This window comes from Allobosea sp. CCNWLY174 (assembly GCF_037120455.1).
Lineage (GTDB): Bacteria > Pseudomonadota > Alphaproteobacteria > Rhizobiales > Beijerinckiaceae > Allobosea > Allobosea lupini.
On sequence record NZ_JBBBBQ010000004.1, the window covers coordinates 1 to 110,689 of the forward strand.

The window sequence follows — 110,689 nt, forward strand, 5'->3', positions numbered from 1 at the left end:
AAGGGTCAGAACCGCTTCGCCAGCCGCCGGCTCGAAAAGCTCGGGCGGCTCGGAAAGACGGCGAGCGGCCTCGTCGCTGCGCTCGCCGTCGCCTCCACCCCGCTCGCCATCGCCCACTGATCCCACGGAAAGGATCCGCCATGACCACCGCGACCATGACCCGCGGCTTCGCGCTGCCCTCCACCCGCACCGTGTTCAACCTCGCCATCGGCGGTTTCGCCGGTCTCGGCTTCTGGGAGCTGTTCTCCGCTGTGCCGACCGCCTGGTTCGCCGAATATCCGCTGGAGCCGCCGGAGCTGGTGAAGTCGCTGTTCGCGCATCAGTTCGGCCTGTCCCTGTCGACGCCGACTGCCAAGCTGCTGCATTTCGTCACCGGCTTCCTGTTCTACCCGCTCGGCTACTGGCTGCTGACCCGCTGGTTGAAGAGCTTCGGCATGCCGGCCGATGGCTGGATCTGGGGCGTGGTCACCTATTTCATCGCGCTCGCATTCTTCGCCCCGCTCGCCGGGCAGCACTTCCTCCTGAACGACGTGCCGCGCCTGTCTGCCATGAGTCTCGTCGGGCATGCGATCTACGGCTGGCTCGCGGCCTATGTCTTCGAGGCGCTTGAAGCGCGCCGGTCCTGAGCAGGAGACGGCACAATGCTCGACAGACGCACATTCATCCATCTTGCGGCTGCAGCGCTCGCCGCCGGCGGCAGCGCCAAGGCCGAGGCGCAAGCGGATACACCCCGCCTGGTCAACACGCTGGGCTCCCCGGAGGGCGTCGCGATCCGCGGCTACGATCCCGTCGCCTATTTTCGTGATGGCGGCCCGCGGCTCGGCAAGCCGGAGTTCTCGGTTCGGCATGGCGGCGCCATCTGGCGCTTCGCCAGCGCCGAGCACAAGGCGCTGTTCGAAGCCGATCCGCAGCGCAATCTGCCGGCTTATGGCGGCTTCTGCGCCTACGGCACCTCGCGCGGCTATCTCGTCAAGATCGAGCCCGAGGCCTGGTCGATCGTCGATGGCAGGCTCTATCTCAACTACGATCTCGGCGTACGTGAGACCTGGGCGCGCCGGACGAAGACCTATATCGCCCGGGCCGACGGGAACTGGCCGAGGCTTACGCCAAAGGACATCCGCTGAGGGGCGGGCGCAGGGGCGAGCCCATGCGCGCGCTCCTGCCCGGAATCAGCCGGTCGCCTCTCTGAACAAGGCTTCGGCAGCGGCCTCGGTCAACGGCACCGGGTTGCCGCCGGCGGTCGGGTCGACGATCGCCATCTTCGCGAGCCTGCCATAATCGAGCCCCGTGACGCCGAAGGATGTGAGCGTCTCGGGAACGCCGAGCTCGCGGCGCAAGGTCACGATCCAATCGTAGAAAGCCTCGAAGCTCGGCTCCAGCCCGATATAGGCGGCGAGCCGCGCGATCTTCTCCTCGATCGCCGCGCGGTTGAAGTTGAGGACATAGGGCATGAACACGGCGTTGGTCATGCCGTGATGGGTGTGGTGGACCGAACCGATCGGGTGCGACAGCGCGTGGATGGCACCGAGCCCCTTCTGGAAGGCGGTCGCGCCCATGGCGGCTGCGGCCATCATCTGCGCTCGCGCCTCGATATCCGTGCCATCGGCGACCGCGCGCGGCAGGAAGACCTTGCAGAGCCGGATGCCCTCGACCGCGATCCCGTCGGCCAACGGGTGGAAGCCCGGCGCGCAATAGGCTTCGAGGCAATGGGCCAGCGCGTCCATGCCGGCGCCGACCGTGACCTTCGCCGGCAGGCCGACCGTCAGCTCGGGGTCGCAGATCACGATCTGCGGCATCATCTTCGGGTGGAAGATCACCTTCTTGGTCTGCGTCGTCTCGTCGGTGATCACACCGGCGCGGCCGACCTCCGAGCCGGTGCCCGCCGTCGTCGGGACGGCGATGATCGGGGCGATGCCGGCCGGGTCGGCGCGCGTCCACCAGTCGCCGATGTCCTCGAAATCCCACATCGGCCGGCTCTGTCCGGCCATGAAGGCGACGACCTTGCCGCAATCGAGCGCCGAGCCGCCGCCGAGGGCAATGACGCCGTCGCTGCCGCTGTCCCGGAGGACCTTCAGGCCGTCCTCGACGTTGGCTGCCACCGGATTGGCCTGGACGCGGTCGAACAGCGTGACCTTGAGCCCGTCGGCGCTCAGGCGCGCCATGGCGTCCTTGATCATCGGCAGGCCGGAAAGGCCGGAATCGGTGACGAGCAGTGGGCTTGCGATGCCGGCGGCGCGGCAGGCCTGCGCCAGTTCGCTGATCCGTCCCGGCCCGAAGCGGACGGCGGTCGGGTAATTCCAGTTGGCCTTCAGCATCACGGGTCGCCTCTTTCAGAACGCGGTGCGGAGATGGAAGGATTTCGGCCGGGTCAGGGTCTCGTAGCCGATAGGGGAGAGCGTCGCCCCACGGCCGGTGTCCTTGACGCCGGTCCAGGCCAGAGCCGGGTCGAGATAGTCGCAGCGGTTCATGAAGACCGTGCCGGTCTCGAGTTCCGCACCGAGGCGCGCGGCCGCCTCTTGATCCTGCGTCCAGAGCGAGGCGGTGAGCCCATAGGGGCTGTCGTTCATCAGCGCGACCGCCTCGTCATCGTCCGCGACCGGCATAATGCCGACGGTCGGCGCGAAGCTCTCTTCGCGCATCAGGCCCATCTGGTGGTTCACGTCGACCACGACCTGCGGCGCCATATAGGGCGTGCCGATGCGGTCGCGCGGGAACAGGCCGGGATCGACGAGTGCTTTCGCCCCGGCACGCACGGCTTCGGTGACCTGCCCACGAGCGAACTCTGCCGCTTCGGCCTTCACCATCGGGCCGAGCGTCGTCGCTTCGTCGAGCGGATCGCCGAGGAGATAGGTCTTCGTCAGCGCGACGAAGCCGTCGACGAACTTCGGATAGAGGTCGCGATGGACATAGATGCGCTCGATACCGCAGCAGGATTGGCCGGAATTGAAGAAGGCGCCGTCGACGAGATTCTCGACCGCCAGGGCAAGGTCGGCATCGGCCCTGACATAGGCCGGGTCCTTGCCGCCGAGCTCGAGCCCGAGGCCGATGAACGTGCCGCTCGCCGCCGCCTCCATCGCCTTGCCGCCCGCGACCGAGCCGGTGAAGTTGACCTGATCGACCTTTCGGCCGGCGATTATCCGGGCGGTCTGGGCATGGTTCAGCGCAAGGTTCTGGAACAGCCCCCCCGGGAGCCCCGCGACCTCCGCGGCCTTCTGGAAGCGCTCGCCGACCAATAGCGTCTGGGCCGCGTGCTTGAGGATGACGGCATTGCCCGCCATCAGCGCCGGCACGATCGTGTTGACCGCGGTGAGATAGGGGTAGTTCCATGGCGCGACGACCATGACCACGCCGAGCGGCTCGCGCGCGATCCAGCGTTCGAATTTGACCTTGGGCTCGGGCTGCAGCGGCGCCAGTGCGCTCTCGGCTATCTCGATCATATGGCGGGCGCGCTCCTCGAAGCCGCGCAATTCGCCGGCGCCGTAACGGATCGGCCGGCCCATCTGCCAGGCGAGCTCGGGAACGATCTCGTCCCTCATCGCCAGCATCGCATCGACGAAGGCGGAGCAGAATCGGGCACGGCTGGCGATATCGAGCCTGCGCCAGTCGCGTTGGGCGTCTCGGGCCTCGCTGAGCGCCGCAGTGATTGCGGCATCGCCGGCGACCTCCCTCTCGGCATAGATGCGCCCGTCCACGGGCGACACGCAGCGCACTACATCGGTCATCGTCGGGCTATCCGTCTCAGTAGCGTTCGAAGCCGCGCTTCAGTTCCCAGTCGGTGATGCGGCGGTCGTATTCGAGCTGCTCCCAGCGGGCGGTGTGGACGTAATGGTCGACAACCTCATCGCCGAGTGCGGCCCGCAGCATTGCCGAGCCATCGAGCGTCTGCGTCGCCTCGCGTAGCGTATTGGGGATCTGGCGCAATTCCGCCCCGCCATAGGCGTCGCCGACGAAGGCCGGCTCCAGCTCGAGCTTCTGCTCGATGCCGGAGAGGCCGGCGGCGATCAGCGCCGCAAAGGCGAGATAGGGGTTGAGGTCGGAACCGCCGATCCGGCACTCGATGCGGATTCCCTTGGTGCCGGCCCCGCAAAGCCGGAAGCCGGCGGTGCGGTTGTCGTCGCTCCAGACGGCACGCGTCGGCGCGAAGGTACCGACCTGCTGGAAGCGCTTGTAGGAGTTGATGTAGGGCGCGAGGAAATAGGTGATCTCGCGGGCATGGGCGAGCTGGCCGGCCACGTATTGGCGCATCAATTCCGACATGCCGTGCTCGTTATTGGGGTCGGCGAAGAGTGGCTTCACTCCCTTCGCATCCCAGAGCGAGGCGTGGACATGGCTCGAGGAGCCGGCGAGGTCGTAGCGCCATTTCGACATGAAGGTGACGGCCTTGCCTTGGGCGTGGGCGATCTCCTTGATGCCGTTCTTGATCAGCACGTGGCGGTCGGCCATGTCGAGGGCGTCGGCATAGCGGACATTGATCTCGGCCTGGCCCGGGCCCCATTCGCCCTTGGAATTCTCGACCGGTATGCCGCTGTCGTGCAGCCCGTTGCGGATCGCCCGCATCACCGGCTCTTCCTTGGTGGTCTGGAAGATGTGGTAGTCCTCGATGTAGTAGCCGGCGGTCTTCGGATCGCGATAGCCTTTGGCGTGGATCGCCTCATAGCTCTCGTCGAACAGGTAGAATTCGAGCTCGGTGGCGAAATAGGCCTTGATGCCCATGGCATCCAGGCGAGCGAGCTGCTTCTTCAGCATCCCGCGCGGCGCATGCGGCACGTCCTCATGGCTGTGATGGTCGAGCACGTCGGCGATGACCAGCGCCGTGCCCGGCAGCCAGGCGATGCGCCGCAGCGTCGCCATGTCGGGCCTGAGGACGAAGTCGCCATAGCCTTTCGACCAGTTGGCGGCGGCGTAGCCGGGGACCGGCTCCATGTCGATGTCGTTCGCCAGCAGATAGTTGCAGGCATGGGTCTCGTCATGGGCGGTCGCGACGAAGTGCTCGGCGTGGAAGCGCTTGCCGATCAACTGCCCGGCCATGTCGACCATGGCGACGATCACGGTGTCGATCTCCCCGGCTGCGACCGCAGCCTTCAGGGCCTCGAAGGAAAACGCAGCGGGCATCGGCATCCCTGAAGGCTGGAGCGGCGGAAGCGCAATCGTCGAAGGACCAAGAGAAGCCCAGTTCGGCCAGCTCGTGCAACTGTTCTGCGGGGTGTTGGCAGCGATCGGGAACAGATTTGTTGCCGGCTATCCGATCGACGGTGCGCCGTCGGCCTCGCTGCGGCCAGGGCAGCCGGACCTGTGCTTGCGACCGAGCAAGGGAAGGCGCGATGCGGGAGGGATGCAATGCTGCCGCCCGCTCCACGGGGGGCTTTCCAACTCGCCTCTCGTGAATCCGGCTGCAGCGAAGCCGAGCGCTGGACCCCATCGCGCGGCTCCGGCGTCCTACGCCGGATTGCGGAGTTGCACGGCGTCGCCGCTGCCCAGGAATGCTGGCTCGGGTGCTCGTGAAATGTCTGGCCGACACGCAAACTTGGCCAATTGCGCCCAAGCGCGCGGCGCAATGTTTCGCATAGCCAGCAGGCGATCGACGGGGGGCAGGGGGCGAATAACGCGGAGTCGCGTCAGGCGGCGTCGTTCAATGGAAGTTTGGTAGGGAGAACCTGGCCGGCGGAGGGCACCGCGCCCTCCGCCTTGCCCTGTCTGGCTAGCTCCAGAAGCCTGCCTGGTGGTCGCGCGGAGAGAACGTTTCGCTGACGTCCTGCTGCTGCGCTTCGTGGTTCTCCTCGTGGTCGTGCTCGGTCTCGAGCACACACTCACAATCGTGCCGTTCCAGCATTGATCGCTCCTTTCGAAACGTGGGGAGGTTGCTTCGGCACGGGTTAGATATGAACTATTGCTGCATCGCACAAGCAATCTTAGCGGGTGCGGGACAACCGCCAGCGCATGGAACAAAATGAACACCGCAAAATCAGCTGCTGCCGGCATCCTTTGGGCCGGCGACGGTCGCCGATTGTTGCTCTGCCGCGCGGTCGAGGCAGGCGGCCATTTCCGCGGTGCCCCATTTGAATTTCGAGCATTGCTCGGTGCCGATGGTCAGATTCCTGGCTACGCCGCGCGAGCTGTCGCCTCCGCTGCAGCCGGCGAGAACGATGGCGATTGCCGCGAGTGCTATGCGCATGGTTGTCCCTCCTTCCGACCGGCCGAGTCGAGCAGGCGCATGGGGCGATAATTTGATCGGGCCCGCGCAGGGATGCGCGAGCCCGATCTTGGCGGCCGGACGCTGCGAGCGGCAAGCCCCTATTTCAGGAAGCCGGCCTCGCGGAAGGCCTTCTCGGCGCCCGGATGCAGCGGCACCGGCTGCGTCTTCCAGGCGGTGGCGGGGTCGTAGCGGCCCATCGCCTGGTAGATGTTCGCCAGGCGCGACTTGTTGGCGATGATCGCCTTGGTCATCGCGTAGACGAAATCGTCGGGGAGTTCCGAGGAAACCAGGTAGATGTTGCCCATCGAGGAGACGGAGACATCCGCGCTCTGCAGCTCGGGGAAAGTGCCGGCCGGAATGGTGCCCTTGGAGTAGCCGAACTTCTCGGTCAGGACGTTCTGCAGGTCCGCCGGGAAGGCAGCGAACTTCACCTTGCGCCGGCCATCGACGATCTGGCTCGCCAGGCCCGAGGGGATTTCGCCCGCCGTCCACAGAACGCTGAACTGGTTGTCGTTGAAGCCCTGGATCAATTCGCCATAGGCCGAGATCACGACCTTGCCGCCGCCCGCGCGGATCTTGGCGAAGGAATTGCCGTAGTGCTCGAGCGCCCGCTGCAATGTCAGGTGCTCGGAGGTCGCGGCCGAGGTCACGCCGATGGTGAGCTTGGGGTCGGCGAGGATTTCGGCGAGGGAGCGCTTCTCCTCCACCGGCACGTAGACCATGAAATAGACGTCGACGCCGGTCGAGCCGAGCGTGCGCAGCTTGTCGTGCTTCTGCTTGTAGGGCTCCTCGCCCCTCAGCGCCGCGGCGCTGAGGAAGTCGATGCCCATGCCGATCTGGCTGAGCCCGGCCTGGATGCGGCTGGGGTTATCCTTGCCGCCACCCGGCACGATGCGGATGTTCACCCCCGGCGTCGCCTCCATCACCAGGGTCGAGACGCCGGTGGTCTGGGTGAACCAGGCGCCGCCCGGCGAGCCGGAGGTCCATTCCAGGTTCTTGCTCTGGGCCGCGGCGGGCAGGGGCGCGGCAAGGGCAGCGCCGATGAGCGCCAGCAGCGAGAGACGTGGGAGGAAGCGTGACATCCTTCAGGTTCCGATCATGGTGAGGGTTGCGGTTCAGGCGGTTCGGGCGGCGTCTTCTGCGTCGAACTCGGCGAGCGTGGTCTCGTTGGCGGGGTAGAGTCCGACGAGCTGCGCGCCGGCGGCGACGCGCTGCTGCACCCAGAGCTCGAACCGGTTCTGTTTCTCGCCGCCGATGGCGACCGCTTCGGAGAGCTCGGGCGGGACGACGAGGACGCCGTCCTCGTCGGCGACGATCAGGTCTCCCGGCCAGATCGCGGCGTCGCCGCAGCCGATCGGCTCGTCCCAGCCGGCGAAGCTGAGCCCGCCGATCGAGGGTGGCGAGGCGGTGCCGCTGGCCCAGATCGGCAGGCCGACCTGGCGCAGGCCCGGCAGGTCGCGCACGACGCCGTCGCTGACGATCGCCTTGATGCCCTTGAGCCGGAGGCGATCGGCGAAGATGTCGCCGACCGTGCCGGCAGCAGGATGGCCGCGTGCGTCGATGACGACGATGCTGCCGGGTGGCGCCGCGTCGATCGCGGCCGGCAGGGCGCCGGGCCAGCCATAGCTCGCCGGCACGGCCTTGTCGTCGCGAGCGGGCACGAAGCGCAGGGTGAAGGCCGGGCCGCAGACAGTCTTCTCACCAATGAGCCGGCGCGGGCCGGACAGATAGCTCTGGCGTAGGCCGTGCTTGATCAACTGGCTCGACAGGGTCGGCGTGCCGATCGCGGCGAGGCGGGCCTGGATGTCGTTTGCCATGGCTCTGCTCAGTCGAAGGCCGGATCGACCGGCACGCGATAGGCGGTGACCAGTCGATTGGTCTCGTTGGCCATGCCGATCACCGCGACGAGCTCGGCGAACATCGCCTCGCTCATCCCGGCCTTGCGGGCGGCAGCCGTGTGGCTGGCGATGCAATAGGTGCAGTTGTTGGTGACGCTGACCGCGAGATAAATGAGTTCCTTCGTCAGCGGATCGAGCGCGCCCGGCGCCATCACCTCCTTGATGCTCTCCCAGGTCCGCTTCAGCGTCTTGGGATCGCGGGCGAGGTATTTCCAGAAGTCGTTGACATCGGGCACGTTGCGGCTGCGCTTGATGTCGTCGATCACCGCTTTCGCTTCGGGCGAGGCCTCCTCATAGGAGACCGGCTTCGGCCTGCTGCTCATGCTGCGTTACTCCCTTGCTCGATCGGCCCGGCGATGTCGCCGAGCGTCACCGGTTTCACCGGCATGCGGATGCGCAGGTAGCCGATCTCCGCCGGCGAGCGGCCGGTCAGGGATGCCATCGTTTCGGTGACGCTGTGGCCGCACATGCGTCCCTGGCAGGGCCCCATGCCAGCGCGCGTGAAGGCTTTGAGCTGGTTTGGCCCCTGGCACTGCTCGGCGACGGCGGCGGCAATCGCCCCGCGCGTCACCTCCTCGCAGCGGCAGAGAAGCGTGTCGTCGTCGCCGGGCGCGAGGAATTGCGGTGCCGGTCGGTAGAGCGCTTCGAGGAAGGGGCGGATCGCGCTTTCGCGGCGCAGCCCGGCGAAGGCTGGAGCGGCGGCGCGCTCCGCGGCTTCCTGCGACAGGCGGCCGAGATCGGCGCAAATCGCGAGCGCCGCGATCTCGCCGGTCAGCTCCGCGCAAGCCGCGCCGAGGATGCCGCCGGCATCGCCGGCGATCAGGATGTCGTCGCGGCTGGAGCGGCCCCAGCGATCGCGCTCCGGCCGCCAGCAGCGCTGGCTCTCGTCGAAGACATGGCGGCAGCCGAGCGCCATGGCGAGATTGACATTGGGGATGACGCCCTGGTGCAGGAAGACCGTCGCGGTCGCGATCTCGCCGCGTTCGCCGCCGGCCTGCCAGCTGATGCTGCGGACGGCGCTCTCGCCCTCGATCCGCAGAGCCTCGACATGCCTGACGACCTTGATGCCGGCCCGCCTGATCTCCGCCAGCAGACCGAGGCCCTTGCGCAGATAGGATGGCGCTGTCAGCGCGCCCGGCAGATGGCGCAGCGCCTTCAGGCGCGCTCCGCGTGGTGTCGTGTCGAGCAAAGCGGCGACCGGCACGCCGGCGCGGGCATATTGCGCCACGACGAGATAGATCAGAGGCCCGCTGCCGGCGAAGACGGCGCCCGGCGCGGCGCTGGCAGCGGTCTTGAGCAGGATCTGGGCGGCGCCTGCCGTCATCACCCCGGGCAGCGTCCAGCCGGGGACCGGGAAGGGGCGCTCCATCGCCCCGCCAGCGACGAGGATCCGCTGCGCCTGGAGGCTTCGCGGGCCGTCCTGCCCGGTGAGGTCGAGCGTGCCCTTCTCCTCCTGCCAGACCAGCGAGCCCGGCCGGTAGTCGGCGCCGCAGGCGAGGAAGCGCTCCGCCAGCGGTCGCCCGGCGTGGTAGTCGCGGCCAAGCACCGCAGCGGGTAACGGCGCCGGCTCGGTGACGGCCCGGAAGACCTGCCCGCCTGGAGCTGGCTGTTCGTCGATCACCGCGACGCTGAGCCCATGCCGTCGCGCGGTGATTGCAGCGGCCATGCCGGCCGGTCCCGCGCCGATGATGGCGAGGTCCACGGTTCCGCTCATGCCTTGCTCCCGATCGCAGGGAGGAGGGCAGCGCCCTGCTGCGGCTCGACACAGATGCCGGCGCGCACGCGCTCCTGGCAGGCCTGGCGGTTCGGACGGCCGTCGATGGTGACGAGGCAGTCGAAGCAGACGCCCATCATGCAATAGGCGGCGCGCTCGCGCCCGCCGGCCGGCGTGGTGCGGAGCGGCCCGAAGCCCTCGCGCAGCAGCACGGCGGCCAGCGTCTCGCCCTCCGGCGCGCTGACGGAGCGACCGGACAGGACGATGCCGACCAGGGGCCGGTCAGGCTGCGCGAGTTGCTTGAACATGGAAGCGGGCCGGGGCAAAGGGCATGGCGATATCGTCGGGTAGAGCGCCGGCGGCGATGGCGTCGGCGAGGGGGCCGGCATGGAAGGGGGCGAGCGTCACCCCGCTATGGACCGAGGTCAGGAAGGCTTGCGGGTAGTCAGTCGAGCGCTGGTAGATCGGCTGCCCGTCCGGGCTCATCACCCGGAGCGCCCCCCAGGCACGTACGGCGCGAACATCGCGCAGGAAGGGGAAGACGGTGGTGGCGCGCCGGGCCGTGTCCTGCAGGACACTACGGGTGGTGGCTTCCTCGAAACCGGCTTCCTCCGAGGACTCCCCGCAGATCAGCCCGCCATCGGCTGTCTGGCGGATGAAGCTGATGCCGCGCGGCATGAACGGGCGCAGCTTCTCGGTGATCAGGATCTGGCCGCGCACCGGCCGCACCGGCGCCTCCAGCCCGAGCTGCGGCGCCAGGCGTGCATTGCCGAGCCCGGCGGCGAGCACGATCCGGTCGGCATGGCCCACGCCGGCGGCAGAGGCGATACGGAAGCCGCCGGCATCCGGCGCGATGCTTTCGATGCGCGCACGCGGCAGATAGCGCCCGCCGCGCTTCTGGAAGGCGGCGAGCAGGGCGCGCAGCAGGCGCAGCGGGTCGACCATGCCGTCGAGCTTGCAGAAGGTCGCGCCGGCGACGCCGTCGCCGAGCATCGGCAAGTCGGCCCGCATGTCGGACAGGCCTACGCGCGCATAGCCGCTCGGGATCTGCGAACGCGCCTCGGCCGCCTCCAGCTGTCCGGCGCGCTTGTCGAGCTCCTCGGGCGAAAAGCAGCAGAAGAAGGCGCCGTCCTGCCGGAAACGCAAGTCGATCCCGGTTTCGTCCGTCAGCTCGGCGGCGAAGCCGCGCCAAGCCAGGGCGGCGCGGCGAGTGAGCTCGGCATAGGGTGGGCTCGCCAGCCCTTTGCCCTGCACCCAGACATTGCCGAGATTGCCGCGGGCGGCGCGGTGCGCGATGTCGCCCTCGTCATAGAGCGCGACGTTAGCCCCGCCGCGCACGAGCCCGAGCCCGATCGCGGCGCCGACCAGCCCGCCTCCGACGATCGCGATCTCGGTTCCCGCCGCCATGCCAGCGCCTCAGCGCTCGTCCTGCCGGAAGCGGCGTGGCCGCAAGCCGGCATGGAACCAGTTCACCAGCGACACCGCGTCATAGACCGGCACGCCGAATTTATCGACGATGTCGGCGCTGTAAGGCGTGAGATTGGTGCATTCGGAGACGATCGCGCCGATATTCGGATTCTCGCGCAACAGGCGGCCGGCCGCTTCCAGCACCTCGGCCCGCAAGGTGTCGAAAGGCACGCTGTTGTCGCCGTCGCGGATCGAGCGGACGAACTCGCTGTCCTGGGGCATGCCGACGACCGGCGTGTCGGCGGCGACGCCGACGCCCTCGAAATAGCGCCCGTTCAGCGAGGCCGCGTTGTAGGTAAGGACACCGACGCGCTTCGAGGCTGGGATCAGGCGCTCGACCATCGGTACCTGCAGCAAGGCGCTGGTCGCGACCGGCACGGAGCAGAACTCGGCGAGCTCGCGCTGGTAGATCGAGAGGAAGCCGCAGGTGGTGGTGATGCCGTCGACCCCGGAGTCGATCAGCTCCTGCGCCGCCGCCTTGAACTTGTCGAGCAGGTCGACATTGTGCAGGTCGGTCATCCGCGCCGGAATCGCGTCATGGACGATGCGGTACTGCACCGGAAAGTTCCAGGTGCCGGCATGGCCGATATCGCCGAGGAAGCGCTCGAAATAGGAGCGCACCATCAGGATGCCGACGCTCACGCCATAATAGGTCTTCTTCCGCTCATTCAACGCAGTTCTCCTTCGGCATGGCTGACCAGCGCCGGCTTGAGTTCGGGCGCAGTGCCGCGCGCGCTCGCGATGCGGCTCATCAGGATGGTGGCGCCGACCAAAGCGATGCCGGCGAGCCCGCGCTGCCAGACCGGCACGATGTAGGCGAGCGAACACAGGCTGCCGGCGGTGACATAGGCGAGGCGCAGCCAGGCCGGCAGCGGCCCCCAGGTGTAGCCGACGAGGCCGGCCGAGATCAGCACCAGCCCGGTCGCGAGCGCGATCGCCGTCGAGACGATGCCGAACAGCGAACCCTCCAGGATCAGTCCGGGCTCGTAGATATAGGCCATGCCGGTGACGAAGCCGCCGAGCGCGAAGCGGCAGGCATACCAGCCGGTCGTCATCGGCGGGGCGCCGGCGATGGTCGCGGCCGCATCGGCGACGGGCGCGACCGGCGGCGAGGCGTCGGCGAGGACGGCGAAGTAGAAGATGAAGAGATGGATCGCGATCAGCGGCACGCCGTGCTCGGCGATCAGCGGCGCGCCGATCGCGGCGGTGATGATGTAGGCCGGCGTGGTCGGGATGCCGACGCCCAGGAACAGGCAGGTGCCGGCGATCAGCAGCGCCAGCAGCAGGAGCGAGCCGCCGGCCGCCGCCTTGATCATGCCGGTGAAGGCGAGCAGCAGCCCGGTCGCGGTCAGCGCCGCGGTGATGATGCCGGCGGAGGTCACGGCGACCGCGATCATCGAGATCAGGAAGCCGCCGTCACGCAGGGCGATGAAGAGCGCGCGGGGCCCCATGCGGGTATGGCTCCGAAGCGCCGCGACCGCGACCGTCGCGATCGTTCCCCAGAAGGCGGCGAGATAGGGCGAGAACCTCATCATCATCATCGTCACCAGCAGCGCGAGCGGCAGGACGAGATGGGCGTCGCGGGCGAGATCGGACAGGCTGGGCAGCATGTGGCGCGGGATCGCGCCGATGCCGAGCTTCTTCGATTCGTAGTGAACGGCGGCGAGGATGTTGACGTAATAGAGCACTGCGCCCATCACCGCTGCGACGATGATCGCCGAATAGGGCACGGCGATCATCTCCGACATGATGAAGGCCGCCGCGCCCATCACAGGCGGCACCAGCGGCCCGCCGACGCTCGCTGCGGCCTCTATGCCAGCGGCGAAGACCGGGCGGAAGCCGAGCCGTTTCATCAGCGGGATCGACATCGAGCCGGTGACCACGACATTGGCGACCGACGAGCCGCTCATGGTGCCAAACAATGCCGATGAGATCACCGCGACCTTGGCCGGCCCGCCGGTGAAGCGTCCGCCGGTGAGGGCACCGAAATTGCCGAAGAGCCGGCTCATGCCGCTCGCCTGCATCAGCGAGCCGAAGATCAGGAAGGAGGCGACGATCGTCGCACTCATCACCGTCAGCGAGCCATAAAGGCCGCTGCCGACCGAGAGGAAGTTGATCTCGGTGATGTGGGCGAAGGTGAGCTCGCGGTAATACCAGGCGCCCGGCAGGAGATGGCAGATCGCCATATAGCCGATCACCGCGACGACGAGGCCGGCGAGCGTGTAGGAGATCGACCGGCGCGTCGCCTCGACCACGGTCGCGACCATCGCCGTGCCGAGCACGTACTGGACCGGCGTCAGCGGGTCGATGAAGCTGGTGCGCTCGTAGATCTGCTCCTGGTTCAGGTAGATGTAGACATTCGGCAGGAAGGCGCAGACCGCCAGCACGAGGTCGAGAAGGCTCGGCCGGTTCTTCGGCGAATGCTCGGTCGCCGGAAACAGCAGGAAGACCGGCGGCACGAACAGCGCCAGATGGATCGCAGCGAGCTCCAAGGGCTCGGGATAGCCCGTGCCGGCGAACCAGATATGGACCAGCACCGCGGCCACCGACCAGAGGCCGAGAAGGACGCCTGGAATTCCGTCTATCCGCCGCATTGTTCGTTGCCCCCGAGCGCAGCCGCCATGCCGGACATGCACCGACCGAAAGCTCAGGAAGAACGTCGAGCTTGACGGGTTCCCGTTTTTGTCGATTGCATGCAATAATCAAGACAGCTAAGTTCCATGTCGTCAATTCTCTTTGATGCGCAATTTTCGGAAAAAATTTCTCCACACCGAACGGATCGTTCGTTGAGGCGGACAACTCCCGGTTGCCTGGCGAGCGGGTATGATCTTGCAGGGAATCGCGGATGCCGGGAGCGGGGCAAGGAATGGAGGCGGGAACGTGACGGTGCCGTTCAGCATGCCGATGCTGGAAGCGTCAGTGCGACGGGTCGCGGCCCAGCCGCTGCCCCAGCAGATCGCCGCCCATCTGCGCGAGCTGATCATCCATGACGAGCTGAAGCCGGGCGAGCGGATCCGCGAGCAGCCGCTGTCGCTGGAGCTCGCCGTGTCGCGCACGCCCTTGCGCGACGCCCTCAAGATCCTTGCGGTCGAGAGGCTGGTCGACCTGCACCCGAACCGCGGGGCGACGGTCGCGAATCCCAGCGTGGATGAGCTGCGCGACCTGCTGCGGGTCTACTCGACCATGGAGGGCCTGGGCGGGCAGATGGCCTGCGAACGCGCAGTTCAGGGCGATATCGACGCCGCCCACCGCTGGCACCAGGAGATGGTCGGGGCCTTCGAACGGCGTGACAAGCTCAGCTATTTCCGTGCCAACCAGGCCTTTCACCTCGGCATCATCGCGGCCTCCCGAAACGCCTCCCTGATCGAGGTTCACGGCCAGCTCAATCTGCGTCTGCACCGCGTGCGCTATCTCGCGATCATGCAGCAGAAGGACTGGACCTTCGTCAGCAACCAGCACGAGGCGATCATCGAGGCGCTCGACAAGCGCGACGGCGCGCTGCTCGGGCGGCTGCTGGTCGAGCATTTCTCCAGCGCCTGGCGGGCGCTCGACCTGCTCGAGGCGCAGCAGGCGACGGCAGTCGATACGCCAGCTGCGGCCGGGCTCTAGCGCGGGAGGACGAGATGCTGCCGCAGCCGGAACGACAGACGCTGGCGACACATTGGGGCACCTATCGTGTCAGGACGGAGGCGGGCCGCCCCGTCGCGCTCGATCCATTCGAGGCCGATCCCGATCCTTCGCCGATCGCCTCCGCGATGCTGGAGGCGCGCACCGCCCCGGCCCGCATCCTGCGGCCGGCGGTGCGACGCTCTTTCCTGCAGCGCGGTCATGCCGCCGGCGGGCAGGGTCGCGGCGGCGAGCCCTTCGTCGAGATCGGATGGGACGAGGCGCTGGCGCTGGTCGCAGGCGAACTCGACCGGATGCGCAGCCACCACGGCAATGGCGCGATCTATGGCGGCTCCTATGGTTGGGCCAGCGCCGGGCGCTTCCACCATGCGCAGAGCCAGGTCCACCGCTTCCTCAACACGATCGGCGGCTACACGCGCTCGGTCCAGAACTACTCCTTCGCCGCCGCCGACACGATCCTGCCGCATGTGATCGGCGATCGCAGGGGGCTCGCCAGCGGCCATACGCCCTGGCGGCTGCTGGCCGGCCATGCCGAGCTGATCGTGATGTTCGGCGGTGCCTCGCCGAAGAACGCACAGGTCTCCTCCGGCGGACTCAGCCGCCACGCTTTGCGCGAGGGCATCCTCGCCTGTCGCGATAAGGGGGCGGAGCTGGTCTCGATCAGCCCGATCCGCGACGACACCGCGCTGGAGGCCGGCGCGCAATGGTGGGCGCCGCGGCCGCAATCCGACGTCGCGCTGATGCTCGGCCTCTGCCACACGCTGTTGAGCGAAGGCCTGCACGATCGCGACTTTCTGGGGCGCTGCACGACCGGCTTCGACAAGGTCGAGGCCTATCTCACCGGCGCCGCCGACGGTACGCCCAAGACGGCGGACTGGGCCGCGGCGCTCTGCGAGATCCCGGCCGAAGAGCTCCGTGCGCTCGCCCGCAGGATGGCGGGCAAGCGGACCTTCATCATGATGTCCTGGTCGCTGCAGCGGGCCGACCATGGCGAGCAGCCCTATTGGATGGCGATCACCCTTGCTGCCATGCTCGGCCAGATCGGCCTGCCCGGCGGAGGCTTCGGCTTCGGCTACGGCTCGGTCAACGGCGTCGGCAATGCCGCACAGGAGATCACCTGGCCGTCGCTGCCGCAGGGCGAGAATCCGGTCGCGGACTTCATTCCGGTCGCGCGCATCGCCGACATGCTGCTCGATCCCGGCGGCGCCTATGACTTCAACGGCGAGCGCCGGAACTATCCCGACATCAAGCTGATCTACTGGGCCGGCGGCAACCCGTTCCACCACCATCAGGACATCAACCGCCTGGTCGAGGCCTGGCAGCGGCCGCAGACGATCATCGTGCATGAGCCCTGGTGGACCGCGACCGCCCGCCATGCAGACATCGTCCTGCCCGTTACCACCCAGCTCGAGCGCAACGATATTGTCTGCGCCAATCGCGACCTGATGCTCGCGGCCTCGCACAAGGCGGTCGAGCCGGCTGGCGAGGCGCGCGACGACTATGCGATCTTCTCCGGCCTCGCTGCGCGGCTCGGCGTCGAGGAGGCTTTCACCGAGGGGCGCGACGAGGAGAGCTGGCTGCGCCAGCTTTATGGACTGGCGCGCCAGCGCATTGCCGCGGCCAATCTCGATATTCCCGATTTCGACAGCTTCTGGCGCCAGGGCGTGACGCTGCTGCCCGAGCCGGAGATGGTGAAGCCGCTGCTGGCCGATTTCCGCAACGACCCGCAGGCTCACCGGCTCGCGACGCCATCCGGGCTGATCGAGCTCTTCTCCGAGCGCATCGCCGGCTTCGACTACGCGGATTGCCTCGGCCACGCCGCCTGGCTGCCTTCTCAGGAATGGCTGGGGGCGCCCGCAGCGGAACGTTTCCCGCTCCATCTGATCTCGAACCAGCCGGTGACCAAGCTGCACAGCCAGTACGACCACGGCAGCCATGCCCGCGACAGCAAGATCGCCGGGCGAGAGCCGGTCCGCATGAACCTACGGGACGCTGCGAATCGCGGCCTGAAGGATGGCGACATCGTCAGGATCTTCAACGATCGTGGCGCCTGCCTTGCCGGTCTGCGCATCTCGGATGCGCTGCGGCCTGGCGTGGTCCAGCTCTCGACCGGTGCCTGGTTCGACCCGCTGGAGCCGGGTCGGCCGGGCACGCTCGACAAGCATGGCAATCCGAACGTGCTGACGCCGGATCGGGGCACGTCGCGCCTGGGGCAGGGGCCGAGCGCCCATTCCTGCCTCGTCGAGATCGAAGCCTATCGCGGGCGGCTGCCCGAGATCACCAGTCATGCGCCGCCGGCAATCGTGCCAACGAGCGTCGAAAAGCCTGAATGAGGATTGCCGTGTCGACCAACCAGATCCGCCGCATCGATTCCAACGGTCGCCGCAGCCGCGTCGTCGTCCATAACGGCACGCTGCATTTCGCCGGCCAGGTCGCCGACGATTTCAGCGGTGACATCGGCCAGCAGACGCAGGAAGCGCTCGCCCGCATCGACAAGCTCCTGGCCGAGGGCGGCAGCGAGCGTCGCAAAGTCCTCAGCGCCACGATCTGGCTCAAGGATATGGCCGACTACACCGGGATGAACGCGGTCTGGGATCGCTGGATCGATCCCGACCACGCCCCGGCTCGCTGCTGCGGCGTGGTCGAGATGGCCGATCCGGGCATCAGGGTCGAGATCATCATGACGGCCGCACAGTAACTGGGCCTCGAGCGGCGCCGGATAGCCCTGAGCCGCGCGCTCATGCGAGCGATCAGCACTGGCCGTCTGTCAGCGGACGAACTTGACTCCGCCCGGCACGGCAAAGAGCGAGGCCGGCTGCGGCCCGACGACGACATTGCTGTCGCGGATGACTAGCGTGCCTTTCGAATTGCCTTGTTCGTCCGGGATGGTGTGCCTGGCTTCGATCAGGACACCGTCCTTGCGGCAGGTCAGCTGCGAGATCTGCTGGAGCTGTCCGTTGACGTCCGCGGTGATGGTGACGACGACAGTCCCGTCGCCGCGATCCTGGGAGTTTACCTTGATGTCGCGGCGCCGGGTATTGGGCGGCGCAGGAAGCCGCGAGCCGACCTTGGTCTCGGGGTTGAACAATGTGACCCCCTGGCCCGGGCCGTTCATGATCTTGACCTCGGGGCCGGCCTGGCCGGAGCTTTCCTCGCGGAGCTTGCCGCCGGAGACAAACACCTTGACCCGCAACGATGCGTCAGGGCCGGATATGCTGCGATCGGCACTGTAGGAGCCGGGCGCGACCTTGATGCATTCATTGGCGGCCGCCGTATCGGCGAAAGCGAGCGTGCCGCACAGCGCGAGGAGGGCCAGGCGGACGGGAATGGGGCTTGGGGTCATGACTGTCCTCATCGCAGGGCCGGGGGCAGGAGCTCGGAGCCCCGCAGCATGACGTCGCCGACGAGTCGCGAGACAGAGGTGCCGTCCCGGACGGCCGACAAGGCGGCACCCGTCGGCAGGTCGGCCTTTCGTTTCGCGATCGCGAGTGCCTTACCTGTATATTGCGACCGAAGATCGGGCAGTGTCAGCACTGTCTGGCCAACGATCGAATCGGCCATGTAATAGACCTCGGAGACCGCCCGGCGCAGCACGCTGAAATGCTGGAACTTGCCCTTGTCGAGATGCAGGATCACTGGCGCCGCCAGCTTCGGCAAATCCTCCAGTCCGATCTCCGCGCCGGCGGCCTGAAAGCCAAGTTTCTTGGCCGCGAAGATCAGATCGTCGAAAGAGACGCCGTTGCCTTCGCGATTCTTCCACTGCTCGGCGGTGTAGCGCGAGCGGATGATCTCGAGCACCTCGATCTCGGTCGTCGGTCGATTCCAGTAGTAGGTCAGGATCGTGGCGACCGACGCGGCGCCGCAGGTGAAGTCGGCGGTCTGGCCGACGACGCCGTCGAATCTGCGCTCCAAAAAGGATTTCGGCCTGCGCACCGAGCTCTCCTGAGCCGGAGTCTCCTCGGCCCGCGCTGGCAGGCCGCTAGCTAGCGAAGCGGACAAAGCCACACCGTAGCCCATGAAGCGGCGTCGTGTCGGTGCGGGTCGCAGCATGGCTGCCATCCTCAAAAGCGTTTGCGCAAGGACAGCGAGAAGGCGGCGTCTGCCGCATCGTCAGTCAGGCCAAGCGTCACGGCCGGCTCAAGCCAGAAATCTTGGCCGACCCGCTGGATCAACGTGAAGCGGGCGTTCAGGTTCTCGTTGACCGAATTGGCTACGGGAACGCCGCCAACCTTCAATCGCTCCGACAGTGAACCGTTGAAGGACACGCCCAGCGTCGTGCGTTCCGAGACGGCAAAGCCGAAGCCCATATTATAGGTAATGCGGTAGCCCGGCTCGACCTTGGTGCCGTTGAAGGTTCGCGGCAGCGCATAATCAGTGCCGACACCAAAGAACAGGATCAGCGGGTCGACTGTCTTGAAGAATTGAATCGAACCGCGCGGCACCCAATGGCCGCTCGACTGGTTGAGCGCCAGCGGATCGGTCGGAATCACGCCTGCGCGCAGGTTCTGGATATCATAAGGTGCATCGCCGGTCGGAATCGACAGGCCGAGCGTGAGCGCGGCACCAGGGTACCACTCACTCTCTCGCCATAGATTGGCGGAGGCCTGGACCGATATGTCGCTGAGCCCGGAGCGATTGCGCACGATGGTCTGGTTGAAGGCGTTGGTCCGGCGCTGCGAAGCGAAATAGGGCACGGAGAGAGCGAGTTCGACATCGTTGGCGATGCCGTAGCGCATGGTCGTGGTGGCGCGGAAGCTGCGATCATTCTGGACGAAGCTCGTGCCACGCCCATAGTCGAAGCTCTGCGAGACCTCGAACTTGTTGCTCTGTAGTGTTGGAATGTTGTCGCGCGCCAGGAATGCCTCTTGGGCGACAGTACTCTTCTGCTGGGCCGCAGCTTGCTGCGCACCGCCTTGCGGAGTCTGGGCAGTCTGGTCGCCCGTGGCGGCAGCTTGCTTCTGTTCTCCGGCTCGGCCTGGCGATGACGCAGGCTTGGCCTTCTCGCGCTTGCTGACTTCGCCTTCAAGCAGCTTCAATCGCGCTTCGAGTTGCTGAATCCGGCGCTCGAGCAGCTCTTCCTTCGACTGGGCAAAGGCAGAAACGCTGGCGGTCACTAAAACCGCCAGCGACACTCCGGCCGAGCGCGCCGCGAGACGCGCGATATTAATGGAAGTCTTACGCAACAAACCCAATCCCTATCCACCGGGCAGGCCGGAATCGATTGAAACAAGCCGGATCAGCTGAACGCGATCCGGCCCGTCGGTGGAGATATCAGACGTTATAGTACTGATAGTAGTAGGCGTTGTAGAGATACTGGGTCGCGTAGTATGAATAGTAATAGGCATTGTAATAATAGTCGGCGTTCGAGTAGACATAGCCGTAATATGCATAGTAATTCGCGTAGTACGAATAATAATAACCGTAGTAGCCGTAGTAGTCGGCGTAATAGCCCTTGCCGACGACCTTCTTGTTGGCGTCAGGCGTCAGCACCTTGGCGCTGGCATTGCCGAAAATCTGCGCGGTGTCGGCAGCGGCCGGAACCGCACCGAGCGCAAGCACTGCGACGGAGGCGAGCAACAACTTCTTCATCGAGAGTCCCCTTGCTGTCACGACAGGCGAGAATGGTTCCACCTTGCAATAACTGGGTACACTGCTGACGTTGCGGCGTCAAGCAATGAATCTGACCTGAGAAAGATTTCAGTGAGTTTACCGTTCTTGTGGAAAAAGAATGAGCTATAAAAATTGAATTCACTGAAGTCTTATGATTTAAAAATTAAACTAACAATAATTCCTTTTGCAAAAATGATATTAAATCAAGGTCAATTCGCTTTTTTTGTTACTAAATTAGATAAACATGCCCTTAGGTCATGGAATTATAAACCTAGGCATATTCTTATTTTAGGGTGCCGCTCGTGTTTTGAGCTGAAACGTTGTGTATCGGGCCTTGCCAATCATGCGGGCCACGACGCGACGCGGCGAGCGGCGTGCTTCTTACCCTCTTCCGGCTCAATCTCGGCGATGGTCGGTCCGCTTGTCCGCTCATGCAAAAGATTCTCGACAGCCTCTGGGATTCGACAAGGTGCTGGCGGACGGAATTGTACGGTTCGGCCGGAGCACCAACTGCGAGCCTCCCCGAGCCGCTCGGGGAGAGCTGCTGCCCTCGCCGACAGTCCATACTCCCCCGTGACGGGCGACCATGTCCAGGGGGTAGGGGGTGCTACTGCGCCTCCAGCACCAGCTCCAGCGTCATCAGCACCGGATTGTCGCCGCGCTTGAGTGTGCCTTGCGCCATGCCGCCGGTATAGTCGACCAGCGCGATCGCGAGCGCCGCTTCCGGCTTGCCGTCAATGCCGGGGGCGACATGGCCTGCGGTGATCGCGATCTCGGTGGCAAAAGGTTCGATCGAGCGGCCATCACTGAAGCGCGCGCCGATCGTCGAACCGACGCCGCCATGGATGACGCCGTGGGCGATCCCGCGTTCGGCGCAGAACGTTTCCAGCGCGGTGAAGACGTCGCGGTTCGGCCGCAGCCGCAGCACGAAGAAGCGGCTTTCCGCTTTCGTGTCGCGACTTGGCTGTACCGCCGGCATGAACAGCTTGAAGTTGGTTTCAGGATCATGGCTGGCGACGAAGCCGGCGCCATCGAGCCCGACCGCATCGACGGTGACCGGCTGGGCCAGTACGCTCTGGTCCGGCAGGATGTGTCCGCCATTGTGCCGGCCGTCGGCCTCGCGCCAAAGCGCGTGCCCGTGGAAGAACGGGGCGCCGTCGCGCTCGCCGAAAGTCAGTGCGCCCGTCTCGATCCGGGTCACGCCCTCCGGCCGGAAGGTCTCGCTATAGAAGGCGGCATGCTCTGGCGTCGCCGAGAGCGCCGGCATGACATAGGCGAAGGGCGCGAGCGGAAGGCCGGCAGGAAGGCGCAGCGCGCCGCTGAAGAAACCCTGGGCTGCGAAGGCCTCTGCGATCGCGTCGAGCAGCAGGCCGGGTTTCAGCTCCAGGGTCAGCTTGCGACCCCGGGCCTCGGCCCACTGGACACGCTCGGCCTCGGCGGGCCCCGGCTGCTCAATCGTCCTCACACTGAGCCTCCCGGCGTGCGGACGAAGTCGAGCAGGCCGCGCCTCTCCAATTCGTCGCGCACCAGGCGCTTGGGCACCTTGCCATAGCCGGATTTCGGCAGTTCCTCAAAGAAGAAGAAGCGCTTGGGCATCTTGTAGCGCGGGATCTTCTCGGCGAGGTAGCCCGCCAGCTCATTCTCGTCGACAGGGCGGCGCGCGACGCAGACGGCGACGCCGATCTCGCCCCAGACCGCATCTGGCACGCCGAGGACCGCTGCTTCCGCGATCGCCGGATGGGTGAGGATCTTCTCCTCAATCTCGCGCGGATAGATGTTCGAGCCGCCGGAGATGTACATGTCCGAGGCGCGGCCGGTGATGTAGACGAAGCCCTCCTCGTCCATATGGCCAAGGTCGCCGGTGCGGAACCAGCCATTGCGGAAGGATTTCGCATTGGCCTCCGGGTTCTCGTAATAGCCGGCGAAGACCGCCGGGCCGATCACGCAGATCTCGCCGGTCTCGAACGGCTTCAGCTCCTCGCCTGCGTCGTTCTGAATCGCGACCTGGATGCCGGTTCGCTCGACGCCGCAGCTGCCGATGCGCGCCTGTGGCCCATCCTCGTCCTCGTGAAGATAAGTTGGCAGCACGGTGATGTTGCCGGTGACTTCGCCGAGGCCGAAATACTGCACCAGCACCTTGCCGAGCTTGGCCAGCGCCGTCTTCTGGTCCTCGCGATACATCGGCGCGCCGGCATAGATGACATGGCGCAGGCTGGAATGATCGTGCTGGTCGACCGCCGGGTGCTCGACCAGCATCTTCAGGATGGTCGGCACGGTGAAGATGTTGGTCACGCGGTGCTTTTCGATCAGCCGAAAGGCTTCGTCGATGTCGAAGCGCTCGGTCGGAAGCAGGATCGTCGGCGCGCCGCGCGCCGTCAGCACGAGCTGGTGCACGCCCGCGCCGTGCGAGAGCGGCGCGACGACCAGCGAGGCGTCTGCTTCCGTCGAGCCCGGCACGAGGTCGGCTAGGTGGTTGGTGACGACGAAGCCCATCTGGCCATGGGTCAGCACCGCGGCCTTGGAGCGGCCGGTGGTGCCGGAGGTGAAGAAGAACCAGCAGGGATCGTCGCGGTCGACGACGGCGTCCGGTACGCGCTGGCCCCGATGAGCGGCGATCGCTTCCGTAAGCGTCGTCTCGCCGAACGAGCCGGCGCCGATCCGCCAGCTGAACTGCAGCGTCTTGCTCTCTTTGGCGACAGCCGCGGCATGATCGGGAAAATCGCCATGACAGAGAAAGCCCTTGGCACCGGAGGAGGTGGCAAGATAGGCGACCTCGTCCGGCATCAGCCGGAAATTGGTCGGCACCCAGACCGCGCCGAGCCGGAAGGCGGCGAACATGGAGACGAACATCTCGTCGCAATTCTTCGAGTGGACGAGGATGCGATCGCCCTTGCCGATGCCGCGCGCGGCCAGCGCCGCGCAGAGCGCATGCGTGGCCGCATCGAGTTCGCGCCAGCTCCATTGCCGCTCGCCCCAGATCAGCCCGGGCCGGTCGCCGAAGCGGCGGGCATTGCGCGTCAGGAAATGCGCGAGGTTCATCACTCGCGTGGTAACGGGTTTCAGCCCGCCCGCCGGCTCGGCGCCCGCTGCGCTCGTCGTCATGGCGTCGTCTCCACTATTCTGATCTCGGCTGTTGCCGGCTGGGCCTGTCGCCGGCCGAGCATGTCGACAATCCGCGTCTCGACCTGCCGCGCCTCGTGGCGCAGCAGCGCCCCGAGTTCCTCCTGCCGCTGCGGCTGCATGCGCGAATCGATCGCGGCGATGCTGAGCGCCCCGGCGATGCGCCCGTCAGGGTAGCGTACGCCGACGCCGATGCCCCAGGAATTGGTGACGATGCGGCCGGGGTTGAGGGCGAAGCCCCGCTGCCTAGCAAGGGAGATATCGGTGATCAGTTGCGCCGGCGAATAGGCCGGGTAGCGCGCTATGAGCACGGCGCAATTGGCCTCGATCATCGCGGTCGACTCGGCGTCCGGCATCAGCGCCAGCATGGCGAGCGAGCCGGCGCCGACACCGAGCGGGTGCTGATCGCCGGCTTGCAAGGCATGGGTACGCACCGGCCAGGTGCCTTCCTCGCGATGCAGGCAGATGGCGAAGCGGTCGCGCCGGATTGAAAAGAAGCTGGTGTCCTGCGTCGTGTCCGAGAGCGCCCGCAGGCTGGGCATGGCGAGGTCGAGCAGTCCGTGGCGCTGGCCGCAGAGCAGTCCGAGCACGAAGGCCTCCTCGCCGAGATGGTAGCGCCGCGTGCGGGCCTCCTGCTCGACGAGGCCGGCCCGCATCAGAGCCAGCAGCAGGCGCCGTACGGTCGGCTTGTTCAGGCCGCTCTCCTCGACGATCTCGCTGAGGGGCAGGCCGGATGCACTCTCGCGACCGACGAGCGCCAGCAATCGCAAGGCGCGATCGACGCTTTGCGAGCCTGACAGATCGGGCGTCGGCATGGCCTCGGACTGCATTTCCTCGATCACGTTGGGGTCCATGATGCGGACCTCTCATCTGCCTTAAAGGTGTAGATGGCCGTGTCTGCGATTGCAACAGCAGTCGATCCGTGTATGTTCCAGCCGGAACGAGCGAGTTAATTCGCCATAATGTGGACCCGTCGGATCGGCGGGCGATGGGAGGAGCGGCCCTTATGGCCGAGACAAGCACAGGCGTGGCCGCCGGCGCGCATGTCAGCGCAAACTCCAGCGACGGCGTTGCCGCGGTCCTGGAGAGCCTCGACCATACCCCCAAGCGTGTCGGCTCGGCGCTGGTGCGTCCGCTCGAGGTGATCGCCGCGTGCCTGCTCGTCGCCATCGTCACGCTGCTGCTGGCTGGGGTGACCTCGCGCTATGTCCTCTCGATCCCGGTGGTTTGGATCGACGAGGCCGCCTCGATCTGCTTCCTCTGGCTCGCCATGCTCGGCGCCGCCATCGCGATCGACCGCAACGAGCACCTGCGCCTGACCCTGTTCGTCGGCATGCTGCCGGAGCGCCTGCGCGGTCTCGCCCATGCCTTCGGCCTGCTCGCGGTCGCGACTTTCCTCGCGGTGATGACCTGGCCGGCGATCGACTATGTCATCGAGGAATCCTACGTCACCTCGGCGGCGCTCAACATTCCCTCGAGCTACCGTGTCTCGGCGATCGCCTTCGGCATCATCGCCATGCTGGCGCTGGTGCTGACCTATGCGGTCCGGACCTGCACGCTGCGCGATCTCCTGATCTCGGCTGCGGTGATCGGCCTCGTCGCGGCCGCCTTCTTTCTGCTGACGCCGGTGTTCAAGACGCTGGGCTACGTCAACATCGCCATCTTCCTGCTCGGTCTCGTCGGCCTCTGCCTCGTCGCCGGCGTGCCGATCGCATTCTGCTTCGGGCTGGGGGCGCTCTGCTTCCTGTCGTTCAGCACCAGTGTGCCGATCTTCGTGATGATCGGGCGCATGGACGAGGGCATGTCGAGCTTGATCCTGCTTTCGGTGCCGATCTTCGTGCTGCTCGGCTGCGTGCTCGACTCGACCGGCATGGGCAAGGCGATCGTCGACTTCCTCGCTTCATTGCTCGGGCATGTCCGCGCCGGCATGTCCTATGTCCTGCTCGGCTCGCTCTTCCTGGTCTCCGGCATTTCCGGCTCCAAGGTCTCCGACATGGCGACGGTGGCGCCGGCCCTGTTCCCTGAGATGAAGCGGCGCGGCTATCAGCCCAAGGAACTGATCGCGCTGCTCTCGACCGGCGCCGCCATGGCCGAAACGGTGCCGCCCTCGATCGTGCTGATCGTGCTCGGCTCGGTCGCCGGCGTCTCGATCGCGGGGCTCTTCACCAACGGCCTCGTCGTCGCGACCGTGCTGCTCCTCGTGCTCGCCATCCTGGCGCGCTGGAAGGCGCGGGGCGAGATGCTGAAGGGCGTGCGCCGCGCGCCGTTCACGACGATCTGGAAGACGGCGCTGGTCGCGGCGCCGGCCCTCGTCCTGCCCTTCCTGATCCGCAGCGCCGTCGGCGGCGGCGTCGCCACCGCGACCGAGGTTTCGACCATCGCCGTGCTCTATGCGCTGATCGTCGGCATCGTGCTCTATGGAGGCATCAGCTGGCGCACCTTCTACGGCATGCTGGTCGAGACCGCGGCGCTCTCCGGTGCGATCCTGATGATCCTCGGCACTGCCTCGGCCATGGCCTGGGCGCTGACCCAGACCGGCTTTGCCCGCGACCTTGCAACCGCGATGTCGCATCTGCCCGGCGGCTGGATCAGCTTCATGGCGGTGACGATCGTCGTCTTCATGATCCTCGGCTGCGTGCTCGAGGGCCTGCCGGCGATCGTGCTGATGGCGCCCCTGATGTTCCCGATCGCCAAGAGCCTGGGGATCAACGACATCCACTATTCGATGGTCGTCGTCACCGCGATGAACATCGGCCTGATGACGCCGCCGGTCGGCATCGGCTTCTATATCGCCTGCAAGATCGGCAATGTCGAACCGGATGAGGCGATGGGCGCGATCTGGCCCTATCTGCTCGCGCTGCTCGCCGGCCTGGCCATCATCGCCTACGTCCCGTCCTTCTCGACGATGTTCCTGTGATGGGCGCCATGTCGTTCCATCATGGCCACCCGTCGCGCCCGTCGATTGCCGGATGGCGGAAACCCGCGCCAGCATGACCGAAACGCCTTGGCGTGCCCAAATGAGGGCGCGCTGACCAATGAAGAACCTTCAGGGAGGAAACACCATGTCGATCTCACGCCGCACGATCCTGCAGGGCGCCACTGCCGCCGCCACGATCGGGACCTTCTCGGTCGCCCGTGCCCAGACGCCGGAATTCACCTACAAATACGCCAACAACCTGCCGCTGGCGCATCCGATGAACGTGCGTGCCGCCGAGGCGATGGAGAAGATCAAGGCCGAGACCAATGGCAAGGTCGTCATCCAGATCTTCCCGAACAACCAGCTCGGCTCCGACACCGACATGCTGAACCAGGTCCGCTCCGGCGGCGTCGAGTTCTTCACGCTGTCGCCGCTGATCCTGTCGACCCTGGTGCCAAACGCCTCGGTCAGCGGCATCGGCTTCGCCTTCCCGGACTATGACGCGGTCTGGAAGGCGATGGATGGCGAGCTCGGCGCCTATGTGCGCGGCCAGATCGCAAAGGCGAACCTGCATGTCCTCGACAAGATCTGGGACAATGGCTTCCGCCAGATGACCTCGTCAAAGGGCCCGATCAACTCGCCGGCCGATCTCAAGGGCTTCAAGATCCGGGTGCCGGTCTCGCCGCTCTGGACCTCGATGTTCAAGGCCTTCGACTCGGCTCCGGCCAGCATCAACTTCGCCGAGGTCTATACCGCTCTTCAGACCAAGATCGTCGACGGCCAGGAGAACCCGCTGGCGATCATCGCAACCGCCAAGCTGTTCGAGGTGCAGAAGTACCTCTCGCTCACCAACCACATGTGGGACGGCTTCTGGTTCCTGGCCAATCGCCGTGCCTGGGAGCGCCTGCCGCAGGACCTGCGGACGATCGTCGCCAAGAACATCGACGCCGCCGCTCTGCTGGAACGCGACGACGTCGCCAAGCTCAATGCCGGCCTGCAGGCCGAGCTGACCTCGAAGGGCATGGTGATCAACCAGACCAAGGCCGACGAATTCCGGGCCGCACTGCAGAAGGCCGGCTTCTACGGCGAATGGAAGGGCAAGTACGGCGACGAGGCCTGGGCGATTCTGGAGAAGGCAGTCGGCGGCAAGCTGGCCTGAGGTCTTCGGACGACCGAATTACAGCCGTCATGGTCGGGCTTGTCCCGACCATCCACGCCTTCGTAGGTCGAGGGCTGTGGTCAGGGCGTGGATGCTCGGCACAAGGCCGAGCATGACGGTAGCGGTTGGCCGTGGCGCGACCGTTCACCCGCCCTTCTTCGCGCCCTTGCCCGGCTCGCTGAAGTCGAGCTGCTTCTGCAGGCCGAGCTGGACCATGAAGGCCGGCACCGCTTCCAGTCCCGTGTCCTTGGTCTTGCGCCAGGCGGCCGAGGCGGTTGCCGTCATGCCGTTGCCGAGGCCGCGCGCATAGTCGAGGCCGATGCTGGCCGTGCGCGTGGTCGAGTCGAGTCCGAGATAATCCTCGAGCTTCTGCCGGAGGGTGAACGAAAGCGCGTTCGTGTCGTTGAAGCGCGCAGTGAGCTTGGCTTCGTGCTGGGTCACGAGGTTGATCACCGCGAAGGGCAGGGTGGTGTCCTCGACGGTGCGGCCCGACGACAGGTCGAGCGTCAGCCATTCATGGGGGATGCGCAGCTTGGCCGTGTAGAGCAGCGACTTCTGGTTCTCGAACTCCTTGTCCGGAAAGATGATCTGCAGCGGCGACAGCGAGGCCTCGAACGTCGCTCCCTTGAGTGCTGTCGAGACGAACAGATTGGGCTGCAGCCGGTAGTTGTACCGGCGCATGCCGAGATAATCGATGCCATTGGTGAAGCGCGTGCTCGACGTCGTGAACGAGACGCCGATCTCGGTCTCGCTCTGGCGCCAGGCGATGCCCGGCGTGATGCCGAGCGTGGCAAGGTTCTCGTCCTGCGGCAGGAAATCGCCGTCGGCGAAGACGTTGCGCTCGTTCAGCGCGGCAAGCCGCGCCTCGGCATTGGCGAAGAGCCTGAAGGAGCCGAGGCTGAGATTGAGCCGCTCGCGCCAGGTCAGGGTATTGCGGCGGCGCGACCAGTTCTGCTCGTTCTCGATCGCGAGCGAGGACTGCAGAGAGAGCTTTTCGCCGATCCCAGTCGCATGCTTCAGCGTCAGCGCATGGGAGCGGCTGGCGGCGAGCTGGCGCGGATCGTACTGGGTGTCGACCAGCAGGACGTCGAGCCCGTAGCCGTCCTGCAGCGTGCCGCGCAGATAATTCCAGCTTGCGAAGCCCGTCAGTGTCGGGCTGCCCCTCTCGCCCTTGCTGTTGGTCGGGCTGGAGTCGAAGCCGCCGCGCAGGCCGACCACGGCTGTCGAGGTCAGGGTCTCCGTCGTGTCCTCCCCTGCAGTGGCAGGAAAGGCACTGGCCGCAATGCAAAAGAGCGCGAAGACTGACCTGATCGGACGCATGAACATCACCTCTCTCAGTCGAGGATAGGTGATCATGCCTAATTGTCAGTTAATATTATCAATATTTCGGCTGTATAGCTAAGAAGTGATCTAATAGAATATATGTCATACTATGAGTTGCTTCAGATCGTATTCGGACGCACGGCGGTTAACGCTAGCAAGTATGGTTAACAATGTATTCAGGTTGCTATGAAGATAAAATACAACCAAAACGTGCATATCGCTTCGACATCTGAAGCGAGTGCAGGGAGAGAAAGATGAAATACGCATTTGTTCTTGCCTCGATCGCCGCCTTCTCGGTCAGCCCCGCCTTCGCCGGCGGTCATGGCGGCTCCGGCAGCCGCGGCGGCGGGCTCCTCGGCAACGTCGTGGCGTCGGTTGCTTCGGTCACGACCGCCGTCTCCAACGTCAAGGTCCTCAACAATGTCTCGGTGCTGAGCGGCAACGGCATCCTGAACGGCAACAAGGTCAGCGTCGGCCGTGGCGGCGTCGGCATTGGCAATGGCGGGCATGGCTGCGGGTGCAACTGATCCTGCGATGTGACGACCGGGGATCGTACCCACATGGAGGAAGAGGGGCCTCGCAGCCCCTCTTTTCATGTGCGAGTTCGGATGGTTGCCTACCTGCCGGGCGGTAGGTTAGACTCATGCAGGAACAGCGGAGCATGATGGCGGCGATGGACGGTTTCGATGCGGTCGGCGGTGGAACGCTCCGCTCGCCCTATTTCGGCGAGGAGCACGAGGCGCTGCGCGATCAGTTGCGCCGCTTCGTCACGAACGAGGTCAAGCCGCACGGGCTCGCCTGGGAAGAGGCCGGCATGGTGCCGCGCCAGGTGCTGGCCCGCATGGGCGAGCTCGGCTTCCTCGGCATCCGCTATCCCGCCGAGTATGGCGGCTCCGAGCTCGACACGCTGGCGACCGTGGTGCTTGCCGAGGAGCTCGGCCGCTCGACCTTCTCGGGCTTCGCCATCACCGCGCTCGTCCATACCGACATGGCCTCGGTCCATGTCTTCAATGCCGGCAGCAAGGCGCAGCGCGACCGCTGGATGCCCGATATCGTCGCCGGCAAGGTGATCTGCGCCATCGCCGTCACCGAGCCCGACGCCGGCTCCGACGTGAAGGGCATCCGCACCACGGCGCGGCGCGAGGGCGATTCCTACGTGCTGAACGGCGCCAAGATGTTCATCACCAACGGCGTCCATGCCGATCTCTACTGCGTCGCCGCCAAGACCGATGCCTCGGCCAGGCCCTCGCAGTCGGTCTCGATGTTCCTGATCGAGAAGGGCACGCCCGGCTTCCGCGTCAGCCGCGCTCTCGACAAGCATGGCTGGCGCTCCTCCGACACGGCCGAGTTGGTCTTCGAGGAGTGCCGGATTCCGGCGGAGAACCTGCTCGGCGGCGAGGGGCGCGGCTTCTACGCGATCATGCGCAATTTCCAGAACGAGCGCACCGTGATCGGCGCCATGGCGATGGGCGAGGCGCAGGCCGCGATCGAACTGACGGTTGACTATGTTCGCACCCGCACCGCCTTTGGCGCGCCGCTCTGGGACAAGCAGGCGATCCGCCAGAAGCTCGCCATGCTGGCAGGCAAGGTCGAGGCCGGGCGCCAGCTCGTCCATCACGCCGCCTGGCTCGACGCCAAGGGCTTCGATGCGACGCGCGAGGTCTCGATGGTCAAGGCTTATTGCGGCGAGCTGGTCAACGAAGTCATGTACGCCTGCGTCCAGTTCCATGGCGGCATGGGCTTCATGCGCGAGAGCGCGATCGAGCGCATGGCCCGCGACGCGCGCGTCCAGGCGATCGGTGGCGGCGCCACCGAGGTCATGCTCGAAGAGGTGGCGAAGCGGCTGTGACGGTCGTGACCGGACGCGCCGAACGGGCGGAGCTCGAAGGCGGCGCGCGCCGCCTGATCCTCGACCATGCGGCGCGCCTCCTGCGCAGCAATGGCTACCACCAGACCAGCCTGCGCGAGATCGCCGAGGCGGTCGGGATCCGAAAGGCCAGCCTCTATCATCATTTCCGTTCGAAGGAGGAGATCGTCGAGGCGGTGGTCAATGACGGTGTCGGCTTCGTCCATGACGCTGTGCTCGCCGCCCTGGACGCGCCCGGCAAGGCCGATATGCGCCGCCGGCTCGAAGCGGCGATCGCGGCGCATCTCGCCGCCCTGCACGGCCATTCGGACTACACCTGCGCCAGCATCAAGGTCTTCAGCTTCGGCGATAATCCGACGCCGGAGAGCGTGCGGGGCATCCGCCGCGCCTATGACGATCTCTGGCGGGCGCTGATCGAAGAGCTTGCCGGTGCTGGTGTCCTCGCGCCCGGCATCGCACCGGAGCGGCTGCGGCTTTTCCTGCTCGGGGCGATGAACGGCTCGGTCGATTGGTATCGCGAGGGGCGTTTCGACATCGCACAACTTGCCGGCGAGCTCGCAGCGCTCGTCGCGCCTTAGGATGCTGATCGCCGGTTCGCTTTAACCTGGCCTTGACCGCTGCCGAACGAGTGTACGGCATGACACGCGACGGCCTGTTTCGATTTGGTGGCGAGTTCCGGGATTCCGTCCGCGAGGCGGCGTTCCGCGATGCGCGCTTCGGCGAGACGCTGCGGCAATGCCGGCTGATCTTCCTGATCTCGGCGGTCCTCAACACGCTCTTCCTCGCCAGCGACTGGCGCTTCCACGGCACACCGCATTTCTTCGTCGCCGTGCCGGCGCGGCTCGCGGTCGTCTTCGTCTCGCTGCTCTGCTTCGCGCTGGTGCGCAAGGCGGCACGCGTCTCGCAGGCGCAAGGCGTGCTGATCGGCTGGGAGGTCTCGACCGCGCTGATGGTCGCGCTGCTGGTGTCGTCGCGTAGCGATCTCGCCCTCTTCGTCGTGCTGATGCTGCCTTCGATCTTCTATCTGGTCGCGCCGACGGCCTTCCGCTGGACGCTTGTCCTGGGGGTCGGCTGCAGCGCTCTCATGCTCGCAGGCTATCTCGGTAACGGGCCGCTGCCCTCGACGCTGCCCGGCCTGATCCTCGTCCTCGTCATGCTCAATTTCGCGCTCGGGCTGGTCGTCGTCCACGGCAACCGGCTGCGCCGACTCGAATGGGCGGCGACGCAGGCCGAGCGCCAGGCCAAGGACGAGCTCGGCGCCAGCCAGGCGATGATCGAGCGCATCTTCATGGCTGTGCCGATCCCGCTCGTCGTCACCTCGCGGGGCGAGGGCCGCTTCCTGCGCGGCAACGATGCAGCCAAGCGCTATTTCGGCGACGCGGTCACGCAGGCGCAGGTCCAGGACGTCCTGCTCGATGGCGGCAATCGCCGCGTCATCGCCCGCCTGCTCCAGGACCACGATCAGATCGAGGGCCATGAGGCGCAGGTCCGCGATGGCAGCGGCGCCGTCCGCGACGTGCTGATCACCGCCACGACGTTGCCGATCGGCGAGAACCCGGCCGTCGTCGCCGGCATCGTCGACATCACCGATCGCAAGGCGGCCGAGGCCCGCACCCGCCGCCAGGCGACGCATGACGCGTTGACCGGCCTGCCCAATCGTCTGCTGTTCCACGAGCGGATGCAGCAGGCCCTGGCGCGAATGGCGAGCAAGGGCGGGGCGGTCGCGCTCTTCCTGATCGATCTCGACGATTTCAAGTCGATCAACGACACGCTCGGCCATGACGCCGGCGACGCGCTGCTGATCGAAGCGGCGAAGCGGCTCGCCGCCGCGATCGGCCCGGACGAGTTGGTCGCTCGGCTCGGCGGCGACGAGTTCGTCGTGCTCTCGACGCAGCGGATGACGGGGTTCGAGGCGTTGGTGCGAGGCGAGGCGCTGATCGAGGTGCTGCGCCAGCCCTGCGAGCATGCCGGCCAGATGATCGCGACGCGGGCGAGCCTCGGCATTGCGCTCGCGCCCGAGCATGATCGCGACGGCGTCGAATTGATGAAGGACGCCGACCTCGCGCTCTACCGGGCCAAGGCGAACGGCCGCAACATGGCGATCGTCTACGAGCCGGCGATGCGGGCGGCGATGGCGCGCCGCGTCGCGGTCTGCCAGGGGCTGGCCGGCGCGCTGAAGGACGAGCGGATTCTGCCTTACTACCAGCCGCAGGTCGCGGTCGACACCGGCCGGATCGCCGGCTTCGAGGCTCTGGCGCGCTGGCGTCATTCCGAGAGCGGGATCATCCCGGCCGCCGCCTTCCAGGAAGGCTTCCAGGATCCAGAGATCGCCAACGGGATCAGCGACGCGATCATCGCGGCCGTGGTGAGCGATCTGCGCCGCTGGCTCGATGCCGGGCTCGATGTCGGCCATGTCTGCGTCAACCTCGCGGCCAGCGTCTTCCGCGACCCGGCGCTGCCGGAGCGCCTGCTCGGCCAGCTTGCCGCAGCCGGCGTGCCGGCCAGCCATTTCGGCGTCGAGGTCACCGAGACCGTGCTGCTCACCCGCAATGCCGACGAGGCCGAGCGCACGCTGAAGACCCTGCGCGCTGCGGGCCTGCGCGTCGCGCTCGACGATTTCGGCACCGGCTACGCCTCGCTCACCCATCTCAAGCGCTTCCAGGTCGATGCGCTCAAGATCGATCGCGGCTTCGTCAGTCACGTCACCGAGAACGGCGGCGATGCGGCGATCGTGCGGGCGCTGCTCCGGCTCGCTGCCGATCTTCGCCTCGACGTCATCGCTGAGGGCGTGGAGACCGCCGAGCAGGAAGCTTTCCTGAAGGAGCAGGGCTGCCGCTTCGCCCAGGGCTATCGTTACGCCAGGCCTGCTCCGGCCGGCCGCGTGCCCTGGTTGCTACAACTGCCGGACCTGCTGCCCAAGGGCGATGCCATGCACGGGGATAGTGCCGCCGCCTGATCCGGCGCACTGGTCGCAGCACAATTTTCGTGGCGCTATGCCGCTTTCAATGTCGATGCCGAGAGCCCTGCATGCGCGCCTTCTATCATCCCGACCAGTCCAAGCACGATCCGCAGCAATATATGCGCTTCGGCAAGATCGTGGCGCCGAAGGACCTGCCGGAACGGACCGAACGGCTGCTTGATGCGCTCGCCAAGCACGGCGTCACGCCCGAGCGCCCGGCCGAGCATGGCACGGCGCCGATCCTTGCGGTTCATGACGAAGGCTTCGTCCGCTTTCTGGAGGGGCTCTGGCAGCGCTGGCTCGCACTGCCAGAGCACGGGCCGGAGGCCTGGCCCAATACCTTCCCTTATTGGAGCGGCCGCACCGACGAGGATGTTCGCCCGCCTTGCCGGCCGACCGGGATCATGGGCCAGCTCGGCTGGTATCTCGGCGATCTTTCGGTGCCGGTCGGCGAGCATTGCTGGCTCTCGACCCTGCGCTCGGCCGAGACCGCGGTCTCCGGCGCCGATGCAGTCATTGCCGGTGAGCGCGCCGTCTATTCGCTCTGCCGTCCCTCGGGCCATCATGCCCGCGCCGACCGCGCCACCGGCTTCTGCTATCTCAACAACAGCGCGATCGCGGCGCAGCGCCTGCGCAGCAAGTTCGGCAAGGTCGCGATCCTCGATGTCGATGCCCATCACGGCGACGGCACCCAGCAGATCTTCTATGGCCGCGACGACGTGCTGACGATCTCGGTCCATGCCGACCCGGCGGATTACTACCCCTTCTTCACCGGCTATGAGGACGAGCGCGGGAACGGACCGGGAGAGGGCTTCAACCTCAACCTGCCGCTAGCCCATGGCGCGGGCGGCGCCGAGATGGAGGCGGCGGTCGACCGCGCCGGCCGCGCCATCCGCGAGTTCGGCGCCGAGGCGCTCGTCGTCGCGCTCGGCTACGACGCGCACAAGGACGATCCGATCGGCGTACTCAAGCTCGAAGCGGCCGATTTCGGCACGATCGGCGAGCGGGTGAAGGCGCTAGGACTGCCGACGCTGGTGGTGCAGGAGGGCGGCTACGCGATCGAGGCGATCGGCGATTGCCTCGATGCGTTTTTGGGTGGGTTCAAGTAGGGCTTCCTTCTCCCACCCATCTCGGGCCTGCCCGAGATGGGCACTCTGGATGGTGCATGTCGGAAATATCCGACATGCACGGGGAGAAGGTCCCGGCAGGGGGATGAGGGCGCTTTGACTGGGTGAAACGAAAAAGGGCCGCATGCGCGACCCTTTACTCATCCGTCAGCGCTTCGCGCTGCCACCTTCTCCCCCGTGGGGAGAAGGCTCGGCTACTCCGCCGCCTCGCGACGTGGCAGCACCCAGTCCGGGCGGACCCAGTGGCAGGTGTAGCCGGCCGGGTAGCGCTCCAGATAATCCTGGTGCTCCGGCTCGGCCTCCCAGAAGTCGCCTGCGGGCTTCACCTCGGTGGTCACGCGGCCCGGCCAGCGGCCCGAGGCATTCACCTCGGCGATCACCTCCTCGGCGATCTTCTTCTGGGTGTCGTCGACATAATAGATGCCCGAGCGATAGCTGGTGCCGAGGTCGTTGCCCTGGCGGTTCAGCGTGGTCGGGTCGTGGATCTGGAAGAAGAACTCGACCAGTTGCCGATAACCGATCTTGGCGGGGTCGAAGACGATCTCGATCCCCTCGGCATGGGTCCCGTGATTGCGATAGGTCGCGTTCTTCACGTCGCCGCCGGTGTAGCCGACCCTTGTCGTCTCGACGCCGGGGAGCTTGCGGATCAGCTCCTGCATGCCCCAGAAGCAACCGCCTGCGAGTACAGCTCGTTCCGTCATGTCAAACCTCCTTGCTGCTGCCCAGATAAGTATCGGCAGCTGAATTCGCCATGTCGGGGCATCCGGTTACAGAGCCTCAGATCACCGCCTCGATCAGGAATGGCCCCTTGCGGCCGAGCGCGCCCTTGAACAGCCTGGTGAACTCCTCCGCCGTCGTGGCGCGGCCGGCCTCGACGCCCATGCCCTTGGCCATCGACACCCAGTCCAGTGCCGGCTCGTCGAGATTGAGCATCAGCTTGGCGTTGCGGCCGAAATCGTTGACGCCGACATTGCGCATCTCGCCGTGCAGGATCGCATAGGTGCGGTTGGCGAAGACGACGGTGACGACGTCGAGGTTCTCGCGCGCCTGCGTCCACAGGCCCTGGACCGTGTACATGCCGGAGCCGTCGGCCTGCATGCCGATGACCTTGCGGTCGGGGCAGGCGACCGCCGCGCCGACACACAGAGGAATGCCTTCGCCGATCGCGCCGCCGGTGAGCTGGATGTAGTCGTGCTGGGGCGCGCCATGGCAGTCATAGTAGAAGCTGCGGCCCGAGGAGACCGACTCGTCGCAGATGATCGCGTTCTCCGGCAGCAGCCGCGCGACGATGGCGCAGACCTTGTCGGCGTCGAGCGTGCCGGTCGGCAGTGCGCCGTCGGCTGCCTGCGGCGTGGCGATGAAGGCCGGCGGCGTCGCCCGCGCCGAGAGCTCGTCGGCCAGCGCCTCGATCGTCCCCGGCAGGTCGTCGCCGGGCACGGCCAGTTGCTCGACCTGGCAGTTCTCGTGCACCAGCCGGCCCGGCTTGCCCGGATAGGCGAAGAAGCCGACCGGCACCTGGGCGCCGATCAGGACGAGCAGGTCGATGTCCTTGAGCTGCTGCAGCGCCATGTCGATCGGATAGAACACCTTCGGGATGGCGACGCGGCCGGCGCCGCGCTCGATCCGCCCGTTCGACATCTGCGCGAAGATCTGCGCGCCGGTCGCAGCGCAGACCCGCGCCGCCATCGCCATCGGTCCCTCGCGCAGCGCCGAGCCGGTCAGCATGATCGCGGCGCGCGAGCCGTGCTTGCGCAGCAGGCCGGCGACCGCGCGGATCTGGGCCGCATCGACCTGCCTGGGCGCCGGCACCGGTGTGCGCGTCAGCTCCGCCGGCTCGACGCTGCCCCAGGCGCAGTCGGCCGGCAGGATCACGGTGGTGACGCCGGGCAAGGATAGCGAGGCGGCATAGGCTTCGCCGATCGCCGGGCCGACATCCTCAGGCGAGGCGATGCGGCGCACGAATTGCGACATCGGCCGGGCGAGGCTCTCGATGTCGCTGGTCAACGGTGCATCGTGCTGGAGATGGTAGGTCGCATGGTCGCCGACCACGTTGATCATAGGTGTCCAGGCGCGCCTGGCGTTGTGCATGTTGGCGAGGGCGTTGGCCATGCCGGGCCCGCAATGCAGCAGCGTCGCCGCCGGTTTGTCGGCCATGCGGGCGTAGCCGTCGGCCGCGCCGGTGACTACGCCCTCGAACAGGCCGAGCACGCAGCGCATCTGCGGCTTGCGGTCGAGCGCCGCGACGAAATGCATTTCGGACGTGCCGGGATTGGCGAAGCAGACATCGACATCGTTGACCAGCAGCGTGTCGCACAGGCGGTCGGCGCCATTCATCCGGGAAAACCTCTTTCATAGCCAAAGGCGCGTGGCGCCTGTCACGCCGAGGGGAGGGGATCGCCGCGGGAGTGTCAAACAAGAGAATGTCATTGCTTTCCCAAGCGGGGGTGATCGGCGGCTCATTCGCCGGCTCCCATCGAGCCCTCATCCTTCGAGATGCGATCTGCGATCGCTCCTCAGGATGAGGGCTGATTGGGTGATCGCCGCCTTGACCGGTTTGCATATGCATTTAACGTGATTTGGAACGAAGCTTGCTTTATGGGCGCGATCGGGCTGCGTTGGCCGAGGTATCCGCCGCAGGCGGGAACAAGTGGGGAAGGGTTCGTCATGACAGGTTTGAAGCGTATCGGGATGCTGGCCGGGATCGGCCTTGCAGCCCTCATGACCGCCGGCGGCGTGCAGGCGCAGACCAAGGTGAATATCGGCATTTCCGGCTGGACCGGCTTCGCGCCGCTGACTCTCGCCAAGGAAGCCGGCATCTTCGCCAAGAACGGCCTCGACGTCTCGATCAAGAAGATCCCGCAGAAGGATCGCCACCTCGCCATCGCCTCGGGCGACATCCAATGCGCCGCGACCACGGTCGAGACCTGGATCGTCTGGGACGCTGCCGGCATCAAGACCAAGCAGATCTTCCAGCTCGACAAGAGCTATGGCGCCGACGGCATGGCCGTGCGCGGCTCGACCGCTTCCATCAAGGACCTCAAGGGCAAGACGGTCGCGGCCTCTGCGCCCGGCACCTCGCCCTATTTCGCCCTCGCCTGGATCCTCAAGGAAAACGGCATGTCGGTGAAGGACGTCAACGTCGTCAACATGGAGCCCGGCCCGGCCGCGCAGGCCTTCATCGCCGGCCAGAACGACGGGGCGATGACCTATGAGCCCTATCTCTCGGCCGTGCGCGAGAAGCCGGAGGCTGGCAAGATCATCGCCACCACCCTCGACTATCCGATGGTGATGGACACCTTCGGCTGCACGCCGAAATTCCTGGCCGAGAACGATGCGGCCGCCGTGGCGCTGACCAAGAGCTATTTCGAGGCGCTGGAGCTGATCAAGGCCGACCAGGCCAAGGCCTATGGCATCATGGGCGCCGACGTGAAGCAGACCGGCGAGCAGTTCGGCAAGTCGGCCGGCTATCTGCGCTGGTCGGACTCTGCCGGCAACAAGGCCTTCTTCTCCGGCGAGTGGCAGGCCTTCACCAACAAGGCTGCCGACCTCCTGCTCGAGATCGGCCTGATCAAGGCCAAGCCCGACATCGCCACGCTGGTCGAGACCAAGTACGTCGCCGGCAAGTGAGCGGCGACGTCCTGCCGGACGTTCTGACGTCCGGCCTGCGTGTCGTCTTCTGCGGCACGCAGGCCGGAGCGGTCTCCGCCCGGCGGGGCGCCTACTATGCCGGCCCCGGCAACAAGTTCTGGAAGACCTTGTTCGAGACCGGGCTTATCCCTGAGCCGCTCGGCCCCTCGGATTTCGCAGGATTGCCGCGATACGGCATCGGCTTCACCGATGTCGCCAAGGGAACCTCCGGCCCCGATACGGCGCTGATGCGGCACCATGTCGATAGCGCCGGCTTCCTGGCCAAGCTTCGTGAGCATGCTCCGGCGATCGTCGCGTTCAACGGCAAGCGTGCCGCCCAGGCTGTGCTGGAGGAGGAGAGGGGCCGCAGGCTCGCCTATGGCCTCCAGCCGTCCCTGCTCGTAGGAAGCCGCGTCTTCATCCTGCCCTCTACCTCCGGGGCGGCCTCCGGCTACTGGTCCATCGAGCCCTGGCGTGAACTCGCCGCCCTCGTGAAGGAAACAAGTTCTAGACGATGAAACCACTCCAGCCTGTCTCCGCCGGCGCCCGCGTCGGCTACGGCATCGCCTTCTTCGCGCTCTTCGTCGTCGTCTGGTCGGTCGCGACCTTCGGCGGCTATGTCCAGAAGCTGTTCCTCGCCGATCCGCTGACCATGGTCGGCGAAGGCTGGAACCTGCTCGTCAACCACGGCTTCATCGTCGATATCGGCATGACGATCTGGCGGGTCGTCGGCGGCTTCATCCTCGCCGTCATTTTCGCACTGCCGCTCGGCATCCTGATGGGCGCCTACAAGCCGGTCGAAGCCTTCCTCGAGCCCTTCGTCTCTTTCGCACGCTATCTGCCGGCCTCGGCCTTCATCCCGCTGCTGATCCTCTGGGCCGGCATCGGCGAGACGCAGAAGCTGCTGGTCATCTTCATCGGCTCGTTCTTCCAGCTCGTGCTGATGATCGCCGTCGCGGTCGGTGGCATCCGGCGCGACCTGGTCGACGCCGCCTATACGCTGGGCGCGAGCGATTCCTCCGTGGTGCGCCGCGTGCTCCTGCCTAATGCCGCGCCGGAGATCGCCGAGATCTTCCGTCTCGTGCTCGGCTGGGCCTGGACCTATGTCATCGTCGCCGAGCTGATCGGCTCGTCCTCCGGCATCGGCCACATGATCACCGACAGCCAGGCGCTGCTGAACACAGGACAGATCATCTTTGGCATCATCGTGATCGGCCTGATCGGTCTGATCTCCGATTTCCTCTTCAAGGCGATCAACCAGCGCCTGTTTCCATGGGCGCAGGCATGAGCAAGCTTCTGATCGACCAGGTCGGCAAGGTCTTCCCGGCTAGAGGCAAGGGCCAGCCGACGCGCGCGCTGATGCCGACCTCGCTCACCGTCGCCGACAACGACTTCATCACGATCCTCGGCCCCTCCGGTTGCGGAAAGTCGACGCTGCTGCGCATCATCGGCGGGCTGGAGACGGCGAGCGAAGGCAAGATCCTGCTCGACGGTACGCCGGTCACCGGGCCAGGCGCCGATCGCGGCTTCGTCTTCCAGAGCTACACGCTGTTCCCCTGGCTGAGCGTGGTGCAGAACATCGCCTTCGGCCTGCGCGAGAAGGGCGTATCGGAGCGCGAGCGCCTCGACATCGCCCGCAAATGGGCCGAGCGTGTCGGGCTTTCCGGCTTCGTCGACCACTTCCCCAAGCAGCTCTCCGGCGGCATGCAGCAGCGCACTGCGATCGCCCGTGCGCTTGCCAACGATCCCAAGATCCTCCTGCTCGACGAGCCCTTCGGCGCGCTCGACAACCAGACCCGCGCGCTGATGCAGGAAATGCTGCTCGGCATCTGGGAGCGCGAGCAGAAGACCGTGCTCTTCGTCACCCACGACATCGAGGAGGCGATCTTCGTCGGCTCACGCGTGGTGGTGATGAGCGCTCGCCCCGGGCGGATCAAGGCCGACATCCCGGTCGAGCTTCCCCATCCCAGGCCCTACACGATCAAGACCACGCCCGAATTCGTCGCGCTGAAGGAGCGCCTCGTGGAGGAGATCCGGGTCGAAGCTGTGCTCGCGGCCGAAGGACACTAGCCACCAAGCCACCATACCGGTTGACTCGGGTCCGGTATGGTGGTTCCTTCCTCGCGAAATTGGCCTGACCACATGGCCAAATCGATGCCGCCCACGATGCGCGGCGCAGGGAAGGGCCCGGGGATCTGATGCCGCTCGCAGTCGTCGAGTCGCCGCGCCTGTATCGGCAAATCGCCGATCAATTGCGCCATCTCATCGACCAGCATGAATTCCCGGTCGGCAGCCGCCTGCCGCCCGAACGCGAACTTGCGGAAAAACTCGGCGTTTCCCGCCCCTCGGTGCGCGAGGCGCTGATCGCGCTGGAAGTCGAGGGCCGCGTCCGCATCCGCATGGGCTCGGGCGTCTACGTCGTCGATCCCGCTCAGGGTGCCGCACAGCTCGCCGGCGCCGGCTTTCCCGTCGAGGGTCCGTTCGAGGTGCTCGCGGCGCGCCGGCTGGTCGAGGGCGCCGTCGCGGCCGATGTGGCAGGGCAGGCGACGCCCACGCAGCTGGCCGGGCTCGCCGGTATCCTCGACCAGATGGAGCAGGCCGGTTTGCCGGCGGAGCACCTGATCGCGCTCGACCGCGCCTTCCATGTCGAGATTGCCGCGATGCTGGGAAACACCGTCCTGGTGCGCTGCGTCGGCGAGCTCTTCGACCAGCGCATGAGCCCGTATTTCCGCCGGCTCGCGCAGTATTTCGAGAACGAGGGCTCGTGGTGCTCGGCGGCGCGTGAGCATCGTGCCATCCATGCTGCACTCGCCAGCGGCGATCGCGAAGCCGCCCGCGCGGCGATGTGCGCCCATCTCCAGGCTTCCCAGGAGCGCTTTTCGCAGAGCTTCGGCGACGTCGACTTCAAGCGGGCAGGCGAGCGTCAGCGCCGGCCGCGCCCGATCAAATGACGCAAGGCCAGACCTTATTCGTGACCTTCAGGGAGGACAGACGATGAAACTGCACTACGCTCTTGCCGCGCTCGCCGCCGGCGCTCTCTTCGCCGGCGCCCCGGCGCAGGCTCAGACCAAGCTGAAATGGGCCCATGTCTACGAGACCTCCGAGCCCTTCCACACCGAGTCGGTCTGGGCGGCCGAGGAGATCAAGAAGCGCTCCAACGGCAAATACGAGATCACGGTCTACCCGGCCTCGCAGCTGGGCAAGGAGACCGATATCAACCAGGGCCTGACGCTCGGCACGGTCGACATGATCATCTCGGGCTCGAGCTTTGCGGCGCGCGCCTATCCGCCGATCGGCGTGACCTACTACCCCTTCATCTTCCGTGGCCCCGACCATCTGCTCGCCTATGTGAAGAGCGACGTCTTCAAGGAGATGGCCAAGGGCTATGAGGAAAAGAGCGGTCACCAGATCCTGGCCGTGACCTATTACGGCACCCGCCACACCACCTCGAACAAGCCGATCAAGACCTGCGCCGATATGAAGGGCCTGAAGATCCGCGTGCCCGACGTGCCGGCCTATCTCGCCATGCCGCGCGCCTGCGGCGCCAACACCACGCCGATCGCCTTCGCCGAGGTCTATCTCGCCTTGCAGAACGGCACCGTCGAGGCGCAGGAGAACCCGCTCAACACCATCGACGCCAAGAAGTTCTACGAGGTGCAGAAGCACATCGTGCTGACCGGCCACATCGTCGACCACCTCAACACGGTCGTCTCGAAGCAGCTCTGGGCCAAGCTCTCGCCCGAGGACAGGAAGATCTTCACCGACGTCGCCCAGGAAGCGGCCGAGCGCGCCACCAAGAAGATCCAGGCCGACGAGGTGAAGCTCGTCCAGGTCTTCAAGGACAAGGGCCTCTCGGTCACCGAGATCGACAAGGCCGACTTCCTTGCCGCCGTCGAGAAGAACGTGACCTTCGAGCAGTACGGCTATCGCAAGGCCGACTGGGAGCGCATCCAGGCGATCAAGTGATCGCCCGCCTTTTGCAGTGACGGTTTGTCGTCATTGCGAGGAGCGACAGCGACGAAGCAATCCAGGGGCCGCCGAGCGGGTCCCGCTGGATTGCTTCGCTACGCTCGCAATGACGCCAAGCGCCGCGACCCAGACATGACCGGATCCAGCCCATGACCACGACGCCGGAAGTCCACACCCAAGTCACCAGCGAGGAGATCGCCCACGTCTTCGACGAGGCGCCGCCGCCGGCGGATCTCTCCGGCTACGGCCTCGAGGACTGGGTGACGCTCGCCGCGTTCTGGCTGATGGTCGCCTGCGTCGTGGCGCAGTTCTTCACCCGCTATGTCCTCAACGACAGCTTCGCCTGGACCGAGGAGATCGCGATCTACGCGCTGATCGTCGTCGTCTTCCTGGGTTCCTCGCTGTGCGTGCGTGCCTCCAGGCACATCCAGGTCGACTTCCTGTATCGGTATCTGTCGCCCGGCGCCGGACGGGCGCTCTCGACCGCGGTCGATCTCATCCGCATCGGCTTCTTCGCCTATGGCACGGTGCTGGTGCATCGTTATGCCGAGCTCATTCCCGACGAGACGATGACGACGATCCAGTTCCCGAAAGCGCCGGTGTTCTACGCCGTCGTCGTCGCCTTCGCGCTGATGACGCTGCGCTCGATCCAGGTCGCCTGGCAGAACTGGCGCCGCGGCTACTCCGTGCTGGAGCGTCCCTCGGCCTTCGACGGCTCGGAGGCCTGACCCCATGCTGATCCTGCTCGGAACCTTCCTTTGCCTGATGGTGCTCGGCGTTCCCGTCGCCATCTCGATGGCCGTCGCCTCGCTTGCCTTCATCCTCGTCTCCGGCACCGTGCCGGACGTGATCCTGGCCCAGCGCATGATCGCCGGCGTCGAGAGCTTCCCGTTGCTGGCGGTGCCGTTCTTCATCCTCGCCGGCAACCTGATGAACATCGCCGGCGTCACCGGCCGCATCTATTCCTTCGCCGTCGCGCTCGTCGGCTGGATGCGTGGCGGCCTCGCCCAGGTCAACATCATTGGCTCGGTGATCTTCTCCGGCATGTCGGGCACCGCGATCGCCGACGCCGCCGGCATCGGCACGATCGAGATCAAGGCGATGAAGGACCATGGCTATTCGGCCGAGGTCGCGGTCGGCGTCACCGCGGCTTCCGCCACGCTCGGCCCGATCATCCCGCCATCCTTGCCCTTCGTCATCTACGGCATGATGTCGAACACCTCGATCGGTGCGCTGTTCCTCGGCGGCGTCATCCCCGGCGTGATCATGACGCTGTTCATGATGCTCACGGTCGCGATCTTCGCCCGCATCTACAAATGGGGTTCCGACACCAAGTTCTCGCTGCGCGAGCTCGGCTCTGCCGGCATCGAGGTGCTCGTCGTCCTCGGCTTCCCGGTCCTGGCCTATGGGCTGGTGTTCGCCGGGCTCGATCCCAACCTCGCGATCGGCATCGCGCTCGCCGTGCTGCTGGCGGTCGATTACTATTTCGACTTCTCGGCGGTGATGGCGCTGATGACGCCGGTCATCCTGATCGGCGGCATGACCATGGGCTGGTTCACGCCGACCGAAGCCGCGGCTGCTGCGGTGATCTGGTCGCTCTTCCTCGGGCTGGTGCGCTATCGCTCGATGACCATGCGCAGCCTGACCAAGGCGACCTTCGACACCATCGAGACCACGGCCTCGGTGCTGTTCATCGTCACCGCCGCCTCGATCTTCGCCTGGTTGCTCACGGTGTCGCAGACGGCCCAGCTGCTCTCCGACCTGATCCTCGGCTTCACCCAGAACAAGTGGGTGTTCCTGATCCTGGTCAACCTGCTGCTGCTCTTCATCGGCTGCTTCCTCGACACCATCGCCGCGATCACCATCGTCGTGCCGATCCTGTTGCCGATCGCGCTCAAGCTCGGCGTCGACCCGATCCATTTCGGCCTGATCCTGACGCTGAACCTGATGATCGGGCTCTTGCATCCGCCGCTCGGCATGGTGCTGTTCGTGCTCTCGCGCGTCGCCAAGCTTTCGGTCGAGCGCACCACCATGGCGATCCTGCCCTGGCTGATTCCGCTCTTTGCCGCACTGTTCGCGATCACCTTCATCCCTGAGCTGACGCTCTGGCTGCCGCGTACAATGGGCATGATCCGGTAAGGCTTTGCGGGGGGGCGGACTGGCGAGAATGAAACGCCGCCCCCATTTTTTCTGTCAGGAGGCTGACAGCTGCATGCGGCGGGCGTGGATCAGCTTTGCGCCGAACCCACTGTTACGCTGCCACGGGTGATTGCCATCTTTGATGGCGAAGGGGCACTGCCGTGAGGTGGCGCCATGCGCAGTCTGATTATGAATATGTTGTCTCGGCTCATTTGCGAGCCGCGGGTGGATGTGATGTTCGCCGATGGATCGCTCCATTCGGCCGGGCGGGGTTCGGCGCCCGCGATCAAGTTGCGTATCGCCGACCGTGAAACCGAGTTCAAGCTGGCCCTCGATCCTGAGCTCGCGCTCGGCGAGGCCGTGATGGATGGCCGTATCATCGTCGAGCGCGGTACCATCTACCAATTGCTCGAAACCCTGATCCGTGGCCTGTCGCGACAGCCGCCTTCCGCCTTCGCGGGAACGCTGACGCGGCTGCGTACGGCAGTGCGGCGGCTGAAGCAGCACAACACGCCGGGTTGGGCCAAACGCAACGTCCATCACCATTACGATCTGAAAAGCGAGTTCTTCCAGCTCTTCCTCGATGCCGACCGGCAGTATTCCTGCGCCTTCTTCGAGCATCCGGGTGCGACACTGGAGGAGGCTCAGGCCGCCAAGAAGCGCCGCATCGCGGCGAAGCTGGCGCTGAAGCCGGGCCAGCGCGTGCTCGACATCGGCTCCGGCTGGGGCGGGCTCGGGCTTTCGATCGCGCGTGAGACCGGCGCGAAGGTCACCGGCATAACCCTCTCCGAGGAACAACTCGCCGCTTCGAACAAGCGGGCCGAGGAATCGGGGCTGCCGGTCGCGTTCCGCCTGCAGGACTACCGGGCCGTGACCGAGCGTTTCGACCGCATCGTCTCGGTCGGCATGTTCGAGCATGTCGGCGTCGGCTACTATCGCGACTATTTCCGCAAGATCAGGGAGCTGCTCGAGGATGACGGCGTCGCGCTGATCCACACGATCGGCCGCAGCACTCCGCCCGGCGCGACCAACCCCTTCATCGCCAAGTACATCTTTCCCGGCGGCTATATCCCCGCTTTGTCGGAAGTCACGGCGGCGGTGGAGAAGGAGGGGCTGATTGTCACCGATGTCGAGGTGCTGCGCCTGCATTATGCCGAGACGCTGAAGGCCTGGCGCGAGCGTTTCCTCGCTCATCGCCAGGAGGCGGTCACGATGTATGACGAGCGCTTCGCACGGATGTGGGAGTTCTATCTCGCCGCGTCCGAGGCGAGCTTCCGCCATGATGGCCTCGTCGTCTTCCAGCTCCAGCTCGCCAAGCGTCTCGGCACGTTGCCGATGACCCGGGACTACATGAGCGAGAAGGCGCGGGTCGCGGGCGCGATCGACCGGGCCGCCTGACTTCACGATTGAGCCGCCGGGATCCCCCCGCTAGGCTTCGGTCCGGCGGGGGAACCAGCGGAGGTCGATCGTGCGATCATCGATGATTGCGCTCGCGGTAGCGGCGCAGATGTCAGCTCTTCCAGCCCTCGCCCAGGAGCGCCAGGTCCGCGACGAGTTCTTTTGGCTCGGCGAGATCAACAAGGCCACGGCCGTGATCAACACGGATGAGGGCCTGCTCGACAAGGCGCTGGCGCCGCGCATTGCGGCCGGTCTGTCCAAGGTTCTGAGCGAGGGCGCCAAGTCGGGAGGCAAGCGGCCTTCGACCGTGATCAGCTTCGAGCCGCTGCTGATCGCGGCTGGCGGGCAGGAGGTCACGCTGCTGCATGCCGGCCGTTCGAGCCAGGACATGCATGCGACCTACCGTGCCGCGATCCTGCGCGACGACATGCTGGCGCTCGCCGAGCAGCTCAACCGCACCACGGCGACGCTGGTCGGGCTGGCCGAGAAGCACGCCGCGACCATCGTGCCGAACTATACCAATGGCGTCGCCGCCCAGCCGAACAGCCTCGGCCACACCCTGCTCGGCCATGCCGCCGGCCTTGAGCGCGACGCCCAGCGCATCCGCGAGGCCTATGCTCGGATCGACCGCTCCGCGATGGGCACGACCGTGCTCAATGGCACGAGCTGGCCGCTGAACCGCAAGCGCATGGCCGATTATCTCGGCTTCGCGGCGATCGTCGACAACGCCTATGATGCCGGCCAGATCTCCTCGGCCGAGCATCCGGTCGAGGCCGGCGCGATCGTCACCAGCATCGCGCTGCATGCCGGCGCCTTCGTCGAGGATGTGATGACGCAATACGCCTTCGCGCGGCCCTGGATGCTGCTGCAGGAAGGCGACGGCAACACCTATGTCTCCAGCGCCATGCCGCAGAAGCGCAATCCCGGCCTGCTCAACACCACGCGCCAGCAGGCCTCGACCGCGCTCTCGCTCGCCATGGGAGCCGCGATCCAGGCCCACAACATCACGCCGGGGATGAGCGACCCCAAGGATGTCAGGCCCAACAGCGCGATGGTGAAGAGCGCGGCCACCGTGCTCGCCAATTGGGACCGCATCCTGAAGGGGCTGGTGATCAGCCCCGAGCGGGCGCTTGAGGAATTAAACAGCGACTGGACGGCCTCACAGGAACTCGCCGACCTGCTGATGCGCAAATACAGGCTGCCCTTCCGCGTCGGCCACCACTTCGCCTCCGAGGTCGTGACCCACGCCAAGGACCACGACGTCAAGCCGCTCGACTTTCCTTATGTCGAGGCGAAGCGGATCTATGCCGCGGCGGTCAAGGGCACGGAGTATCCGGCCGAGCTGCCGATCAGCGAAGCCGAGTTCCGCGCTGCGCTCGACCCCGTCGCGATCGTGCGCAGCCGCGCAACCGCAGGCGGCCCGCAGCCGGCCGAGATGGAGCGGATGCTCGCGGCGGCGAAGGGCAAGATCGCGGAGCAGGGTACCTGGATCAAGGAGCGGCGCGAGCGGATCGCCGGCTCGCTCGGCAGGCTCGACAGGGATTTCGAGGCGCTGCGCGCCCAGGCGCAGTAGCGGAAGTCTCAGCCAGGCGCCGGCCCGACATAGCGGGCTCGCGGGCGGATCAGCCGGCCGGTCTCGTTCTGCTCCAGCGCATGGGCGAGCCAGCCGGTACAGCGCGCCGCGGCGAAGATCTGGAACGGCGCGGTCTCCGGCAATGCCAGTTTCGCCGCCAGCGCCGACAGCGCGAAGTCGATGTTCGGTTCCTCGCCCGTCAAGGTGGCGATGGCGGCCTGGGCCTGCGCATAGGCCGGCGGCGGCTCGAACGCTGCGAACAGGGCTCGCGCCCGCGGGTCGCCATCGGGATAGAGCGGATGGCCGAAGCCGGGCAGCTTGGCGCCGGCCTCCAGCCTTGCCGCCAGCGCAGCCTCCAGCCCGTCCCGCTCGATGTCCCGCATCAGTGCCAGCACGCGCGGCGCGACACCACCATGCGAGGGCCCTGAAAGCGCCGCGAGCCCCGCCAGCGCGCAGGCGGCGAGCGAGGCGCCGGTCGAGGCGGTGACGCGGGCGGCGAAGGTCGAGGCGTTGAGCTCATGGTCCGCGAGCAGGACGAGCGCCCGTCGGATCGGCTCAGCGCCTTTTGTTTCGCAACCCCAGGCCCGGGCCAGCCGGGCATGGATCGGCCCTTCGCCCGGCCCACCGGCGATCGCGTCGACCAGCGTGTCGAGCACGGCGGCGGCTTCGAGATACAGCGCCTTCTTGGCGCGCCCGACCATTGGCCGGTCGGTCGCGGTCCGCGCTGCGATCGTCACGAAGACGCGCGCCAGCGGTTCGCCCGGCGGCACGATCGTCGCCAGAGGCGGGAAGCGCTGCGTGCCGCAATCCCAGAGCAGGCGAGCAACGTCCTCAAGCTTGGCGCTCTCGGCGAGGCGGGCCGCATCCTGCCCGCGATACCAGAGGCCGCCGCGCTCGATCGTGGTGATGGCGGAGGCGAGCACCGGTTCGCCATAGGCGATGGCATCCTCGGCGATCGCGGCCGGGCGCCGGCCGCGCGCCTTGCGATGCTCCAGCCGGGCGATGTCCTCGGCCCGGTACAGGCTGCGCCTGGAATCGCCTTCGTCGCCGCGCGCTTCGATCAGCCCGCGGCTGACATAGGCGTAGAGCGTCTGCGGCTTCAGCCCGAGCCGCGTCATCGCCTCCTGAGCCGTCAGCCAGTCCTGCATCGCCCTTCCTTAGATATATTGATTATATTGTTCAAGATTGATTGTTGCAATGCGGGAGCTGATTTTCGCGACGAACGCTTTTGAGGAGTTCCTGACATGTCCGATGGTCTCGATGACGTCGTCGCCGCCCATACCGTGCTCTCCGAGGTCGACGGCGCTGCCGGCCGCCTGGTGATCTGCGGTCACAGCCTCGCCGAGCTCGCCGGCCGCACCAGCTTCGAGGAGATGGTGGCGCTGATGTTCGACGGGCTGCTGCCCGGTCTGCCGCAGGGCCGCGAACTCTCGATGGCGCTCGGCCACGCCCGCGCCGATCTCTTCGGCATCGTCGAGAGGACCGCGCTCGCGGACGGTCTCGGACCGGTCGAGGCAGTGCGGGCCTGGACGGCGCAGATTGCTGACGGGGAGGAGGCTGACACGGCGTTGAGGCTGCTCGCCGCGCCGGCCGTCTTCACTGCCGCCGCAGTTCGCAAGCAGCGTGGCCTGACCCCGATCGCGCCCGATGCGACACTGTCGCAGGCGGCGGACACGCTGCGCATGCTGCGCGGCGAGGCGCCGACCGCTGCCCAAGCCGCGGCGCTCGATACCTATCTCGTCACCGTCGCCGATCACGGCCTCAACGCCTCGACCTTCGCGGCGCGCGTCGTCGCCTCGACGCGGGCCGGGCTGGTCTCTGCCGTGCTGGCCGGGATCAGTGCGTTGAAGGGGCCGCTGCATGGTGGCGCGCCGGGGCCGGTCATCGAGATGCTCGATGCAATTGGCGAGCCGGCCAATGCACGCGCCTGGTTGGAAGACGCGCTCGATCGCGGTGAGCGGCTGATGGGCTTCGGCCATCGCATCTATCGCGTCCGTGATCCGCGCGCCGATGCGCTGAAGCAGGCGATCGCCAAGCTCGGCGCCGATGCCGGGCGCCTGCGCCATGCCGAGGCGGTCGAGCAGGCGGCGCTCGCCATCCTGCGCGAGCGCAAGCCCGGCCGCTCGCTGGAAACCAATGTCGAGTTCTATACCGCGTTGCTGCTTGAGGCTCTCGGCTTCCCGCCCGAGGCTTTCACCTGCGTCTTCGCGCTCGGCCGCACAACCGGCTGGCTCGCCCATGCCCGCGAGCAGATCGAGACCGGCCGCCTGATCCGGCCGCAATCGGTCTATGTCGGCCCGCAGCCTAGGCAGGCGGCCTAGTCGCCGTAGGGCGCGGGGAACCCTTCTCCCGGATGGGAGAAGGGCAGGGATGAGGGCCTGCCCTAACCGATTGAGGTGCAGCGGAGCCGTTGCATTCCAATAACCAGCGGCGGTCCCTCACCCCTACCCCTCTCCCATCCGGGAGAGGGGATCCCGCGCACGCCTATATTGCTGTCAGCCAGACCGCGTAGAGCTCAGCCTCACTACCGCTTGCGGCCAGCTCAGCCCGCCCCGGGGCATCCAGCACCGCACTGTCGCCGGCGGTGAGCGTCGCGCCGTTCACCTGCCAGTCGCCCTTGCGGGCGACCAAGACCAGCAGGCCTTCGGTCGCGTTGAGCGAGCCTGCGCCGGAGAGACGCTCGACCCGGTGCCGCCAGCGCCCGCGCCGGCTCATCACGTTGAGATCGTCGATCGGCCCGTCCACCAGCAGCCCGTCGACCGCCCGGTCGGCGGCGAAAGCGTAGGGCGCGCTGCTGCGATCGAGCCGCATACGCTCGCCATCGCCGAAGGCCAATGTGATGCCGGCCCCGGTCAGCACCGACAGCGTCCGGTCGATACCGGGGAAGGACGAGAACGGCCCGTCCTGCCCGACATGGGCCATGCTGATGCGCCAGTCGAAATCATTGAGCGAGGCGCGTTCCGGCGCCACCGCGATCTCGGTCGTCGTCCCGCCGCCGTTCTTCCACGGCATGGAGAGGCAGTCGGTGGCGCGGATGATGCGCATGATGCCGATCCTCAGCCCAGTATGCCGGGCAGCTTCAGACCCTTCTCCCGGGCGCAGTCGAGCGCGATGTCGTAGCCGGCATCGGCATGGCGCATCACGCCGGTGGCCGGGTCGTTCCAGAGCACGCGCGACAGGCGGGCGGCTGCATCATCCGTGCCGTCGGCGCAGATCACGACGCCCGAATGCTGCGAGAAGCCCATGCCGACGCCGCCGCCATGGTGCAGCGAGACCCAGGTCGCGCCTGACGCCGTGTTGAGCAGGGCGTTGAGCAGCGGCCAGTCGGAGACCGCGTCCGAGCCGTCCTTCATCGCTTCCGTCTCGCGGTTCGGCGAGGCGACCGAGCCGGAATCGAGGTGGTCGCGGCCGATCACGACCGGCGCCTTGAGCTCGCCGGTCCTGACCATCTCGTTGAAGGCGAGGCCGAGCCGGTGGCGATCGCCGAGGCCGACCCAGCAGATCCGCGCCGGCAGACCCTGGAACGCGATGCGCTCGCGCGCCATGTCGAGCCAGTTGTGCAGGTGCTTGTTGTCGGGCAGCAGTTCCTTCACCTTGGCGTCGGTCTTGTAGATGTCCTCCGGGTCGCCGGAGAGCGCGGCCCAGCGGAACGGGCCGATGCCACGGCAGAACAGCGGGCGGATATAGGCCGGCACGAAGCCGGGGAAGGCGAAGGCGTTCTCCAGCCCCTCGTCCTTGGCGACCTGGCGGATGTTGTTGCCGTAGTCGAAGGTCGGGATGCCCATGTCCTGGAAGGCGATCATCGCCTCGACATGCTCGCGCATCGAGGCGCGGGCCGCCTTCTCGACGGACTTCGGATTGGCTTCGCGCGCCTGCCGCCACTGACCCATGGTCCAGCCTTTCGGCAGGTAGCCGTTGACCGGGTCATGCGCCGAGGTCTGGTCGGTGACCATGTCCGGCCGGATGCCGCGGCGGACCATCTCGGGCAGGATTTCGGCGCAATTGCCGAGCAGGCCGACCGACTTCGCCTCGCCGTTCTTCGTCCAGCGCTCGATCATCGCCAGCGCCTCGTCGAGCGTCTCGGCCTTCTCGTCGAGATAGCGGGTGCGCAGGCGGAAATCGATCGAGTCCGGGTTGCACTCGACCGCGAGGCAGGAGGCGCCGGCCATCACCGCGGCGAGAGGCTGGGCGCCGCCCATGCCGCCGAGGCCGCCGGTCAGCACCCATTTGCCCTTGAGATTGCCGCCATAGTGCTGGCGCCCGGCCTCGACGAAGGTCTCGTAGGTGCCCTGCACGATGCCTTGCGTGCCGATATAGATCCAGGAGCCGGCCGTCATCTGGCCGTACATCGCGAGCCCCTTCTTATCGAGCTCGTTGAAATGGTCCCAGTTGGCCCAGTGCGGCACGAGATTGGAATTGGCGATCAGGACGCGCGGCGCATCCTTGTGCGTGCGGAACACGCCGACCGGCTTGCCGGACTGGACGAGCAGGGTCTCGTCGGCCTCGAGCTGGCGGAGCGCCGCGACGATGCGGTCGAAATCCTCCCAGGAGCGGGCCGCGCGGCCGATGCCGCCATAGACCACGAGCTCCTGCGGGTTCTCGGCGACATCCGGATGCAGGTTGTTCATCAACATGCGCAGCGGCGCCTCGGTCAGCCAGCTTTTCGCGCTGAGCTCGGTGCCGGTGGCGGGGCGGATGACGCGGGTGTTGTCCAGGCGGGTCATGGCTTGCTCCGTTCGAGCTGGGTCGCAGCGGCGAGCGCGGCGTCGATCATGGCGGAAAGGGTGGCTTGCAGGCTGGCGGCCTTGCCCGGAGCGAAGGTCCAGGGTGGAGCTTCGTCGTCGAGATAGGCTGACAGCGCGATCTCCATCTGGAGCGCGTGCACGTGTTCAGCCGGTTGGCCGTAATGCCGGGTGATCCAGCCGCCCTTGAAGCGGCCATTGATCACCTGCGTGAAGGTGCTGCCGGCCATCGCCTGCGCCGCCGCGACTTCCACGGCGGGCGCAGCGCTCTGGCCGGAGTTGGTGCCGAGGTTCAGCGTCGGCAGCGTGTCCGGGAACAGGCGCGGGATCACCGACTTGATCGAATGGCAGTCCCAGAGCAGGCAGAAGCCGTGCTGCGCCTTGGCGTGTGCGATCTCGTTGGCGAGGGCGTCGTGATAGGGCTGAAAGTAAGCCTCGCGCCGGCGTGCGATCTCGGCCTCGTCCGGCGCCGTGTTCCAGATCGGCGCGCCGTCGAAGGTGGTGGTCGGCACCAGCTCGGTCGTCGCCTGGCCGGGATAGAGCGAAACGCCGGCCGGGTCGCGGTTGAGGTCGATGACGAAGCGCGACAGCTGCGCTTCGACGATGGTCGGCTGGAAGCGTTCGGCGAAGCCATAGAGCTGGCGCATATGCCAGTCGGTGTCCTCCACCAGTTTTCCGCGCGCATTGAGCTGCGCCGCGACCTCGGCCGGCAGGCCGGTGCCGGGATGCGGCATCGACAGGACCAGCGGCGAGGCGCCGCGCGTGACGGAGACGATGTCGGCGCTCATGCGGAGAGCTCCGCGAAGGTGTCGACGCCGGCCGCCTTGCCGAGCGCGCCCGAGAGCACGAGTTCCGTCGCGGCGGCGAGATCGGGAGCGAGGTAGCGGTCCTCGGTCAGCGGCGCGATTCTTTCGCGGATCAGCGCCAGCACCGGCTCGAGGCGCGGCGAAGTCTTCAGCGGGCGGTGATGTTCGATCGCCTCGGCCGCAGCCATCAATTCGACCGCGATGATGCTCGCCGCGTTCTTCGCCATCTCGATCAGGCGGAAGGCGCCATGCGTCGCCATCGAGACATGGTCTTCCTGGTTGGCCGAGGTCGGGATGGTGTCGACCGAGGCTGGGTAGGCCCGCTGCTTGTTCTCGGAGGCCAGCGCCGCTGCGGTCACCTGCGCGATCATGAAACCGGAGTTGAGCCCGGCATCGCGGGCGAGGAAGGGCGGCAGGCCGCTCATGACGGGGTCGACCAGCAGCGCGATCCGCCGTTCGGCGAGGTTGCCGATCTCGCAGACCGCCATCGCCAGCATGTCGGCGGCGAAGGCGACCGGCTCGGCGTGGAAATTGCCGCCCGAGACGATCTCGCCCGGCCCCAGCACCAGCGGGTTGTCGGTGACGGCGTTGGCCTCGATCGAAAGCGTCGTCGCGGCATTGCCGAGCAGGTCGCGCACCGCGCCCATCACCTGCGGCTGGCAGCGCAGCGAATAGGGGTCCTGCACCTTGCTGTCGCCAAAGCGGTGGCTCTCGCGAATCTCGCTGTTGGCGATCAGGTCGAGCAGCAGAGCCGCGACCTTTATCTGGCCGGGCTGGCCGCGCAGCGTCTGGATGCGCGGGTCGAACGGGGTGTCCGAGCCTTTCAGCGCATCGACCGAGAGCGCGCCGGCGATCAGCGCCGCATCGAAGACGCGGGCGACGCTGGCAAGGCCGGCGAGCGCCAGAGAGGCCGAGACCTGCGTGCCGTTGATCAGCGCCAAGCCTTCCTTGGCGCCGAGCGCGAGCGGCGCCTGACCGATCCGTTTCAGCGCCTCGGCTGCGGGCAGGACTTCGCCCTTCAGCCTGATCTCGCCAACGCCCATCAGAGCGGCGGTCAGATGGGCGAGCGGGGCGAGATCGCCGGAGGCGCCGACCGAGCCTTTGGCCGGCACGACCGGCAAGGCGCCGGCCTTGAGCGCGCCGACCAGCGCATCGACCACGACGGGGCGTACGCCCGAGGCGCCGCGCGCCAGGCTGGCCGCCTTCATCGCCAGGATCAGCGTGACCACGGAATCGGGGAGAGCAGGGCCGGTGCCGACCGCATGCGACAGGATGAGATTGCGCTGCAGCGTGGCGAGATCGCTGTCGGCGATGCGCACGCTGGCGAGCTTGCCGAAGCCGGTATTGACGCCATAGGTCACGGTGCCGGCGGCGACGATGTCGTCGACGATCGCCTGGGCGCCGGCGATCGCGCCGGTATCAGCGAGAGCGACGGTGGCGCCGTCGATGACATGGCGCCAGTCGGCGAGGCGGGCCTTGCCGGGGGTGAGCGAGAGCGTGGTCATAGTCCGTTCCGAATGCGGGTGTGAAGCGGGTTGAAGCCGATGCGGTAGGCGAGCTCGGCCGGGCGCTCGATCTCCCAGATGGCGAGATCGCAGGCCTTGCCGGCCTCCAGCGTGCCGATCTCGTCCTGAAGTCCGAGGGCGAGCGCCGCGTTGCGGGTCATGCCGGCGAGCGCCTCCTCCGGCGTCAGCCGGAACAGGGTGCAGCCCATGTTCATGGTCATGAGCGGCGAGGTCAGCGGCGAAGTGCCGGGATTGGCGTCGGTGGCGAGCGCGATCGGCACGCCATGCTGGCGCAGCAGGTCGATCGGCGGCTTCATCGTCTCGCGCAGGAAATAGAACGCGCCGGGCAGCACGACGGCGACCGTGCCGGCTTTGGCCATGGCGATCACCCCGGCCTCGTCGAGATGTTCGAGATGGTCGGCCGAGAGCGCGCCGAAGCCGGCCGCCAGCGCCGCGCCGCCGAGATTGGAGAGCTGCTCGGCGTGGATCTTGACGGGCAAGCCCCTGGCCTTGGCCGCAGTGAAGACACGCGCCGTCTCCTCGGGCGAGAAGGCGATGCCCTCGCAGAAGACGTCGACCGCGTCGGAGAGGTTCTGCTCCGCGATCGCATCGAGCATTGGGCCGCAGACGAGGTCGACATAGTCGCCCGAACGTCCCTTGAACTCGGCGGGAACCGCATGGGCGCCGAGGAAGGTGGTCTGCACGCCGACCGGACGCTCGCGCCCGAGCCGGCGGGCGACGGCGAGCACCTTCACCTCGCTGTCGGTGTCGAGGCCGTAGCCTGACTTGATCTCGACCGTGGTGACGCCCTCGGCGATCAGTGCGGCCAGGCGCTTGTCGGCGCTGGCGAAGAGCTCGTCCTCGCTCGCCGCGCGCGTCGCCTTGACCGATGAGACGATGCCGCCACCGGCGCGGGCGATCTCCTCATAGCTCGCGCCCTTGAGGCGCAGTTCGAACTCGTGGGCGCGGTCACCGCCATAGACGAGATGGGTATGGCAATCGATCAGCCCGGGGGTGATCCAGCGGCCCTCGCAGTCGATGACCTCGGCCTGGCCGATGCTGGAGACCTCGCTGCTCGGGCCGGCGAAGACGATGCGGCCGTTGCGGGCGATGACGATGCCGTCCTCGATCGCGCCATAGGGTGTGCCCGTATCGGCCACCATGGTCGCGAGCCGGGCATTGGTCCACACTCGGTGGCTGGGGGAAGGGGTCGCCGCCACGTCGCTTCCTCTCGACTTCGTCCGCTTTCAGATTATGCTAGACAATTGCATATGCAAATAGCAAGCTTCATTTGCATATGCAAATAAAAAGAGGACAACTCGCGTGACCGGAATCACGACCCTGCATCTCGCCCAGGCGCTCCTGCCCGAGGGCTTCGCCGAGAACGTCACGCTGACGCTCGATCATGGAGTGATCATGTCGGTCGCGGCGGGGCAGGCCGCTCCTGCGGGCGCGACACGGCTCGCCGGGCTCGCGCTTCCCGGCCTGCCGAACCTGCACAGCCACACCTTCCAGCGCGGCATGGCCGGCCTGGCCGAGCGCCGCGGCGCCTCCGAGGATTCGTTCTGGACTTGGCGCGAGGTGATGTACCGCTTCCTCGATCGTCTGAGCCCCGACGACGTCCAGGCAATCGCGGCGCAGGCGATGGTGGAGATGCTGGAGGGCGGCTTCACCGCGCTCGCCGAGTTCCATTACCTCCATCACGACAAGGACGGCACCGCCTATGCCGACATTGCCACCATGGGTGGGGCGATCGCTGCGGCGGCCGAGGAAACCGGCATCGGCCTGACCTTGCTGCCCGTGCTCTATCGCTACGGCAATTTCGGCAATGCGCCGGCCGCTGCCGGCCAGCGTCGCTTCCTCAACGACCGCGACGCCTATGCCCGGCTGATCGAGGGCAGCGAGAAGGCGGTCGCCGCTCTTCCCGATGCCCGCGTCGGCATGGCGCCGCATTCGCTGCGCGCGGTGGCGCTCGAGGACCTCAACTGGATCGCTGAGCTCCGTCAGCACGTGCCGCTGCACATCCACGTCGCCGAGCAGACCCGGGAGGTCGAGGACAGTCTCGCCATCACCGGCCGGCGGCCGGTCGAACTGCTCATGCAGAATACCGCAGTGAACGAGCGCTGGTGCCTGATCCATGCGACGCATCTCAGCGATGCCGAGCGCGACGCCATGGCCCTCTCCGGCGCGGTCGCGGGCCTATGTCCGATCACTGAGGCCAATCTCGGCGACGGCATCTTCGACGGTGTGCGCTACCGGGCGAAGGGCGGGCGCATCGGCGTCGGCAGCGATTCCAATGTCGAGATCGGCGCCGGCGGGGAATTGCGCGTGCTCGAATATTCGCAGCGCCTGCGCGACCGGCGCCGCGCGCTCTGGGCCGAGCCCGGCATCTCCGCGGGCTTGAGGCTCTGGCAGGATGCCTGCGGCGGCGGCGCCCAGGCCTGCGGCCGCGGCATCGGCGCGATTGCGGTCGGCTATCGTGCCGACCTCGTTACCCTAGATGCCGAGCATCCGGCGATCGTCGGCAAGGCCGGCGACTTTGCCCTCGACAGCGCGATCTTCGCTGCGCCGGCCCTGCCGGTCGCGGAGGTGATCGTCGGTGGAAAGCCTGTGGTCAGCGGCGGCCGGCACATTGACCGCGCCCGCATCGCTGCCCGCTATGGCCAGGTGATCCGCACCGTCCTCGATTGAGCCGCAGGGAATGTCAGCCACTCAGATCGACGCCGTGACGCTGGACGGAGCCGGGCCGCTCTACGACCAGATTCGCCGCGCCATCCGCGATCTGATCCTCGCCGGCACCTGGCCGCCAGGGACGTCGGTGCCGCCCGAGCACGCGCTGATGGAGAAGCTCGGGGCCTCGCGCATGACCGTGCACCGGGCGCTGGCGCAGCTCGCGCGCGAGGGCCTCATCCTGCGTCGGCGCCGGTCGGGCACGGTGGTTGCGAGCCCGCCCGCGAGCCATGCCATGCTCGACATCCTCTCGATCCCAGAGGAGGTCGGCGAACTCGGGCAGGCCTATAGCTATCGCATCCTGCAGCGGCGCGACGGCAAGGCTTCTCGCGAGGTCGCCGCGCGCTTCGAGCTAGGCCGCTCGGTCAACGTCACCCATCTCACTCTGCTGCATTTCGCCGATGGCGCGCCGCATGTGCTGGAGGATCGGGTGATTCACCCTACTGCCATGCCGCAGGTCGCGGATGAGAGCTTCGCGCAGACGCCGCCGGGCGACTGGCTGCTGCAGAACAGCCTGTGGACACAGGCCGAGCACGCGATCAGCGCCATAGCGGCCGAGCCGGACGAAGCGGAATTGCTGAAGATCGAGGCCGGCTCGCCATGCCTGCTGGTCGAGCGCCGGACGTGGAACCAGTCCGAGCCGATCACCGCCGTGCGGCTGCTCTATCCCGGAGGCCGACACCGCTTCGTCGGCCGCTTCGGGCCTTACGGCGCTGTCTGAGAACTGCTGTCCTCATTGCGAACGCATAAAAGCAACCCACGCGGCCACGGAGTTCCGCGGCCGCTGGATTGCTTCGTCGCTCAGGCGCCTCGCAATAGCGCGTGAACCTCAGCAGGCGTAGCGGACGCGCCGGCCCCATTCGTCGCGACCATAGCAGATCTGGTCCGGAGAAGTCGCATTGCCGATGATGGCGCCACTGGCACCGCCGATCGCGGCACCGGCCAGCGCGCCACCGGCTCGGCCGGTCGCGGCGCCGCCGATCACGGCGCCAGCACCGGCACCGATCAATGCGCCGGTGGCGGTCCTTTCCTCGCGCGGCGTACAGGCGCCGAGCGCGGTCACGGCGGTGGCGACAAGGAGAAGCTTCTTCATCGTCATCGGGATCGTCATCGGGCGTTTCCTTTACTTTGAGGGCGAGGGCCGACGACACGCGGCAACACCGCTAGCGTTCATCCGCCTCGTGAATCGCGTCGCTTCAAGCCGCGTTCGATCGGTCATCAAACCGCAGCCGTCCGCATTTGTTCCGGGCATGGGCTGACAGGCCGTCCGCTGAATGTTCGCGATGGCAGGGATGCCCCGTCGCGGCACTGTCTTGAGGACGCGCTTTTTTCGCTCGCGCCTGGGAACCAGGCAGCAGCCTCGGGGTTGATGGAGCAGGCCGGCCTACCGGCTTGTCAGATATGCATGGAGGGACCGATGAGCGCTACGATGACCGCAGCCTCTCACGCCGCCAACCCGCTTATCGCCGGTGCCCGTGTCGCCGGCACCGATGTCTACAATACCACCGGCGAGCATCTCGGCTCGATTTATGACGTGATGCTCGACAAGGCGACGGGCAAGGTCGCCTATGCGATCATGTCTTTCGGCGGGTTCCTCGGCCTCGGCGAGAAGTATCACCCGATTCCGTGGAGCATGCTCGACTACGACGTCGACAAGGGCGGTTACGTCGTCCCGCTGACCCGCGAGAAGCTCGAGGCCGCTCCGATGTACGGCGCCGACGGCGAGCCCGACTGGCACGACAAGGAGTATGGCAAGCGCGTGCACGATTATTACGGCACGATGCCCTACTGGATGATGTGAGAGCGCGCCGCTAGGCCGTCGCTCCACGCCAAGGCGCAGCTCGCGGCGATCGCTATCCCCCCAGCCGGATCGTCGTGATTGCGTGGTGCGGGCCGAAAGGCCCGCACCTTTTTTATGCACTCAGGCTGGCCATCGGGCGGGAACTTCGGCCGGCTGAGCGCGTCATTAAGTGCCGGTCGGGGAGCTCCCCCGCCGCGGCGGGGCGGCTCCCATCGCGCAGCGTCGAGGTCACTATGCATATCCGCTATGGCTACCGGATCGAACTTGTCTGTGAACAGCCGAGCGCGTTGTTGACGCTTCTGGACGTTCATCCTTCGCGTCGGCACGATCTGATCCACCCCGACGAGATGCGCGCCACCTCGCTGCGCGGCCCGGGTCGATCGATCGAGATCAGTCAGCACATCGACGCGTTCGGCAACATCTGCCGGCGTCTGGTCGCGCCTGCGGGCGGCGTGCTGCTCGCCTGCGAGGGGCTCGTCTATGACGACGGCGAGCCGGATCGCATCGATCTCTCCGCACGTCAGGCCCAGCCGGCGGAGCTGCCGGACGAAGTCCTCCCCTATCTGCTCGGCAGCCGCTACTGCGAGACCGATCGACTGGCCGACACCGCCTGGAACCTGTTCGGCCAAGTGGAGCCAGGCTGGGCCCGCGTACAGGCGGTCACCCAGTTCGTCCACAATCATATAACCTTTGGCTACGCATTCGCCCGCAACACGCGCACCGCGGCCGAAGCGTTCAACGAACGCATCGGCGTCTGCCGCGACTTCGCCCATCTGGCGATCGCCCTGTGCCGCTGCCTCAACATTCCGGCGCGGTACTGCAATGGCTATCTCGGCGATATCGGCGTGCCGCCCGATCCGGCGCCGATGGACTTCAACGCGTGGTTCGAGGTCTGGCTCGGCGGGCGCTGGCACACCTTCGACGCGCGCCACAATGAGCGGCGCATCGGCCGGATCGTCATCGCTCGCGGCCGCGATGCCACGGACGTTCCGATGCTCACCTCGTTCGGCCCGCACTGGCTGCAGCGCTTCGAGGTGATCACGGAGGAAGTCGACGAGGAATCGTTGCATAACATGGCCCGCCTTGTTCCCGCCAGAAGGGACGTCCATATCGCCGCCTGATATGGCGAAACAGTCGGACCCGTTGCTGGAGCTCGATGCGCAGGCGAAGCTTCGCTGCTTCCGCGTGATCGCCAATGCGCGCGCCGGAACGGTGCTGGAAGCCGGAGCGGAGAGCTTCGCGCGTCAGATCGAGGCGGCCTTCGAAGCGGCGGGGTGTCAGGCCGAGGTCGAGCTGGTCCCTCCGCGACAGCTGGAGGAACGCTTGCGGGCCGCGATCGCCGACGAGGCGGTGACGACCGTCGTCGCCGGCGGCGACGGCAGCATCAACGGGGCCTTGCCGGTTCTGGTCGGGTGCAAGCGGCCCGTCGGCGTGCTGCCGCTCGGTACCGTCAACGTCCTTGGCCGCGATCTCGGCCTGATCGGCCCGCTCGAAGAGCAGATCGCTGCGATCTGCGCGGGCGAGCCGGTCTCAATGGATCTCGGCAGCGTCAACGGCCGGCTGTTTCATTCGATCTCTGGCATGGGCTTCTTCAGCCTGATGGCGCGTGAGCGCGAATATGCGCGCCGGCGCTTCCCGTTCAGTCGTCTCGTCGCCTTTCTCTTCGCGGCGACGCGATCGATCCTGTTCACCCACTCGATCCGCATCGAGATGGAGATCGCCGGTGAGCGTCGGCAGGTCGAGGCCGACGCGGTCCTCGTCACCGTCAACCAGTTCGACGGCACCGAGTGGCGCCGCAACCGCCTCGACGGCGGCGAGTTCGAGGTCCACATCCTCGATACCGGCGGCCTGCTGTCGCGCTGCAAGGCCGCCTTATCGATGCTGACCGGCGGCTGGCGCAATTCGCAGCATCTGGTTTCGCTGACCGGCACGGCGGTGACGATCAACCGTCGCGACAAGCGCCGCGGTCACGTCACCTTCGACGGCGAGGTCGAGCGTCGCGCCAGCCCTTTCACCTATCGCCTGTTGCCGGGGGCGCTGCGGGTGATAGCGGCGCGACCGGCCAAGATCGAACCGCACCTGGCCGAGCACATGTTCCCCTCATGAGGCATGCGATGTTCCTCCTCCAGCCGCGCTTCCTCCTGCCTGTCGCGGCGGCCTTTGGTTTCGTCGGGCTGGCCTTCTATGTCATCTCCGATGGCGGCGCCGCGCTCGACAGCGCCCTGGTCATGCTGTTCCGCGATCCGGCCAACCCGTCGCTGCCGATCGGCCCCGCCTGGTTCCGCGAGATGATGCGCGACCTGACGGCTCTCGGCAGCTTCATCGGGCTCGGCATCGCGACCGTGATCGCGACGCTGACGCTGCGGCTCTGCGGCCATCGCCCTCTTGCGGTCGGCCTGGTGCTGAACGTCCTGGCGGCCGTGGTGGCGAGCACCCTGCTCAAGATCGGCATCGGCCGCGAACGGCCGGATATCGTCGAGCACGCAGCGTTGACCTTCACGGCGAGCTTCCCGAGCGGTCACGCCTTCCTTGCCGCGGTGGTGCTGCTGAGCATTGCGAGCTTCGCCGGCATCGCGTCGCGCCGCGCCGATATCGCGCGGCTCTGCCTGTGGGTGGCCTGGGCGCTGATCATCGCGATCGGCCTGAGCCGGATCTATCTCGGCGTGCATTGGCCGAGCGACGTGCTCGGCGGCTGGTGCCTCGGAGTGGCCTGGTCAAGTCTTGCCACTTTCCTGATCGGGCGCCGGGCAGCCCGCTCGGAGGACGATCTCGCCCAGGTCGTCGCATCCCGCAGCGAGGCCGCAGGCTGAGAAGGTCGGAACCCGCGCGCCGGCGTCGGCGTTGATGGGTGGCGCCGTGTCGGCGCCCCCGCAACGGAGTTCCTGATGACGCTGTCCCGCAACACGCTTGTTCTCCTCGTCGCCATGCTCGTGCTCGGCCTCGGGGCCGTCAGCTATGCGCTTTACCAGGAGAAGAAGCAGCCGGAGGGCGTCGAGATCTCGGTCGGCAAGAACGGTCTGTCGATCAAGGAGAAGTAAGAAGCAAGCGGCTGCTCAGCTGTTCGCCAGGATCATGTTGCGGACGATCGGGTAGATCTGGTTCTCCCATTTGCGCCCCGAGAACACGCCGTAATGGCCGACGCCGGCCTGCATGTGATGGCGCTTGCGGAAGGGCTTGAGCCCGCGGCAAAGGTCGTGCGCCGCCGCGGTCTGCCCGAGCGAGCAGATGTCGTCGCGCTCGCCCTCGACTGTAAGCAGCGCCGTCCTGCGGATCGCGCTGCAATCGACGCGCTCGCCGCGATAGGTCAGCGTGCCGGCCGCCAGCCGCGCCTCCTGGAAGATCCACTGCACGGTCTCGAGATAGAACTCGGCCGGCAGGTCGAGCACCGCGAAATACTCGTCGTAGAAGGCCTTGATCGTCTGCGCCTTCTCGGTCTCGCCGGCGGCGAGGTGGGTGAAGAGATCGATATGCGCGTTGACGTGCCGGCTCATGTTCATCGCCAGAAACGCGCCAAGCTGGACGAAGCCGGGATAGACCCGGCGCCCGCCGCCGCCATAGCGCCGCGGCACGGTCGAGATCAGGTTGCTGCGGAACCACTCGATCGGCTTGTCGTTGGCGAGCCGGTTCACCGCCGTGGGGTTGATGCGGGTATCGACCGGCCCGGCCATCAGCGTCATGCTGCGGGCCTGGGCGCGGTGGCCGGCCTGCGCCATCACTGCCGCCGCGGTGAGCACCTGCACACAAGGCTGGCAGACTGCGACGAGATGTGCCTGCGGACCGAGCACGTCGAGGAACCGGATCAGATAGTCGACATAGTCGTCATATCCGAAGGGGCCGGCCTCGAGTGGCACGTCGCGGGCATTGTGCCAGTCGGTGATGTAGACGTCGTGATCCTGCAGCAGTGTCGCGACGGTGTTGCGCAGCAAGGTGGCGAAATGCCCGGACATCGGCGCGACCACCAGCACCTTCGACTGGGCGAGATCGCTGTCCTTGCGGAAATGCAGCAGGGTGCCGAAGGGAAGGGTCAGTGCCGCCTCTTCGGTCACCGGCACGTCGCGATTGCCGGTGCGGACGCTGGCGATGCCATAGGGCGGGCGCTTATGCGTCAGACCGGCCCGCGTCACCATCTCGTAGCCGGCCGCCGCGGCACGCAGACTCAGCGGCTCGCCGAGCAGGGCCCGGCTGCCGAGGGTCACGATCGCCGCCTGGGCGAGCGCGCGAGCCGGGTCCAACAGGTCGGACTGGGCCTGATAGGCGAGATAGAGCATCCGTCTGCGATCCCGATCGTGCCGCGCCGGCATAGGCCGTGGCCCCGTGCAATCGGCATGCCCACGCCGCCGCGCGTGCCGGCGCCGCTGGAACATCTCTTGCTACGCCGGTTCTCCGCGCGCCGAGGATGCCGAGCATGCCCGCCACCACGCTGACCATCAGTAGCAAGAACTACTCGTCCTGGTCGCTGCGCGGCTGGCTGCTCTGCCAGCTCGCAGGTCTCGAGGTCGAGGAGATCATGCTCTCGGTCGACGACCCCTCGGCTCGGGCCGAACTGCTGCTGCTCTCGCCCTCCTTCCTGGTGCCCTGCCTGCGCCATGACGGCGTGGTGATCTGGGACACGCTCGCCATCGCCGGCTATCTCGACGAGCTGAAGCCGCAGGCCGGACTGCTGCCGGCCGAGGTCGGCGCGCGCGCCCGTTGCCGTGCCATTTCCGGTGAGATGCATTCGGGTTTCGCCAATCTGCGCTCGGCCCTGCCGATGAACCTCAAGGCGCATTATCCTGGCTTCAAGCTCTGGGCCGGAGCCCAGGCCGACATTGACCGCGTCATCGAGATCTGGCGCGACTGCATCGCGAGCTATGGCGGGCCCTATCTCTTCGGCGAACGGCTCACCATGGCGGATGCGATGTATGCGCCGGTCTGCCTGCGCTTCCTAACCTATGACGTCGCGCTCGACCCGCTCAGCCGGGCTTATTGCCAGACGATCCTCGGCTGGCCGGCGCTGCAGCGCTGGATCGCGGCTGCGAAGACCGAGCCGGACGAACTCGAGGAACTCGACGCCGAATTCTGAGCGCGTCGGAGATCAGGCGGCGCGGCGCGCGACGACGACGCGGCCGCGGCCGCGGCCGGCCTGCTTTACCCGGTAGAGCGCGGCATCGGCTTCCTGCAGTAAGCCGCAATGGCGGCCATGAACTGCGCCCAACGACCTCTTGTCAGCCCTGCCGCATGCGCCCATGGCGGGGCGCACATCGCCATTCATCGGGCCGCCCTGCATGGCCTTGCCGACATAAAACGGTTAAGACCGGCTCCTCAATTCGGTTTGGCACGTTTGGTTAGGCAAGAGGTTTTGCGATGAATGCTCCCTTCAAGAACCTGATCGCCGGTGAATGGACCGGCTCGCAGAACGCTTCGCGCAACATCAACCCCTCCAACACCAACGACGTCGTCGGCGAGTATTCGCAAGGGTCCGTCGACGACCTGAACAATGCGGTCGCCGCCGCCAAGGCCGCTTTCCCGGCCTGGAGCCGCACCACCCCGCAGGAGCGCTACGAGGTCCTGAAGAAGGCCTCCGACGAGATCCTCGCCCGCAAGGAAGAGCTCGGAAAGCTGCTCTCGCGCGAGGAAGGCAAGACCCTACCGGAAGGCATCGGCGAGGCGACCCGCGCCGGCCAGATCTTCGCCTTCTTCGCCGGCGAGTGCCTGCGTCTGAACGGCGAGAGCATCCCCTCCGTGCGCCCCGGCGTTGGTGTCGAGGTCACCCGCGAGCCGGTCGGCATCGTCGGCATGATCACGCCCTGGAATTTCCCGATCGCGATCCCGGCCTGGAAGATCGCCCCAGCGCTCGCCTACGGCAATTGCGTCGTGATCAAGCCGGCCGACCTGGTGCCCGGCTCGGCCTGGGCGCTGGTCGACATCATCCAGCGCGCCGGCCTGCCCAAGGGCGTGCTCAACCTGGTGATGGGCCGCGGCTCGGTGGTCGGCCAGGCGCTGCTCGAGCACAAGGATGTACACGCGATCTCCTTCACCGGCTCGGTCTCGACCGGCCGCAAGGTCGCGGCCGCCTGCATCGCCGGGAACCCGATGAAGAAGGTCCAGCTCGAGATGGGCGGTAAGAACCCGCTCGTCGTGCTCGACGATGCGGATCTCAAGGTTGCGGTCGAGGCTGCCGTCCAAGGCGCCTTCTTCTCGACCGGCCAGCGCTGCACGGCCTCCTCGCGCCTGATCGTCCAGGCCGGCATTCACGACCGCTTCGTCGAGGCCTGCATCGAGCGGCTGAAGGGCGTCACTGTCGACGACGCGCTGAAGGCCGGCACCACGATCGGCCCGGTCGTCGACCAGAGCCAGCTCGACCAGAACCTGAAGTACATCCAGATCGCCCGCGACGAGGGCGGCAAGCTCGCCTTCGGCGGCGAACTGCTCAATCGCGAGAACCCCGGCTTCTACCTGCAGCCGGCGCTGTTCACCGAGACCACCAACGCCATGCGCATCTCGCGCGAGGAGGTCTTCGGCCCGGTCGCCAACGTCGTCCGCGTCAAGGACTACGAAGAGGCGCTCGCCATCGCCAACGACACCGAGTTCGGCCTGTCCTCGGGAATCTGCACGACCTCGCTGAAGTATGCGACGCATTTCAAGCGCAACGCCGAGGCCGGCATGGTGATGGTCAACCTCGCCACCGCGGGCGTCGACTACCATGTGCCGTTCGGCGGCCGTAAGGGCTCGAGCTACGGCCCGCGCGAGCAGGGCGCCTATGCCCGTGAGTTCTACACCACGGTGAAGACCTCCTACACGCTGGCGTGAGCCGGGACGTCATCCAGGGCTATCGGGGCCGCGTTGCAAGCGCGGCCCTTTTTCATGCCGAACTGATGGTTCGTTGGGGTCCTGTCACAAGGGGACGGGTCGTCCCGGGCGGAGCGCAGCGGAGACCCGGGACCCATTCCGGAGCCTCTTTCGGACAAGCTCAGGAATGGATCCCGGATCGGCGCCGCTGACGCGGCTTGTCCGGGATGACAGGTAATGGATGTCGAAACCCGCCCCTTCGGCGTCCTGACTAATCGAACAGCGCCTGCTCCAGCCCGGCGATGCTCGGCAGCAGGATATGGCTGAGCGGGCGCAAGGTCTCGGCGCTGCCGGCACCGGTCAGGACGGCGACCCGAAGGCCAGCCCCGGCCGCGGCCGCCATGTGCATGTCATGGCTGGAATCGCCGACGACGCCGACCGCATCCGCGGGCAGCCCCGTCGCGGCACAGAAGCCGTCGACCATGCCGCGCTCCGGCTTGGCGCCATGGCCGGAATCATAGCCGCACTGGAAGACCAGATGTGGTTCGAGGCCGAAGCGCTCGGCCGTCGCGGTCACCGCCGCTTCGCTGTCGCTGGAGGCGATACCGAGCGCGAGGCCGCGATCGGCAAGGCTGGCGAACAGGGCAGCAAGATCGCAGACCGGCACGGCTGCGACGACCGCGGATCGAAAGAGGGTGTCGAGCCGGTCGGTCAGCTCCGCCATCCCGAACCTGGCGCCGGCCTCCACCCAAGCCTGCGCCACGTCCTCGGTATTGCCGGAGGCGAGCAGGCCGTCGGAGGTGGCGTAGCCTGTCGCTGGATCGACGCCGGCAATCGTCAGCAGCCGCGCCGCCAGCTCGGTGTCGCCCTGGGCCGCGAGCCGGCCGGCGCCGAGATTGGTTGGGGCCCAGCTCGCCTGGTAGTCGATCAGCGTGCCGTCCTTGTCGAACAGGACGCCGCGGATGGAAGGGCGCGCCATCACGTTACCGGCAATCATAGGACGGGGACCACATCGACCTTGACGTCGAGCTTCTGGCTGCCGGGCCCAACCAGAACGCCGTCGAGCGGCGAGACGTCGGCATAGTCGCGCCCCGTCGCGGTAACGATATGGTCGTCGGCGACGACGAGATCGTTGGTCGGGTCGAGCCCGATCCAGCCGGTCTCAGGCCCGCACCAGAGCATCACCCAGGCATGGGTGGCGTCGGCGCCCTCCAGCCTCGGCTGACCCGCTGGCGGGATCGTGCGCAGATAGCCGCTGACATAGGCGGCCGGCAGGCCGAGGCCCCTCAAGCCCGCGATCATGATATGGGCGAAGTCCTGGCAGACACCGTGGCGGTTGGCGAAGGCCTCGCGGATCGGCGTCGAGACCTCGGTCGCCTCGGGATCGTAGACGAACTCCTTGCGGATCCGGGCCATCAGCTCGCCCGCCGCCTCGAAGACCGGCCGCTTCGCGGCAAAGCTCCTGCGGGCATAGTCGGTGATCTCCGACACGGTCGGCGCCAGCCGGCTGGGATAGAGATATTGGGCGGGGGAATCCGGGGAGAGGCTCTGCGCCTGCAAGGCGAGTTCGGCGACCTCCTCCCAGCCTCGCGTCAGGGCCGGAAAGGGCGGCGCAGTCCGCATCACCTCGACCCGCGAGGTCATCTCGATCCTGAGCTCGCGATGCGGCTTGGCGATGGTCAGCGTCGTCGTGCGATTGCCGAAGAAGCAGACACCGTCGCGCCGCTCGGCACCGCGCGGCGCCACGGAGAGCTGGCTGGTCAGGACACGCTGGCCGACGCCGTCGCGCGGCAGCACGCGCAGGATGCAGCGCGCGAAGGGTACCGGCCGGCTATAGCTGTAAGCCGTGAGATGGCGAATGGCGTAGATCACCCGGACTCCCTTACGCGAGTCGCGTCATCCGCGAACCTTCCGGCGTGGAGTTCTGCAGGAAATAGCGCTCCGCGACTGCACTCGAGAGCCCCATCAGCAATTGCTCGAAATAAAGGATACCGGTGCGGTCGAGACGGCTGGCCTCAGCGGTGCGGCATTCGGCAGCGAGCTTGAGTGCGAGCCGGCGCGGCTCCTCCAGCATCCCGTCGTCGTTGAGGGAAGGCAGTGCCGCAATCTCGGCATCGAGCTGCTCGATCTGGAAAGCGACGGAGCGCGGATTGTAGGGATCGAGCATGACGAGATCGAGAACCGGCTGCAGCGCGGCGCCGAGCATGTAGCGCGAGCGATAGGTGATCTGCGAGTCCGTCAGGTCGAGCAGCGCGTCGAGGCAATTGCCCGGTGCGTTGTTCTCGACGAAATGGCGGGCGAAGCGGCAGGTGGTGATGCCGCGCTCGATCCGCCGGCCGATGTCGAGGAAACGCCAGCCGGCGCCGCGCACCATGTTCTCCTGGGAGAGCCCCGAGAAGGCGGCGAGCGACTTCAATCCGGTATCGGCGATCTCGAAAGCCTCGCCCTCGCTGGTCGGCTTGCCGGGGTCGGCGAGCTGGCGCTGCAGATCGCCGAACAGCCGCCAGGCATCGACCGAGAGCCGCTCGCGGATGACGGAGGCGGTGCGCCTGGCTTCGCGGACCGAGGCGGCGGCCGAACCGTAATGGTCGAGATCGTGCAAAGCGGAGCGTGCCTGGACCACGACGGAGCGGGCCTTGGACGCCGTCGGCGCCGCGCCCCAGGCGACGAGCAGATTGGCGAGCCGCTTGATCGTCTCGCCGTGGCCGGGTGCCTGGTCGTCGGCATTGATCAGGCGCCCCAGCAAGGCGCGCACCAGCCGCAGCGTAGCCTCGCTGCGCTCCAGATAGCGCCCGAGCCAGAACAGGTTGTCGGCGGCGCGGCTCGGCAGGATGCCGACGATGCGGCGGATGCCGATCCGGTCCGGACTCGGCAGCAATGTCACCTGCTCGACCGGCTGGTCGGAGGTCACCCAGACATCGCTGGAGCGCACGCCCGCGCGCATCGTCACGGCGCGCGCATCGCAGTCCTCGGAGATGCGGCAGAAGCCGCCTGGCATCACTTGCCAGCCATCGGGCGTCGCGGCAGCAAAGACACGCAGTGTCATCGGCCGCGGCTCCAGCCGGCCGCCCTGCATCACCGGCATGGTCGAGAGGTTGACGACCTCCTGCCCGACATAGTCGAGCCCGCGCTCGCCGATCCGGGCGCGCAATGCCTCGCGCTCGGCCTTGTCGAGATCGGCGACCAATACGGTGCCGCCGTCGAGCCCGTCGCCTGGCGCGCGGAAGGCGGGGGAAACGCTCATCTCGTCCAGCCGGTCTAGCACGATCCCGCGCTCGCGCGGCTGGCCGCACCACCAGGTCGCGACGTTCGGCAGGATCAGCTCTTCGCCGACTACCTCCCGCGCCAGCCGGGGAATGAAGCCCATCAGTGCGCGCGCCTCGACCACGCCGGAGCCGAGCCCGTTGGCGACGGCGACATTCTCGGCCCGCACCGCCTCGACCAGGCCGGGCACGCCAAGCGCGGAACGGGCGTTGAGCTCCAGCGGGTCGGCGAAGTCGCCGTCGATGCGCCGCCAGATGATGTCGGCGCGCTTGAAGCCGGCGATGGTGCGCACATGCACTAGCCCGTCGCGCATGACGAGGTCGCCGCCCTCGACCAGCAGGAAGCCGAGATAGCGGGCAAGATAGGCCTGCTCGAAATAGCTTTCGTGCATCTGGCCAGGCGTCAGCAGGCAGATGCGCGGCTCGACCCGCCGGGCGCGCGCGACGAGCCCGGCGCGGAAGCCCTGGAAGAAGCCGGCGAGCCGCTCGACATTCATCGTCCGGAACAGGTCGGGGAAAGCGCGGCCGAGGGCGAGCCGGTTCTCCAGCGCATAGCCCGCGCCGGATGGTGCCTGGGTGCGGTCGTTCAACACCCACCAGCGCCCATCCGGCCCGCGGCCGAGATCGGCGGCGTAGATCTGCAGTTGTCCCGCGCCGGCCGTGCCTTGCACCGGCCTGAGATAGTCGGGGCTGCCAGTGATGGCCGCGGCCGGCAGTGCACCTTCTGCGATCAATCGGCCGGGGCCGTAGATGTCTCCGAGCACGGTGTCGAGCAGGCTCGCGCGCTGGGCGACGCCGGCGGCGATCACCTGCCATTCCTGCCCGGTGAGTACGAGCGGGGCATGATTCAGCGGCCATGAGCGCTCGCCGGCGAGAGGATCGCTCTCGTCGAGGTCGCCATGGACGCGATAGGACACGCCGGTGTCGCGGACATGCCGGTCGGCGAGGCCGAAGCGGCGCTGCAGCTCGTCGCTGGAGAGCGACGACCATTCCGCCAGGAACGGCTCCCAATGCGGCCGGATCGAGCCATCAGGCGCCATCAGCTCGTCGTAAGCGCCTGCCAGCGGCCGATAGCCCGCGAGCAGGGCGTTACGGCGCTCATTGCGCGTCCGCGTCGAACTCGATCGGCGCTGCAAAGCCATCCTCGACCTCAAACCCCCGGCGGACGGCGCAGGTCGAGGGTCATCGGGAACTCCGGATTGCGCTCTTCTGCGGGAATCGCCAGCGGTCCCGGACTATGGCCGATCGCTTCGAACCGGGCCAGCCTCCTGGCCTCCGCCTCGTAGGAATTCACAGGTGGTGTCTCGTAATTGCGCCCGCCGGGATGGGCGACATGATAGACGCAGCCGCCGAGCGAGCGCCCAGCCCACGTATCGACGATGTCGAAGGTCAGCGGCGCATGCACCGGTATCGTCGGATGCAGTCCGGAAGCCGGCTGCCAGGCCTTGAAGCGCAGGCCGGCGATGCAGGTTCCGGCGGCGATATCGGTCATCGGCAGCGCGCGGCCATTGCAGGTGATCACGTGCCGGCCGGGGGTCAATCCCGTCGCCTTGACCTGCAGGCGCTCGACCGAGGAATCGACATAGCGGACGGTGCCGCCGATCGCGCCTTCCTCGCCCATGACGTGCCAGGGCTCGAGTGCCTGGCGCAGTTCCAGTTCGACGCCGCCCTGGTTGATCCTGCCGAAGAAGGGGAAGCGGAACTCGTGCTGCGCCGAGAACCAGGCGGGATCGAAGCGGTAGCCGGCCCGTTCCAGATCGGCGAGCACGTCGCGGAAATCCTGCGAGACGATCTCGGGCAGCATGAAGCGGTCATGCAGGCTGGTGCCCCAGCGCACGAGCTTGCCCTGTTGCGGCTCACGCCAGAACCAGGCGATCAGCGCCCGGATCAGCAGTTGCTGCGCCAGCGACATCCGCGCATCCGGCGGCATCTCGAAGGAACGGAACTCGATCAGCCCAAGCCGGCCCGTCGGCCCATCCGGCGAATAGAGCTTGTCGATGCAGATCTCGGTGCGGTGGGTGTTGCCGGAGACATCGACCAGGAGGTTGCGATAGAGCCGGTCGACCAGCCAGAGCGGGATGGCGGGATCGTGCGGGCCGGGCGTCTGCGCCAGCGCGATCTCGAGCTCGTAGAGCTGGTCGTGCCGGGCCTCGTCGATGCGCGGCGCCTGGCTGGTCGGGCCGATGAACAGGCCGGAGAACAGATAGGATAGCGACGGGTGACGCTGCCAGTAGAGCACGATGCTCTTCAGGAGGTCCGGCCGGCGCAGGAACGGGCTGTCGGCCGGGGTGACGCCGCCGAGCACGACATGGTTGCCGCCACCGGTGCCGGTGTGACGGCCGTCGACCATGAATTTCTCGGCGCAGAGCCGGGACTGGCGGGCTTCCTCGTAGACGCCGCGGGTGATCGCGACAGCTTCCGCCCAAGTCTTCGCCGGGTGGATGTTGACCTCGATCACGCCAGGGTCGGGCGTGACCTTGATGACGTTGAGGCGCGGGTCATGCGGCGGTGAATAGCCTTCGATATGCACCGGCTGGCCAGTCTCTTCCGCTGTCGCCTCGATGCTGGCGATCAGGTCGAGATAATCCTCAACTCGCTCGACCGGCGGCAGGAAGACGCAAAGCACGCCGTCGCGCACCTCGATGCTGAGCGCGGTGCGCACCGATTCGGCGCCGAGCTCCTGCTCGACGATGTCCTGGCGCGCAGTCTGGGGCTCGCTGCTTCCGGCCGGCCGCGTCGGCTGGATCGGGCCGTCGAAGCTCGGCGGGGAATCGGCGGCGCGCGGCGCGCCAGGTGAGCTGGCAGTGGCAGGCGGCAGCGGTCCGCGCGGCTCCAGAGGGTCCTGCGGATGAATATGCGGATAGGATTTGGCCGGGACATGCGGCAGCGATCCGAGCGGCAGCCGGAAGCCGACCGGTGAATCGCCCGGTACCAGGAAGAGCTTGCCGCGCCTGAGCTTCCACTTCTCCGAGCGCCAGCGCCGGTCGTCCGCGGCTGCCTGCCAGCGCTGCACCGGGATGACATAGCCGCTCGGCTTGCCGAGCCCGCGCTCGAAGACGCGGACCATGCGAGCGCGTTCCTCTGGATCCGACAGCTTCGGGTCGAGCGGGTCGACATTCTCCGGTAGCTGGCCTTCCTTCACCAGCCAGTGGCCGGTGTCCTCATAGGCCGGCAGCACATAGTCGGCCCCGAGGCCGAGCCGCTCGGACAGGCCCGCGGCGAGTCTCTCGACTGCGGCAGAACTCGGCACGACTTCGTGCTCGCGGTCGCCGCCGGTCTTGGCGCCGGGCTCGCGCGCGATCAGCGCGGCATTGCGCCAGATCGGCTCGCCATCCTCGCGCCAGTAAAGCGCAAAGGCCCAGCGCGGCAGGCTCTCGCCCGGATACCATTTGCCCTGGCCGTAATGTAGCATGCCGCCCGGTGCGAAGCGCTCGCGCAGGCGCCGGATCAGCACGTCGGCGCGCTCGCGCTTGGTCGGCCCGACGGCGGCGGTGTTCCATTCCTCGCCGGTCTGGTCGTCGATCGAGACGAAGGTCGGCTCACCTCCCATGGTCAGGCGAACGTCCTGCGCCGTGAGATCGGCCTCGACCTGCTCGCCGAGCGCGTCGAGCTCGGTCCAGGAGGCATCCGAGAAGGGCAGGGTGATGCGCGGCACCTCGTGCACGCGCGTGACGCTCATGTCGAAAGCGAACTGCGTCTCGGCATAGCTCGCGACGCCGCTTACGGGGGCGGCCGAGCGGTAATGTGGCGTCGCCGCCAGCGGCAGGTGGCCCTCGCCGGTGAGCAGGCCCGAGGTCGGATCCATCCCGATCCAGCCTGCGCCGGGAAGATAGACCTCGGCCCAGGCGTGCAGGTCGGTGAAGTCCTTGTCGGTACCGCGCGGCCCTTCCAGCGGATCGACGTCCGCCTTCATCTGGATCAGGTAGCCGGAGACGAAGCGGGCGGCGAGGCCGATATGCCTGAGGATCTGGACGAGCAGCCAGGAGGTGTCGCGGCAGGAGCCGGATTTGATCGCCAGCGTCTGCTCGGGCTCCTGCACGCCCGGCTCCATCCGGATGCCATAGGCGATCATCTGCTGGAGACGGGCGTTGAGATCGACGATGAAGTTGACTGTGTTGGTCTTCTCGCGCGGGATCGTGGCGAGGAATGCGGCAAGCAGTGGCCCGGCCTCCTCCTTGACCAGATAGGGCGCAAGCTCGTCGCTCAATTCATCCGGATAGGCGAAGGGAAATTCCTCGGCTTCGCTGGCGACGAAGAAGTCGAACGGATTGATGATCGAGAGCTCGGTGACGAGGTCGACCTCGATGCGGAATTCGGTCACCGGCTCGGGGAAGACGTAGCGCGCCAGCCAGTTGCCGTTCGGGTCCTGCTGCCAGTTTACGAAATGCTCGGCCGGCGTGACTTTGAGCGAATAGCTCTTGACCGCCGAGCGGCAATGGGGCGCCGGCCTCAGGCGGACGATCTGCGGGCCGAGCGTGACCGGGCGGTCATAGCGATAATGGGTCAGGTGATGCAGTGCAGCGATGATGGCCAAGAGCGGGGGTCCTGCTGTGCCATGAACCGGCCCGGGCTGGCCGCTGCCATTACGATAGCGGCAGGGGCAAGCGGAGCAAGCCCGTTCCTGCGCAGGAATGCGCCGGCAATTCAGGCTGTTGCGCAACAAGCGTGCATGCTGGACGCCATCCCTCGAACACTGCTCTTCCCCGGCTGGACATCGGCCATGATCTGGCCACAGAGTGCGCGCCAACGGGCGCCTGCGAGTGCCCGCAGACCACACAACGGGGATTTTCCATGCGTCATGTAGCGAAATTGATGGCGGCTTCGGCTTTCGCCGCCCTGCTGGCGAGCGCTGCCCAGGCCCAGACGCCCAAAGACACCATCGTGATGGCCAAGCAGATCGACGACATCATCACGCTCGATCCGGCCGAGGCCTTCGAGTTCTCCGGCGTCGAGGTCGTCACCAATCTCTACGACAAGCTGATCGGCGTCGATCTCAAGAACAACAATGCGCTCGTCGGCGAGCTCGCCGAGAGCTGGACCGTCAGCCCCGACAGCCTGACCTACACCTTCAAGCTTCGCCCCGGGATCAAGTTCCACTCCGGCAATCCACTCACAGCCGCCGACGTGGTCTATTCCTTCCAGCGCGCGGTGACGTTGAACAAGTCGCCTGGCTTCATCCTCACCCAGTTCGGCCTGAACAAGGATACAGTGCTGGATAAGGTCAAGGCGGCAGACGCCAACACCGTCGTCATCACCGTCTCCAAGCCCTTCGCGCCGAGCTTCTTCCTGAACTGCCTGACCTCGGGCGTCGCCTCGATCGTCGATTCCAAGCTGGTCAAGGCCAACGAGAAGGACGGCGACTGGGGCAATGGCTGGCTCAAGCTCGCCTCGGCCGGCTCCGGCGCCTACAAGGTCCGCGCCTACCGCCCGAACGAGCAATACGCGCTCGACGCCAACGAAGGCTGGTACAAGGGTGCGCCGAAGAGCAAGCGCATCATCGTGCGCCACGTCGCCGAGCCGGCCTCGCAGCGCCTGCTGCTGGAGAAGGGCGACATCGATATCGCCCGCAATCTCTCCAAGGACCAGCTCGCCGCGGTCAAGAGCAACGCGAATGTCGAGATCACCCAGGGCGACAAGGGCTACATCCTCTATCTCGGCCTGAACCAGAAGAATCCGAACCTCGCCAAGCCCGAGGTCCGCGAGGCGCTGAAGTGGCTGGTCGACTACGACGCGATCGAGAAGAACATCGTCGAGGGCACCTATAAGGGCCACGAGTCCTTCCTGCCCAAGGGCTTCCTCGGCGCCATCGACGACAGGCCCTACAAGCTCGACGTCGCCAAGGCCAAGGAGCTTCTCGCCAAGGCCGGCCTGCCGAACGGCTTCACCGTCACGATGGACACGCGCTCGGTCAACCCGATCACCGATATTGCTCAGGCGATCCAGTCGACCTGGGCTCAGGCCGGGATCAAGCTCGAGATCCTTCCCGGCGACGGCAAGCAGACCCTGACCAAGTACCGCGCCCGCACCCACGACATCTATATCGGCCAGTGGGGCCCGGACTATCTCGACCCGCACACCAATGCCGAGACCTTCGCCATCAACGAGGACAATGGCGAGGAGGCAAAGTCGAAGACGCTGGCCTGGCGCAATGCCTGGGATATCCCGGACATGACCAAGATCACCCAGGCCAACGTGCTTGAGAGCGATGCGACCAAGCGCGCCGCCGTCTATGGCGAGCTGCAGCGCGACCACCAGAAGGTCTCGCCCTTCGTCATCATGTTCCAGCAGATCGAGGTCTCGGCGCAGCGCAAGGGCATCGGCAACTGGGTGATCGGACCGAGCTCCGACACCAATTTCTACGCTCCGATCACCAAGAACTGAGGCGTTTCGCCAGCGGAACCCGCCGTAGCCCATCACCAGGCTGCGGCGGGTTCTTGCCATTGGTCCTGGCCTGATCTGGCCGACGCCCTCCAAGAACAAGAAGAACGGAGCCGAAGATGGTTTCCATCACTGCACCGACCCCGCCCGCACCCCCGCCACGCGCCAAGAGCGGTGTCGTCCGCTGGGCCAAGATCCTCGGCCGCGAGCTGACCACGGTCGCGATCACCATCTTCGGCCTGCTGCTGGTGACCTTCCTGATCGCCCGCGTCATGCCGATCGACCCGGTGCTCGCGGTGGTCGGCGACCGCGCCCCCGCCGATGTCTACGACAAGGCCCGCCTCGCGCTCGGCCTCGACAAGCCGTACTGGCAGCAATTCGCCGTCTATATCGGCAAGGTGTTTACCGGCGACCTCGGCACGTCGGTGCTGACTGCGCAGAAGGTCACCGACGACATCAAGACCGTGTTCCCGGCGACGCTGGAGCTGGCGACGCTCGGCACGCTGATCGGCGTCGCGCTCGGCGTGCCGCTCGGCATCCTGGCCGCCGTCAACCAGGGCCGCTGGATCGACCAGGTCGCCCGCGTGATCGGCCTGATCGGCTATTCGATCCCGGTGTTCTGGCTCGGCCTGATGGGGCTCCTGCTGTTCTACGCCAAGCTCGGCTGGGTCGCCGGCCCCGGCCGCCTTTCGATCGCCTATCAGGATTTCGTCACGCCGATGACCGGCATCGTCATGCTCGATGCCGCCATGCAGGGCGAGTGGGAGGCGTTCGTGGACGCCTTCTGGCATCTGATCCTGCCGGCCTCCGTGCTCGGCCTGCTCTCGGTCGCCTATATCAGCCGCATGACCCGCAGCTTCATGATCACCGAGTTGCAGCAGCAATACGTCGTGGCTGCACGGGTGAAAGGGTTGTCGGAATGGCGCGTCGTCTGCGGCCATGCGCTGGGCAACGCCCTCGTGCCGCTCGTCACCGTGATCGCGCTCTCCTACATGCACCTGCTGGAGGGCTCGGTCCTGACCGAGACGATCTTCGCCTGGCCGGGGCTTGGCCGCTATCTCACCAATGCGCTGCTCAACGCCGACATGAACGCGGTGCTCGGGGGCACGCTGGTGGTCGGCGCCGTCTTCATCGCGGTTAATCTGTTCTCCGACATCCTCGGCCGGCTGGCCGACCCGCGGGCACGCTGAGGGAGGATGGCATGAGCGATCAAACCGCCACCTCCGTCACCTGGCATGCCTGGCTGACCACGACCTCGCCGGAATCTCGCCGGCAGGCCAGGCTGGGCCAGCTCTACCGGCAATGGCTCGCCTTCAGGAAGAACCCGGCTGCCGTGGTTGGGCTCGTGATCGTGCTGGCGCTGTTGCTGATGGCCGCCTTCGCGCCGCTGATCGCGCAGCATGACCCGCTGGCGCAGGCGCTCGACCAGCGCCTGCTGGCGCCCTCGGCCAAGCACTGGTTCGGCACCGACGCGCTCGGCCGCGACATCTTCAGCCGCGTCGTCTACGGCGCCCGCGTCACGCTGGTGATCGTCATGCTCGTCGTCATCACGGTCGGGCCGGTCGGCCTGCTGATCGGCTGCGCCGCCGGCTATTTCGGCGGCTGGGTCGACACCGTGCTGATGCGCATCACCGACGTCTTCCTCGCCTTCCCGCGCCTCGTGCTGGCGCTCGCCTTCGTCGCGGCGCTGGGGCCGGGCCTGGAGAACGCCGTCATCGCCATCGCCTTCACCGCCTGGCCGCCTTATGCCCGCGTCGCCCGCGCCGAGACGATGATCATCCGCAATGCCGACTACATCTCGGCGATGCGCCTGCAGGGCGCCAGCCAGATGCGGATCGTGCTCAAGCATGTCGTGCCGATGTGCATGCCCTCGCTGATCGTGCGCACCACCTTCGACATGGCCGGCATCATCATCACGGCCGCCGGCCTCGGCTTCCTTGGCCTCGGCGCCCAGCCGCCGATCCCGGAATGGGGCGCGATGATTTCGACCGGCCGCGAGCAGATCTTCGACCAGTGGTGGGTCGCGACCTTCCCGGGCATCGCCATCTGCGTCGTCGCGCTCGGCTTCAACCTGCTCGGTGACGGCTTGCGCGACGTGCTGGATGCGAGGTGAGCAGCATGTCTGATCAAGCTCTGCTGACGCTCGACGACCTGCGCGTCGACTTCCACACCCCGACCGGCATCGTCAATGCGGTGCGCGGGCTCTCCTTCACGCTTGGCCGCGAGAGGCTTGGTATCGTCGGCGAATCCGGCTCCGGCAAGTCGATGACCGGCCGCGCCATCCTCGACCTGATCCCGCATCCCGGCGTGGTCACGGCCAAGCGCATGGAGTTTCGCGGCAAGGACCTCACGACCATGGACAAGGCGAGCCGCCGCAAATTGCGCGGCCGTCACATCTCCATGGTGATGCAGGACCCGAAATTCTCGCTGAACCCAGTCCAGACCGTCGGCGACCAGATCGCCGAGGCCTATCGTGTCCATCACAAGGCGAGCGCGCGGGAGGCTAGGGAGCGCAGCCTCACCATGCTCGAAGCGGTGCAGATCCGCGAGCCCGGCCGTGTCTACGATCTCTACCCGCACGAGGTCTCGGGCGGTATGGGCCAGCGTGTGATGATCGCGATGATGCTGATCGCCGAACCGGAGATCCTGATCGCCGACGAGCCGACCTCGGCGCTCGACGTCACCGTGCAGTTGCAGGTGCTGAAGATCCTTGACGATCTCGTCACCAGCCGCGGCATGGGGCTGATCTTCATCAGCCACGACCTGCATCTGGTGAAGTCGTTCTGCGACCGCGTCATCGTCATGTATGGCGGCAAGGCGCTGGAGACGCTGCCGGCCGGCGAGCTCGACAAGGCACAGCATCCCTACACGCGTGGCCTGCTCGGCTGCCTGCCCGATCTCGACCATCCGCGCGCGAAGCTCGCCACCCTCAACCGCGACCCGGCATGGCTGGCATGAGCACGAACTCCGCGATCAACGTCGACAAGCTCAACGTCTCCTTCGGCGACTCGCATGTCGTGAAGGACCTCTCCTTCGCGGTCGAGCCGGGCGAGAGCTACGGCATCGTCGGTGAATCCGGCTCGGGCAAGTCGACCGTGCTGCGCGTCCTCGCCGGCCTCAACCGCGACTGGAGCGGCGAGGTCGACATCCTCGGCAAGCGCCAGCCCAAGCTCCGCGACAAGGCCTTCTATCGCGCCGCCCAGATGGTGTTCCAGGACCCGTACGGTTCGCTGCACCCGAAGAAGACCGTCGACGACACCTTGGCCGAGCCGCTCGCTATCCACGGCATCCGCGACGCCGAGGCGAAGATCAGCCGCGCCATGCAGGATGTCGGGCTGCCGACCTCTTTCCGCTTCCGCTATCCGCACCAGCTCTCCGGCGGCCAGCGCCAGCGCGTCGCCATCGCCCGCGCCCTCGTGCTCGAGCCGACGATCCTGCTGTTGGACGAGCCGACCTCGGCGCTCGATGTCTCGATCCAGGCCGAGGTGCTGAACCTGCTGCAGGCGCTGCGCCACGAGCGCAAGCTGACCTATATCCTGGTCAGCCACGACCTCGCCGTGGTCGGCCATATGTGCGAGCGGCTCCTCGTCATGCAGTTCGGCCGCGGTGTCGAGGAGATGACGGCGGCGACGCTTGCCGCCCGCGCCCCGCAGACGGCCTATGCCCAGCAATTGCTGACGGCGAGCGAGGGCTTCAGGCGGGCGGGGTAGGGGCGCACCGCGCGCCATCCCTGGGCCCAAACCGTTTGGCAAGCTGCCTGCTTGGTCGCATTGTCGTCGCAGGATTCGGTTCGACTGGACCGATCAGGAGTATGCCGCCATGGACGCCATCGCCGAACGCCTGCTGAAGCCGGAGGCTGCGCCGGAGCGCACGCCGGTCCCGCCCTTCGATCTGGTCATCTTCGGTGCCGGCGGCGACCTCGCCTTGCGCAAGCTCTTCCCGGCGCTGGCCCAGCGCAATGAGGAGGGCGTGCTGCCGGAGGAGAGCCGTATCCTCGGGATCGTCCGCAAGCAGGAGGATGTCGAGGGCATCCCCAACGAGATCGCTGCGAAGCTCGCTGCCGCCGGCCTGTCGCAGGACCGCATCGCCGCCTTCCGCCGCCGCCTCACCATGGTGCTGCTCGATGCGGTCAAGCCCGAGACCTATGGCGCACTCAAAGAAGCGCTAGGCGATTCCCAACGCGTGCGTTCCTTCTACCTCTCGACGCCGCCGGACCTGTTCATCCCGATCTGCGAGAACCTCGCGAGCTCCGGCATTCTGACGCCGACTTCACGCGTCATCCTGGAGAAGCCGCTCGGGCGCGATCTCGCCTCGGCGCGGGAGATCAACGACGCCGTCGCCCGCATCCTGCCTGAGAGCCGGACCTACCGGATCGATCATTATCTCGGCAAGGAGACGGTGCAGAACCTGTTGGTCTTGCGCTTCGCCAACACGCTGTTCGAGCGCTCCTGGTCGAGCCGCGACATCGACAATGTCCAGATCACTGTGGCCGAGACCGTCGGGCTGGAATCGCGTGCCGGCTATTACGACAAGGCCGGCCATCTGCGCGACATGGTGCAGAACCACGTCCTGCAACTGCTCTGCCTGTTCGCGATCGAGCCGCCGAACCAGCTCGAGGCCGATGCCGTCCGCGACGAGAAGGTCCGGGTGCTGAAGGCGCTCCGCCCGATCGTCGGTCCCGACGTGCAGCGCCACACGGTCCGCGGCCAGTACGGGCCCGGCGTCATCGATGGCCAGCGGGTTAAGGGTTATGCCGAGGAGCTCGGCCATGTCAGCGGCACCGAGACCTTCACCGCGATCCGCTGCGAGCTCGATACCTGGCGCTGGGCGGGCGTCCCGATCTATCTGCGCACCGGCAAGCGCATGGCGCAGCGCTATTCCGAGATCGCCGTCACCTTCAAGCCGGTGCCGCATTCGATCTTCGGCCGCGCCCCGGGCTGCGAGGAACTCTATGCGAACCGCCTGATCATCCGGCTCCAGCCCAATGACGGCGTGCAGCTCCAATTGATGATGAAGGTGCCGGGCTCGGGCAAGCTCAAGGTCGTGCCGCGCCAGCTCGATCTGCGCTACGAGACCGCCTTCGACGTGCGCACGCCGGACGCCTATGAGCGCCTGCTGACCGATGTGATCCGCGGCGACCAGACCCTGTTCATGCGCCGCGACGAGGTCGAGCAGGCCTGGACCTGGATCGACCCGATCCTCGCCGGCTGGCAGGAATACTATCCCCAGCCGCATCGCTATGCCGCCGGCTCCTGGGGGCCGTCGCAGGCGATCGGGCTGATCGAGCGCGAGGGCCGCTCCTGGGCCGATCCGGAGTTCGGCGAGTGAGCGCGGCCGGCCCGCTGATCCGCCATCGCTTCGAGACGCTGGCCGACGCTTCCGAGGCGCTGGCCGAAGCGGTCGCGATCCGGCTGCGTGCGCTCGTCGCGGCGCAGGGCAGGGCGTTGCTTGCGGTCCCTGGCGGCACCACGCCAGCGCGCTTTCTCGGATCGCTCGGCGCGCACGATCTGCCTTGGGAAAGCATCACGCTGATGCCGACCGACGAGCGCTTCGTCGCCCCCGATGATCAGGCCTCGAACGAGCGCATGATCCGGGCGACCTTCGCTCCCTTGCGCGAAGGCCGGACCCCGTTCGTCTCGTTCCATAACGCCGGCGATGACCTCGCCGCGGCCGCAGCCAGCCTCGACCGCGTGCTGAAGACCTTGCCGCCGCTCGACATCGTCGTTAGCGGCATGGGGGCGGACGGGCATATCGCCTCGCTCTTCCCTGGGCAGACGGCGGCGCTGACCGCGCCGGCTTCGGTGCATGCGCTCGCCGCGACCCCGCCCGACTTGCCGCCGCGGCTGTCGCTCTCGCCCGCCCGGCTGCAAGGCGCCGGCCATGTCGCTTTGCTGATCTCCGGTCGGGAGAAGGAGGACGTTTTGGCTTCAGCGGTCGAATTGCCGGCAGCCTTCCCGGTCGGCCTGCTGCTCTCGCGCCCGCAGGGGCTCGACGTCTACTGGGCCAAGGCGTAAGCGAGGCGCGAAAGGAACTTTGCCGATGTCGATCGCTCCCGAAATCGCCCGCCTCAAGGCCTGCGGCGTCGTCCCCGTCGTCGTCATCGACGAGGCCGAGATCGCCGTGCCGCTGGCGGAAGCCCTGCTCGCCGGCGGCATCGACGTGATCGAGATCACGCTCCGCCGCCCGGCCGCGATGGCGGCGCTCGAGGTCGTCGCGAAGAAGGTTCCGGGTATCCTGCCGGTTGCCGGCACGGTGGTGACGCCAGCCCAGGCGGCCGAGGTCCACAATGCCGGTGCGCTCGCCGTGGTCAGCCCCGGCTTCACAGAAAGCGTCGACGAGGCCATGCGCAAGACCGGCCTGCCCTGGCTGCCGGGCGTCGCCACCGCGTCCGACTGCATGCGCGCAGTGGGAGCGGGACGCGTCACATGCAAGTTCTTCCCGGCCGAGCAGGCCGGCGGCGTTGCCGGCCTGAAGGCGCTGTCGGGGCCGTTCCCGCAGATGCAGTTCTGTCCGACCGGCGGCGTCTCGCTCGCCAATCTCGGCAGCTACCTAGCGTTGCCGCAGGTGATCTGCGTTGGCGGCTCGTGGCTCGTTCCGGCCGAGGCGGTGAAGAACCGCGATTGGGCGCAGGTGACGAAGCTGTCCAAGGAAGCGCGCGATAAGGTCGCCGAACTGCGCGGCTAATCCTCCGTTCGCACTGCGCTCCAGGCCAGTTCCTGTGTGTACGTGCGAATGTCGGCTGGCCAGCCTGCGGCCTGCCGGAAGAAGCCGATCTCGTCATTGGCGAAGAGCGCGCGCGTCGCCTCCTCGAAGCCGGGCAGATTGCCGGCGAGCGCGCTCATGAAGCGATAGGCCGCCTCGCGGGCGATGCGTCCTTGCGTCTCGCCGCGATCGCCACGCCTGGCTTCGTCGATCAAGCGTCGCAGCGCCTGAGAGGCTCCGCCCGGCTGCGCCGACAGCCACTCCCAATGCCGCGGCAGCAAGGTCACCTCGCGCGCGACCACGCCGAGCTTCGGCCGTCCGCGCCCGCGCGGCTCGTCCCCCAGCCGCGCCACGATCTCGGCTGACGTGCCGCGCAGGTCGAGATCGACTACCCGTCCGGTCGCATCGTCGAAGGTCAGTAGGGCTGCGTCCGGTCGCTCGATCAAGTGTTGTTGCACCGCTAGGGCGACCTCGGCCAAGCGGCCGCGAGCCAGGATGCTGTTGCCGTCGAAGGCGGTCGAAAGGCGGTCGGCATCGGACATGATCGGTTCCCGAGTGGTGTCATTAAATACCCGGATAAAAATGCTTGAGTCAATATTGCCCGGGTGATATTTGCGGCGCCTCACATGAGGAGGGCGCCATGCGTCACGAAGACAGGAAGGTCGCCGTCGCGGCCTACAAGGAGCGCAAGGCCGTGGCCGGCATCTATCTGCTGCGCTGCCTTGCGACCGGCGAGCGCTGGGCCGGTCAGGCGCCGGATCTCTCGACGATCCAGAACCGCATCTGGTTCACGCTGCGCCATGGCAGCCATCGCGGACGAACGCTGCAGGCGGCCTGGAACACGCATGGCGAGAATGCCTTCTCCTTCGAGGAGGCCGAGCGGCTGGACGAGAAGGCGCTGGAGGCCGGCCGCGACCGCGTCATGAAGGCGCGGCTGATGCATTGGTGTGCGGAACTGGGCGCGGAGGCGGTGTGAAGTCGGGCGCGGGGAACCCTCTCCTGGAAGGGGAGGGCAGGGTGAGGTGTAGGCCGTTCGACCAGCGCCGCGAGCGCTTACCGTGCGGTCGGGTTCAGGCTAACGATGTCTCTCCCGAACACCTCACCCCCACCCCTCTCCTTCCAGGAGAGGGGATCCCGCGTTTCCTCACCACGGTTGAGCGTCAGCTCACCAGCCGCTCCACCACCAGATCGGCGATCGCGAGCGAGCTCGTCAGCCCGGGGCTCTCTATGCCGAGCAGATTGACGAGTTCCGGCACGCCATGCACCGCCGGCCCGTCGATACGGAAATCCGGCATCGGCTCGCCCGGCCCGTGCAGCTTCGGCCGGATGCCGGCATAGTCGGCGACCAGCGCATTGTCCGGCAAGGCGGGCCAATAGGTTCGGATAGCCGCGTAGAATTTTTCGGCGCGGGCCGGATCGACGACCAGGTCCTGATCGTCCTCGACCCATTCGACGTCGGGGCCGAACTTGACGCGGCCGGCCATGTCGATGGTTGCGTGGATGCCAAGGCCCGCCGCTTCCGGCACCGGATAGACCAGATGCGAGAACGGCTGCTTGCCGAGCAGCGAGAAGTAGTTGCCTTTGGCGAAGGACTGCTTCGGCACATGCTCGACCGGGAAGCCGTCGAGCTTGCCGAGCAGGCGCGGAGCGCCATGGCCGGCTGAATTGACCACGGTGTTCACGTTGTAGGTCGCCGGGTCGCCGCCGAAATCGACGCTGAAGCCGTCGGTCTCGCGGCGCCAGGCTAGGATCGGCGTGTTGAGCGCCAGCGAGCCGCCGGCCGTCTCGCACTCGCCGAGCAGCGACAGCATCAATGCATGGCTGTCGACCACGCCGGTCTCAGGGGAGAGCAGGGCGACCTCGCACGTCACCTCCGGCTCCAGCGCCTTGGCCTCAGCACCATCGAGCCAGCGCAGCGAGGTGACGCCGGAAGCCTCGGCGCGCATCGCGATCGTCTCCAGCGCCGGACGCTGGCCGGCATGGGTGCCGACGATCAGCTTGCCGCAGGCTTTGTGCGGCAGGCCGCGCTCCCTGAGATAGGCGTAGAGCAGCTTGCGCCCCTCGACGCAGACTCGCGCCTTCAGCGAGCCAGGCGGATAATAGATGCCGGCATGGATGACCTCGCTGTTGCGGGCCGAGGTCTGGGTGCCGATCCCGTCCGCGGCCTCGGCGATCACGACCTCGCGGCCAGCGAGCGCAAGCGCGCGCGCCGTTGCGAGGCCGACGACGCCGGCCCCGATCACCAGGCAATCGATGTCGCTCATGCCGCGCGCTGCGGCATCGCCATCTCGACCAGGCTCGCCCAGTAGGTCATGCCCACGGGGATGGCCTTGTCGTTGAACTCATAGGCGGGGTGGTGCAGCCCGGCGGACTCGCCATTGCCCATGAAGATGTAAGCGCCGGGACGCTCCTCGAGCATGAAGGAGAAGTCCTCCGAGCCCATGGTCGGCGGTACCGTGGTGTCGATCGCCTCCTTGCCGAAGGTGCTCTTCGTCGCGCTGGTGACGAAGTCGGTCTGACCGGCATGGTTGAATGTGACCGGATAGCCGCGCTCGTATTCGATCTCGAAGGTCAAGCCGAAGGCTTGGCAGGTGCCGGCGACGATCTCGCGGAAACGCTTCTCGGCGAGGTCGCGCATCTCCGGCGAGAGCGAACGCACCGTACCCTTGATCACGGCATGCTGCGGGATGACGTTGAAGGCCTCGCCGGCCTGCAGCGCGGTGACCGAGACCACGACGGAATCGAGCGGGTCGGCATTGCGCGAGGCGATCGTCTGCAGCGAGGTCACGATCTGGCAGGCGGAGACCAGCGGGTCGATCGTCTCGTTCGGCTTGGCGGCGTGGCCGCCGCGGCCTTCCAGCTTGATCAGGAAGCGGTCGGCCGCCGCCATCATCGGCCCCTTGCGGATGGCGAACTGGCCGATCGGCAGGCCAGGCATGTTGTGCAGGCCGTAGACCTCCTGCACGCCGAAGCGCTCCATCATGCCGTCCTTGCACATCTCGCGGCCGCCACCACCGCCTTCCTCGGCCGGCTGAAAGATCACGATCGCGGTGCCGTCGAAATCGCGGGTCTGCGCCAGATATTTGGCGGCGCCCAGCAGCATGGCGGTGTGCCCGTCATGGCCGCAGGCGTGCATCTTGCCGGGCACGGTCGAGCGATGCTCGAGATTGGTCTCCTCATGGATCGGCAGAGCGTCCATGTCGGCGCGCAGGCCGATGACCTTGCCGGAATCCTGGCCCTTGCCCTTGATCACGCCGACGACGCCGGTGCGTCCGATCCCGGTGACGACCTCGTCGACGCCCCATTCCCTGAGCTTGTCGGCGACGATGCCGGCGGTGCGCTGCACGTCGAAAAGCAGCTCGGGGTGGCGGTGGAAGTCGCGGCGGATCGCGCTGATCTCAGGTTCGATCGCGGCGATGAGATCGGATTTGGGCATGGTGTCCTCGACAGGTCGCGGCCCTGCGGAAAGCAGGTCGGCAGAAAACGGGTTGCCAGGCGCGCACGCTAGCCCGGAGCCATGCGTCCTGTCCAAGCCGAATGCGGCATGAGGGGTGGGAGGCTGGCGAATGCGTGGTGCGCGCTGTCCACATCGCCACGAAACCGTTAAGAGCCACGCAGCCGGAGAGTGTCGCTCCGGGCGATCCCGAGCTGACGAGCATCCCCATGTCCGAGGCGAACACCATTCGCGATGTCACCATCCCGGAGCTGCCGAACCATTATCGCGGCAAGGTCCGCGAGAACTACGACCTGCCGGACGGCCGCCGGATCATCATCGCGACCGACCGGCTCAGCGCCTTCGACCGCGCCATCGCCTGCATCCCGTACAAGGGCCAGGTGCTGACGCAGACGGCGCGCTTCTGCTTCGAGCAGACCGCCGACATCTGCCCCAACCATGTCCTCGACTATCCTGACCCGAATGTCGTCGTCGGCCAGCGGCTCGACATCCTCCCCGTGGAGATCGTGGTTCGCGGCTATCTCGCCGGCACCACCGGCACCTCGATCCTGACCATGTACAAGCAGGGCCAGCGCGAGATGTATGGCACCCGCTTCCCCGATGGACTGCGCGACAACGAGGCGCTGCCGCAGGCGATCATCACCCCGACCAGCAAGGCCTTCGACGGCGGCCATGACGAGCCGCTCTCGCCGGCTGAGATTCTCGAACAGGGCCTGCTGACTGCGGCGCAGTGGGAGACGTTGTCGGACTATGCGCTGAAGCTCTTCGCCCGCGGCCAGAAGATCGCCGCCGAGCGTGGCCTCATCCTCGCCGACACCAAATACGAGTTCGGCACCGATGCTGAAGGCAGGATCATTCTGGCCGACGAGATCCACACGCCCGATTCGAGCCGCTACTGGTTCGCCGGCAGCTATCCCGAGCGTCTCGCGAAGGGGGAGAAGCCCGAGAGCTTCGACAAGGACTTCGTGCGCAACTGGGTCGCGGCCCGCTGCGACCCCTATCACGAGCCGATCCCCGCAATCCCGGACGAGCTGATCGAGCAGACGTCGCAGGTCTATATCCGGGCCTTCGAGACGATCACCGGCAGGGCCTTCGTGCCGCCGGCGGCCGATGTGGCGCCGCTGGAGCGGATCAGGCGGAACCTGGCGCGTTATTTCTGAGGCGGGTCGCGGCTCGGCTGGCAGAGCCGGCGCCACGGAACAGCCGCAGTGCGAGCGCGTTGATGGTTGACCGTCCTGCCGCCGAGGGAGGCTGCCATGCGCCGCTTGATCGTTCTTGCCGCTTCACTCGTTCCCCTGCTCGCCTTCTCCGCCAGCGACGTCTCCGCGCAGGCCTTGAGCGGCGGCATTGGTCCTGGCGGCGCCCGTGCGATCGGCGGTCCCAGCGGCGGAGGCCGGGCTCTCTCCCGTGGCGGCTTAGGCGGAGGCTATCGTCCCAGCCTGGGAGGCGCAGGCTACGGCTATCGCGGCGGTTCCTATCGCGCTGGTGGCGGCAACTGGGGCTATCGCCCCAACCGCTGGTATGGCGGCGGCTATTACGGGCTGCGCGGCTATTATGGCGGTGGCTGGGGATTGGGCGCTGGAGCTTTGGCGGCAGGGGCCATTCTCGGCAGTGCCGCAGCCTATCCCTATTACTATGGCACGCCGTATTACGACGAGCCGGCCTACTACTATTACCGCCGGCCCTACCATGCCGCTCCGGTCTCGTCGGGCGTTGGCGACTACTGCCGGACGCCGGTCCGGACCTGCCAGCTGATCAATCCGGCCGAGCTCGGCGCGGGCTGCTCTTGCCGCGTCGCCGGCGGGCGGGCTCGCGGCAGCGTCGTTCCTTAGAGCTGCGCATCGCACGAGAGTGCGCCGATGACCGGCGTGCTCCGCTGTCTGGCTCATACCCCCGAAGTTTTTATACCCCGAAGTCCTGCCGCCAGCGCTCGATGTCGTCGAGTGAGACGTTCGAGCCGCACAGCACCAGCGCGACGCGATCGCCTGGCTTGAATTGGTCCTTGCGTGCCATCGCGGCCGCGACCGTGCAGGAAGCGGCCGGCTCGAGCAGGACGCGCCCGTTCTGCAGGACCCAGACCAGCTCGCGCACCGCCTCGGCGTCGGGCACGACCACGATCTCCTCGAGGAACTGGCGCGCTGCCGCCATTGTCCGCTCGGTCGCGAAGGGCGCGCCGAGGGTCCGGGCGATCGAGGTCGGGCGGATCGGCACTGGCTTTCCGGCCTCCAGCGCCTGGGTCATCGTGGTGGCGCCCTCGGTCTCGACGCCGTGGATGCGAACGGCGGGATCGAGCCCCTTCAGCGCCGCGCCCACGCCGGCCGAGAAGCCGCCGCCGCCGATCGAGATGAAGACATGGTCGATCCGCCCGCCGGCATCGGCGGCGAGTTCGAGACCGACCGTGCCATGGCCGGCGATGATCGCCGGATCGTCATAGGAATGGACATGGGTCATGCCCTTGCCCTCGTACTCTTCCGCCCTTGAGAAGGCAGCGAGGGCATCCTCGCAGAGCTCGACCTCTCCCCCGGCCTCCTGCGTCAGGCGGATGTTGAGCGGGGCGACGTTCTTCGGCATCAGCACCAGCGCCTTGATGCCGAGCATGCTGGCGACCAGCGAGACGGCGATAGCGTGGTTGCCGCCGGAGACGGTGACGACGCCCCGCGCTCGCTCGGCGTCGGAGAGCCCGAGTAGCTTGTTGTAGCAGCCGCGGACCTTGAACGAGCCGGCGAGCTGCAGGCTCTCGACCTTGACCACGGTTTCGACGCCGAGCCGGGCCGAGAGGCCGGCGCTCATGAAGGTCGGCGTGCGCCGGACCTTGCCGGCGATGCGGGTGGCGGCGGCCTGGATGTCGGCGAGGGAGACGTCGAAGGGCATGGCGGACTCACGGGGAAGCTTTGCTTGGCCGGCACATCAGCGCGCCGGGCGCAGCCCGGTCAAGCGCCGAGAAGCGATTGACGACAGGCAATGCCAGCGTAGCCTGCCGGCACGGTTCATGCCTATTCGCCGATTTCTGGAGATTTTACCCGTGCGATATTCACCCAAGGAGATGCTGGCCAAGCTGGTGTCGTTCAACACCGAGTCCTGGCGAAGCAATCTCGAGCTGATCCATTTCTGCCGCGACTATCTCGCTGCGCACGGCGTCGAGAGCACGATCGTGCCGAGCCCGGACGGACAGAAGGCCAATCTCTACGCGACCGTGGGCCCCAAGGTCGAAGGCGGCATCGTCCTCTCCGGCCATACCGATGTCGTTCCGGTCGAGGGCCAGGACTGGAGCTCCGATCCGTGGACGCTGACCGAACGCGACGGCAAGCTCTACGGTCGTGGCGCCTGCGACATGAAGGGGTTCGATGCGATCGCACTGGCGCTGGTGCCGGAGATGCTGGAAGCGGGGTTGAAGCGGCCCTTCCACATCGCTCTCTCCTATGACGAGGAGGTCGGCTGCATCGGCGCCGCGATCATGATCGACGCCATGGCGGCGGCAGGCCTGAAGCCCTCGGCGGTGATCGTCGGCGAGCCCTCGATGATGCAGGTGGTCACCGGCCACAAAGGTGGCACCCGCATGAAGACGACGGTGCGCGGCCACGCCGTGCATTCGAGCCGCGTCGACATCGGCGTCCCCGCCGTGATGGTCGCCGGCAAGCTGATCGCCTGGCACGACGACGTGATGCAGGAGAACAAGGCGAAAGCGCAGCCCGGCATTGCGTTCGAGCCGCCCTATTCGACGCTGCATGTCGGGGTCGTCGCCGGCGGCACGGCGGTCAACATCACCGCCGAGCACGCCAGCTTCAGCCATGAGGTCCGCGTCATGCCCGGCGACGATACCGACTATGTCGCGCGCTATCGGGCGAAGATCGCCGAGCTCCAGGCGCCGATGAAGGCGATCGCCCCCGAGACCGGCATCACCATGGAGATCACCTCCCAGACGCCGCCGCTGGCGCCGGAGAAGGACGGCGTGGCGGAGACGCTGTCGCGTCGCATCACCGGCGACAACGCCAGTCACGTCGTTGCCTATGGCACAGAGGGCGGACTGTTCCAGGCAGCCGGCTGGTCGACGGTGGTCTGCGGACCCGGCGATATCGCCCAGGCGCACCAGCCGGATGAGTTCCTCACGGTGGCCCAGCTCGACGCCGGCACTGCTTTCGTTCGTGCGCTGATCACGGAACTGGCCCGCTGAGCGCACAGGGCGGGGTGCTTCATTGCAGGCTTTTGCCTCGCCCTTCGCAGCTTCGTGCGCCGCATTAGTTGGATTCGCAACAAAGTTCGATCTGGAACGAAGTCGATTGGACGCACTGGACGCGGGCTTCGAACCGTCATTAATCTGCCGCCTTCGTCGTCCTGCCGCCAAAATAGGCGCGCGGCCGGCACCGCTCCTGGGGAGGAGTGGTTTTCAACCAAAGGGAGCAGTCTCACATGTCGTTCAAGACCAATTGCCTGGCAGCCGTTGCCGCCCTGGCCTTGATGTGCGGGGCTGCGCAAGCCCAGACCTTGCGATACGCCAACCAGGGCGAGCTGAAGTCGCTCGATCCCTATACCGTCAACGAGACCACCACCAACGCCCATCTCGGCCATCCCTATGAGGGCCTGACGGCCCGCGGCAAGGATCTGAAGATCGAGCCGGCCCTCGCCGAAAAGTGGGAGATTTCGGCGGACGGCCTGAAGTGGCGCTTCTACCTGCGCAAGGGCGTCAAGTTCCACGACGGCTCGGATTTCACCGCCGACGACGTGATCTTCTCGGCCGACCGCGTCCGCGCCCAGGGCTCGAACTTCACCACCCGCATCCCGACGAGCGCCAAGTTCGTCAAGGTCGACGACCACACCGTCGACGTGGTCCTGACCGCGCCGAACCCGATTCTGAACGCGCAGTGGGACACCTGGTACATCATGTCGAAGAAGTGGGCGGAGGCGAACAACGCCGTCGCTCCGACCCCGGCGGCCGCGACCACCCCGAGCCATGCCTCGCTCAACGCCAACGGCACCGGCCCCTACAAGATCGAGAGCCACCAGCCGGGCGTGAAGACCGTCTTCAAGCTCAACGAGAACTACTGGAAGAAGATCGAAGGCAACATCAAGGAGATCATCTTCACCCCGATCTCCTCGGATGCGACCCGCGTCGCCGCGCTGCTCTCCGGTGAGGTCGACGTGATCGAGCCGGTTCCGATCCAGGACATCCAGCGCGTCAACGCTGCCGGCAACGCCCAGGTTCTGACCGGCCCCGAGCTGCGCACCATCTTCCTCGGCTTCGACCAGACCCGCGACGAGCTGCTGGAATCGAGCGTCAAGGGCAAGAACCCGTTCAAGGACCCGAAAGTCCGCCAGGCCTTCTACCAGGCGATCGACATCGAGACGATCAAGAGCCGCGTCATGCGCGGACTCTCGACCCCGTCGCCGCTGATGATCGCGCCGGAGCTCTATCCGCATGCCGGCTTCACCCGGGCCAAGTTCGACACCGAGGCCGCCAAGAAACTGCTTGCCGAGGCCGGCTATCCGCAGGGCTTCGAGCTCGGCATGGACTGCCCGAACGACCGCTACGTCAATGACGGCCAGATCTGCCAGGCCGTGGTCGGCATGCTCGCCCGCATCGGCGTCAAGGTGAACCTCAACGCCCAGCCCAAGGCGCAGTACTTCGCCAAGGTGCTGAAGCCCGGCGGTTACAAGACCTCGTTCTACCTGCTCGGCTGGACCCCCGGCACCTTCGACAGCCACAACGTCCTCTATGACATCCTCGGCTGCCGCGACGTCGCCGGTTCCTCCCGCGGCGAGTCGAACCTTGGCAACTACTGCAACAAGAAAGTCGACGAGCTGACCGACAAGATTCTCGTCGAGTCGGATACCGCCAAGCGCAACGCCATGATCGGCGAGGCCTACAAGATGACGGTCGACGAGTTCTCCTACATCCCGCTGCATCAGCAGGCCTTGGCCTGGGGTGTGTCGAAGAAGGTGAAGCTCGCCCAGCGCGCCGACAATTCGGTGCTGCTCTACTACGCCACCAAGGAGCAGTGAGGGCCTGAGGGCGCGTAGGCGAGGAGCCAACGCGCCCTTTCTCTATCTGCAGCAGAGAGGCCGTTCCTGCGGAGCGGCTTCAGATTCCTTGTAAGGGCGATCATGCTCGCATTTGTCCTGCGCCGGCTGTTCCAGTCGCTGATCGTGATGCTCGCGGTCGCGCTCATCGCCTTCGCCATGTTCCGCTTCGTCGGCGATCCGGTGAACCAGATGGTCGGCGTCGACACGCCGCAGGAGCAGGTCGCGCAACTGCGCCAGACGCTCGGCCTCGACGAACCGGTGGTCGTCCAGTTCGCGCGCTACATCTACAACGCCGCGCGGCTCGAGTTCGGCGTCTCGTATCAGTTCCGCCTGCCGGTGATCTCGCTGCTCGGCGAGCGCGCCCCGGCGACGCTGGAGCTCGCCTTCATGTCGGCGCTGTTCTCGCTTCTCGTCGGCATACCGATGGGCGTCTACACCGCGCTGCGCCGCGACAGCTGGCTGGCCAAGATCTTCCAGACGGTCTCGCTGGTCGGCATCAGCCTGCCGACCTTCCTGATCGGCATCCTGCTGATCTACCTGTTCTCGGTCACGCTCGGTTGGCTGCCCTCGTTCGGGCGCGGCGAGGTCGTCAAGCTCGGCAACTGGTGGACGACCGGGCTTTTGACCGCCTCGGGCTGGAAAGCGCTGATCCTGCCTTCGATCACGCTCGGCCTGTTCCAGATGACGCTGATCATGCGTCTCGTCCGGGCCGAGATGCTCGAGGTGCTGCGCACCGACTACATCAAGTTCGCCCGTGCCCGCGGCCTCAAGACCCGCGCCATCCATTTCGGCCATGCGCTGAAGAACACGCTGGTGCCGGTCATCACCATCGCCGGCCTGCAGCTCGGCTCGATCATCGCCTTCGCCATCATCACCGAGACGGTGTTCCAGTGGCCGGGCATGGGTCTGCTCTTCCTCAAGGCGGTGCAGCAGGTCGATATCCCGATCATGGCCGCCTACCTCATGTTGATCTCCTTCCTGTTCGTCAGCATCAACCTGATCGTCGACCTGCTCTACGCATTGGTCGATCCGCGCCTGCGCGCGACGATCGGGGCGCATTGAGGCCGTCATGAGCGCGCAACCCGCTTCCCCCACGAAACAGCCACCCTCGCTCTGGGCGCGCATCCTCGACAGCGACATCCTCGCGAGCTTCCTGCGCTCCAAGGTGACGATGGTCGCAGCCGTCATCGTGCTGGCGCTGTTCATCGGCGCCTTCTTCTCGCCCTGGATCGCGCCGACCAACCCGTTCGACCCGGCGACCGTCTTCCTCTCCGATGCGAACATCCCGCCGGCCTGGCAGCAGGGCGGCGATCCCAAGTTCATCCTCGGCACCGACGACCAGGGCCGCGACCTCTATTCGGCGATCCTCTACGGCCTGCGCGTCTCGCTGATCGTCGGCTTGCTCGGCGTCGCCCTGGCGGCGACGATCGGCATCACGCTCGGCCTGCTTGCCGGCTATCTCGGCGGCCGCGTCGACTCGCTGATCATGCGCATCGCCGACGTGCAGCTGACCTTCCCGGCGATCCTGATCGCGCTGCTGATCGATGGCGTCGTCCGCGGCATCTTCAAGCACGCCAGCCGCGAGGACACCGCGCTCTACGTGCTGGTGATCTCGATCGGACTGAGCTTCTGGGTGCAGTATGCCCGCACCATCCGCGGCTCGACCCTGGTCGAGCGCAACAAGGACTATGTCCAGGCCGCCCGCCTCGTCGGTCTGCCGGCGCCGCTGATCATGCTGCGCCATGTCCTGCCGAACGTGATCGGCCCGGTGCTGGTCATCCTGACGATCAATCTTGCGCTTGCCGTCATCACCGAGGCGACGCTCTCCTTCCTCGGCGTCGGCCTGCCGCCGACCCAGCCGTCGCTGGGCACGCTGATCTCGATCGGCAATCGCTACCTGTTCTCCGGCGACTGGTGGATCGTCACCTTCCCGGGCGTGACGCTGGCGATCCTGGTGCTCGCCGTGAACCTGCTCGGCGACTGGCTGCGCGACGCCCTGAACCCGCGGTTGAGGTGAGCCGATGAGCGAGACCGTCCTCTCCGTCCACGATCTCACCGTCGAGTTCGTCACCCGCCGCGGCACGTTGCGCGCGCTCGACAGGATCTCCTTCGACATCGCCCGCGGCGAGGTGCTCGGCGTCGTCGGCGAATCTGGCGCCGGCAAGTCGGTCACCGGCTCGGCGATCATCGGCCTGATCGATCCGCCCGGTCGCATCGCCGATGGCAAGGTCGTGCTCTCCGGCGAGCGTGTCGACCATCTCCCGCCCGAGCAGATGCGCCGCGTTCGCGGCAAGCGCATCGGCATGATCTTCCAGGATCCGCTGACCAGCCTCAATCCGCTCTACCGGGTCGGTGAGCAATTGATCGAGACGATCCAGACCCATACCGATCTCAACGCGGCCGATGCCCGCAAGCGCGCCATCGCCTTGCTCGACGAGGTCGGCATTCCCGCGCCCGAACGGCGCATCGACGGCTATCCGCACGAATTCTCCGGCGGCATGCGCCAGCGCGTCGTCATCGCGCTCGCGCTGTGCGCCGAGCCCGAATTCATCATCGCCGACGAGCCCACCACGGCGCTCGACGTCTCCGTGCAGGCGCAGATCATCGGCCTGATCAAGCGGCTCTGCAAGGAACGCGGGACGTCGGTGATGCTGGTGACGCACGACATGGGCGTGATCGCCGAGACGGCCGACCGGGTCGCGGTGATGTATGCCGGCCGTGTCGCCGAGATCGGCCCGGTGCGCGAGGTGATCAAGCAGCCGCTGCACCCCTATACGCAGGGGTTGATGGGCGCGATTCCCTCGATCACCGGCGATGCCCAGAGGCTCGTGCAGATCCCGGGCTCGATGCCCAGGCTTTCCAGCATCCCCCAGGGCTGCGCCTTCAATCCGCGCTGCGCCAAGGTGTTCGACCGCTGCCGGATCGACCGGCCGGAGCTCATCGATGTCGGCGGTCACCAGGTCGCCTGCCATCTCTACGACAAGGCCAAGGCGCCGGCCGGCAAGACGGAGATCGCGGCGTGAGCGACAAAGCCTTCGTCCAGGTCCGCGACCTCAAGCGCGTCTTCGATGTCTCCAGGCCCTGGCTCAACCGGGTGCTGGAGCGCCAGGACAAGCAATTCCTCAAGGCTGTCGACGGCGTCTCCTTCGATATCCGGAAGGGCGAGACCTTCGCGCTCGTCGGCGAGTCCGGCTCGGGCAAGTCGACCGTGGCGCGCATGGTCGTCGGTCTCCTGAAACCGTCCGGCGGTACGGTCGCGATCGACAGCGTCTCGATGAACGACGTCAACGTCGCCCAGGAACGCCAGCGCCTGCGCAAGCGCATCCAGATGATCTTCCAGGATCCTTACGCCTCGCTCAATCCGCGCTGGCGTGTCGGGCGGATCATCGCCGAGCCGATCCGGGCCTTCGGCATCATCCAGGGCGATGCCGCGATCGAGGCGCGCGTCGGCGAATTGCTCTCGCTGGTCGGCTTGCATCCGGACGACGCCAAGAAGTTTCCGCACGAATTCTCCGGCGGCCAGCGCCAGCGTATCGCGATCGCCCGCGCGCTCGCCTCCAACGCCGAGTTCATCGTCTGCGACGAGCCGACCTCGGCACTCGACGTCTCCGTCCAGGCGCAGATCCTCAACCTGATGCGCGACCTGCAGGAGAAGTTCGGGCTGACCTATCTCTTCATCAGCCATAATCTCGCGGTCGTCCGGCACATGGCGACGCGCATCGGCGTGATGTATCTCGGCCGCCTGGTCGAGGTCTCGGACGGCAAGCAGCTCTTCGCCGCGCCGCGCCACCCCTATACCAAGATGCTGCTCGACGCGGTGCCCGACCTCGCCATGGTCGGCAAGCCGCGCGAAGGCGTGAAGGGCGAGATCCCGAACCCGATCAACCCACCCTCGGGCTGCACTTTCCATCCGCGCTGCCCGCTGGTCTTCGATCGCTGCCGCATCGAGAACCCGCCGGTGATCGACGGCGTCGCCTGCCATGCGGTCAATGCGGGCCGGGAAGCGGCGTAAGGACCTGCTCAGGCGACGCGTCGGCCGCTCGTGTTAAGCAGGGCCCAGCCCTTTCCTGTCACGGCGATCAGTCTGCCCTGCCGTGCGAGATAGCCATGCTCGACCGCGTCCTCCCAGACCGTCAGGCGCGGGCAGGAGGTGCGCCAGCTCTCCATGAGGTCGGCATGGCTGCGCTTCTCGCGCGCGACCCATTCGACGAGATCGAGGATGAGCGGATCATCTGCGGCAAGCATCGCGGCCTCGCCTTCCGATCGGCACGGACGTGCGATGATAGCGCTCCGCAGCGGGCGGGAGAAGCCGCCTCAGATCACTGCCCGGCGTGGAGGTTCGGCGCCTTGGGACGACGGCTCAGCGGCGCCACCGGCCGCTCGGTGCGATACTGGCCGCGCGCGATGGCGGTGAAGAGCAGCGCGACCGCCGTCAGCGTCATCAGCCACCAGGTCTGGAACGAGGCGAAGCCGAGTGCCGCCAGCGCAAAGGCCGTGACATAGGCCGCGACGCCGCCGGCGGCGAGCGCACCCGGCATCCGGCCGGCGGCGCTGACCGCGAAATAGAGGCAAAGCGCCGCCGTCGCCGCGCCGACCAGGCCGAGCTCGTACCAGGTTTCGAACAGGATGGTGGTCGGCACCTCCAGCGGCAGCGCCCCGGTGGTGCGTCCGCGCAGCACGGTGTCGAGTCCATGGCCGGTGATGAGCTGCACCGGGCGGCTCGAGATGATGTCGGCCCAGATGTCGAGGCCGGCGCCGACCGTGCTGAACACCGCCGGCGAGAGCCTGAAGAACGGCAGCAGCAGGAAGGGTAGCAGCGGCGCGAGCAGCATCAGTCCGGCCATGATCCCGCCCATCAACCGCGCGCCGACGATGCGGTTGGCGCTGACCGCGCCGAAGGCGATCGCGCCGCACAGCATCGCCATCGCTTCGCCGTCCTCGATGCGCGAGAGCGCAAGCAGCCCGACGACCAGTGCCAGTCCCAGCGCCGTCAGCCCGCGCTCGCGCGACAGGAGCCAGGCGAGCGCGGGCCAGGACATGATCAGGACGACGCTGATGCCGCGCTCGACGCTGCCCGCGGCGTCGGCGGCGCGCGAGTCGACTGGGCCGAGCGCTTCCGTCAGGAGCAGCCCGAGTGCGAAGATCGCAGCGGTGCCGGCGCCGAGCGCAGCGAGGTTGAGATTCGAGGCGCGCATGCGCTCGGGCAGCGCCGCCGCGCCGGCGAAGCCGAGCGCCACGGCAAGGAACAGGTTGGCCGCCTTTTCGGTGGCCGAGCCGGTATAGGGGCTCCAGATCAGCGAGAGCACGGCCCAGCCGACCAGCGCCCACAGCGTCAAGCCGGCACGACTGAAGATCGAAGCCCGGATATTGCCGGCGAACCAGCGCGGCGCCTCGATCAGCGCGGCGATCGACAAGAGGATCACCCCGATCGGCACCAGCACGACGGCGGCGCGGCGAGAGACCAGCGAGGCCAGCGGGAGGGCGAGCGCCAGCGTCGCAAAGCCGATGCGGCGCAGCAGCAGCGCGGCGTCGGTCGCAGGGTCGAGGGGCGTCTGGGCGTTGGGGCGGATCATCGGCAAGCGGGTACTCGGCGAGCCGCGCCCGGCCAGGATGCCGGGAACAGCCCACGTCACCCTAGCGCCTGCCTCAAGCTTCGACTGTAGGTGCGCTGCAACACTGGCAAAGCATCTCGCGCAGTTTGGAACACCTAAAGTTCACTGGCCGCGAAAGCCGTTCCGTGGGATGAAGGCAGACGATGACTGCTCCGCTTGCCGCGATCGTCTATTCCTCGGGCTTCCCCATCGACGAACTGATGGCGGAGGTCGCCGATATCCTGAAGCGCGAGGCCGTTCGGCTTGGCGGCGTCGTCCAGCACAACAATGGCGACTGCATGAGCGGTTGCGCCAGCATGGCGCTCGAGGACCTTGCCTCCGGCCGGCTCTTTCCGATCAGCGAGGATCGCGGTGCCGGCTCGGCTGGCTGCCGGCTTGACGCTGCCGGCCTCGCGGCTGCTGGTGCCGCCGTCTCTGGCGCGCTGTCCGGGCCGGTCGACCTCGTCATCGTCAACAAGTTCGGCAAGCAGGAGGTACTGGGCCAGGGGCTGCGCGCCGAGATCGCCGCCGGCGTCGTCGCCGGCCTGCCTCTTCTGACCGCCGTGCGCGACGACATGCTTGCCGCCTGGTCGCAGTTCGCCGGCGAGGACTGGCAGCGCCTGCCGCCCGAATCTGCTGCCGTGACCGATTGGGCGATGGCAGCGCTCCGCCAGCCGGCCTGAAGGCTAGCAAGGAACGATCCGTGCCCCTCGGCAGCGATTTTCTCGACGATTACCTGATCCGGCCCGACCCGGCTGCCGCGCGGCTCGGCGCGACCGTTGCCGGAATCGACCATAGCGGTGCCAATGTCGAGACCCGCGTCGTCACCGAACGGGCCCTGACGCTCTATCTGAACAGCCAGGAGATCGTCACGATGATGACGATCGGCGACCATCCCGAATATCTCGCGCTCGGCTATCTCCTGAACCAGAACATGCTGAGGCGCGGCGATCCGGTCGAGGCGGTCGACTATGACGAGGAACTCGAGGTCGTGGTGGTGCGCACGCCGGAGCGCACCGATTTCGAGCAGAAGCTGAAGAAGAAGACGCTGACCTCGGGCTGCGCGCAGGGCACCGCCTTCGGCGACCTGATGGAAGCGATCGACGAGATCGTCTTGCCGAAGGCCGAGTTGCGTACCAGCTGGCTTTATGCGCTGACCCGCAAGATCAACACCACGCCTTCGCTTTACCTGGAGGCGGGCGCGATCCATGGCTGCGTGCTCTGCGAGCGTGACAAGCCGCTGGTCTACATGGAGGACGTCGGCCGCCACAATGCCGTCGACAAGGTCGCCGGCTGGCTCTTCCGCCACGATGTCGATCCCGGCAGGATGATCTTCTACACCACCGGCCGACTGACCTCGGAGATGGTGATCAAGACGGTGCGCATGGGCATCCCGATCCTGGTCTCGCGCTCGGGCTTCACCGAATGGGGCGTCGAGCTCGCCCGCAAGGCCGGCCTCACCCTGATCGGCCGCGCGCGTGGCAAGCGCTTCCTGGCGCTGGCCGGCGAGGATCGCATCATCTTCGACCAGGACCCCGACAGCGTCGAGGAGGAGGGCGGCAAGCATCGCCGCAAGGGAGCCGGCGATGACTGATCCCGGCCCTCCCACCCTGGGCCTGCTCCTTGCCGGCGGGCTCGCCCGGCGCATGGGTGGCGGCGACAAGCCGCTGCGCACCATCGCCGGCCGCACCATCCTCGCCCATGTGCTCGAGCGGCTTGAGCCGCAATGCGACAGGCTTCTGCTCAACGCCAATGGCGATCCCTCTCGCTTCGCCGATTACGGTCTGCCTGTCGTCGCCGATAGCGTGCCGGACTTCGCCGGGCCGCTCGCCGGCATCCTCGCCGGGCTCGACTGGCTGGCGGTGAATCGGCCGGGCGCGGAGTGGCTGGTCAGCGTCGCCGCCGACACGCCGTTCATCCCGCGCGATCTGGTGGCGCGGCTGCATGCGGCGCGGGAGGCGGGGAATGTCCCGCTCGCCTGCGCTGCCTCGGGCGGCTGGACCCATCCGGTAATCGGTCTCTGGCCGGTCGCGCTGCGCGAGGAGTTGCGCCATGCGCTCACCGTCGAGGACGAGCGCAAGATCGACCGCTGGACGGCGCGCCATGGCGTCGTGTCGGTCGAATGGCCGGTCGAGCCGGTCGATCCGTTCTTCAACGCCAATCGGCCTGATGATCTCGCAGACGCCGAGCGGCTGCATGCCGCGCTCGGCGACGCTTGATCAGCCGCAGCCCCGCCCCTAGATTCGAGGGATGAGCGAAGCTTATTCGCCTGCCTCTGGGGGAAGTTGCATGAAGTCGTTTGCCATCGCCGTCGCTTTCGCTGCCATTGCCGCCTATGGGGCGAGCCTGGTGCTGGCGACCTATCAGCGCCCGGTCGATGTCGCCTATGCGACCAGCAGCGTGCGGCTCTGAAGCTCAGCTTCAGCCTTCCAGCAGCTTCTTCAAGCGCGCGAGATCGGCCGCGACCCATTCGGCATCGCGGGCGAAGTCGTCATCCGTCATCTCCGGCCGCCTGAGCAGCGTGAAAACCACCTCGCTGCCGCTGCCATTCGCCAGCGCACGCATCGGGTTGTGCATCGGCGCGCCGCTGTCGGGGATGACGGCGTGGTCGAGCACGCCGTAGCGGTTGGGCTCGCTGAACATCACCCGCATCGGCCCCATCGGCGTCCTCGCGCGATAGGTCATGCCCTCGACATGGCTGAACTCAGCCCCTAGCCCCTCCGCCCATGTCGGGAAGTTCATGGGATCGGCGAGGAAGCCGTAGACCTCGTCGATCGGCCGGTCGATCGCGATGCTGATATGGCGCGTCGGCAGCACGGGCATGGTCGCGTCTCCATCGTTGTCACCTTGGAACATAATATGAACAAGATTCTTTGTCATCGCGGATCGGTGATGGGCCGTGCGCGAGCTCGCCGCGGATCGATCAAGAATCCGCCGGTTTCGCCCGCCCTCTATTCCAGCGGCGACGGATCAGGAGATTCGAGATGAAGCAGACCATCGGCTTGGGCCTGGGGATTTTCGTGCAGCACGGGCGTGAGCAGGAGGCCGCGGATTTCTACAGCGAGGCCTTCGAGGCGCGGCAACTCAAGACACACAGGATCGACGGTGAGATCGCCGGGGTCGAGATGCTCATCGGTGGAACCCGTGTTTCCGTCGCCGGTTCCAATCCGCGCCGCGAGGAGGAGCCGTCCTATGGCGGCCCGTTCTTCCCCAAGGCGGCCGGGGCGGTCAGCATGACGATCCTGCTGACGGTTCCCGATCTCGAGACCTGTTTCGCGCAAGCGATCGTGGCGGGCGCTGCGCTGCGTGACCGCGTCCAGACCGATACCGAAGGCAGGCGGGTCGCCTCGCTCTTCGATCCGTTCGGCCATATCTGGATGTTGACGGAGCGACAGACGGAAGCGGAGAGAGCGTCTTCCGACCAGTTCGTGGCGCAGGCCGACAGGCCCGGTGTCTCGATGCTCCGGGGCTAGCTTCGAAGCCGGTCGGCCTTACTCGATCACGATCCGTGGCGCGGCCCGGGCGGGCCCGGCAAGGCCGGCCTTCACCTGCCGCGCCAGAGCGACATAGGCCTTGGCATGGGCGCTGTCGGGATCGCTCGCCACGATCGGCCGGCCGCCATCGGAGGTCTCGCGGATCGGCATGGCGAGCGGGATTTCGCCCAGGAACGGCACGCCCTGCCGCTCCGCCTCGTGCCGGGCTCCGCCATGGGCGAAGATGTCCGAGCGGTGGCCGCATTCCGGGCAGATGAAATAGCTCATGTTCTCGACGATGCCGAGGATCGGCACCTCGACCTTCCTGAACATGGCGACGCCGCGGCGGGCATCGAGCAAGGCGAGGTCCTGCGGCGTCGAGACGATGACGGCGCCGGCGAGCGGGGTCTGCTGGGCCATGGTGAGCTGGGCGTCGCCCGTCCCGGGTGGCATGTCGACGACGAGCACGTCGAGCTCGCCCCAGGCGACCTCGCGCAGCATCTGGGTGATCGCCGAGATCACCATCGGCCCGCGCCAGATCATCGGCGTTTCCTCGTCGATCAGGAAGCCGATCGACATGATCTTGAGGCCATAGGCCTCCATCGGCGCCAGCGTGCGGCCCGAGACCAGCCGCGGCTTGCCGGTGATGCCGAAGATCTTCGGTACCGAGGGGCCGTAGATGTCGGCATCGAGCACGCCGACCTTGAGGCCGAGGGTCGCCAGGCCAACGGCGAGATTGGCCGTGGTGGTCGATTTGCCGACGCCGCCCTTGCCGCTCGCCACCGCGATGATCTGCTTGACGCCGGGAATGCCGGCCGCCTTCGGCACCGGCCCGCCGGGCGCAGGCTGGCCTTGCGCCTGCCGGCGTGCCTCAGCCGCCTGCGAGGGCGCGCGCCCTGGCGCCTTGTCGGCGGTGAGGCCGACCAGCACCTGCCTCACGCCGGGAATGCCGCCGACCGCGCTTTCCGCGGCCTTGCGCACGGGCTCCATCGCGCCGGCTTCGGTCGCATCGATGCCGATCGCGAAGATCACTTTGCCGTCGTTGATCAGGATATCGCCGACGCGGCCGGAGGCCGCCAGCGATTGCCCGCTCGCCGGCAGCTTCACCAGCTCGAGCGCGCGCAGGATGTCGTTTTGCGAAAGGGCCACGATCTGGGCTCCGGTTGTTGCGCGACGCTAGGCCGCGGCCTTGCGGATGTGGAAGACCAGCAGCTCGCCCTCGCTGCTGCTGAGTTCGATCGCGTCGCCGGTCTCGCGCATCAGATTGGGGATGTCGATCGCCGCCATCGGATCGGTGCACTCAACCAGGAACAGATCGCCGGGAGTCGCAGCTTTCAAAGCCTTCCGCACGCGCAAAGCGGGAAGGGGGCATTTGAGGCCGCGCAGATTGAGCGGAATGGACGTCATGGGCGAAGGCCGATCGAACGAGACTGCGCTTCATATGATGGCTTTTTGTACGGGAGCAACAGGTGGGAAACCGTTCTCCCGCGGGGGGAAGAAGCGAAGGCCGCCTTGCCAAGGCCAATTGAAGCGACATGATCGCTGCATGATCAGGATCGCCCTTGCCCTGTCTATGCTCGCCTTCGGCAGCCATGCCTTCGCTCAGGAGCTGCGTGGCCATGGCGGACCGGTTCGCTCGGCCGCCGTCTCGGCCGATGGCACGGTGGCGCTGACGGGCTCCTTCGATCAGTCGGCGATCCTCTGGGACCTGTCCCGCGGCAGCGCGATCAGGGTGCTGCGTTTCCATCAGGGCGCGGTCAACGCCGCCGTCGCGGTCAACGGCCTCGGCTTCGCCACCGGCGCTGAGGACGGCAGGATCGCGCTCTGGCGTGGTGATACGCCGGAGCCGGCGAAGGTGATCGAAGGCCACAAGGGGCCGGTCGCGGCGCTGGCGGTCTCACCCGAGGGCGGGCATCTCGCTTCCGCCTCCTGGGATGGAACGGTTCGGGTCGCCGCGCTGGCCGATGGTACGGCGCGTGTGCTCGAAGGCCATCAGGGGCCGGTCAACGGCGTCGCCTTCGCGCCGGGCGGGATGGTCGTCTCCTCCGGCTATGATGCGAGCTTGCGCTTCTGGCCGGCGGATGGCGGTGTCCCGCTGATCGTCACCACGCCCGCGCCGCTCAATCGTGTCGTCGCCGCGCCCGATGGCGAGATCGCGGTCGCTGCTGCCGATGGCCGCTTGCGTCTGTTCGGCTCGGATGGCAGCCAGCGCGCCGAGATCTCCGTCGGCGACACCCCATTGATCGCACTCGCCATCTCGCCCGATGGAGCAACGATCGCAGTTGGTGGCCTGCGCGGCCAAGTCGCGCTGATCGACCGCAAGATGCGCACGATCCGCGCCACGCTTGTCGGGCCTGGCCTGCCGGTCTGGTCGCTTGCCTTCCTGCCCGATGGCAAGCAGCTCCTGTCCGGGGGCGCCGACCGGCTGGTCCGGCGCTGGAACGCCGTCACCGGCGAGCATGTCGGGGCGGTGGTGCCGCGTGCCGGCGAGGATGCGCTCGCCGCCTTCCAGGGCGAGCGGGGTGCGCAGCTCTTCCGCGCCTGCGCGGCTTGCCACACCTTGACGCCGACGGATGGCAACCGAGCTGGTCCGACGCTGCACGGCATCTTCGGTCGCCGTATCGCCACCGCGCCCGGCTATACCTATTCCGATGCGCTCAAGGGCATGGATATCGTCTGGAGCAAGGAGAGCGTCGCGAAGCTGTTCGAGGTCGGCCCGAATGCCTATACGCCCGGCACCAAGATGCCCGAGCAGACGATCGGCGCTGCCGAGGATCGACAGGCGCTGGTGGACTGGCTGGAGAAGGTGACGCGCTAGCCCGAACCTCAGGCCGGCGCCAGCGTCAGCTTCATGCCGAGGGCGCGCGTCGCCTTGGACAAGGTTTCCAGCGTCGGATTACCGCCGGCGCGGAAGGCCTTGTAGATCGTCTCGCGGCTGATGCCGGATTCTTCGGCAAATGTGGTGACACCGCGTGCCCGTGCGATGTCGCCGAGCGCGATCGCGATGAAAGCCGGGTCGCCATCTTCAAGAGCGGCTTCCAGATACGCGATCTGCTCATCTCGTGTCGCGAGATGGTTCTGGATGTCGAAGGGGCGAGTCTCGTCAGCCATGTCAATACTCCGCCGCGATCTGCTGGGCCCGGGCTATGTCATTCGCCTGCGTTCGCTTATCGCCGCCACAAAGAAGAACGATCAGCTCTTTGCCGCGCTGGATGAAATAGACCCGGTAGCCAGGCCCGTAATCGATCCGCATTTCGCTCACGCCTTCGCCGACCGGCTTGACGTCGCCGGGATTGCCGAGTTCGAGTCGGCGCAGCCGAACGAGGATGCGTGCCTTGGCCGCGTTGTCGCGGAGGTCCTCAAGCCATGTCGAGAACACCGCCGTCTGACGAAGCTCAGGCATGTGTATTATGATACACGAATTTGCGGCGCTGTCATCTACCCCAGCGGATCCTCGCCGCGCTCCGCCCGCTCCCGCAGATAGTCGTCTGTGGTGCGCACCGGCGGGCGCTGCGGCGAGTGATGCGGGTCGAAGCTCTCATTGACCACCGCCTCGACCCGGCAATCCTCGCACATGCGCAGGATCGAGGCGCGCTTGGCGCCTTCGCCAGCGAACATCCAGTGCTTGTTCTCGAGCTTGGCGGCGACCTTTTCGATCGTGCTGCGCACGCCGAAGGGCTTGGCGCAGGCGATGCAGTGGAACGGCTCCTCCTGCTTGACGACCCGTCGGCCGCCCTTCCAGGCGTCGAAATCGACGCGCGGCTCCAGCGTGATCACCTTTTCCGGGCAGGTCGCGGCGCAGAGCCCGCACTGCACGCAAAGATCCTCCTGGAAGGTCAGCGTCGGGCGCTCCGGGTTGTCGCCGAGGGCGCTGACGGGGCAGGCGGAGACGCAGGCGAGGCAGAGCGTGCAGCCCTCGGTGTCGACATGAACTGTGCCGAAGGGTGCGCGTGGTGGCATCGCCACGTTGGCGACCGGCACCGGCGCGACGGCATGCAGTTCACCGATCGTCTGGCGCAGCAGCGGGCGTCCGGCTCCCATCGGCCGGAAGCGCGCTGGTTGCGCGACGTTGGGGCCGGGCGTGATCTTCGACAGGGCGGCGTTGAGGGCGTCGGGATCGTCGGTCTCGATCAGCGCGGCGCGGGCTTCGCCATAGCCGAGCGCGCCCGCGAGGGCGTTGGCGTAGTCGAGATTGCGGGTGAGGCCGGAGAGGTCGTGCTTCGGCTTGGCCCGGCCGAGCACGCGGATGGCGGAGGCGCCGAAGGCGAGCGCGGCAGCGAAGGTTTCCAGACCGATCTGGGTGATCTCGTTGACGCGCAGGGGCAACACCCGCGCCGGCAGGCCGGCCCCATGGCGCGCGAGCGCCTCGATCAGGGGTTCGCCGTGGTCGCCGTCATGCAGCAGCACGACGGGCTCGCGCCCGCCGGCCTCGGCATAGCTGACGAGCAGCGTCCGCAGCTTGCGCAGCAGCGCATCGGCCGGCGGCAGCGCATAGGTCACCGCGCCGGTTGGGCAGACAGCGGCGCAGGCGCCGCAGCCGGCGCAGATCTCGGCGGAGATCGCGACATGATCGCCGGCCGGGGTTATCGCGCCGGTCGGGCAGAGTTCGAGGCAGCGCGTGCAGCCTGTCTTCTGCGAGCGCGCATGGGCGCAGAGGCCTTCGTTCAGGGCGACATAGGCCGGCTTGTCGAACTCGCCGAGGAGCCCGCTCGCCTGGAAGGCGAGCCGCTCGACCGCGGCCGCATCGCGTGGATCGGCTCGCAGATAGCCGGCGCGGAGGTCGCCGGCCGGGAAGAGCGGCGTGCCGCCGGAGACGTCGATGACGACATCGCAATGCGAGACCGCGCCATTGCGCGGTGCCTCGAAGACGAGCTTCCCGCGCGAGGACGGGCTCGGGGCGGCGTAGTCGTTGACGGTGAGTTCGAAGGCGCCGAGCCAGCCGCTCGCCTGCGCGATCGTGCCCTTCAGCACTGGGAATTCGTCGCTGCGGGGTGGCGAAATTTCGCCGGGACGCGACAGCAAGACGGTGACGTCGAGATGCTCGGCGAGCCGGTACGCCAGCGTGATCGCGATCTCGTCGCGGCCGTAGATCAGCGCGACGCCCTTGCTGGTCAGCGTGGTGAAGGAGGCCGGCGGCATGGGTTCGCTTGCCGCGGCGAGCAGGGCGGCCATCTTCGGGCCGGCGGACCCGGCCTCGTCCGACCAGCCGGCCTGTTCGCGGATGTTGGTGAAGATGAGGTCGCCGGAGTAGTCGAGGTCTGCTGCGATCTCCTCAAAGAGGGGCGCCTCCTGCGTGCAGGCGACGGTGATGGCATCGCTCTTGGCCAGCATGGCGTGGAAGCGTTCGACCTGGCTGCGGCAGAGATGGCGATGCTCGCTGATCTCGGCGCCGGCGCAGCCGCGCTGGATCGCCTTGCCATCGAGCGGCATCGTGTCCTCGCACGAGCAGATCATCAGCGTGCGGGCGACATCGGTCATCGGGCAGGCGTCCTCATGATCGAAGCAGCGGCTTTGGTCGCGCTTGCGACAATTCCTCCCTATATGGGATTGGAATGGCTCCAAAGAAGCAAGCCTCTCCCTTGGGATAAGAGGCGACAGGGCAGCAACGATGGCGGCAGGGCCGGTCAGGCAGGACGATCTCAGGCGCGAGCCGGTGCTGCCGCCGGGCTTTTCGCTCGTCACCCTGCGCGAATCGGGTGACGCCTTCGCACATGCGCAGGCGATCGCGGCCGAGGCCGGAGCCGCGACCCTGGTTTGGGTGCGACGTTTCGACATCGTCGAATTCGCGGTGGTCCTGGAGCCCGACGCCATCCTCGCCGAGGCGAGGCTCGCCCATTACCTCGCCATGAACGCGCTCGCCGATGCGCTTGCCGTGCATTCGCCGCCGGAGCGGCCGGTGCTGTTCCGCTGGCCGGATGCGCTGACCTACGATCTCGGCCTGATCGGCGGCGGCCGACTCGGCTGGCCGGCGGATTGCCCGGAGAATCAGGTGCCGGACTGGCTCGTCTTCGGCGCCATGGTCCGGGCGACCACGATGTCGCCCTTCGAGCTCGGCCAGACCGGCGTCGGCATGGCCGAGGAGGGCTTCGAGGAGGTCGATGCCGTCGACCTGATCGAGTCCTTCTGCCGCCATCTCATGCTGGGCGTCAGCCACTGGCAGGAGGAGGGCGCCAAGGCGGCGGCGCGGCGCTGGCTCGACCGGCTGGAAAAGGTGGTCGGCGTGCGCCACGGCATCGAGCCGAACGGCGACCTGATCGCGACCTCGCAGTTCGGCACGGAACGTCGGAGCCTCACCGAGGCGCTGGCCAAGGTCGACTGGCTCGACCAGGAGAATGGAGCCCCCAAGCTGTGACTGCCCTCAAGCTGCCGAGTGCGATAAGGCTCGACCCGTCGGACGGCTTCGTCTTCCGCAAGGCGGCGGAACCTGGCGAATGGCTGGTCACGGGCTCCTTCCTGTTCACGCCGGATAGCGTTGCCGGACTCGACACCAAGGGCCGCGTCGCCTTCCGCTCGGGCTTCCTCGGTATCGGCAGCTTCGGCTGGAGCACGCTCGCGGTCGTCACCGAAGTGACGGTGGAGGAACGCCAGGAAGCGGTTGCCCAGCTTGCGACGCAACTCGTCGACAAACTCGGAGCGCCCGATCTCGCGGCGGCGCGCGCCGCAGCCGAGGAGGAGGTCGCATTCGCCGCTTCGCTCTGCGATCATCCCGCGCAGACACTCCTCGCTTTGCATCGCACGCTCGAGGACGGCGAGATCCGCGAGCGCTTCCGGACCTTGATGCCGCGCGGCGATACGCCGAAGGATGCGTTCCGCGCCTTCGAATTCATCGAGACCGATGGCGAGGACGAGCCTGAGGAGCATGTCGACCTGATGCAGTTGATCAAGGACGCGCCGAGATGACCCATTTCTGGGCGAGCTCCGGTCATCTCCTGCTCGACCGTGAGGTTGGCGGCGGACTCGTCGTCACCGATGATTTCCTCAAGGCCTATCTGGCGCGGCCGGAGGTGCTGCCGCCGGAGGAAGCCTGCGATGCCGAGCGGGCACTGCATGCCAAGCTGATGGCGCAGCCGCAGGCCGAGGTCGCCGAGCGCGAGATCGCGGCCATCGCCGATGCCGATGCGCGCGAGAACTGGCGCTTCCTGCTCGGTTGGCGCGAGCGTCTGCTGGCGGCGCCGACGCTGCAGGGCGCCTATGCCGGAATCATCCGCCGCGGGGTGTCCGGCATTCCGCCCGTCTTCCTCGACCAGCTCGTCCACGTCATCCTGCGCGCTGGGCTCGACGAGGAAAGCGATCCCTTCGTGGTGCGTGCCGCCGAATGCCTGTTCCGGCCGCAGCGCGTCACCTTGCACGAGAACACGATCCTGCTCGCCGATGCCGAGATGATCGAGGGCCACGAGGCTGACAGGCATGCGTCGCCCTTGCTCGCCATGCTCGGCGGGCCGGCGGTGACCTCGCTCGACATTCTCAAGCAGGTGGATGCCGACCGCTACTGGCAGCGCTCGGACGCCTTCGACATGGTGCTCGACCTCGGCGGCAAGCCCTCCGGCCGCGTCGCACTCGGCAAAGCGATCGCCCACTGGATCCGGCAGATCCATGGCTTCGACGTCGAGATCGAAGCCATCGAGAATGTAAGGGACGCAAACTGGCGCTGGTTCGTCGGCCTCGATGCGCAGGCAACCGCGATCGGCAATGCGCTCTGGAAGGGCGAGGCGCTCGATGAGGACAAGGCTTCACGCCTGATCGCGCTCTACCGTTTGACCCTGCCATCCGAGGTGCCGGTGCTGCCGGCGGCCGAGGGAGCGCCTATCTATCTGATGCTGGCGATGGACGGCGACCGACTGGTCAGGATGAAGCCGCAGAACCTGGTGACCGGCCTGCCGCTCGCCGCGCACGAGATGGCGAATTGAGGACGAGGCCATGCAGCAACATCACGAGGTTGGTGTCGTGGTCGAGCGGCGCAAACTTGATTCGCCCTGGGCCGACCATGCCTGGGCGCCGATCGCGGTGCTGCCCGAGCCGCCGCCCCTCGCGCCCTGGAGCCGGCTCGCCGGCGACGACAGGCGCGAGCAGTTCTATCTCGGCTCGGCCGTGCTGACGCTGCATTCGGTCGACACTGCCCATTTCCGCGAGAATTTCGCGAGCGGCAACGCCAAGCTCTGGGTTTCGATCCGCCCGACCGGGATCGAGCCGGCGCTGGAGCTGGTCGGCGTTACCGCCGATCCGTCCGAAGGCGAGGTCTTCCTCGAGAATGTCGACGACATCGTCGAGGCGGTGCCGATGCCGGCCGCCATTGCGCAGGCCGTGCTCGCCTTCTTCGACGCGCATCATGTCGAGCGCGAATTCGTCAAGCGCAAGCGCACGGAGCATGATCCGCGCAAGGGCGGAATGCGGCCGCGCCCGGGTCTCGATCGCGGAGAGGGCTGATGCCGCGCCCCGACGACGAGGATCGCGAAGAAGGGTTTCTTGGTCGCTGGGCGCGCCGCAAGAAAGAGGCGCAGCAGCAACCGACCCAGCCTGCTGCCGAGCCGGCACTGACCGGCACCGAGCCCGCTGCGGAAGCCCCTGCACCTGAACCCGTGCCGGAGATGGTCGAGCCGCCGTCGCTCGATCTCGTGGACAAGGATTTCGACGTCGCCCATTGGCTGAAGCAGAACGTGCCCGAGGAGTGGAAGCTCAAGGCACTGCGGCGCGCCTGGGAGAGCGATCCGGCGATCTCGGGCTATCTCGACCCGGCCCGTGACTATGCGCTCGATTGGAATACGCCGGGTGGCGCGCCGGGCTATGGGCCGCTCAGCGAGTCGGACAATGTCGAGGAGATGCTGGCCAACATCTTCGGCAAGCCGCCCGAGCCGGTTGCCGATCCGACCGAGGAGGTGCGTAACGACGTCGCAGTTGTTCGACCTTCGTCTAATGACGAGAGCGGGTCTGATTCTGCTGCGGCGCAGCAGGTTCCTGGAATAGCCGCCGATGACGCCCAGCCGGTGCGGCTAGGCGACGAGGGTGTTTCCCAAAAATTCGCTGAAAAAGCTGCTGAATCGAGTGTTTCTCCCGGCGGCGGTTCTGTTGCAGCGCAAAAAACACGTGAAATTCAGCCGCCACAGCAGCGGGCAAGGCGCCGTGGCGGGGGGGCGACGCCGCTCTGAGCTTCAGTTGAGAACAATTGCAATCTAAACCGATAAGGTCTCATTATCGCCGCGTGCTCCGGCGGGTTCTAGCTTGCTGGCGCGGGATTGGAGACGCCTTCGTTCATGCGGGACCAGGCTCTGGAGCGAGCGATCGAAGCGGCCGGCGGCGTGCGTGCGCTGGCGCGAGGGGTCGGTGTCTCGCAGCCGGCGATCTCGACCTGGAAGCGTGTCCCGGCCGATCGCGTCCTCTCGGTGGAGGCCTTGACCGGCGTCTCGCGCAGCGATCTGCGGCCCGATCTCTACCCGCAGGAGCCGATCATCGTCGAGACTGCCGCCCTCGCGATCGATGAGCTCGACGCCGCTCGCGCCGACGAGTTCGAGCTGATCGGCGCTCTGCTCTGGCGCGCTCCGACAATCGAAACCCTTGCGGCCCTGCAGAGCCTGCGCGGCGATGCTTCCCCGCTCGGAATGGCCCATATGGCTCTGGCGGAAGCCGCCGCCGAGGCGAGCCCCGAACAGGTGCGGGACGAGTTTTTCCAGCTCTTCATCGGTGTCGGCCGCGGCGAGCTCCTGCCATATGCCTCCTACTATCTCACCGGCTTCCTGCACGAGCGCCCGCTCGCTCTGGTACGCGAGGACATGGGCA

General features: G+C 67.0%; 108 protein-coding genes (1 of these 108 cut by a window edge). 61 read left to right on the forward strand and 47 right to left on the reverse strand.

Annotated features, from left to right (window positions below; genetic code table 11):
• Window positions 1-140: 140 nt before the first annotated feature.
• Both V7S63_RS13555 and V7S63_RS13560 read left to right on the forward strand, forming a co-directional pair.
• Window positions 141-626, forward strand: coding sequence for a hypothetical protein (locus V7S63_RS13555; protein ID WP_336530609.1), 486 nt, complete (start codon window positions 141-143; stop codon window positions 624-626).
• 15 nt (window positions 627-641) lie between these two features.
• On the forward strand, window positions 642-1,124 hold the full coding sequence (locus V7S63_RS13560; protein ID WP_336530610.1) for a YHS domain-containing (seleno)protein: 483 nt from the start codon (window positions 642-644) through the stop codon (window positions 1,122-1,124).
• 45 nt (window positions 1,125-1,169) lie between these two features.
• On the opposite strand, the gene V7S63_RS13565 is transcribed toward V7S63_RS13560, so the two are convergent.
• The 13 genes from V7S63_RS13565 to V7S63_RS13625 form a co-directional block, all read right to left on the reverse strand.
• Window positions 1,170-2,315 carry an iron-containing alcohol dehydrogenase gene (locus V7S63_RS13565; RefSeq protein WP_336530947.1) on the reverse strand — a complete coding sequence of 382 codons (1,146 nt, stop codon included), beginning with the start codon at window positions 2,313-2,315 and terminating at the stop codon, window positions 1,170-1,172.
• Window positions 2,316-2,330: 15 nt separating this feature from the next.
• Complete coding sequence (locus V7S63_RS13570; RefSeq protein WP_336530611.1) at window positions 2,331-3,722, reverse strand: aldehyde dehydrogenase family protein; 1,392 nt, start codon at window positions 3,720-3,722, stop codon at window positions 2,331-2,333.
• Between the two features lie 16 nt (window positions 3,723-3,738).
• On the reverse strand, window positions 3,739-5,112 hold the full coding sequence (locus V7S63_RS13575) for a glutamine synthetase family protein (protein WP_336530612.1): 1,374 nt from the start codon (window positions 5,110-5,112) through the stop codon (window positions 3,739-3,741).
• 586 nt (window positions 5,113-5,698) lie between these two features.
• Complete coding sequence (locus tag V7S63_RS13580) at window positions 5,699-5,830, reverse strand: hypothetical protein (protein WP_280141472.1); 132 nt, start codon at window positions 5,828-5,830, stop codon at window positions 5,699-5,701.
• A gap of 132 nt (window positions 5,831-5,962) precedes the next feature.
• Window positions 5,963-6,172, reverse strand: a complete 210-nt coding sequence (locus V7S63_RS13585; RefSeq protein ID WP_091832257.1) for a hypothetical protein — start codon at window positions 6,170-6,172, stop codon at window positions 5,963-5,965.
• A gap of 119 nt (window positions 6,173-6,291) precedes the next feature.
• Window positions 6,292-7,275: a TAXI family TRAP transporter solute-binding subunit gene (locus V7S63_RS13590; RefSeq protein ID WP_091832254.1), complete on the reverse strand. Its 984-nt coding sequence runs from the start codon at window positions 7,273-7,275 to the stop codon at window positions 6,292-6,294.
• A 33-nt stretch (window positions 7,276-7,308) separates the two neighbouring features.
• Window positions 7,309-8,010 carry an RraA family protein gene (locus tag V7S63_RS13595; protein ID WP_336530613.1) on the reverse strand — a complete coding sequence of 234 codons (702 nt, stop codon included), beginning with the start codon at window positions 8,008-8,010 and terminating at the stop codon, window positions 7,309-7,311.
• A gap of 8 nt (window positions 8,011-8,018) precedes the next feature.
• Window positions 8,019-8,414, reverse strand: a complete 396-nt coding sequence (locus V7S63_RS13600; RefSeq protein WP_091832248.1) for a carboxymuconolactone decarboxylase family protein — start codon at window positions 8,412-8,414, stop codon at window positions 8,019-8,021.
• Complete coding sequence (locus V7S63_RS13605) at window positions 8,411-9,805, reverse strand: FAD/NAD(P)-dependent oxidoreductase (protein ID WP_336530614.1); 1,395 nt, start codon at window positions 9,803-9,805, stop codon at window positions 8,411-8,413. The genes V7S63_RS13600 and V7S63_RS13605 overlap by 4 nt, the downstream gene beginning before the upstream one ends.
• Complete coding sequence (locus tag V7S63_RS13610) at window positions 9,802-10,113, reverse strand: (2Fe-2S)-binding protein (protein WP_336530615.1); 312 nt, start codon at window positions 10,111-10,113, stop codon at window positions 9,802-9,804. The genes V7S63_RS13605 and V7S63_RS13610 overlap by 4 nt, the downstream gene beginning before the upstream one ends.
• Entirely contained in the window at window positions 10,088-11,212 is a 1,125-nt protein-coding gene (locus V7S63_RS13615) for an NAD(P)/FAD-dependent oxidoreductase (protein WP_336530616.1), read from the reverse strand. Before V7S63_RS13615 ends, V7S63_RS13610 begins: the two co-directional genes overlap by 26 nt.
• A gap of 9 nt (window positions 11,213-11,221) precedes the next feature.
• Window positions 11,222-11,944, reverse strand: coding sequence for an aspartate/glutamate racemase family protein (locus V7S63_RS13620; protein WP_336530617.1), 723 nt, complete (start codon window positions 11,942-11,944; stop codon window positions 11,222-11,224).
• Window positions 11,941-13,866, reverse strand: a complete 1,926-nt coding sequence (locus V7S63_RS13625; RefSeq protein ID WP_336530618.1) for a TRAP transporter permease — start codon at window positions 13,864-13,866, stop codon at window positions 11,941-11,943. Before V7S63_RS13625 ends, V7S63_RS13620 begins: the two co-directional genes overlap by 4 nt.
• A 286-nt stretch (window positions 13,867-14,152) precedes the next feature.
• On the opposite strand from V7S63_RS13625, the gene V7S63_RS13630 reads away from it, so the two are divergent.
• The 3 genes from V7S63_RS13630 to V7S63_RS13640 are packed head-to-tail and all read left to right on the forward strand — an operon-like array spanning window position 14,153 to window position 17,597.
• A complete protein-coding gene (locus V7S63_RS13630) occupies window positions 14,153-14,881 on the forward strand; it encodes a GntR family transcriptional regulator (protein ID WP_167561583.1) in 729 nt (242 codons plus the stop codon).
• Between the two features lie 14 nt (window positions 14,882-14,895).
• Entirely contained in the window at window positions 14,896-17,232 is a 2,337-nt protein-coding gene (locus V7S63_RS13635; RefSeq protein WP_336530619.1) for a molybdopterin-dependent oxidoreductase, read from the forward strand.
• Window positions 17,229-17,597: a RidA family protein gene (locus V7S63_RS13640; protein WP_336530620.1), complete on the forward strand. Its 369-nt coding sequence runs from the start codon at window positions 17,229-17,231 to the stop codon at window positions 17,595-17,597. The genes V7S63_RS13635 and V7S63_RS13640 overlap by 4 nt, the downstream gene beginning before the upstream one ends.
• A 69-nt stretch (window positions 17,598-17,666) precedes the next feature.
• Here V7S63_RS13640 and V7S63_RS13645 read toward each other — a convergent pair whose 3' ends face one another.
• From V7S63_RS13645 to V7S63_RS13675, 7 genes are all read right to left on the reverse strand, one after another.
• Window positions 17,667-18,242, reverse strand: a complete 576-nt coding sequence (locus V7S63_RS13645) for a hypothetical protein (protein ID WP_336530621.1) — start codon at window positions 18,240-18,242, stop codon at window positions 17,667-17,669.
• A gap of 8 nt (window positions 18,243-18,250) precedes the next feature.
• A complete protein-coding gene (locus V7S63_RS13650) occupies window positions 18,251-18,949 on the reverse strand; it encodes a C39 family peptidase (protein WP_336530622.1) in 699 nt (232 codons plus the stop codon).
• Window positions 18,950-18,960: 11 nt separating this feature from the next.
• Complete coding sequence (locus V7S63_RS13655) at window positions 18,961-20,082, reverse strand: hypothetical protein (RefSeq protein WP_336530623.1); 1,122 nt, start codon at window positions 20,080-20,082, stop codon at window positions 18,961-18,963.
• Window positions 20,083-20,170: 88 nt separating this feature from the next.
• Window positions 20,171-20,488 carry a hypothetical protein gene (locus V7S63_RS13660; protein WP_091832209.1) on the reverse strand — a complete coding sequence of 106 codons (318 nt, stop codon included), beginning with the start codon at window positions 20,486-20,488 and terminating at the stop codon, window positions 20,171-20,173.
• A gap of 628 nt (window positions 20,489-21,116) precedes the next feature.
• Window positions 21,117-21,974 (reverse strand): PCC domain-containing protein, encoded by an 858-nt coding sequence (locus V7S63_RS13665; RefSeq protein WP_336530624.1) that lies wholly within the window; start codon window positions 21,972-21,974, stop codon window positions 21,117-21,119.
• Window positions 21,971-23,611, reverse strand: a complete 1,641-nt coding sequence (locus tag V7S63_RS13670) for an acyl-CoA synthetase (protein WP_336530625.1) — start codon at window positions 23,609-23,611, stop codon at window positions 21,971-21,973. Before V7S63_RS13670 ends, V7S63_RS13665 begins: the two co-directional genes overlap by 4 nt.
• The gene (locus V7S63_RS13675; RefSeq protein WP_248307438.1) at window positions 23,608-24,483 is read right to left on the reverse strand and encodes an IclR family transcriptional regulator; all 876 of its coding nucleotides are present in this window, start codon (window positions 24,481-24,483) and stop codon (window positions 23,608-23,610) included. Before V7S63_RS13675 ends, V7S63_RS13670 begins: the two co-directional genes overlap by 4 nt.
• 152 nt (window positions 24,484-24,635) lie before the next feature.
• On the opposite strand from V7S63_RS13675, the gene V7S63_RS13680 reads away from it, so the two are divergent.
• Together V7S63_RS13680 and V7S63_RS13685 are read left to right on the forward strand one after the other, a co-directional pair.
• Complete coding sequence (locus V7S63_RS13680; RefSeq protein WP_336530626.1) at window positions 24,636-26,546, forward strand: TRAP transporter large permease subunit; 1,911 nt, start codon at window positions 24,636-24,638, stop codon at window positions 26,544-26,546.
• Between the two features lie 145 nt (window positions 26,547-26,691).
• On the forward strand, window positions 26,692-27,705 hold the full coding sequence (locus V7S63_RS13685; protein WP_091832197.1) for a TRAP transporter substrate-binding protein: 1,014 nt from the start codon (window positions 26,692-26,694) through the stop codon (window positions 27,703-27,705).
• Window positions 27,706-27,849: 144 nt separating this feature from the next.
• Here the strand turns inward: V7S63_RS13685 and V7S63_RS13690 are convergent, their stop codons facing one another.
• Window positions 27,850-29,025 (reverse strand): hypothetical protein, encoded by a 1,176-nt coding sequence (locus V7S63_RS13690; protein WP_336530627.1) that lies wholly within the window; start codon window positions 29,023-29,025, stop codon window positions 27,850-27,852.
• 257 nt (window positions 29,026-29,282) lie between these two features.
• On the opposite strand from V7S63_RS13690, the gene V7S63_RS13695 reads away from it, so the two are divergent.
• From V7S63_RS13695 to V7S63_RS13715, 5 genes are all read left to right on the forward strand, one after another.
• Entirely contained in the window at window positions 29,283-29,555 is a 273-nt protein-coding gene (locus V7S63_RS13695) for a hypothetical protein (protein WP_091832191.1), read from the forward strand.
• Between the two features lie 116 nt (window positions 29,556-29,671).
• Window positions 29,672-30,877: an acyl-CoA dehydrogenase family protein gene (locus tag V7S63_RS13700; RefSeq protein WP_336530628.1), complete on the forward strand. Its 1,206-nt coding sequence runs from the start codon at window positions 29,672-29,674 to the stop codon at window positions 30,875-30,877.
• The gene (locus V7S63_RS13705) at window positions 30,874-31,473 is read left to right on the forward strand and encodes a TetR/AcrR family transcriptional regulator (RefSeq protein WP_336530629.1); all 600 of its coding nucleotides are present in this window, start codon (window positions 30,874-30,876) and stop codon (window positions 31,471-31,473) included. Before V7S63_RS13700 ends, V7S63_RS13705 begins: the two co-directional genes overlap by 4 nt.
• Window positions 31,474-31,532: 59 nt before the next feature.
• The gene (locus V7S63_RS13710) at window positions 31,533-33,851 is read left to right on the forward strand and encodes a putative bifunctional diguanylate cyclase/phosphodiesterase (RefSeq protein ID WP_336530630.1); all 2,319 of its coding nucleotides are present in this window, start codon (window positions 31,533-31,535) and stop codon (window positions 33,849-33,851) included.
• A gap of 71 nt (window positions 33,852-33,922) precedes the next feature.
• Window positions 33,923-34,963 (forward strand): histone deacetylase family protein, encoded by a 1,041-nt coding sequence (locus V7S63_RS13715; protein WP_336530631.1) that lies wholly within the window; start codon window positions 33,923-33,925, stop codon window positions 34,961-34,963.
• Between the two features lie 212 nt (window positions 34,964-35,175).
• Here the strand turns inward: V7S63_RS13715 and msrA are convergent, their stop codons facing one another.
• Together msrA and V7S63_RS13725 are read right to left on the reverse strand one after the other, a co-directional pair.
• Window positions 35,176-35,682, reverse strand: coding sequence for a peptide-methionine (S)-S-oxide reductase MsrA (gene msrA, locus V7S63_RS13720; RefSeq protein ID WP_336530632.1), 507 nt, complete (start codon window positions 35,680-35,682; stop codon window positions 35,176-35,178).
• Between the two features lie 76 nt (window positions 35,683-35,758).
• Window positions 35,759-37,315, reverse strand: a complete 1,557-nt coding sequence (locus tag V7S63_RS13725) for an acetolactate synthase large subunit (RefSeq protein WP_336530633.1) — start codon at window positions 37,313-37,315, stop codon at window positions 35,759-35,761.
• 354 nt (window positions 37,316-37,669) lie between these two features.
• Here V7S63_RS13725 and V7S63_RS13730 point away from each other — a divergent pair, with 354 nt between their 5' ends.
• From V7S63_RS13730 to V7S63_RS13775, 10 genes are all read left to right on the forward strand, one after another.
• The gene (locus tag V7S63_RS13730; protein WP_336530948.1) at window positions 37,670-38,608 is read left to right on the forward strand and encodes an ABC transporter substrate-binding protein; all 939 of its coding nucleotides are present in this window, start codon (window positions 37,670-37,672) and stop codon (window positions 38,606-38,608) included.
• Window positions 38,605-39,126, forward strand: a complete 522-nt coding sequence (locus V7S63_RS13735; protein ID WP_336530634.1) for a mismatch-specific DNA-glycosylase — start codon at window positions 38,605-38,607, stop codon at window positions 39,124-39,126. Before V7S63_RS13730 ends, V7S63_RS13735 begins: the two co-directional genes overlap by 4 nt.
• Window positions 39,123-39,896 carry an ABC transporter permease gene (locus V7S63_RS13740; protein WP_336530635.1) on the forward strand — a complete coding sequence of 258 codons (774 nt, stop codon included), beginning with the start codon at window positions 39,123-39,125 and terminating at the stop codon, window positions 39,894-39,896. The genes V7S63_RS13735 and V7S63_RS13740 overlap by 4 nt, the downstream gene beginning before the upstream one ends.
• A complete protein-coding gene (locus V7S63_RS13745; RefSeq protein WP_336530636.1) occupies window positions 39,893-40,678 on the forward strand; it encodes an ABC transporter ATP-binding protein in 786 nt (261 codons plus the stop codon). The genes V7S63_RS13740 and V7S63_RS13745 overlap by 4 nt, the downstream gene beginning before the upstream one ends.
• Window positions 40,679-40,806: 128 nt before the next feature.
• Entirely contained in the window at window positions 40,807-41,559 is a 753-nt protein-coding gene (locus V7S63_RS13750) for a FadR/GntR family transcriptional regulator (protein WP_336530637.1), read from the forward strand.
• A 43-nt stretch (window positions 41,560-41,602) separates the two neighbouring features.
• Window positions 41,603-42,574: a sialic acid TRAP transporter substrate-binding protein SiaP gene (locus V7S63_RS13755; protein ID WP_336530638.1), complete on the forward strand. Its 972-nt coding sequence runs from the start codon at window positions 41,603-41,605 to the stop codon at window positions 42,572-42,574.
• A 152-nt stretch (window positions 42,575-42,726) separates the two neighbouring features.
• Window positions 42,727-43,305, forward strand: coding sequence for a TRAP transporter small permease (locus tag V7S63_RS13760; RefSeq protein WP_336530639.1), 579 nt, complete (start codon window positions 42,727-42,729; stop codon window positions 43,303-43,305).
• Between the two features lie 4 nt (window positions 43,306-43,309).
• On the forward strand, window positions 43,310-44,716 hold the full coding sequence (locus V7S63_RS13765; RefSeq protein WP_091832153.1) for a TRAP transporter large permease: 1,407 nt from the start codon (window positions 43,310-43,312) through the stop codon (window positions 44,714-44,716).
• A 195-nt stretch (window positions 44,717-44,911) separates the two neighbouring features.
• Complete coding sequence (locus V7S63_RS13770) at window positions 44,912-46,114, forward strand: class I SAM-dependent methyltransferase (RefSeq protein WP_442896469.1); 1,203 nt, start codon at window positions 44,912-44,914, stop codon at window positions 46,112-46,114.
• 109 nt (window positions 46,115-46,223) lie between these two features.
• Window positions 46,224-47,687, forward strand: a complete 1,464-nt coding sequence (locus V7S63_RS13775) for a lyase family protein (protein WP_336530641.1) — start codon at window positions 46,224-46,226, stop codon at window positions 47,685-47,687.
• Between the two features lie 8 nt (window positions 47,688-47,695).
• On the opposite strand, the gene V7S63_RS13780 is transcribed toward V7S63_RS13775, so the two are convergent.
• Entirely contained in the window at window positions 47,696-48,835 is a 1,140-nt protein-coding gene (locus tag V7S63_RS13780; protein ID WP_336530642.1) for a citrate synthase family protein, read from the reverse strand.
• A 96-nt stretch (window positions 48,836-48,931) separates the two neighbouring features.
• Between V7S63_RS13780 and V7S63_RS13785 the strand changes: the two genes are divergently transcribed.
• Window positions 48,932-50,008 carry a citrate synthase/methylcitrate synthase gene (locus V7S63_RS13785; protein WP_336530643.1) on the forward strand — a complete coding sequence of 359 codons (1,077 nt, stop codon included), beginning with the start codon at window positions 48,932-48,934 and terminating at the stop codon, window positions 50,006-50,008.
• Between the two features lie 163 nt (window positions 50,009-50,171).
• Here the strand turns inward: V7S63_RS13785 and V7S63_RS13790 are convergent, their stop codons facing one another.
• From V7S63_RS13790 to hutI, 5 genes are read right to left on the reverse strand one after another with little or no spacing between them, the layout of a single operon-like run.
• A complete protein-coding gene (locus tag V7S63_RS13790) occupies window positions 50,172-50,732 on the reverse strand; it encodes a HutD/Ves family protein (protein ID WP_336530644.1) in 561 nt (186 codons plus the stop codon).
• 11 nt (window positions 50,733-50,743) lie between these two features.
• Window positions 50,744-52,411 carry a urocanate hydratase gene (gene hutU / locus V7S63_RS13795; RefSeq protein WP_336530645.1) on the reverse strand — a complete coding sequence of 556 codons (1,668 nt, stop codon included), beginning with the start codon at window positions 52,409-52,411 and terminating at the stop codon, window positions 50,744-50,746.
• Window positions 52,408-53,217: an N-formylglutamate deformylase gene (gene hutG / locus V7S63_RS13800; protein ID WP_336530646.1), complete on the reverse strand. Its 810-nt coding sequence runs from the start codon at window positions 53,215-53,217 to the stop codon at window positions 52,408-52,410. Before hutG ends, hutU begins: the two co-directional genes overlap by 4 nt.
• The gene (gene hutH, locus V7S63_RS13805) at window positions 53,214-54,740 is read right to left on the reverse strand and encodes a histidine ammonia-lyase (RefSeq protein ID WP_336530647.1); all 1,527 of its coding nucleotides are present in this window, start codon (window positions 54,738-54,740) and stop codon (window positions 53,214-53,216) included. Before hutH ends, hutG begins: the two co-directional genes overlap by 4 nt.
• A complete protein-coding gene (hutI, locus tag V7S63_RS13810) occupies window positions 54,737-55,903 on the reverse strand; it encodes an imidazolonepropionase (RefSeq protein ID WP_336530648.1) in 1,167 nt (388 codons plus the stop codon). The genes hutH and hutI overlap by 4 nt, the downstream gene beginning before the upstream one ends.
• 169 nt (window positions 55,904-56,072) lie before the next feature.
• On the opposite strand from hutI, the gene V7S63_RS13815 reads away from it, so the two are divergent.
• Together V7S63_RS13815 and hutC are read left to right on the forward strand one after the other, a co-directional pair.
• Window positions 56,073-57,431: a formimidoylglutamate deiminase gene (locus V7S63_RS13815; protein WP_336530949.1), complete on the forward strand. Its 1,359-nt coding sequence runs from the start codon at window positions 56,073-56,075 to the stop codon at window positions 57,429-57,431.
• A gap of 10 nt (window positions 57,432-57,441) precedes the next feature.
• Window positions 57,442-58,191 (forward strand): histidine utilization repressor, encoded by a 750-nt coding sequence (gene hutC, locus V7S63_RS13820; protein WP_091832126.1) that lies wholly within the window; start codon window positions 57,442-57,444, stop codon window positions 58,189-58,191.
• A 108-nt stretch (window positions 58,192-58,299) separates the two neighbouring features.
• Here hutC and V7S63_RS13825 read toward each other — a convergent pair whose 3' ends face one another.
• On the reverse strand, window positions 58,300-58,581 hold the full coding sequence (locus tag V7S63_RS13825; protein WP_208862240.1) for a glycine zipper domain-containing protein: 282 nt from the start codon (window positions 58,579-58,581) through the stop codon (window positions 58,300-58,302).
• 306 nt (window positions 58,582-58,887) lie between these two features.
• Here V7S63_RS13825 and V7S63_RS13830 point away from each other — a divergent pair, with 306 nt between their 5' ends.
• The 5 genes from V7S63_RS13830 to V7S63_RS13850 all read left to right on the forward strand — a co-directional run bounded on the left by V7S63_RS13830 (window position 58,888) and on the right by V7S63_RS13850 (window position 62,309).
• Window positions 58,888-59,271, forward strand: coding sequence for a PRC-barrel domain-containing protein (locus tag V7S63_RS13830; protein WP_244667892.1), 384 nt, complete (start codon window positions 58,888-58,890; stop codon window positions 59,269-59,271).
• Between the two features lie 233 nt (window positions 59,272-59,504).
• Window positions 59,505-60,392, forward strand: coding sequence for a transglutaminase-like domain-containing protein (locus V7S63_RS13835; RefSeq protein ID WP_100961364.1), 888 nt, complete (start codon window positions 59,505-59,507; stop codon window positions 60,390-60,392).
• A gap of 1 nt (window position 60,393) precedes the next feature.
• On the forward strand, window positions 60,394-61,377 hold the full coding sequence (locus V7S63_RS13840) for a diacylglycerol/lipid kinase family protein (protein ID WP_336530649.1): 984 nt from the start codon (window positions 60,394-60,396) through the stop codon (window positions 61,375-61,377).
• An 8-nt stretch (window positions 61,378-61,385) separates the two neighbouring features.
• Window positions 61,386-62,081, forward strand: coding sequence for a phosphatase PAP2 family protein (locus V7S63_RS13845; protein ID WP_336530650.1), 696 nt, complete (start codon window positions 61,386-61,388; stop codon window positions 62,079-62,081).
• 75 nt (window positions 62,082-62,156) lie between these two features.
• On the forward strand, window positions 62,157-62,309 hold the full coding sequence (locus V7S63_RS13850; protein ID WP_167561580.1) for a hypothetical protein: 153 nt from the start codon (window positions 62,157-62,159) through the stop codon (window positions 62,307-62,309).
• A 15-nt stretch (window positions 62,310-62,324) separates the two neighbouring features.
• On the opposite strand, the gene V7S63_RS13855 is transcribed toward V7S63_RS13850, so the two are convergent.
• Window positions 62,325-63,539 carry a polyhydroxyalkanoate depolymerase gene (locus tag V7S63_RS13855; RefSeq protein WP_091832110.1) on the reverse strand — a complete coding sequence of 405 codons (1,215 nt, stop codon included), beginning with the start codon at window positions 63,537-63,539 and terminating at the stop codon, window positions 62,325-62,327.
• Between the two features lie 137 nt (window positions 63,540-63,676).
• Here V7S63_RS13855 and V7S63_RS13860 point away from each other — a divergent pair, with 137 nt between their 5' ends.
• Both V7S63_RS13860 and V7S63_RS13865 read left to right on the forward strand, forming a co-directional pair.
• A complete protein-coding gene (locus V7S63_RS13860; RefSeq protein WP_091832107.1) occupies window positions 63,677-64,333 on the forward strand; it encodes a glutathione S-transferase family protein in 657 nt (218 codons plus the stop codon).
• 281 nt (window positions 64,334-64,614) lie between these two features.
• Window positions 64,615-66,060, forward strand: a complete 1,446-nt coding sequence (locus tag V7S63_RS13865; protein ID WP_336530651.1) for an aldehyde dehydrogenase family protein — start codon at window positions 64,615-64,617, stop codon at window positions 66,058-66,060.
• A 250-nt stretch (window positions 66,061-66,310) separates the two neighbouring features.
• Here the strand turns inward: V7S63_RS13865 and V7S63_RS13870 are convergent, their stop codons facing one another.
• Genes V7S63_RS13870 through V7S63_RS13885 form a run of 4 tightly spaced genes read right to left on the reverse strand, consistent with a single transcriptional unit; the run spans window position 66,311 to window position 73,836 of the window.
• A complete protein-coding gene (locus V7S63_RS13870; protein ID WP_442896474.1) occupies window positions 66,311-67,021 on the reverse strand; it encodes an HAD family hydrolase in 711 nt (236 codons plus the stop codon).
• Between the two features lie 11 nt (window positions 67,022-67,032).
• Window positions 67,033-67,911 carry a transglutaminase family protein gene (locus V7S63_RS13875; RefSeq protein WP_100961376.1) on the reverse strand — a complete coding sequence of 293 codons (879 nt, stop codon included), beginning with the start codon at window positions 67,909-67,911 and terminating at the stop codon, window positions 67,033-67,035.
• A 10-nt stretch (window positions 67,912-67,921) separates the two neighbouring features.
• The gene (locus V7S63_RS13880) at window positions 67,922-70,444 is read right to left on the reverse strand and encodes a circularly permuted type 2 ATP-grasp protein (RefSeq protein WP_336530653.1); all 2,523 of its coding nucleotides are present in this window, start codon (window positions 70,442-70,444) and stop codon (window positions 67,922-67,924) included.
• Between the two features lie 8 nt (window positions 70,445-70,452).
• On the reverse strand, window positions 70,453-73,836 hold the full coding sequence (locus tag V7S63_RS13885) for a transglutaminase family protein (RefSeq protein WP_336530654.1): 3,384 nt from the start codon (window positions 73,834-73,836) through the stop codon (window positions 70,453-70,455).
• 257 nt (window positions 73,837-74,093) lie between these two features.
• Between V7S63_RS13885 and V7S63_RS13890 the strand changes: the two genes are divergently transcribed.
• From V7S63_RS13890 to eda, 8 genes are all read left to right on the forward strand, one after another.
• Complete coding sequence (locus V7S63_RS13890) at window positions 74,094-75,683, forward strand: ABC transporter substrate-binding protein (RefSeq protein WP_336530655.1); 1,590 nt, start codon at window positions 74,094-74,096, stop codon at window positions 75,681-75,683.
• A 116-nt stretch (window positions 75,684-75,799) separates the two neighbouring features.
• Window positions 75,800-76,870: an ABC transporter permease gene (locus V7S63_RS13895; RefSeq protein ID WP_091832080.1), complete on the forward strand. Its 1,071-nt coding sequence runs from the start codon at window positions 75,800-75,802 to the stop codon at window positions 76,868-76,870.
• 11 nt (window positions 76,871-76,881) lie between these two features.
• Window positions 76,882-77,793, forward strand: coding sequence for a nickel transporter permease (nikC, locus tag V7S63_RS13900; RefSeq protein WP_336530656.1), 912 nt, complete (start codon window positions 76,882-76,884; stop codon window positions 77,791-77,793).
• A 5-nt stretch (window positions 77,794-77,798) separates the two neighbouring features.
• Window positions 77,799-78,638, forward strand: a complete 840-nt coding sequence (locus V7S63_RS13905) for an ABC transporter ATP-binding protein (protein WP_336530657.1) — start codon at window positions 77,799-77,801, stop codon at window positions 78,636-78,638.
• A complete protein-coding gene (locus V7S63_RS13910) occupies window positions 78,635-79,390 on the forward strand; it encodes an ABC transporter ATP-binding protein (RefSeq protein WP_248307445.1) in 756 nt (251 codons plus the stop codon). Before V7S63_RS13905 ends, V7S63_RS13910 begins: the two co-directional genes overlap by 4 nt.
• Before the next feature lie 109 nt (window positions 79,391-79,499).
• A complete protein-coding gene (gene zwf, locus V7S63_RS13915; protein ID WP_336530658.1) occupies window positions 79,500-81,008 on the forward strand; it encodes a glucose-6-phosphate dehydrogenase in 1,509 nt (502 codons plus the stop codon).
• Window positions 81,005-81,694: a 6-phosphogluconolactonase gene (gene pgl, locus V7S63_RS13920; protein ID WP_158673377.1), complete on the forward strand. Its 690-nt coding sequence runs from the start codon at window positions 81,005-81,007 to the stop codon at window positions 81,692-81,694. Before zwf ends, pgl begins: the two co-directional genes overlap by 4 nt.
• Before the next feature lie 25 nt (window positions 81,695-81,719).
• Window positions 81,720-82,364: a bifunctional 4-hydroxy-2-oxoglutarate aldolase/2-dehydro-3-deoxy-phosphogluconate aldolase gene (eda, locus tag V7S63_RS13925; protein ID WP_336530659.1), complete on the forward strand. Its 645-nt coding sequence runs from the start codon at window positions 81,720-81,722 to the stop codon at window positions 82,362-82,364.
• Here the strand turns inward: eda and V7S63_RS13930 are convergent.
• Complete coding sequence (locus V7S63_RS13930) at window positions 82,361-82,924, reverse strand: DUF2239 family protein (protein WP_336530660.1); 564 nt, start codon at window positions 82,922-82,924, stop codon at window positions 82,361-82,363. The genes eda and V7S63_RS13930 overlap by 4 nt on opposite strands.
• A 98-nt stretch (window positions 82,925-83,022) precedes the next feature.
• On the opposite strand from V7S63_RS13930, the gene V7S63_RS13935 reads away from it, so the two are divergent.
• A complete protein-coding gene (locus tag V7S63_RS13935) occupies window positions 83,023-83,358 on the forward strand; it encodes a GIY-YIG nuclease family protein (protein ID WP_336530661.1) in 336 nt (111 codons plus the stop codon).
• Between the two features lie 184 nt (window positions 83,359-83,542).
• On the opposite strand, the gene V7S63_RS13940 is transcribed toward V7S63_RS13935, so the two are convergent.
• Together V7S63_RS13940 and V7S63_RS13945 are read right to left on the reverse strand one after the other, a co-directional pair.
• Window positions 83,543-84,646, reverse strand: a complete 1,104-nt coding sequence (locus V7S63_RS13940) for an NAD(P)/FAD-dependent oxidoreductase (RefSeq protein WP_336530662.1) — start codon at window positions 84,644-84,646, stop codon at window positions 83,543-83,545.
• Complete coding sequence (locus V7S63_RS13945; RefSeq protein ID WP_091832053.1) at window positions 84,643-85,818, reverse strand: M20 aminoacylase family protein; 1,176 nt, start codon at window positions 85,816-85,818, stop codon at window positions 84,643-84,645. The genes V7S63_RS13940 and V7S63_RS13945 overlap by 4 nt, the downstream gene beginning before the upstream one ends.
• A 227-nt stretch (window positions 85,819-86,045) precedes the next feature.
• Between V7S63_RS13945 and V7S63_RS13950 the strand changes: the two genes are divergently transcribed.
• Window positions 86,046-86,996, forward strand: a complete 951-nt coding sequence (locus tag V7S63_RS13950; protein WP_336530663.1) for a phosphoribosylaminoimidazolesuccinocarboxamide synthase — start codon at window positions 86,046-86,048, stop codon at window positions 86,994-86,996.
• 96 nt (window positions 86,997-87,092) lie between these two features.
• Window positions 87,093-87,668 carry a BA14K family protein gene (locus V7S63_RS13955; RefSeq protein WP_336530664.1) on the forward strand — a complete coding sequence of 192 codons (576 nt, stop codon included), beginning with the start codon at window positions 87,093-87,095 and terminating at the stop codon, window positions 87,666-87,668.
• A gap of 70 nt (window positions 87,669-87,738) precedes the next feature.
• On the opposite strand, the gene V7S63_RS13960 is transcribed toward V7S63_RS13955, so the two are convergent.
• The gene (locus tag V7S63_RS13960) at window positions 87,739-88,707 is read right to left on the reverse strand and encodes a threonine ammonia-lyase (protein ID WP_091832044.1); all 969 of its coding nucleotides are present in this window, start codon (window positions 88,705-88,707) and stop codon (window positions 87,739-87,741) included.
• A gap of 151 nt (window positions 88,708-88,858) precedes the next feature.
• Between V7S63_RS13960 and argE the strand changes: the two genes are divergently transcribed.
• The 6 genes from argE (at window position 88,859) to V7S63_RS13990 (ending at window position 95,866) form a co-directional block, all read left to right on the forward strand.
• Entirely contained in the window at window positions 88,859-90,007 is a 1,149-nt protein-coding gene (gene argE / locus V7S63_RS13965; RefSeq protein WP_336530665.1) for an acetylornithine deacetylase, read from the forward strand.
• 236 nt (window positions 90,008-90,243) lie between these two features.
• Window positions 90,244-91,833 carry an ABC transporter substrate-binding protein gene (locus V7S63_RS13970; RefSeq protein WP_091832038.1) on the forward strand — a complete coding sequence of 530 codons (1,590 nt, stop codon included), beginning with the start codon at window positions 90,244-90,246 and terminating at the stop codon, window positions 91,831-91,833.
• 102 nt (window positions 91,834-91,935) lie between these two features.
• Window positions 91,936-92,916, forward strand: coding sequence for an ABC transporter permease (locus V7S63_RS13975; protein WP_091832035.1), 981 nt, complete (start codon window positions 91,936-91,938; stop codon window positions 92,914-92,916).
• Between the two features lie 7 nt (window positions 92,917-92,923).
• Window positions 92,924-93,871 carry an ABC transporter permease gene (locus V7S63_RS13980; protein WP_336530666.1) on the forward strand — a complete coding sequence of 316 codons (948 nt, stop codon included), beginning with the start codon at window positions 92,924-92,926 and terminating at the stop codon, window positions 93,869-93,871.
• Window positions 93,872-93,875: 4 nt separating this feature from the next.
• Window positions 93,876-94,877 carry an ABC transporter ATP-binding protein gene (locus V7S63_RS13985; RefSeq protein ID WP_336530667.1) on the forward strand — a complete coding sequence of 334 codons (1,002 nt, stop codon included), beginning with the start codon at window positions 93,876-93,878 and terminating at the stop codon, window positions 94,875-94,877.
• Window positions 94,874-95,866: an ABC transporter ATP-binding protein gene (locus tag V7S63_RS13990; protein WP_336530668.1), complete on the forward strand. Its 993-nt coding sequence runs from the start codon at window positions 94,874-94,876 to the stop codon at window positions 95,864-95,866. Before V7S63_RS13985 ends, V7S63_RS13990 begins: the two co-directional genes overlap by 4 nt.
• A gap of 8 nt (window positions 95,867-95,874) precedes the next feature.
• On the opposite strand, the gene V7S63_RS13995 is transcribed toward V7S63_RS13990, so the two are convergent.
• Together V7S63_RS13995 and V7S63_RS14000 are read right to left on the reverse strand one after the other, a co-directional pair.
• Window positions 95,875-96,099: a hypothetical protein gene (locus V7S63_RS13995; protein ID WP_100961410.1), complete on the reverse strand. Its 225-nt coding sequence runs from the start codon at window positions 96,097-96,099 to the stop codon at window positions 95,875-95,877.
• A 74-nt stretch (window positions 96,100-96,173) separates the two neighbouring features.
• Entirely contained in the window at window positions 96,174-97,487 is a 1,314-nt protein-coding gene (locus V7S63_RS14000; protein WP_167561578.1) for a peptide ABC transporter permease, read from the reverse strand.
• 122 nt (window positions 97,488-97,609) lie between these two features.
• Here V7S63_RS14000 and V7S63_RS14005 point away from each other — a divergent pair, with 122 nt between their 5' ends.
• The 4 genes from V7S63_RS14005 to V7S63_RS14020 all read left to right on the forward strand — a co-directional run bounded on the left by V7S63_RS14005 (window position 97,610) and on the right by V7S63_RS14020 (window position 99,857).
• The gene (locus V7S63_RS14005; protein ID WP_336530669.1) at window positions 97,610-98,128 is read left to right on the forward strand and encodes a DUF2478 domain-containing protein; all 519 of its coding nucleotides are present in this window, start codon (window positions 97,610-97,612) and stop codon (window positions 98,126-98,128) included.
• 20 nt (window positions 98,129-98,148) lie between these two features.
• Entirely contained in the window at window positions 98,149-99,039 is an 891-nt protein-coding gene (locus V7S63_RS14010) for a formate dehydrogenase accessory sulfurtransferase FdhD (protein WP_336530670.1), read from the forward strand.
• Entirely contained in the window at window positions 99,032-99,664 is a 633-nt protein-coding gene (mobA, locus tag V7S63_RS14015; protein ID WP_336530671.1) for a molybdenum cofactor guanylyltransferase MobA, read from the forward strand. Before V7S63_RS14010 ends, mobA begins: the two co-directional genes overlap by 8 nt.
• Window positions 99,665-99,734: 70 nt before the next feature.
• Window positions 99,735-99,857: a hypothetical protein gene (locus V7S63_RS14020; RefSeq protein ID WP_274532920.1), complete on the forward strand. Its 123-nt coding sequence runs from the start codon at window positions 99,735-99,737 to the stop codon at window positions 99,855-99,857.
• A 9-nt stretch (window positions 99,858-99,866) separates the two neighbouring features.
• On the opposite strand, the gene V7S63_RS14025 is transcribed toward V7S63_RS14020, so the two are convergent.
• Complete coding sequence (locus V7S63_RS14025) at window positions 99,867-100,268, reverse strand: SRPBCC family protein (RefSeq protein WP_336530672.1); 402 nt, start codon at window positions 100,266-100,268, stop codon at window positions 99,867-99,869.
• A gap of 161 nt (window positions 100,269-100,429) precedes the next feature.
• Here V7S63_RS14025 and V7S63_RS14030 point away from each other — a divergent pair, with 161 nt between their 5' ends.
• The gene (locus tag V7S63_RS14030) at window positions 100,430-100,918 is read left to right on the forward strand and encodes a VOC family protein (protein WP_336530673.1); all 489 of its coding nucleotides are present in this window, start codon (window positions 100,430-100,432) and stop codon (window positions 100,916-100,918) included.
• 18 nt (window positions 100,919-100,936) lie between these two features.
• Here V7S63_RS14030 and V7S63_RS14035 read toward each other — a convergent pair whose 3' ends face one another.
• A complete protein-coding gene (locus V7S63_RS14035) occupies window positions 100,937-102,067 on the reverse strand; it encodes an Mrp/NBP35 family ATP-binding protein (RefSeq protein ID WP_336530674.1) in 1,131 nt (376 codons plus the stop codon).
• A gap of 27 nt (window positions 102,068-102,094) precedes the next feature.
• Window positions 102,095-102,325 carry a sulfurtransferase TusA family protein gene (locus V7S63_RS14040; RefSeq protein WP_100961420.1) on the reverse strand — a complete coding sequence of 77 codons (231 nt, stop codon included), beginning with the start codon at window positions 102,323-102,325 and terminating at the stop codon, window positions 102,095-102,097.
• 139 nt (window positions 102,326-102,464) lie between these two features.
• Here V7S63_RS14040 and V7S63_RS14045 point away from each other — a divergent pair, with 139 nt between their 5' ends.
• Window positions 102,465-103,736: a c-type cytochrome gene (locus tag V7S63_RS14045; RefSeq protein ID WP_336530675.1), complete on the forward strand. Its 1,272-nt coding sequence runs from the start codon at window positions 102,465-102,467 to the stop codon at window positions 103,734-103,736.
• Window positions 103,737-103,744: 8 nt separating this feature from the next.
• Here the strand turns inward: V7S63_RS14045 and V7S63_RS14050 are convergent, their stop codons facing one another.
• The 3 genes from V7S63_RS14050 to V7S63_RS14060 are packed head-to-tail and all read right to left on the reverse strand — an operon-like array spanning window position 103,745 to window position 106,396.
• The gene (locus V7S63_RS14050; protein WP_336530676.1) at window positions 103,745-104,029 is read right to left on the reverse strand and encodes an addiction module antidote protein; all 285 of its coding nucleotides are present in this window, start codon (window positions 104,027-104,029) and stop codon (window positions 103,745-103,747) included.
• A gap of 1 nt (window position 104,030) precedes the next feature.
• Entirely contained in the window at window positions 104,031-104,321 is a 291-nt protein-coding gene (locus tag V7S63_RS14055; protein ID WP_336530677.1) for a type II toxin-antitoxin system RelE/ParE family toxin, read from the reverse strand.
• A 35-nt stretch (window positions 104,322-104,356) separates the two neighbouring features.
• On the reverse strand, window positions 104,357-106,396 hold the full coding sequence (locus V7S63_RS14060; protein ID WP_336530678.1) for a 4Fe-4S binding protein: 2,040 nt from the start codon (window positions 106,394-106,396) through the stop codon (window positions 104,357-104,359).
• 130 nt (window positions 106,397-106,526) lie between these two features.
• Here V7S63_RS14060 and V7S63_RS14065 point away from each other — a divergent pair, with 130 nt between their 5' ends.
• From V7S63_RS14065 to V7S63_RS14090, 6 genes are all read left to right on the forward strand, one after another.
• Window positions 106,527-107,270 (forward strand): biotin/lipoate--protein ligase family protein, encoded by a 744-nt coding sequence (locus V7S63_RS14065; protein WP_336530679.1) that lies wholly within the window; start codon window positions 106,527-106,529, stop codon window positions 107,268-107,270.
• On the forward strand, window positions 107,267-107,818 hold the full coding sequence (locus V7S63_RS14070; protein WP_336530680.1) for a DUF6505 family protein: 552 nt from the start codon (window positions 107,267-107,269) through the stop codon (window positions 107,816-107,818). Before V7S63_RS14065 ends, V7S63_RS14070 begins: the two co-directional genes overlap by 4 nt.
• Window positions 107,815-108,825 (forward strand): DUF6352 family protein, encoded by a 1,011-nt coding sequence (locus V7S63_RS14075; RefSeq protein WP_336530681.1) that lies wholly within the window; start codon window positions 107,815-107,817, stop codon window positions 108,823-108,825. The genes V7S63_RS14070 and V7S63_RS14075 overlap by 4 nt, the downstream gene beginning before the upstream one ends.
• Window positions 108,826-108,835: 10 nt before the next feature.
• On the forward strand, window positions 108,836-109,342 hold the full coding sequence (locus V7S63_RS14080) for a DUF3305 domain-containing protein (RefSeq protein WP_336530682.1): 507 nt from the start codon (window positions 108,836-108,838) through the stop codon (window positions 109,340-109,342).
• Window positions 109,342-110,061 (forward strand): DUF3306 domain-containing protein, encoded by a 720-nt coding sequence (locus V7S63_RS14085; protein WP_336530683.1) that lies wholly within the window; start codon window positions 109,342-109,344, stop codon window positions 110,059-110,061. Before V7S63_RS14080 ends, V7S63_RS14085 begins: the two co-directional genes overlap by 1 nt.
• Before the next feature lie 105 nt (window positions 110,062-110,166).
• Window positions 110,167-110,689 carry the 5' portion of a Cro/CI family transcriptional regulator gene (locus V7S63_RS14090; protein WP_336530684.1) on the forward strand. It continues 269 nt past the right edge of the window, so 523 of the gene's 792 nt are visible here — the first part of the coding sequence; its start codon is at window positions 110,167-110,169; the stop codon falls past the right edge of the window.

What these genes read in the sequence shown, in the direction of transcription:
- V7S63_RS13555 (WP_336530609.1), top strand. Translation starts at nt 141, where the DNA reads ATGACCACCGCGACCATGACCCGCGGCTTCGCGCTGCCCTCCACCCGC.
- V7S63_RS13560 (WP_336530610.1), top strand. Translation starts at nt 642, where the DNA reads ATGCTCGACAGACGCACATTCATCCATCTTGCGGCTGCAGCGCTCGCC.
- V7S63_RS13565 (WP_336530947.1), bottom strand. Translation starts at nt 2,315, where the DNA reads ATGCTGAAGGCCAACTGGAATTACCCGACCGCCGTCCGCTTCGGGCCG.
- V7S63_RS13570 (WP_336530611.1), bottom strand. Translation starts at nt 3,722, where the DNA reads ATGACCGATGTAGTGCGCTGCGTGTCGCCCGTGGACGGGCGCATCTAT.
- V7S63_RS13575 (WP_336530612.1), bottom strand. Translation starts at nt 5,112, where the DNA reads ATGCCCGCTGCGTTTTCCTTCGAGGCCCTGAAGGCTGCGGTCGCAGCC.
- V7S63_RS13580 (WP_280141472.1), bottom strand. Translation starts at nt 5,830, where the DNA reads ATGCTGGAACGGCACGATTGTGAGTGTGTGCTCGAGACCGAGCACGAC.
- V7S63_RS13585 (WP_091832257.1), bottom strand. Translation starts at nt 6,172, where the DNA reads ATGCGCATAGCACTCGCGGCAATCGCCATCGTTCTCGCCGGCTGCAGC.
- V7S63_RS13590 (WP_091832254.1), bottom strand. Translation starts at nt 7,275, where the DNA reads ATGTCACGCTTCCTCCCACGTCTCTCGCTGCTGGCGCTCATCGGCGCT.
- V7S63_RS13595 (WP_336530613.1), bottom strand. Translation starts at nt 8,010, where the DNA reads ATGGCAAACGACATCCAGGCCCGCCTCGCCGCGATCGGCACGCCGACC.
- V7S63_RS13600 (WP_091832248.1), bottom strand. Translation starts at nt 8,414, where the DNA reads ATGAGCAGCAGGCCGAAGCCGGTCTCCTATGAGGAGGCCTCGCCCGAA.
- V7S63_RS13605 (WP_336530614.1), bottom strand. Translation starts at nt 9,805, where the DNA reads ATGAGCGGAACCGTGGACCTCGCCATCATCGGCGCGGGACCGGCCGGC.
- V7S63_RS13610 (WP_336530615.1), bottom strand. Translation starts at nt 10,113, where the DNA reads ATGTTCAAGCAACTCGCGCAGCCTGACCGGCCCCTGGTCGGCATCGTC.
- V7S63_RS13615 (WP_336530616.1), bottom strand. Translation starts at nt 11,212, where the DNA reads ATGGCGGCGGGAACCGAGATCGCGATCGTCGGAGGCGGGCTGGTCGGC.
- V7S63_RS13625 (WP_336530618.1), bottom strand. Translation starts at nt 13,866, where the DNA reads ATGCGGCGGATAGACGGAATTCCAGGCGTCCTTCTCGGCCTCTGGTCG.
- V7S63_RS13635 (WP_336530619.1), top strand. Translation starts at nt 14,896, where the DNA reads ATGCTGCCGCAGCCGGAACGACAGACGCTGGCGACACATTGGGGCACC.
- V7S63_RS13640 (WP_336530620.1), top strand. Translation starts at nt 17,229, where the DNA reads ATGAGGATTGCCGTGTCGACCAACCAGATCCGCCGCATCGATTCCAAC.
- V7S63_RS13645 (WP_336530621.1), bottom strand. Translation starts at nt 18,242, where the DNA reads ATGACCCCAAGCCCCATTCCCGTCCGCCTGGCCCTCCTCGCGCTGTGC.
- V7S63_RS13650 (WP_336530622.1), bottom strand. Translation starts at nt 18,949, where the DNA reads ATGCTGCGACCCGCACCGACACGACGCCGCTTCATGGGCTACGGTGTG.
- V7S63_RS13660 (WP_091832209.1), bottom strand. Translation starts at nt 20,488, where the DNA reads ATGAAGAAGTTGTTGCTCGCCTCCGTCGCAGTGCTTGCGCTCGGTGCG.
- V7S63_RS13670 (WP_336530625.1), bottom strand. Translation starts at nt 23,611, where the DNA reads ATGACGACGAGCGCAGCGGGCGCCGAGCCGGCGGGCGGGCTGAAACCC.
- V7S63_RS13675 (WP_248307438.1), bottom strand. Translation starts at nt 24,483, where the DNA reads ATGGACCCCAACGTGATCGAGGAAATGCAGTCCGAGGCCATGCCGACG.
- V7S63_RS13680 (WP_336530626.1), top strand. Translation starts at nt 24,636, where the DNA reads ATGGCCGAGACAAGCACAGGCGTGGCCGCCGGCGCGCATGTCAGCGCA.
- V7S63_RS13685 (WP_091832197.1), top strand. Translation starts at nt 26,692, where the DNA reads ATGTCGATCTCACGCCGCACGATCCTGCAGGGCGCCACTGCCGCCGCC.
- V7S63_RS13690 (WP_336530627.1), bottom strand. Translation starts at nt 29,025, where the DNA reads ATGCGTCCGATCAGGTCAGTCTTCGCGCTCTTTTGCATTGCGGCCAGT.
- V7S63_RS13695 (WP_091832191.1), top strand. Translation starts at nt 29,283, where the DNA reads ATGAAATACGCATTTGTTCTTGCCTCGATCGCCGCCTTCTCGGTCAGC.
- V7S63_RS13700 (WP_336530628.1), top strand. Translation starts at nt 29,672, where the DNA reads ATGCAGGAACAGCGGAGCATGATGGCGGCGATGGACGGTTTCGATGCG.
- V7S63_RS13710 (WP_336530630.1), top strand. Translation starts at nt 31,533, where the DNA reads ATGACACGCGACGGCCTGTTTCGATTTGGTGGCGAGTTCCGGGATTCC.
- V7S63_RS13715 (WP_336530631.1), top strand. Translation starts at nt 33,923, where the DNA reads ATGCGCGCCTTCTATCATCCCGACCAGTCCAAGCACGATCCGCAGCAA.
- msrA (WP_336530632.1), bottom strand. Translation starts at nt 35,682, where the DNA reads ATGACGGAACGAGCTGTACTCGCAGGCGGTTGCTTCTGGGGCATGCAG.
- V7S63_RS13725 (WP_336530633.1), bottom strand. Translation starts at nt 37,315, where the DNA reads ATGAATGGCGCCGACCGCCTGTGCGACACGCTGCTGGTCAACGATGTC.
- V7S63_RS13730 (WP_336530948.1), top strand. Translation starts at nt 37,670, where the DNA reads ATGCTGGCCGGGATCGGCCTTGCAGCCCTCATGACCGCCGGCGGCGTG.
- V7S63_RS13740 (WP_336530635.1), top strand. Translation starts at nt 39,123, where the DNA reads ATGAAACCACTCCAGCCTGTCTCCGCCGGCGCCCGCGTCGGCTACGGC.
- V7S63_RS13745 (WP_336530636.1), top strand. Translation starts at nt 39,893, where the DNA reads ATGAGCAAGCTTCTGATCGACCAGGTCGGCAAGGTCTTCCCGGCTAGA.
- V7S63_RS13750 (WP_336530637.1), top strand. Translation starts at nt 40,807, where the DNA reads ATGCCGCTCGCAGTCGTCGAGTCGCCGCGCCTGTATCGGCAAATCGCC.
- V7S63_RS13755 (WP_336530638.1), top strand. Translation starts at nt 41,603, where the DNA reads ATGAAACTGCACTACGCTCTTGCCGCGCTCGCCGCCGGCGCTCTCTTC.
- V7S63_RS13760 (WP_336530639.1), top strand. Translation starts at nt 42,727, where the DNA reads ATGACCACGACGCCGGAAGTCCACACCCAAGTCACCAGCGAGGAGATC.
- V7S63_RS13765 (WP_091832153.1), top strand. Translation starts at nt 43,310, where the DNA reads ATGCTGATCCTGCTCGGAACCTTCCTTTGCCTGATGGTGCTCGGCGTT.
- V7S63_RS13770 (WP_442896469.1), top strand. Translation starts at nt 44,912, where the DNA reads ATGTTGTCTCGGCTCATTTGCGAGCCGCGGGTGGATGTGATGTTCGCC.
- V7S63_RS13775 (WP_336530641.1), top strand. Translation starts at nt 46,224, where the DNA reads ATGTCAGCTCTTCCAGCCCTCGCCCAGGAGCGCCAGGTCCGCGACGAG.
- V7S63_RS13780 (WP_336530642.1), bottom strand. Translation starts at nt 48,835, where the DNA reads ATGCAGGACTGGCTGACGGCTCAGGAGGCGATGACGCGGCTCGGGCTG.
- V7S63_RS13785 (WP_336530643.1), top strand. Translation starts at nt 48,932, where the DNA reads ATGTCCGATGGTCTCGATGACGTCGTCGCCGCCCATACCGTGCTCTCC.
- V7S63_RS13790 (WP_336530644.1), bottom strand. Translation starts at nt 50,732, where the DNA reads ATGCGCATCATCCGCGCCACCGACTGCCTCTCCATGCCGTGGAAGAAC.
- hutU (WP_336530645.1), bottom strand. Translation starts at nt 52,411, where the DNA reads ATGACCCGCCTGGACAACACCCGCGTCATCCGCCCCGCCACCGGCACC.
- hutG (WP_336530646.1), bottom strand. Translation starts at nt 53,217, where the DNA reads ATGAGCGCCGACATCGTCTCCGTCACGCGCGGCGCCTCGCCGCTGGTC.
- hutH (WP_336530647.1), bottom strand. Translation starts at nt 54,740, where the DNA reads ATGACCACGCTCTCGCTCACCCCCGGCAAGGCCCGCCTCGCCGACTGG.
- hutI (WP_336530648.1), bottom strand. Translation starts at nt 55,903, where the DNA reads ATGGTGGCCGATACGGGCACACCCTATGGCGCGATCGAGGACGGCATC.
- hutC (WP_091832126.1), top strand. Translation starts at nt 57,442, where the DNA reads ATGTCAGCCACTCAGATCGACGCCGTGACGCTGGACGGAGCCGGGCCG.
- V7S63_RS13825 (WP_208862240.1), bottom strand. Translation starts at nt 58,581, where the DNA reads ATGACGATCCCGATGACGATGAAGAAGCTTCTCCTTGTCGCCACCGCC.
- V7S63_RS13830 (WP_244667892.1), top strand. Translation starts at nt 58,888, where the DNA reads ATGAGCGCTACGATGACCGCAGCCTCTCACGCCGCCAACCCGCTTATC.
- V7S63_RS13835 (WP_100961364.1), top strand. Translation starts at nt 59,505, where the DNA reads ATGCATATCCGCTATGGCTACCGGATCGAACTTGTCTGTGAACAGCCG.
- V7S63_RS13840 (WP_336530649.1), top strand. Translation starts at nt 60,394, where the DNA reads ATGGCGAAACAGTCGGACCCGTTGCTGGAGCTCGATGCGCAGGCGAAG.
- V7S63_RS13845 (WP_336530650.1), top strand. Translation starts at nt 61,386, where the DNA reads ATGTTCCTCCTCCAGCCGCGCTTCCTCCTGCCTGTCGCGGCGGCCTTT.
- V7S63_RS13850 (WP_167561580.1), top strand. Translation starts at nt 62,157, where the DNA reads ATGACGCTGTCCCGCAACACGCTTGTTCTCCTCGTCGCCATGCTCGTG.
- V7S63_RS13855 (WP_091832110.1), bottom strand. Translation starts at nt 63,539, where the DNA reads ATGCTCTATCTCGCCTATCAGGCCCAGTCCGACCTGTTGGACCCGGCT.
- V7S63_RS13860 (WP_091832107.1), top strand. Translation starts at nt 63,677, where the DNA reads ATGCCCGCCACCACGCTGACCATCAGTAGCAAGAACTACTCGTCCTGG.
- V7S63_RS13865 (WP_336530651.1), top strand. Translation starts at nt 64,615, where the DNA reads ATGAATGCTCCCTTCAAGAACCTGATCGCCGGTGAATGGACCGGCTCG.
- V7S63_RS13880 (WP_336530653.1), bottom strand. Translation starts at nt 70,444, where the DNA reads ATGGCTTTGCAGCGCCGATCGAGTTCGACGCGGACGCGCAATGAGCGC.
- V7S63_RS13890 (WP_336530655.1), top strand. Translation starts at nt 74,094, where the DNA reads ATGCGTCATGTAGCGAAATTGATGGCGGCTTCGGCTTTCGCCGCCCTG.
- V7S63_RS13895 (WP_091832080.1), top strand. Translation starts at nt 75,800, where the DNA reads ATGGTTTCCATCACTGCACCGACCCCGCCCGCACCCCCGCCACGCGCC.
- nikC (WP_336530656.1), top strand. Translation starts at nt 76,882, where the DNA reads ATGAGCGATCAAACCGCCACCTCCGTCACCTGGCATGCCTGGCTGACC.
- V7S63_RS13905 (WP_336530657.1), top strand. Translation starts at nt 77,799, where the DNA reads ATGTCTGATCAAGCTCTGCTGACGCTCGACGACCTGCGCGTCGACTTC.
- V7S63_RS13910 (WP_248307445.1), top strand. Translation starts at nt 78,635, where the DNA reads ATGAGCACGAACTCCGCGATCAACGTCGACAAGCTCAACGTCTCCTTC.
- zwf (WP_336530658.1), top strand. Translation starts at nt 79,500, where the DNA reads ATGGACGCCATCGCCGAACGCCTGCTGAAGCCGGAGGCTGCGCCGGAG.
- eda (WP_336530659.1), top strand. Translation starts at nt 81,720, where the DNA reads ATGTCGATCGCTCCCGAAATCGCCCGCCTCAAGGCCTGCGGCGTCGTC.
- V7S63_RS13930 (WP_336530660.1), bottom strand. Translation starts at nt 82,924, where the DNA reads ATGTCCGATGCCGACCGCCTTTCGACCGCCTTCGACGGCAACAGCATC.
- V7S63_RS13935 (WP_336530661.1), top strand. Translation starts at nt 83,023, where the DNA reads ATGCGTCACGAAGACAGGAAGGTCGCCGTCGCGGCCTACAAGGAGCGC.
- V7S63_RS13940 (WP_336530662.1), bottom strand. Translation starts at nt 84,646, where the DNA reads ATGAGCGACATCGATTGCCTGGTGATCGGGGCCGGCGTCGTCGGCCTC.
- V7S63_RS13945 (WP_091832053.1), bottom strand. Translation starts at nt 85,818, where the DNA reads ATGCCCAAATCCGATCTCATCGCCGCGATCGAACCTGAGATCAGCGCG.
- V7S63_RS13950 (WP_336530663.1), top strand. Translation starts at nt 86,046, where the DNA reads ATGTCCGAGGCGAACACCATTCGCGATGTCACCATCCCGGAGCTGCCG.
- V7S63_RS13955 (WP_336530664.1), top strand. Translation starts at nt 87,093, where the DNA reads ATGCGCCGCTTGATCGTTCTTGCCGCTTCACTCGTTCCCCTGCTCGCC.
- V7S63_RS13960 (WP_091832044.1), bottom strand. Translation starts at nt 88,707, where the DNA reads ATGCCCTTCGACGTCTCCCTCGCCGACATCCAGGCCGCCGCCACCCGC.
- V7S63_RS13970 (WP_091832038.1), top strand. Translation starts at nt 90,244, where the DNA reads ATGTCGTTCAAGACCAATTGCCTGGCAGCCGTTGCCGCCCTGGCCTTG.
- V7S63_RS13975 (WP_091832035.1), top strand. Translation starts at nt 91,936, where the DNA reads ATGCTCGCATTTGTCCTGCGCCGGCTGTTCCAGTCGCTGATCGTGATG.
- V7S63_RS13980 (WP_336530666.1), top strand. Translation starts at nt 92,924, where the DNA reads ATGAGCGCGCAACCCGCTTCCCCCACGAAACAGCCACCCTCGCTCTGG.
- V7S63_RS13985 (WP_336530667.1), top strand. Translation starts at nt 93,876, where the DNA reads ATGAGCGAGACCGTCCTCTCCGTCCACGATCTCACCGTCGAGTTCGTC.
- V7S63_RS13995 (WP_100961410.1), bottom strand. Translation starts at nt 96,099, where the DNA reads ATGCTTGCCGCAGATGATCCGCTCATCCTCGATCTCGTCGAATGGGTC.
- V7S63_RS14005 (WP_336530669.1), top strand. Translation starts at nt 97,610, where the DNA reads ATGACTGCTCCGCTTGCCGCGATCGTCTATTCCTCGGGCTTCCCCATC.
- mobA (WP_336530671.1), top strand. Translation starts at nt 99,032, where the DNA reads ATGACTGATCCCGGCCCTCCCACCCTGGGCCTGCTCCTTGCCGGCGGG.
- V7S63_RS14020 (WP_274532920.1), top strand. Translation starts at nt 99,735, where the DNA reads ATGAAGTCGTTTGCCATCGCCGTCGCTTTCGCTGCCATTGCCGCCTAT.
- V7S63_RS14025 (WP_336530672.1), bottom strand. Translation starts at nt 100,268, where the DNA reads ATGCCCGTGCTGCCGACGCGCCATATCAGCATCGCGATCGACCGGCCG.
- V7S63_RS14030 (WP_336530673.1), top strand. Translation starts at nt 100,430, where the DNA reads ATGAAGCAGACCATCGGCTTGGGCCTGGGGATTTTCGTGCAGCACGGG.
- V7S63_RS14040 (WP_100961420.1), bottom strand. Translation starts at nt 102,325, where the DNA reads ATGACGTCCATTCCGCTCAATCTGCGCGGCCTCAAATGCCCCCTTCCC.
- V7S63_RS14045 (WP_336530675.1), top strand. Translation starts at nt 102,465, where the DNA reads ATGATCAGGATCGCCCTTGCCCTGTCTATGCTCGCCTTCGGCAGCCAT.
- V7S63_RS14050 (WP_336530676.1), bottom strand. Translation starts at nt 104,029, where the DNA reads ATGGCTGACGAGACTCGCCCCTTCGACATCCAGAACCATCTCGCGACA.
- V7S63_RS14055 (WP_336530677.1), bottom strand. Translation starts at nt 104,321, where the DNA reads ATGCCTGAGCTTCGTCAGACGGCGGTGTTCTCGACATGGCTTGAGGAC.
- V7S63_RS14060 (WP_336530678.1), bottom strand. Translation starts at nt 106,396, where the DNA reads ATGACCGATGTCGCCCGCACGCTGATGATCTGCTCGTGCGAGGACACG.
- V7S63_RS14065 (WP_336530679.1), top strand. Translation starts at nt 106,527, where the DNA reads ATGGCGGCAGGGCCGGTCAGGCAGGACGATCTCAGGCGCGAGCCGGTG.
- V7S63_RS14075 (WP_336530681.1), top strand. Translation starts at nt 107,815, where the DNA reads ATGACCCATTTCTGGGCGAGCTCCGGTCATCTCCTGCTCGACCGTGAG.
- V7S63_RS14080 (WP_336530682.1), top strand. Translation starts at nt 108,836, where the DNA reads ATGCAGCAACATCACGAGGTTGGTGTCGTGGTCGAGCGGCGCAAACTT.
- V7S63_RS14085 (WP_336530683.1), top strand. Translation starts at nt 109,342, where the DNA reads ATGCCGCGCCCCGACGACGAGGATCGCGAAGAAGGGTTTCTTGGTCGC.